The organism is Enterococcus sp. H57 (genome assembly GCF_003112495.1).
Taxonomy (GTDB): domain Bacteria; phylum Bacillota; class Bacilli; order Lactobacillales; family Enterococcaceae; genus Enterococcus_B; species Enterococcus_B faecium.
In genome coordinates this window covers 1-112,570 of the sequence record NZ_BEHC01000005.1, presented here as the reverse complement: position 1 = coordinate 112,570, position 112,570 = coordinate 1, and the positions used below count along the sequence as shown (strand labels likewise).

104 protein-coding genes, 1 pseudogene and 2 riboswitches are annotated in these 112,570 nt (G+C 38.1%); of the genes and pseudogenes, 81 read left to right on the top strand and 24 right to left on the bottom strand.

The features are described from left to right. Positions 1 to 289: 289 nt before the first annotated feature. The 4 genes from DIZ30_RS01655 to celB form a co-directional block, all read right to left on the bottom strand. Positions 290 to 889 (bottom strand): alpha/beta hydrolase, encoded by a 600-nt coding sequence (locus DIZ30_RS01655; protein WP_109023064.1) that lies wholly within the window; start codon positions 887 to 889, stop codon positions 290 to 292. Positions 890 to 941: 52 nt separating this feature from the next. Then, positions 942 to 1,916: a ring-cleaving dioxygenase gene (locus DIZ30_RS01650; RefSeq protein WP_109023063.1), complete on the bottom strand. Its 975-nt coding sequence runs from the start codon at positions 1,914 to 1,916 to the stop codon at positions 942 to 944. Positions 1,917 to 2,293: 377 nt separating this feature from the next. Beyond that, complete coding sequence (locus tag DIZ30_RS01640; RefSeq protein ID WP_002294363.1) at positions 2,294 to 3,013, bottom strand: GntR family transcriptional regulator; 720 nt, start codon at positions 3,011 to 3,013, stop codon at positions 2,294 to 2,296. A 126-nt stretch (positions 3,014 to 3,139) separates the two neighbouring features. After that, complete coding sequence (celB, locus tag DIZ30_RS01635) at positions 3,140 to 4,411, bottom strand: PTS cellobiose transporter subunit IIC (protein ID WP_002294365.1); 1,272 nt, start codon at positions 4,409 to 4,411, stop codon at positions 3,140 to 3,142. Positions 4,412 to 4,563: 152 nt separating this feature from the next. Between celB and DIZ30_RS01630 the strand changes: the two genes are divergently transcribed. The 4 genes from DIZ30_RS01630 to DIZ30_RS01615 all read left to right on the top strand — a co-directional run bounded on the left by DIZ30_RS01630 (position 4,564) and on the right by DIZ30_RS01615 (position 7,700). Next, positions 4,564 to 5,961, top strand: a complete 1,398-nt coding sequence (locus tag DIZ30_RS01630; protein WP_002323562.1) for a glycoside hydrolase family 1 protein — start codon at positions 4,564 to 4,566, stop codon at positions 5,959 to 5,961. Positions 5,962 to 6,041: 80 nt separating this feature from the next. Continuing rightward, a complete protein-coding gene (locus DIZ30_RS01625) occupies positions 6,042 to 6,482 on the top strand; it encodes a universal stress protein (protein WP_002289467.1) in 441 nt (146 codons plus the stop codon). Positions 6,483 to 6,629: 147 nt separating this feature from the next. Beyond that, on the top strand, positions 6,630 to 6,956 hold the full coding sequence (locus tag DIZ30_RS01620; RefSeq protein ID WP_002323561.1) for a PadR family transcriptional regulator: 327 nt from the start codon (positions 6,630 to 6,632) through the stop codon (positions 6,954 to 6,956). Next, positions 6,957 to 7,700, top strand: a complete 744-nt coding sequence (locus tag DIZ30_RS01615; RefSeq protein WP_109023062.1) for a permease prefix domain 1-containing protein — start codon at positions 6,957 to 6,959, stop codon at positions 7,698 to 7,700. 79 nt (positions 7,701 to 7,779) lie between these two features. Here the strand turns inward: DIZ30_RS01615 and DIZ30_RS01610 are convergent, their stop codons facing one another. Both DIZ30_RS01610 and DIZ30_RS01605 read right to left on the bottom strand, forming a co-directional pair. After that, a complete protein-coding gene (locus tag DIZ30_RS01610) occupies positions 7,780 to 8,235 on the bottom strand; it encodes a Spx/MgsR family RNA polymerase-binding regulatory protein (RefSeq protein WP_002289471.1) in 456 nt (151 codons plus the stop codon). 426 nt (positions 8,236 to 8,661) lie between these two features. Then, positions 8,662 to 8,937 (bottom strand): hypothetical protein, encoded by a 276-nt coding sequence (locus DIZ30_RS01605; RefSeq protein ID WP_002289474.1) that lies wholly within the window; start codon positions 8,935 to 8,937, stop codon positions 8,662 to 8,664. A gap of 293 nt (positions 8,938 to 9,230) precedes the next feature. Between DIZ30_RS01605 and thiD the strand changes: the two genes are divergently transcribed. Continuing rightward, the gene (gene thiD, locus DIZ30_RS01600) at positions 9,231 to 10,046 is read left to right on the top strand and encodes a bifunctional hydroxymethylpyrimidine kinase/phosphomethylpyrimidine kinase (RefSeq protein WP_002323558.1); all 816 of its coding nucleotides are present in this window, start codon (positions 9,231 to 9,233) and stop codon (positions 10,044 to 10,046) included. A 204-nt stretch (positions 10,047 to 10,250) separates the two neighbouring features. On the opposite strand, the gene cls is transcribed toward thiD, so the two are convergent. Next, entirely contained in the window at positions 10,251 to 11,702 is a 1,452-nt protein-coding gene (gene cls, locus DIZ30_RS01595; protein WP_002294371.1) for a cardiolipin synthase, read from the bottom strand. A 340-nt stretch (positions 11,703 to 12,042) separates the two neighbouring features. Between cls and DIZ30_RS01590 the strand changes: the two genes are divergently transcribed. Next, entirely contained in the window at positions 12,043 to 14,709 is a 2,667-nt protein-coding gene (locus DIZ30_RS01590) for a cation-translocating P-type ATPase (RefSeq protein WP_002294372.1), read from the top strand. Positions 14,710 to 15,072: 363 nt separating this feature from the next. Next, positions 15,073 to 15,825 carry a class I SAM-dependent methyltransferase gene (locus tag DIZ30_RS01585; protein WP_002289269.1) on the top strand — a complete coding sequence of 251 codons (753 nt, stop codon included), beginning with the start codon at positions 15,073 to 15,075 and terminating at the stop codon, positions 15,823 to 15,825. A 21-nt stretch (positions 15,826 to 15,846) separates the two neighbouring features. Here the strand turns inward: DIZ30_RS01585 and DIZ30_RS01580 are convergent, their stop codons facing one another. Continuing rightward, entirely contained in the window at positions 15,847 to 17,001 is a 1,155-nt protein-coding gene (locus DIZ30_RS01580) for a hydroxymethylglutaryl-CoA synthase (RefSeq protein ID WP_002289270.1), read from the bottom strand. 184 nt (positions 17,002 to 17,185) lie between these two features. Between DIZ30_RS01580 and DIZ30_RS01575 the strand changes: the two genes are divergently transcribed. Continuing rightward, a complete protein-coding gene (locus DIZ30_RS01575) occupies positions 17,186 to 19,627 on the top strand; it encodes a hydroxymethylglutaryl-CoA reductase, degradative (RefSeq protein WP_002323262.1) in 2,442 nt (813 codons plus the stop codon). Between the two features lie 329 nt (positions 19,628 to 19,956). On the opposite strand, the gene DIZ30_RS01570 is transcribed toward DIZ30_RS01575, so the two are convergent. The 3 genes from DIZ30_RS01570 to DIZ30_RS01560 form a co-directional block, all read right to left on the bottom strand. Beyond that, complete coding sequence (locus DIZ30_RS01570; RefSeq protein ID WP_002289272.1) at positions 19,957 to 20,661, bottom strand: hypothetical protein; 705 nt, start codon at positions 20,659 to 20,661, stop codon at positions 19,957 to 19,959. A gap of 186 nt (positions 20,662 to 20,847) precedes the next feature. Beyond that, complete coding sequence (locus tag DIZ30_RS01565) at positions 20,848 to 21,093, bottom strand: hypothetical protein (protein ID WP_002289275.1); 246 nt, start codon at positions 21,091 to 21,093, stop codon at positions 20,848 to 20,850. A 16-nt stretch (positions 21,094 to 21,109) separates the two neighbouring features. Further along, positions 21,110 to 21,961 (bottom strand): aldo/keto reductase, encoded by an 852-nt coding sequence (locus tag DIZ30_RS01560; protein ID WP_002319269.1) that lies wholly within the window; start codon positions 21,959 to 21,961, stop codon positions 21,110 to 21,112. A 165-nt stretch (positions 21,962 to 22,126) separates the two neighbouring features. Here DIZ30_RS01560 and DIZ30_RS01555 point away from each other — a divergent pair, with 165 nt between their 5' ends. Next, on the top strand, positions 22,127 to 23,131 hold the full coding sequence (locus tag DIZ30_RS01555) for a nucleoid-associated protein (protein WP_002294378.1): 1,005 nt from the start codon (positions 22,127 to 22,129) through the stop codon (positions 23,129 to 23,131). 294 nt (positions 23,132 to 23,425) lie between these two features. Here DIZ30_RS01555 and DIZ30_RS01550 read toward each other — a convergent pair whose 3' ends face one another. Next, entirely contained in the window at positions 23,426 to 23,782 is a 357-nt protein-coding gene (locus tag DIZ30_RS01550; RefSeq protein ID WP_002323408.1) for a YxeA family protein, read from the bottom strand. A gap of 368 nt (positions 23,783 to 24,150) precedes the next feature. On the opposite strand from DIZ30_RS01550, the gene tuf reads away from it, so the two are divergent. Beyond that, a complete protein-coding gene (gene tuf, locus DIZ30_RS01545) occupies positions 24,151 to 25,338 on the top strand; it encodes an elongation factor Tu (RefSeq protein ID WP_002289463.1) in 1,188 nt (395 codons plus the stop codon). Between the two features lie 187 nt (positions 25,339 to 25,525). Here the strand turns inward: tuf and mprF are convergent, their stop codons facing one another. Further along, on the bottom strand, positions 25,526 to 28,117 hold the full coding sequence (gene mprF, locus DIZ30_RS01540) for a bifunctional lysylphosphatidylglycerol flippase/synthetase MprF (RefSeq protein ID WP_109023061.1): 2,592 nt from the start codon (positions 28,115 to 28,117) through the stop codon (positions 25,526 to 25,528). Positions 28,118 to 28,142: 25 nt separating this feature from the next. Continuing rightward, positions 28,143 to 28,904 (bottom strand): alpha/beta fold hydrolase, encoded by a 762-nt coding sequence (locus DIZ30_RS01535; RefSeq protein ID WP_199914194.1) that lies wholly within the window; start codon positions 28,902 to 28,904, stop codon positions 28,143 to 28,145. Positions 28,905 to 29,070: 166 nt separating this feature from the next. On the opposite strand from DIZ30_RS01535, the gene DIZ30_RS01530 reads away from it, so the two are divergent. The 17 genes from DIZ30_RS01530 to DIZ30_RS01450 all read left to right on the top strand — a co-directional run bounded on the left by DIZ30_RS01530 (position 29,071) and on the right by DIZ30_RS01450 (position 48,979). Next, the gene (locus tag DIZ30_RS01530) at positions 29,071 to 29,703 is read left to right on the top strand and encodes a lysozyme family protein (RefSeq protein ID WP_002289460.1); all 633 of its coding nucleotides are present in this window, start codon (positions 29,071 to 29,073) and stop codon (positions 29,701 to 29,703) included. Between the two features lie 58 nt (positions 29,704 to 29,761). Then, positions 29,762 to 30,622, top strand: a complete 861-nt coding sequence (locus DIZ30_RS01525; RefSeq protein ID WP_002298152.1) for a DUF368 domain-containing protein — start codon at positions 29,762 to 29,764, stop codon at positions 30,620 to 30,622. Positions 30,623 to 30,806: 184 nt separating this feature from the next. Next, positions 30,807 to 33,122 carry a cation-translocating P-type ATPase gene (locus tag DIZ30_RS01520; protein ID WP_002303731.1) on the top strand — a complete coding sequence of 772 codons (2,316 nt, stop codon included), beginning with the start codon at positions 30,807 to 30,809 and terminating at the stop codon, positions 33,120 to 33,122. A 181-nt stretch (positions 33,123 to 33,303) separates the two neighbouring features. Beyond that, the gene (dnaG, locus tag DIZ30_RS01515; protein ID WP_109023060.1) at positions 33,304 to 35,145 is read left to right on the top strand and encodes a DNA primase; all 1,842 of its coding nucleotides are present in this window, start codon (positions 33,304 to 33,306) and stop codon (positions 35,143 to 35,145) included. 23 nt (positions 35,146 to 35,168) lie between these two features. Then, entirely contained in the window at positions 35,169 to 36,278 is a 1,110-nt protein-coding gene (gene rpoD, locus DIZ30_RS01510) for an RNA polymerase sigma factor RpoD (RefSeq protein WP_002289498.1), read from the top strand. A gap of 219 nt (positions 36,279 to 36,497) precedes the next feature. Beyond that, complete coding sequence (locus DIZ30_RS01505) at positions 36,498 to 38,618, top strand: cell division site-positioning protein MapZ family protein (protein WP_109023065.1); 2,121 nt, start codon at positions 36,498 to 36,500, stop codon at positions 38,616 to 38,618. Between the two features lie 195 nt (positions 38,619 to 38,813). Next, positions 38,814 to 39,677, top strand: a complete 864-nt coding sequence (locus DIZ30_RS01500; protein WP_002290060.1) for a virulence factor B family protein — start codon at positions 38,814 to 38,816, stop codon at positions 39,675 to 39,677. 104 nt (positions 39,678 to 39,781) lie between these two features. Next, complete coding sequence (locus DIZ30_RS01495; RefSeq protein WP_002294385.1) at positions 39,782 to 40,255, top strand: Fur family transcriptional regulator; 474 nt, start codon at positions 39,782 to 39,784, stop codon at positions 40,253 to 40,255. A gap of 95 nt (positions 40,256 to 40,350) precedes the next feature. Beyond that, on the top strand, positions 40,351 to 41,238 hold the full coding sequence (gene xerD / locus DIZ30_RS01490; protein WP_002294386.1) for a site-specific tyrosine recombinase XerD: 888 nt from the start codon (positions 40,351 to 40,353) through the stop codon (positions 41,236 to 41,238). A gap of 18 nt (positions 41,239 to 41,256) precedes the next feature. Continuing rightward, complete coding sequence (locus DIZ30_RS01485; protein ID WP_002298147.1) at positions 41,257 to 41,628, top strand: GNAT family N-acetyltransferase; 372 nt, start codon at positions 41,257 to 41,259, stop codon at positions 41,626 to 41,628. Beyond that, entirely contained in the window at positions 41,625 to 42,395 is a 771-nt protein-coding gene (locus tag DIZ30_RS01480; protein ID WP_002298145.1) for a segregation/condensation protein A, read from the top strand. Before DIZ30_RS01485 ends, DIZ30_RS01480 begins: the two co-directional genes overlap by 4 nt. Beyond that, positions 42,379 to 42,948, top strand: a complete 570-nt coding sequence (gene scpB / locus DIZ30_RS01475) for an SMC-Scp complex subunit ScpB (protein ID WP_002296975.1) — start codon at positions 42,379 to 42,381, stop codon at positions 42,946 to 42,948. The genes DIZ30_RS01480 and scpB overlap by 17 nt, the downstream gene beginning before the upstream one ends. Before the next feature lie 5 nt (positions 42,949 to 42,953). Continuing rightward, positions 42,954 to 43,670, top strand: a complete 717-nt coding sequence (locus tag DIZ30_RS01470) for a pseudouridine synthase (RefSeq protein ID WP_002294391.1) — start codon at positions 42,954 to 42,956, stop codon at positions 43,668 to 43,670. An 81-nt stretch (positions 43,671 to 43,751) separates the two neighbouring features. Then, positions 43,752 to 43,876, top strand: a riboswitch (FMN riboswitch). Between the two features lie 122 nt (positions 43,877 to 43,998). Continuing rightward, positions 43,999 to 44,610 (top strand): ECF transporter S component, encoded by a 612-nt coding sequence (locus DIZ30_RS01465; protein ID WP_002294393.1) that lies wholly within the window; start codon positions 43,999 to 44,001, stop codon positions 44,608 to 44,610. A 377-nt stretch (positions 44,611 to 44,987) separates the two neighbouring features. Then, positions 44,988 to 46,511 (top strand): YfcC family protein, encoded by a 1,524-nt coding sequence (locus tag DIZ30_RS01460; protein WP_002294398.1) that lies wholly within the window; start codon positions 44,988 to 44,990, stop codon positions 46,509 to 46,511. Positions 46,512 to 46,747: 236 nt separating this feature from the next. Then, positions 46,748 to 48,088, top strand: a complete 1,341-nt coding sequence (locus DIZ30_RS01455; protein WP_002294399.1) for a M20 family metallopeptidase — start codon at positions 46,748 to 46,750, stop codon at positions 48,086 to 48,088. A 153-nt stretch (positions 48,089 to 48,241) separates the two neighbouring features. Further along, on the top strand, positions 48,242 to 48,979 hold the full coding sequence (locus tag DIZ30_RS01450) for a thioesterase (protein ID WP_002294400.1): 738 nt from the start codon (positions 48,242 to 48,244) through the stop codon (positions 48,977 to 48,979). A 164-nt stretch (positions 48,980 to 49,143) separates the two neighbouring features. Here DIZ30_RS01450 and DIZ30_RS01445 read toward each other — a convergent pair whose 3' ends face one another. Next, positions 49,144 to 49,365 carry a ferredoxin gene (locus DIZ30_RS01445; protein ID WP_002294401.1) on the bottom strand — a complete coding sequence of 74 codons (222 nt, stop codon included), beginning with the start codon at positions 49,363 to 49,365 and terminating at the stop codon, positions 49,144 to 49,146. 30 nt (positions 49,366 to 49,395) lie between these two features. Between DIZ30_RS01445 and DIZ30_RS01440 the strand changes: the two genes are divergently transcribed. The 10 genes from DIZ30_RS01440 to DIZ30_RS01390 all read left to right on the top strand — a co-directional run bounded on the left by DIZ30_RS01440 (position 49,396) and on the right by DIZ30_RS01390 (position 59,747). Further along, positions 49,396 to 50,424: a helix-turn-helix domain-containing protein gene (locus DIZ30_RS01440; protein ID WP_109023059.1), complete on the top strand. Its 1,029-nt coding sequence runs from the start codon at positions 49,396 to 49,398 to the stop codon at positions 50,422 to 50,424. After that, positions 50,411 to 51,814 (top strand): ATP-dependent DNA helicase RecQ, encoded by a 1,404-nt coding sequence (locus tag DIZ30_RS01435; RefSeq protein ID WP_002323412.1) that lies wholly within the window; start codon positions 50,411 to 50,413, stop codon positions 51,812 to 51,814. Before DIZ30_RS01440 ends, DIZ30_RS01435 begins: the two co-directional genes overlap by 14 nt. 65 nt (positions 51,815 to 51,879) lie before the next feature. After that, positions 51,880 to 52,515 (top strand): SAG1386/EF1546 family surface-associated protein, encoded by a 636-nt coding sequence (locus DIZ30_RS01430; protein ID WP_002294404.1) that lies wholly within the window; start codon positions 51,880 to 51,882, stop codon positions 52,513 to 52,515. Between the two features lie 48 nt (positions 52,516 to 52,563). After that, positions 52,564 to 53,244, top strand: coding sequence for a (d)CMP kinase (gene cmk / locus DIZ30_RS01425; protein ID WP_002294405.1), 681 nt, complete (start codon positions 52,564 to 52,566; stop codon positions 53,242 to 53,244). Positions 53,245 to 53,378: 134 nt separating this feature from the next. Continuing rightward, positions 53,379 to 54,608, top strand: a complete 1,230-nt coding sequence (gene rpsA / locus DIZ30_RS01420) for a 30S ribosomal protein S1 (protein ID WP_002294406.1) — start codon at positions 53,379 to 53,381, stop codon at positions 54,606 to 54,608. 181 nt (positions 54,609 to 54,789) lie between these two features. Continuing rightward, a complete protein-coding gene (gene der, locus DIZ30_RS01415; RefSeq protein WP_002296982.1) occupies positions 54,790 to 56,100 on the top strand; it encodes a ribosome biogenesis GTPase Der in 1,311 nt (436 codons plus the stop codon). Positions 56,101 to 56,342: 242 nt separating this feature from the next. Continuing rightward, a complete protein-coding gene (locus tag DIZ30_RS01410) occupies positions 56,343 to 56,618 on the top strand; it encodes an HU family DNA-binding protein (RefSeq protein ID WP_002290178.1) in 276 nt (91 codons plus the stop codon). Between the two features lie 234 nt (positions 56,619 to 56,852). Further along, positions 56,853 to 57,899 carry a hypothetical protein gene (locus DIZ30_RS01400; RefSeq protein ID WP_002298135.1) on the top strand — a complete coding sequence of 349 codons (1,047 nt, stop codon included), beginning with the start codon at positions 56,853 to 56,855 and terminating at the stop codon, positions 57,897 to 57,899. Between the two features lies 1 nt (position 57,900). Then, positions 57,901 to 59,160, top strand: a complete 1,260-nt coding sequence (locus tag DIZ30_RS01395; protein WP_002298134.1) for a tetratricopeptide repeat protein — start codon at positions 57,901 to 57,903, stop codon at positions 59,158 to 59,160. A gap of 5 nt (positions 59,161 to 59,165) precedes the next feature. Further along, positions 59,166 to 59,747, top strand: coding sequence for a ReoY family proteolytic degradation factor (locus DIZ30_RS01390; protein ID WP_002289878.1), 582 nt, complete (start codon positions 59,166 to 59,168; stop codon positions 59,745 to 59,747). A gap of 81 nt (positions 59,748 to 59,828) precedes the next feature. Here DIZ30_RS01390 and DIZ30_RS01385 read toward each other — a convergent pair whose 3' ends face one another. Continuing rightward, positions 59,829 to 60,704 (bottom strand): YitT family protein, encoded by an 876-nt coding sequence (locus DIZ30_RS01385; RefSeq protein WP_002294412.1) that lies wholly within the window; start codon positions 60,702 to 60,704, stop codon positions 59,829 to 59,831. Between the two features lie 147 nt (positions 60,705 to 60,851). On the opposite strand from DIZ30_RS01385, the gene DIZ30_RS01380 reads away from it, so the two are divergent. The 8 genes from DIZ30_RS01380 (at position 60,852) to DIZ30_RS01345 (ending at position 69,392) form a co-directional block, all read left to right on the top strand. Continuing rightward, positions 60,852 to 61,184, top strand: coding sequence for a nucleotide pyrophosphohydrolase (locus DIZ30_RS01380; RefSeq protein WP_002290045.1), 333 nt, complete (start codon positions 60,852 to 60,854; stop codon positions 61,182 to 61,184). 111 nt (positions 61,185 to 61,295) lie between these two features. Continuing rightward, positions 61,296 to 62,504, top strand: coding sequence for a CCA tRNA nucleotidyltransferase (locus tag DIZ30_RS01375; RefSeq protein WP_002324657.1), 1,209 nt, complete (start codon positions 61,296 to 61,298; stop codon positions 62,502 to 62,504). A gap of 153 nt (positions 62,505 to 62,657) precedes the next feature. Further along, positions 62,658 to 63,113 carry a hypothetical protein gene (locus DIZ30_RS01370; RefSeq protein WP_002290187.1) on the top strand — a complete coding sequence of 152 codons (456 nt, stop codon included), beginning with the start codon at positions 62,658 to 62,660 and terminating at the stop codon, positions 63,111 to 63,113. Between the two features lie 361 nt (positions 63,114 to 63,474). Then, on the top strand, positions 63,475 to 63,750 hold the full coding sequence (locus tag DIZ30_RS01365) for a hypothetical protein (RefSeq protein ID WP_002290188.1): 276 nt from the start codon (positions 63,475 to 63,477) through the stop codon (positions 63,748 to 63,750). Positions 63,751 to 63,762: 12 nt separating this feature from the next. Beyond that, complete coding sequence (locus DIZ30_RS01360; RefSeq protein WP_002298130.1) at positions 63,763 to 65,835, top strand: sodium:proton antiporter; 2,073 nt, start codon at positions 63,763 to 63,765, stop codon at positions 65,833 to 65,835. 167 nt (positions 65,836 to 66,002) lie between these two features. Beyond that, positions 66,003 to 67,886: an ABC-F family ATP-binding cassette domain-containing protein gene (locus DIZ30_RS01355; RefSeq protein ID WP_033581979.1), complete on the top strand. Its 1,884-nt coding sequence runs from the start codon at positions 66,003 to 66,005 to the stop codon at positions 67,884 to 67,886. Positions 67,887 to 67,897: 11 nt separating this feature from the next. Further along, entirely contained in the window at positions 67,898 to 68,845 is a 948-nt protein-coding gene (locus DIZ30_RS01350) for a thymidylate synthase (RefSeq protein ID WP_002298126.1), read from the top strand. 19 nt (positions 68,846 to 68,864) lie between these two features. Beyond that, positions 68,865 to 69,392, top strand: coding sequence for a dihydrofolate reductase (locus DIZ30_RS01345; protein ID WP_002298124.1), 528 nt, complete (start codon positions 68,865 to 68,867; stop codon positions 69,390 to 69,392). 62 nt (positions 69,393 to 69,454) lie between these two features. On the opposite strand, the gene DIZ30_RS01340 is transcribed toward DIZ30_RS01345, so the two are convergent. Continuing rightward, positions 69,455 to 70,108 carry a hemolysin III family protein gene (locus tag DIZ30_RS01340; protein WP_002288393.1) on the bottom strand — a complete coding sequence of 218 codons (654 nt, stop codon included), beginning with the start codon at positions 70,106 to 70,108 and terminating at the stop codon, positions 69,455 to 69,457. A 131-nt stretch (positions 70,109 to 70,239) separates the two neighbouring features. On the opposite strand from DIZ30_RS01340, the gene DIZ30_RS01335 reads away from it, so the two are divergent. From DIZ30_RS01335 to lepB, 6 genes are all read left to right on the top strand, one after another. Further along, complete coding sequence (locus DIZ30_RS01335; protein ID WP_002298122.1) at positions 70,240 to 71,082, top strand: DegV family protein; 843 nt, start codon at positions 70,240 to 70,242, stop codon at positions 71,080 to 71,082. Positions 71,083 to 71,239: 157 nt separating this feature from the next. Further along, positions 71,240 to 72,136 carry an SGNH/GDSL hydrolase family protein gene (locus DIZ30_RS01330; protein ID WP_002288395.1) on the top strand — a complete coding sequence of 299 codons (897 nt, stop codon included), beginning with the start codon at positions 71,240 to 71,242 and terminating at the stop codon, positions 72,134 to 72,136. Positions 72,137 to 72,138: 2 nt separating this feature from the next. Beyond that, on the top strand, positions 72,139 to 72,852 hold the full coding sequence (locus DIZ30_RS01325) for a YpmS family protein (protein WP_002288396.1): 714 nt from the start codon (positions 72,139 to 72,141) through the stop codon (positions 72,850 to 72,852). Between the two features lie 19 nt (positions 72,853 to 72,871). Then, on the top strand, positions 72,872 to 73,390 hold the full coding sequence (gene msrA, locus DIZ30_RS01320) for a peptide-methionine (S)-S-oxide reductase MsrA (RefSeq protein WP_002288397.1): 519 nt from the start codon (positions 72,872 to 72,874) through the stop codon (positions 73,388 to 73,390). Next, positions 73,387 to 73,614 carry a YozE family protein gene (locus DIZ30_RS01315; protein WP_002288398.1) on the top strand — a complete coding sequence of 76 codons (228 nt, stop codon included), beginning with the start codon at positions 73,387 to 73,389 and terminating at the stop codon, positions 73,612 to 73,614. The genes msrA and DIZ30_RS01315 overlap by 4 nt, the downstream gene beginning before the upstream one ends. 151 nt (positions 73,615 to 73,765) lie before the next feature. Continuing rightward, the gene (gene lepB / locus DIZ30_RS01310; RefSeq protein WP_002294418.1) at positions 73,766 to 74,317 is read left to right on the top strand and encodes a signal peptidase I; all 552 of its coding nucleotides are present in this window, start codon (positions 73,766 to 73,768) and stop codon (positions 74,315 to 74,317) included. 82 nt (positions 74,318 to 74,399) lie between these two features. Here lepB and DIZ30_RS01305 read toward each other — a convergent pair whose 3' ends face one another. Both DIZ30_RS01305 and DIZ30_RS01300 read right to left on the bottom strand, forming a co-directional pair. Further along, positions 74,400 to 74,942 (bottom strand): folate family ECF transporter S component, encoded by a 543-nt coding sequence (locus DIZ30_RS01305; protein ID WP_002298120.1) that lies wholly within the window; start codon positions 74,940 to 74,942, stop codon positions 74,400 to 74,402. A gap of 236 nt (positions 74,943 to 75,178) precedes the next feature. Next, a complete protein-coding gene (locus DIZ30_RS01300) occupies positions 75,179 to 75,577 on the bottom strand; it encodes a VOC family protein (RefSeq protein ID WP_002298119.1) in 399 nt (132 codons plus the stop codon). 260 nt (positions 75,578 to 75,837) lie between these two features. Between DIZ30_RS01300 and ylqF the strand changes: the two genes are divergently transcribed. The 10 genes from ylqF to DIZ30_RS01250 all read left to right on the top strand — a co-directional run bounded on the left by ylqF (position 75,838) and on the right by DIZ30_RS01250 (position 86,784). Continuing rightward, positions 75,838 to 76,698, top strand: a complete 861-nt coding sequence (ylqF, locus tag DIZ30_RS01295) for a ribosome biogenesis GTPase YlqF (protein WP_002296988.1) — start codon at positions 75,838 to 75,840, stop codon at positions 76,696 to 76,698. Beyond that, a complete protein-coding gene (locus DIZ30_RS01290) occupies positions 76,691 to 77,458 on the top strand; it encodes a ribonuclease HII (RefSeq protein WP_002296990.1) in 768 nt (255 codons plus the stop codon). The genes ylqF and DIZ30_RS01290 overlap by 8 nt, the downstream gene beginning before the upstream one ends. A gap of 55 nt (positions 77,459 to 77,513) precedes the next feature. After that, complete coding sequence (gene dprA / locus DIZ30_RS01285; protein ID WP_002323421.1) at positions 77,514 to 78,371, top strand: DNA-processing protein DprA; 858 nt, start codon at positions 77,514 to 77,516, stop codon at positions 78,369 to 78,371. 121 nt (positions 78,372 to 78,492) lie between these two features. Beyond that, a complete protein-coding gene (topA, locus tag DIZ30_RS01280; protein WP_002298115.1) occupies positions 78,493 to 80,571 on the top strand; it encodes a type I DNA topoisomerase in 2,079 nt (692 codons plus the stop codon). Next, the gene (trmFO, locus tag DIZ30_RS01275) at positions 80,540 to 81,916 is read left to right on the top strand and encodes an FADH(2)-oxidizing methylenetetrahydrofolate--tRNA-(uracil(54)-C(5))-methyltransferase TrmFO (protein WP_045135963.1); all 1,377 of its coding nucleotides are present in this window, start codon (positions 80,540 to 80,542) and stop codon (positions 81,914 to 81,916) included. The genes topA and trmFO overlap by 32 nt, the downstream gene beginning before the upstream one ends. A gap of 197 nt (positions 81,917 to 82,113) precedes the next feature. Then, entirely contained in the window at positions 82,114 to 83,019 is a 906-nt protein-coding gene (xerC, locus tag DIZ30_RS01270; RefSeq protein ID WP_002288415.1) for a tyrosine recombinase XerC, read from the top strand. 36 nt (positions 83,020 to 83,055) lie between these two features. Continuing rightward, positions 83,056 to 83,604, top strand: coding sequence for an HslVU peptidase proteolytic subunit (gene hslV / locus DIZ30_RS01265; RefSeq protein ID WP_002288419.1), 549 nt, complete (start codon positions 83,056 to 83,058; stop codon positions 83,602 to 83,604). A 13-nt stretch (positions 83,605 to 83,617) separates the two neighbouring features. Further along, the gene (gene hslU / locus DIZ30_RS01260) at positions 83,618 to 85,018 is read left to right on the top strand and encodes an ATP-dependent protease ATPase subunit HslU (RefSeq protein ID WP_002298110.1); all 1,401 of its coding nucleotides are present in this window, start codon (positions 83,618 to 83,620) and stop codon (positions 85,016 to 85,018) included. Between the two features lie 17 nt (positions 85,019 to 85,035). Then, on the top strand, positions 85,036 to 85,827 hold the full coding sequence (gene codY / locus DIZ30_RS01255) for a GTP-sensing pleiotropic transcriptional regulator CodY (protein ID WP_109023058.1): 792 nt from the start codon (positions 85,036 to 85,038) through the stop codon (positions 85,825 to 85,827). Between the two features lie 81 nt (positions 85,828 to 85,908). After that, positions 85,909 to 86,784, top strand: a complete 876-nt coding sequence (locus DIZ30_RS01250) for an aldose 1-epimerase family protein (protein ID WP_002298108.1) — start codon at positions 85,909 to 85,911, stop codon at positions 86,782 to 86,784. A gap of 131 nt (positions 86,785 to 86,915) precedes the next feature. Here DIZ30_RS01250 and plsY read toward each other — a convergent pair whose 3' ends face one another. Next, positions 86,916 to 87,554 (bottom strand): glycerol-3-phosphate 1-O-acyltransferase PlsY, encoded by a 639-nt coding sequence (gene plsY, locus DIZ30_RS01245; RefSeq protein WP_002296995.1) that lies wholly within the window; start codon positions 87,552 to 87,554, stop codon positions 86,916 to 86,918. Positions 87,555 to 87,680: 126 nt separating this feature from the next. Here plsY and DIZ30_RS01240 point away from each other — a divergent pair, with 126 nt between their 5' ends. The 8 genes from DIZ30_RS01240 (at position 87,681) to DIZ30_RS01205 (ending at position 98,649) form a co-directional block, all read left to right on the top strand. Then, entirely contained in the window at positions 87,681 to 88,115 is a 435-nt protein-coding gene (locus DIZ30_RS01240; protein WP_002298106.1) for a CoA-binding protein, read from the top strand. Between the two features lie 165 nt (positions 88,116 to 88,280). Beyond that, on the top strand, positions 88,281 to 90,326 hold the full coding sequence (parE, locus tag DIZ30_RS01235) for a DNA topoisomerase IV subunit B (protein ID WP_002317668.1): 2,046 nt from the start codon (positions 88,281 to 88,283) through the stop codon (positions 90,324 to 90,326). Positions 90,327 to 90,337: 11 nt separating this feature from the next. Then, on the top strand, positions 90,338 to 92,788 hold the full coding sequence (parC, locus tag DIZ30_RS01230) for a DNA topoisomerase IV subunit A (RefSeq protein WP_002298103.1): 2,451 nt from the start codon (positions 90,338 to 90,340) through the stop codon (positions 92,786 to 92,788). Between the two features lie 276 nt (positions 92,789 to 93,064). Continuing rightward, on the top strand, positions 93,065 to 95,296 hold the full coding sequence (pflB, locus tag DIZ30_RS01225; protein ID WP_002289265.1) for a formate C-acetyltransferase: 2,232 nt from the start codon (positions 93,065 to 93,067) through the stop codon (positions 95,294 to 95,296). Between the two features lie 243 nt (positions 95,297 to 95,539). Then, a complete protein-coding gene (gene pflA / locus DIZ30_RS01220) occupies positions 95,540 to 96,301 on the top strand; it encodes a pyruvate formate-lyase-activating protein (protein ID WP_002298101.1) in 762 nt (253 codons plus the stop codon). A gap of 84 nt (positions 96,302 to 96,385) precedes the next feature. Beyond that, on the top strand, positions 96,386 to 97,312 hold the full coding sequence (locus tag DIZ30_RS01215; RefSeq protein WP_002289263.1) for a manganese-dependent inorganic pyrophosphatase: 927 nt from the start codon (positions 96,386 to 96,388) through the stop codon (positions 97,310 to 97,312). Between the two features lie 181 nt (positions 97,313 to 97,493). Further along, a complete protein-coding gene (locus tag DIZ30_RS01210) occupies positions 97,494 to 98,390 on the top strand; it encodes a DUF1803 domain-containing protein (protein WP_002298098.1) in 897 nt (298 codons plus the stop codon). A gap of 133 nt (positions 98,391 to 98,523) precedes the next feature. Then, positions 98,524 to 98,649, top strand: a complete 126-nt coding sequence (locus DIZ30_RS01205) for a GNAT family protein (RefSeq protein ID WP_002323505.1) — start codon at positions 98,524 to 98,526, stop codon at positions 98,647 to 98,649. A 133-nt stretch (positions 98,650 to 98,782) separates the two neighbouring features. On the opposite strand, the gene DIZ30_RS01200 is transcribed toward DIZ30_RS01205, so the two are convergent. Both DIZ30_RS01200 and DIZ30_RS01195 read right to left on the bottom strand, forming a co-directional pair. Further along, the gene (locus DIZ30_RS01200) at positions 98,783 to 99,415 is read right to left on the bottom strand and encodes a hypothetical protein (protein ID WP_002289266.1); all 633 of its coding nucleotides are present in this window, start codon (positions 99,413 to 99,415) and stop codon (positions 98,783 to 98,785) included. Between the two features lie 147 nt (positions 99,416 to 99,562). Beyond that, complete coding sequence (locus DIZ30_RS01195; RefSeq protein ID WP_002289260.1) at positions 99,563 to 100,105, bottom strand: DUF2179 domain-containing protein; 543 nt, start codon at positions 100,103 to 100,105, stop codon at positions 99,563 to 99,565. A 134-nt stretch (positions 100,106 to 100,239) separates the two neighbouring features. On the opposite strand from DIZ30_RS01195, the gene DIZ30_RS01190 reads away from it, so the two are divergent. From DIZ30_RS01190 to DIZ30_RS01175, 4 genes are all read left to right on the top strand, one after another. After that, entirely contained in the window at positions 100,240 to 100,629 is a 390-nt protein-coding gene (locus DIZ30_RS01190) for a hypothetical protein (protein WP_002297001.1), read from the top strand. Positions 100,630 to 100,632: 3 nt separating this feature from the next. Further along, positions 100,633 to 101,397 carry an alpha/beta fold hydrolase gene (locus DIZ30_RS01185; RefSeq protein ID WP_002298096.1) on the top strand — a complete coding sequence of 255 codons (765 nt, stop codon included), beginning with the start codon at positions 100,633 to 100,635 and terminating at the stop codon, positions 101,395 to 101,397. A gap of 128 nt (positions 101,398 to 101,525) precedes the next feature. After that, positions 101,526 to 102,473 carry a LacI family DNA-binding transcriptional regulator gene (locus DIZ30_RS01180; RefSeq protein WP_002289258.1) on the top strand — a complete coding sequence of 316 codons (948 nt, stop codon included), beginning with the start codon at positions 101,526 to 101,528 and terminating at the stop codon, positions 102,471 to 102,473. A 129-nt stretch (positions 102,474 to 102,602) separates the two neighbouring features. Further along, entirely contained in the window at positions 102,603 to 103,343 is a 741-nt protein-coding gene (locus DIZ30_RS01175) for a hypothetical protein (protein WP_002299391.1), read from the top strand. A 292-nt stretch (positions 103,344 to 103,635) separates the two neighbouring features. Here the strand turns inward: DIZ30_RS01175 and DIZ30_RS01170 are convergent, their stop codons facing one another. Next, positions 103,636 to 104,304 carry a YitT family protein gene (locus DIZ30_RS01170; RefSeq protein ID WP_002297002.1) on the bottom strand — a complete coding sequence of 223 codons (669 nt, stop codon included), beginning with the start codon at positions 104,302 to 104,304 and terminating at the stop codon, positions 103,636 to 103,638. A 133-nt stretch (positions 104,305 to 104,437) separates the two neighbouring features. Between DIZ30_RS01170 and DIZ30_RS01160 the strand changes: the two genes are divergently transcribed. From DIZ30_RS01160 to DIZ30_RS01120, 8 genes are all read left to right on the top strand, one after another. Beyond that, positions 104,438 to 104,725, top strand: coding sequence for a hypothetical protein (locus tag DIZ30_RS01160; RefSeq protein WP_002289767.1), 288 nt, complete (start codon positions 104,438 to 104,440; stop codon positions 104,723 to 104,725). A 414-nt stretch (positions 104,726 to 105,139) separates the two neighbouring features. Then, positions 105,140 to 106,678 carry an ABC transporter permease/substrate-binding protein gene (locus DIZ30_RS01150; RefSeq protein ID WP_002289765.1) on the top strand — a complete coding sequence of 513 codons (1,539 nt, stop codon included), beginning with the start codon at positions 105,140 to 105,142 and terminating at the stop codon, positions 106,676 to 106,678. Continuing rightward, positions 106,675 to 107,640, top strand: a complete 966-nt coding sequence (locus DIZ30_RS01145) for an ABC transporter ATP-binding protein (protein WP_002299396.1) — start codon at positions 106,675 to 106,677, stop codon at positions 107,638 to 107,640. Before DIZ30_RS01150 ends, DIZ30_RS01145 begins: the two co-directional genes overlap by 4 nt. After that, positions 107,627 to 108,949, top strand: a complete 1,323-nt coding sequence (locus DIZ30_RS01140) for an NAD(P)/FAD-dependent oxidoreductase (protein WP_109023057.1) — start codon at positions 107,627 to 107,629, stop codon at positions 108,947 to 108,949. The genes DIZ30_RS01145 and DIZ30_RS01140 overlap by 14 nt, the downstream gene beginning before the upstream one ends. A gap of 62 nt (positions 108,950 to 109,011) precedes the next feature. Beyond that, positions 109,012 to 109,116: riboswitch (TPP riboswitch) on the top strand. Between the two features lie 73 nt (positions 109,117 to 109,189). Beyond that, positions 109,190 to 109,933, top strand: coding sequence for an ABC transporter permease (locus tag DIZ30_RS01135; RefSeq protein ID WP_002297003.1), 744 nt, complete (start codon positions 109,190 to 109,192; stop codon positions 109,931 to 109,933). Positions 109,934 to 109,947: 14 nt separating this feature from the next. Beyond that, positions 109,948 to 110,940, top strand: a complete 993-nt coding sequence (locus DIZ30_RS01130) for an ABC transporter substrate-binding protein (RefSeq protein WP_109023056.1) — start codon at positions 109,948 to 109,950, stop codon at positions 110,938 to 110,940. An 11-nt stretch (positions 110,941 to 110,951) separates the two neighbouring features. Next, entirely contained in the window at positions 110,952 to 111,689 is a 738-nt protein-coding gene (locus tag DIZ30_RS01125) for an ABC transporter ATP-binding protein (RefSeq protein WP_002297010.1), read from the top strand. Beyond that, positions 111,679 to 112,401 carry a TatD family hydrolase gene (locus DIZ30_RS01120; RefSeq protein ID WP_002299401.1) on the top strand — a complete coding sequence of 241 codons (723 nt, stop codon included), beginning with the start codon at positions 111,679 to 111,681 and terminating at the stop codon, positions 112,399 to 112,401. Before DIZ30_RS01125 ends, DIZ30_RS01120 begins: the two co-directional genes overlap by 11 nt. 83 nt (positions 112,402 to 112,484) lie before the next feature. Here DIZ30_RS01120 and DIZ30_RS01115 read toward each other — a convergent pair. Continuing rightward, positions 112,485 to 112,570: pseudogene (locus DIZ30_RS01115) on the bottom strand (peptidase M23); the annotation flags it as partial.

The window sequence follows — 112,570 nt, the reverse complement described above, 5'->3', positions numbered from 1 at the left end:
ACAGGTAACCGATACATTAGTTTCAATGTTTACTGAGTAACTAATTATTTTGCAGGAGGACAATTTATTTACACAAAATTATTGACGCTCCCATCAAACCCTTTAACCTACAATTTAATTTATTGTTAAATATCTAATTTTGCTGAATCTATAATTGGTTCGACAAGATGTAAGTTCGAACTAGCAAAAAAGATAGATTGTTTGTTTAGACACATTAATAAAAAGCTAGTCATCGTAATAAGTAAGACTTGTTTACGATGACTAGCTTTTTATTTTAAAATTGAAGAAACTAATTCATCTTTGCGACCCAATCCCTCGCTTGCTCGATTTCGTCCATCGTCAACTGATGACCTGTTACAGTTAGCTGGATGGTCACATTTGCTTGGCGTGTTTCGAATTGATCGGCCAATTCTTTAAAGGAAGCAGGGGAAACGATTGGATCGTTATCACCATAAGAAAGCCAGACGGTTTTATCCTCTAATGTGGAATGGCTTTGATGAACACCTAGAGACATTGGATGGAAAAACAACCCTTTATTTAGCTCGGTCTCACGCTCCAATAATAGATGGGCAGCGATATTTGCGCCATTTGAATAGCCGACAAGCAGCCAATCACTTAACGGTATCTGTTCTGTTTCGCTGATTTCTTTGATTTTTTCATGGAGTTTATCTGTTTCTTTTTCCAAACTGTCCAGGTCGAATTGATTCAATCCATTACGCTTGAAAAAACGATTTATCCCATCTTCTTGGACCGTGCCACGAAAAGAAAGCAACGTACTGTTTGGTGCAAGAAAGTGAGCGATATCCAGTAAAGAATGTTCGTCTCCACCTGTGCCATGAAGTAAGATCAAATGTTTGCCACTTGTTCCTTTTTCAAAAATGTAGGTCATTTTGTTCCCTCTTTTCTGTTTCTATAGATGCAAATGAAGTAGCATGAAGAGATTATTCACGTTTTTTATTTGCATCACTTGTATCGAAAGGACGGACATAGGCTTCAATGGCTTCACGACGTTCTTCTAAGAATGGAGGAAGAGATAGTTTTTCTCCAGCGGATTCTGCTGGTTCATCTTCAAGGAATCCAGGACCATCAGTTGCTAATTCAAACAGTACGTGATGAGCGGCTAGGAAGTACTCAGATTGGAAATAGAAACGATCGACGAAACCAGAATTTGGCAATTCAATCTTATTGATTACTTGAATCCAGTATTCCAATGCTTCTTTGTCTGCTACACGCAATGCTAAGTGATGGATATTTCCAAATCCTTCGATTGCTTTTGGCAAGTCTGTCCGATGTTCAATAATGATGCTTGCACCATTTCCGCCTTCACCGATTTCAAATAAGTAGAAATCTCCTGAATGGTCTGTTTCTTTGAATCCTAAGATTTTTTCAAGAATCAAGCGGATATGCTCTAATTGACTGACACGGACAAAGACAGGTCCAAGTCCTGTGATCGCAAACTCTGTCGGTACATTGCTGTTTTTCCAAGGAATGCCAGCTGCTACACCTTGATTGTTTTCGTTAGAGATCAATTGATAATACTGATTATCGAAATCTTCAAATTCGATATATTTTTTGCCGAAACGTTCATTGATTGCTGAATGAGTAACGTCATATTTTTCAAAACGTTCCAACCAAAAGTCTAATGCTGCGTCACTTGGCACACGGAAAGAAGCACGAGAGATCGTATCTGTTCCTTTTTTTCCTTTTGGCTGATTTGGAAAATCAAAGAAAGTCATATCTGTTCCTGGCGCACCAGTATCGTCTGTAAAGTAAAGATGGTAAGTTTCGATGTCATCTTGGTTAACTGTTTTTTTGATTAAGCGCATTCCTAAAATATCTGTAAAAAAGCGGTAGATTGTTGTAGCGCTAGATGTCATTGCTGTGACGTGGTGAATTCCTCTGATTTGTGTATCCATGATAAATTTCCTCCTGTTAACTTACAAAAAGTAAGTAATTGATTTAGACATAGTATAGAGGGTGCATCTCTATTTTGCAATTAATTTGTCTTCTAAAGTATCAGGAAGGAATCAAGAATGGAAAAGAGGAGGGACGGATCAATAAAATAAAAAGACTTACGACTAGCTGTATCGATTTCAAAAAAACTAGCTTTAAAAAGCTAACTTTAGAATCATTACGGGTGGTCATAAGTCTTTTTATGCTGAGTTATTTTTTCATTTTTGAGCTAATGCTTAGGATAGGATAGAATGTTGATTTCACGATCTCTTCTTGTTACTTGAAACTGCTTACCACTGTCACGATCTCTTGGTAAACGGCTTTTTCACAACCTCTTTGGTTAAGTTGAACGCACATCCAGCACAGAATAGTTCCGAACATCAAATCGGTTTCGGCTGGAAGAATATTCAATCGGCTGTCCATCTTTGAGATAGACGACTTGCTGAACTTCCAGTACAGGATCGTTTTCTGCACAGTTCAAATATTGCTGATCATATTCATCACTTTTATCTGCAGAAATAGCACGATAAGCCCCTGCAAAATGGACATTCAATTCTTGATGAAGATGATCATAGATAGAGGCTAACAAATGTTCTTTTTTTAAACCCGGCACAAGATGGACTGGCATAAAGGTATGCTCTAAAACATATGGCTCGCCATCTAAGATCCTTAACCGGTGAATATTGTAGACAGGTTGCTCGGCATCGATCATCAATCGTTCTTGGATATATTGATTAGGGAATTCAACATCAAAATGAATGATTTGACTCTTCAAAGAACGATGTCTGCGTTTCATTTGGAGACTCAAACCTTCATACTCGTTAGCGGGCGATGTGTCTTTTTGCATAAATGGATGATTCAAGATTTTCGTTCCTGATCCTCGCTGCGAATAGACAAGTCCTTCCATTGCTAAGATATTGATGGCTTTTTTGATTGTCATCCGGCTCGCACCAAATTCTTTTACCAAGTCGACTTGATTAGGCAAAAAACTATCGGGAGGATACTCTTTTGAACGGATACGTTCTCTTAAAATATTTGCGATTTCTTCGTATTTTGGCACGTTATTCACCTCTTCTAGAGTATAACGAAAGATTATGCTTCCGACAACTCGAAGTAGCATCTGGAACATTGTTTATTCGAAAAAAGAGGTCATGACAAGTTTTTGTCACAACCCCTTAATGATCTATTAAGCAATATCTAAATCTGGTTGTTTATCTAGTACTTTCAGGAATGGGTACCAGATAAAGGCAACGATGACAAAGTCGATGACTTGCAGCATACCACCAAGCCATGAATTTGTTGCTAAGACACCGCTTGCAATGATTGGCACAGTCCATGGAACAGAGACGCCAGTTGGTGCAGGGACAAGTCCAGCAGCCATTACCAAATAATTGAACGTCGTTACGATTAGAGGTGCCACAACCCAAGGAATAAGGATTGTTGCATTCAATACGATCGGTAGACCGAAGATCGCTGGTTCATTTACATTGAAAATACCAGGTGCTAAAGCTAATCGTCCAACATCACGATACTGTTTCTTTTTAAGAACAAAGGCCATCAATAAAACGACAGCTAAAGTCATTCCAGAACCACCAATACCAACAGTGAAGGTTTCCATGAATGGTTTTGTGATGATGTGTGGTAATTCTTTTCCATGTTGATAAGCTTCTAAGTTATCAAGCATCAGTGTATTCCAAATCGGGTCCATTACAGAGTTGACGATGATTTGTCCGTGAAGTCCGAAGAACCATAAGAATTGGACAAAGAACAAAGCAATCAATGTTGCAGGTAAACTACTTCCCAAACCAGTTAATGGTTTTTGGATCACTTCATAAACGACGTCATGTAAGTTAGCATTGAAAATACCAGTCATCACAGCATTGATTACTAAGAAAATAGTTAGTGTCACTACAGCAGGGATCAAAGCGGCAAATGATTTTGTTACTGCAGGCGGAACTCCATCAGGCATTTTGATCTGCCAGCCGCGTTTCGTGATTCTGCAGTAGATTTCTCCAGCCAAGAAAGCAGCGATCATTCCAATGAACATTCCTTTTGCGCCAAGACGATCAAGTGAAAGCACACCAGTCACATCTTCACCGCCAGCGGTTTTCATTGCAAAAGGCGTAAGAATCAAGAAGCTGGCAAAAGACACGGCACCACCGAAAATACCTTCAACGTCATAAGATTTTGATAAATAATAGCCGATACCAAAAGTAACAAAAACCGACATGATGCTCATTGTTGCATTTTGCCCATTACCGAATAAGTTCGATAAAGTTCCCTTTGTTGCGTCACTGAAAAAAGGCAAGTTATTGATAACGACAACGATCGAACCGAACATCGTTAAAGGGAAGGAAAGCATGAAAGCATCCCGCAGCACTGTAAGGTAACGATTTTGCCCTAATAAATTAGCTAAGGGCATGATTTTCTCAGAAAGCTTGTCCATAAAACCGTTCATTTTTATTCACCTCAAATTTATTTGCAATCGATTACATACAAAGTATAACGCCAAAAATTTTAAATGTCTAGTCATTTTCATAAAAAGTATTGATTTATTTTTTAGGGTTCGTTATGATTACGGTATCAAGAAAAAAGAGAGGAAGTAAAAAAATGAAAACCTACACATTCCCAGAAAATTTTTGGTGGGGTTCTGCTGCTAGCGGACCGCAAACAGAAGGAAGAGTAAGTGATGATGGTAAAGGAGAAAATATTTGGGATCATTGGTATGAATTAGAGCCCGAAAAATTCTTCGATCAAGTAGGACCTGAAAAAACTTCGCAAGTTTACACAAAATACAAAGAAGATGTTCAGTTAATGAAAGAAACTGGCCATAACACATTTCGTACATCTATCCAATGGAGTCGTTTGATTCCAGAAGGGACAGGTGAAATCAATCAAAAAGCTGTTTCTTTTTATCGAGATTATTTTACTGAATTGCTGGATAATGGTATTGAACCTTTTGTGAACCTTTACCATTTCGATATGCCACTACCACTGCAAGAAAAAGGCGGGTGGTTATCAAGAGAAACGGTCGACGCTTATGTTTCTTATGCAGCAGCGTGCTTTGAACTGTTTGGAGATCTGGTCAAAAAATGGTTTACTCATAATGAACCAATCGTACCTGTAGAAGGAGGCTACTTGTATCAATTCCACTATCCAAATCATATCAATATGAAAGAAGCGGTCCAAGTAGGCTATCATGAGAATCTAGCAAGCGCAAAGGCAATCAAAGCCTACCATGAAGGCGGACATGATGGTGAGATCGGAATCATCTTGAATCTGACACCAAGCTATCCGAGAGATGAAACGAACCCAGAAGATGTAAAAGCGGCGAAGATCGCTGACGCATTCTTCAACCGATCATTCCTTGACCCTGCAGTGAAAGGAGAGTTTCCACAAGAGTTGATCGAAATTGTCAAAGAATTGGCTATAATGCCAGAGATCCATGAAGGAGACCTAGAACTCATCCGTGAAAACACGATTGACCTGCTAGGAATCAATTACTATCAGCCTCGTCGAATCAAAGCAAAAGAAACTCCAATCAATCACGAACATAGCCCCATGCCAGATGATTATTTTGATAATTACGACATGCCCAATAAAAAAATGAATCCATATCGTGGATGGGAAATTTACGAAAAAGGAATCTATGATATTTTAACGAATACAAGAGAAAACTATGGTAATATCAAATGCTATATTTCTGAAAATGGGATGGGGGTCGAAGGAGAAGAACGATTTGTTAACAGCGAAGGAACTATTGAAGATGATTACCGGATTGAGTTCGTTACGGATCATTTGAAATACGTCCATCAAGCAATCCAAGAAGGAACCAATTGTGTGGGTTACCACATGTGGACATGTATGGACAACTGGTCTTGGACAAATGCTTATAAGAATCGCTATGGCTTTATCGCTGTTGATTTGGCACAAGACGGTAAACGGACGATCAAAAAATCAGGTCGCTGGTTTAAAACGGTCTCTGAAAAAAACGGATTTGATGCCTGATATTTTTTGATAAAACGTTCACAAAATGTTTGTTCTAACACTGTAATCGTGCTACACTAACAGTGAAGGAGGCGTTTACAATGGTAGATACTTATCGTAATATTTTAGTAGCAATTGATGGTTCTGAAAAGGCAGAAAAAGCATTTCTTGAGGCAATCACGATTGCCAAACGAAATCAGGCAACGTTGCACATCCTGTATGTCAATGAAGTAACAGGAAATTACTTTGGTGATTTTGCATTTGTTACAACAAGCCTTCAGGAAGAATTGGATGAGGTTGCGGAAAACCAGATGAAAGAACATCGAAACTTGGCAATTGAAAAAGGCCTGACAGATATCGAGACATATGTTCTTTACGGTTATCCAAAGACACTGATTGCTAATTTCCATGAATCGAAAGAACCAATCGATCTGATTGTCATGGGGGCGACAGGTCTGAATGCGGTAGAACGTGCACTAGTAGGTTCCACTACTTCCTATGTAGTCAACCACGCATCATGTAACGTCATGGTTGTAAAATAAATAAATTAAGGAAACAGAAAGCAAAAAAGCATAACGCTTCTTTTGCTTTCTGTTCCTTTTATTTTTTTGTAAAAAATTACTTTACCTGATGAAGTAATCATGCTATTCTAATTACAACGACAGATGGAGTAATATGGAGGAAAGAAAATGATTTCAAGTGATGGAATACGCGGATACAATGATGCGATTATTTTATCGATCCTTAACAAAAACGATTCTTATGGATATGAAATTTCTAAAACGATTCGTGAGATGACAAATGATTCCTATGTGATCAAAGAGACAACACTTTACTCCGTTTTTGCCCGTTTAGAAAAGAATCAACTGATTGTTTCGTATCCTGGAGAAGTGACTCATGGAAAAAAGCGGACATATTATAAAATCACTGAAATAGGGCGTAATCTTTTAGAAGAAAAAAAGCAAGAGTGGCTGACGACGAAAGACGTAGTCGATCAATTTTTGGAGGGAAATTAAATGGATACAATCCGTAATTATTTAGACAGTCTTTTTATCGGAGTACCTCAAAGTACCGAGATAGATAAGCTGAAAACTGATTTGTTGGCAAATATGGAAGACCATTATCATGAATTGATGGGAGAAGGAAAAAATGAACAGGAGGCCATCGGTACAGTAATTTCGACATTTGGTTCAATCGATGAATTATTAGAAGAACTAGATGTCGAAAAAAAACATCAAGCTGACGAGACGGAAACAAACACAGCTTCTATTTATTTAAGCGAAGCAGAAAACTACTGGAAAGAATACAGAGCGGCAAGTCTCCAAGTGGCATCAGGTGTTCTATTCATTAGCTTATCTTTTGCAAGTTTTCTTTTCTTTTGTTCAGCAGGATATGTGTTCATGGGTATTTCTTGTCTGATTTTCGGTATAGCATTAGCTGTCGGTTTTTTTATTGCTTCTGGTATGAAAATCACACGTTTAAATCACTTTTTGCACCATCGGAAAATACCTGAAAAAGTATTAGCAGAAGCAAAAGAAAAAGAGTATCAGCGAAGTTTTGGCTTCTCACTGATTGCAGGAATTGGATTATGTATTTTTTCACTTTTCCCACTTTTGGCTTCTTTAATGTGGTATATGGATGGTAGTATCGGTGCCTCTATATTTTTTGTTACGGTAGGAACGGGAGTCTTCTTGATCATTTATGGCAGTCTGGTCCGTCATTCTTATCGTCAATTCACTCAAAGTGCTTATTACTGGTGAATGTATTCAGATTTGTAAAAATATTCTATTTATCCGGCGTAGAAAAAAAGACTGTGACACGCTTTTGTCACAGTCTTTTTTATATATAATAATTTAAAAATTCATCATCTAAATCCGTAGAATTTTCTAGATTGCTTACCCATGTAAAATCGTTATAGACAGATTTCAGTTGACTTCTGCGCCATTGTACAGGGATAAAAAGACGCATACTATCTTCATTGAATCCGACTAATAATTTCTTTCCGTCAGTAATGATGGGACGTTGTAACAAAGTAAAATGCGAGACGATCAGATCGACAAGCTCTGAGGTCGTACATTGGTCGATTTGATCTTTCAAATTTTTATAATCAATCGAGCGTTTAGCTAATAGATCGTCAAATCCGTTTTCTGTTAATGACAATAAATAAAATATCTCTTTCCTTGTTAAAGGCTGTTTAGGTGTGAAAATTCGTTCTCTGTAAGGCATTTGATGGTCTTTCAGCCAGTTTGCCATCAGATGGTAACTATGTGTGCGAGAAGAATAGATCGTAAGCATAAAAAAACTCCTTAAATAGTCCATTAATTTGTTAGATCTGTTGAGATAAATAATAGGTAAGGAGCTGTGCATAAGCATTGATCAAAACAACCCAAACATCATTAGAAATAACTTTCTAAAGTCTTAAACTTGCGACGAGAAACAACTAGACTAATAGAAAAAATTTCTTAGCCATTTGGCTTCCTGTTTGTTTTTTTGATTATGCTGCAGCTCCTCGGGAAAGGGTTCTAACAATTTGAAGAAGGTTGATGATTGATCTAGTTTAAATTGTGTGAAATTTGAAATCTGGTGTTTTTACTAGATGAATCACCTAACAACTATGATTATAACTTATAGAACTTCTGTTTTGTATTCGGTTTTGTTATAGTTGTTATAAAGTTTTATTTTATTACAGAACATTTTTAATTAATAAAGAACAGTTAGAAGTTAAAATTGCTGATTCACATAGAGTTTATGACTTCTTGGAAATTCTTTTTCAATCAGTTTTTTCATCTGTTTATGAAATTCTTTTTTTTCAGTAAACATAAAGGTTTGGGTATCGTAACCTTCTTCATGTAGGAAATAGATTATTCCTTTTTCTGTGTTTTGCGTATAAGCTTTTATACTCCTGTCTTTTTTGAAAGAACAGATCGTATAGCCATCTATTTGGTCTGGTAGTCGTTTGATTTTCTTCAAAATGACTTTTTTATCCTCAAGTTTCATTTTTTTCACCTGACTTTATTTTTTTCATATGGAAATCATAGCGCCTTTGGTTATATGAAAACAAGAAGGATACTGAAATATATATAAATCAAATAGTGGTTATTTATTATTAGAATAGCGAATACAAATAAACGACCACTATTTTCTGATTTATTGCAAATGTTTTTTCAAATAAATTTGATTACCAAGAAAAGGTAGTGGTATATTTACTGAGGGATACTTTGAAAAACATATGATAGAAACAGTAACAGCATTATGAAAAATCTTTTTATAAAAATGGAGGAATCGATTTGATGGAAGATCAGTATGTACAAGCAATGACGATCGCAGGATCAGATAGCGATGGAAGCGCAGGGATGCAAGCAGATATGCATACATTCTTTACAAGAAATGTTTACGGTGTTTCTGTCATGACCGCATGTGTTGCAGGTAATTCTTACGGAATCGGAGCAAGTGTGACATTGCCAACAGATTTTATCGACAAAGAATTTGAACTGATTGCGAAGGACTTTCAAATACGTGCAGCTAAAACAGGTATGCTAGCAGATTCAAAGTTGATTGAGACAGTTGTAAAAAATTACCAAAAATATGATTTTGGACCATTAGTCGTGGATCCCGTAATCGTAACGAAACATGGAAATCTTTTACTAGAAGAATCTGCTTTGCAAAGCTTGAAAGAAAAGCTTGTCCCTTTGGCCGAAGTACTGACACCTAATTTTTATGAAGCAGAAAAGCTGACTGGACGGACATTAGCAGCTGAAGAAGATTTTGTGCAAGCAGCAAAAGAACTGCAAGATATGGGTGCAAAAAACGTTATGATCAAAGGACATCATGCTAAAAATGCGCAGCAAGAAACAGTCAATGACTACGTATTGCTCGAATCAGGAAAATCATTTTGGTTAAATGCACCATTTTATCCTACCGACCGGATCAACGGAACTGGCGATTCGCTATCTGCATGTATTGCAGCTGAGTTAGCGAAAGGAAAAACAGTTGAACAAGCGATCCGATTGGCAAAAGACTATGTAAACCGTGCAATTCGTGAAGAAATAAATGTAGGGCACAAATATGGCCCCATCAATCATTGGGCAGCTGGTGAATTAGAGTAAAAGAAAGAGGTCGTGAGCCTGCCGTCCAGCTCCGAGTCACAAGGAACAAGTTCAAAAAACAGCTTCTCATGTTTGTTGAATATTGTGACTTGTGACCGAGGAGTTGGCAGGAGAACACCGTTTGTTCGGAAGAAGGGACTGTGACAAGATTTTTGTCACAGTCCCTTTAATCTTAGTATATTTTTCTCTACTTGAATAAAAAAATTATAGGATTGGAGAAAATAATCGAGAAATTTGTTGCTTGAATAATAGCCAGTTAGACATTTCCTTGACTGTTTCAGTTGTCATGGATGAACAATGTGTCTCATCTTCTTTGAACTGAGTAGCAAGTTCTTCTAAAAACTCAGGATCGTAAATGACAGCACTTGTTTCAAAATTCAATCGGTAGCTACGAATATCTTGATTTGCTGAACCTACCATGCAGATTTCATCATCCATTATCAATGTTTTTGCATGGAGGAAGCCGTTCTCATAGACAAGGATTTGTACATTTTCCTTGATCAGCTGCCGAGCATAATATTGTGTTGCTCGATAAATAAAAGGATGATCCGGTTTGTTGGGAATCATGATTTTCACATCTACACCAGAGGCAGTTGCGATTTTTAAAGCAGCAATGACACTTTCATCAGGAACAAGGTAAGGTGTCTGTATCCAAACACGTTTTTTAGCAGAAGTAATCAATTTGATAAATGAAAGCTTGATTTGTTCCCTTTCGTTATTCGGTCCGCTTGAAACAAGCTGGATGGATGTATCAGCAAGCTTAGATTCATCTCGATCTGCTTTTTTAAAGAAATAATTCAAATGATAGCCGACCTTTTTTTCTTCAGGTACCGAGACGTTCCAGTCTGTTAAGAAGCGAAGCTGGAGCAAAGAAGAAGCGGCACCGAAAATCCGTATATGCGTATCGCGCCAATAGCCGAATTTTTTTGTTGTATTTACATATTGATTGGCAATATTGAAACCACCGGTATAACTAATCTTTCCATCGATCACAACGATTTTTCGGTGATCATGGTAATTCAATCGGAAACGAAGTAATGCCTTTTGTGAGGTAACAAATGTATGGACATGTCCACCATTTTTGATTAGACGATTGAAATCTTTTGCTTTTGTGCCATGAGAGCCAAATGCATCATATAATATTCGAACTTCCACGCCTTCTGCGGCTTTTTCTTCTAAAACATGTAAGACTTGCTGGCCGATATTATCTGTCACAAATGCGTAATATTCGATATGGATCGAATGTTTGGCTTTTTTTAGATCTTGAAGCAGTGAATCCAATTTCTCTTGTCCGTCTGTGAGAAGAGTGACAGAATTCATTCTTGTCAGCGGCATACGATTTAATGAAGAGAAGAAGTCAACAAATTGCTGTTTGTCTTTATCGCCCATGTCAGGATCGTAATGTTCAATGGTATCTCCTCTAAAAGACTGAAAGTTTTCTAATTCTTTCAAGTCACTTTGTCGGAGATAGAATTTTTTCTTATCCGTTAATCCACGTCCGAAAAATAAATATAATACAAAGCCCACCCCAGGAAGGGCAAACAATACTAAGAGCCATGCCCAAATGGCTGCTACATCTCGGGGTTTGATCAAAATAGCCACCAAAGCAATAAGTGCATTTAATAGATAAAGGGCGGTTATAATACTAGATACCACAAAAATGTTCCTCCTTACATACAATAACATTAGTATAGCATGATAGAAGAAAGAAGCCTACCAAGGTGAATATACTTTTCACTCCTTTCATGAAAATGTAGGTAAATCGGGCTAAAGTAGTTGCTTTTTGTAGGTTAATAAGGTAGGATATTAGTACAGTTGAATATCTCCTTAGGGGAGTAACCGGCAACGTTTGTTGCGATAATATCAACAGTAAGTTAACCAAATGGTTTTCTGGTATTGTATGAAATGGTGAGACCTAAGACAAATGCGTATTTGTCTTAGGTCTCTTTTTTTTCAGACAGGACTAGGGCCAAGATCAAAAAATGGGGGATGAAATTTGGAAAACAAGGAACAAGCACAACAAGCGGTCTATAAAGAAACGATCGACTCGTTGATGCAGCAAACGCAGAGCTCAACCGATGGATTGAGCACCACGCAAGCGAAGGAAAAATTAGAAAGAGATGGTTTGAACCAGCTAAAAGAAAAGCCGAAGAAGCCAACTTGGAAATTGTTCTTAGAAACTTTCAAAGATGCAATGGTTATCGTATTGCTGATTGTCGCACTGATTCAGATGGTCATGGGTGACTACATCGAATTCTTAGTTATTTTTGCAGTATTGATGTTGAATTCTATAATCAGTGTTGTCCAAACAAAAAAAGCAGAAGGTTCTTTAGAAGCGTTGAAAAACCTTTCAGCGCCCGATGCTCGAGTGATTCGTGATGGTAAGGAAAAAACGATTCCGGCAAACGAACTTGTGGTAGGAGATATCGTGTTGTTAGACGCAGGCGATTATGTACCTGCTGATGGACGTTTACTAGATGCGGGATCATTAAAAGTAGATGAAGGTATGCTGACAGGAGAGTCGACTTCTGCAGAAAAAGAAGTAACGGATATCACAAGTACGGTACCAATCGGAGATCGTACAAATATGGTATTCAGTGGAACGATCGTAACTTACGGACGCGGTAAATTCTTAGTGACTTCAACTGGGAATAATACGGAGATCGGACAAGTTGCTGGCCTTTTGGAATCAACAACTGAGCAAGTCACTCCGTTACAACGAGGTCTGGATAAATTCAGTAAAAAACTAAGTCTGGCTATTTTGGCATTGTCTTTATTGATTTTAGGTATCCAACTGTTTCGTATTTATCTTGGAGAAGGTACAGGAGATATGACTGCAGATATCGTCAGCGCAGTGATGTTTGCCGTAGCCGTAGCCGTAGCTGCTATTCCAGAAGCATTACAGTCTATCGTAACAATCGTGTTATCTTTGGGAACGAATAAAATGGCGAAACGTCATGCCATTATTCGGAAGCTTCCAGCAGTTGAAACACTTGGTTCGACAAGTATCATCTGTACAGATAAGACTGGTACATTGACACAAAACAAAATGACAGTTGTTGACTACTTTTTAGGTAATGGCGATACTGGGGATTTCACAAATGACCCTTCAAAATGGACAGCTGACGAACGTCGCTTGATCGAAATCAGTGTTTTAGCGAATGATGCATCGATCAGTGAAGACGGTACTAAATTGGGCGACCCTACGGAAGTAGCGTTTATCGACTTTAGTGAAAAATTAAACCAGCCTTATCAGGAAATCCGAAACAACTACCCAAGACAAGCAGAACTTCCTTTCGATTCTGATCGAAAATTAATGTCTACTGGACACACAATTGATAACAAAAATTACTTGTTTGTCAAAGGCGGACCAGATATCGTCTTCCAACGCAGTAAAAAAGTATTGCTAAATGGTGAAGTCGTTCCGATGACGGATGAATTGATGAAAAAATTCCAAGAGCAAAATGAAGCTTTTTCAACACGCGCATTACGTGTACTAGCTTTTGCTTACCGTCCACTTGATAATTTTGATTTATCATTTGAAGATGAAGACGATTTGATCCTTGTTGGTTTGCTTGCTATGATCGATCCTCCACGTGCTGAAGTGACTCAGGCGGTAACAGAAGCAAGAAGTGCAGGAATCAAAACAATCATGATTACTGGTGACCACAAAACAACAGCTGTTGCTATCGCAAAACAAATCGGGATTTTTGAAGAAGGAAACCTGGCTTTGACCGGGACGGAACTAGATGAATTGACAGAAGATCAACTAAACGAAGTTTTAGAAAAAGTCACTGTTTATGCACGTGTTTCACCTGAGAATAAAATTCGTATCGTTCGTGCTTGGCAAAATAAAGGTCATATCTCAGCTATGACAGGTGATGGTGTAAATGACGCACCAGCATTGAAACAAGCAGACATCGGAATTGCTATGGGAACGGGTACAGATGTGGCAAAAGATGCAGCAGCGATGGTATTGACGGATGATAACTTTGCTTCTATTGTCAGCGCAGTAGAAGTAGGACGTAATGTGTTTGATAATATCAAGAAAGCTATTTCTTATCTATTTGCAGGAAATTTAGGTGCGATCATTGCGATCATCTTTGCCTTAGTTGCTGACTGGTCCAATCCATTTACAGCATTACAACTGTTGTTCATCAATTTAGTCAATGATTCACTGCCAGCAATTGCATTAGGTACAGAAAAAGCTGAACCTGCTACGATGAACCGCCCGCCAAGAGATCCAAATTCAGGAATCTTTACGGACAAAACATTGATTTCTGTAACGTATCGTGGTGTGCTGATTGGGATTGCTGTTATCTTTGCTCAATGGCTTGGCATGCAGCATTCACCTGAATTCGGTGTAGCCATGTCATTTTCAACATTGATTTGGTGTCGGACATTGCAAACATTCCCAGCACGTTCAAACACACAAACAGCTATCCAAGCAGGGTTCTTCTCTAACAGAAGTGTCTTACTAGCTGTAGTTGTATGTAGCGCGCTTTACTGCTTAACAATGATCCCAGGACTGAAAGAAGTCTTCTCTATCCCATCAGCATTTGGATTGACAGAAGTCTTTACATGTATGGGAATCGCACTTGTGACAATTGTTTTGATGGAAATCACTAAATTGATCATTGTACGAGTACAAGGAAATAAATAAAACGAATCAACGAGGTTGTGAGCCTGCCGTTTAATTCTGAGTCACAAGGTGCAATTTCAACAAACAGCTTCTCATGTTTGTTGAATATTGTGACTTGTGACCGAAGAGTTGGCAGGAGAACACCGTTTAAGGAAGAAGTTGTAAAATCAGCATTTTGAGCTAATACTGAGGGTCATCTGATTGGACACTGTTTATTCGGAAAGAGGGACTTTGACACGACTTTGGTCACAGTCCCTTTTTTTATTTATGATAGACGGAAAGCCAATCATTTTATTATTCATCAAAAGAGATAGAATAGATAAAAGAGGAGAATAATTTATTCCGAAAAGTGAAAACATATAACAAAAAATTAGAGGAAATCAAATGAATGAAAAAGAATGGGATGAATTTGCTGAAGAATATTATGAAATCCAGCAAGAATCGCAAGTAACTATTGCTGAAGATGTAAAAAATTATCTGAAAACGGAGAAAGTCCTGCCTGCTGAAACAGCAGCAGACGTTGCTGGAGGATCTGGCAGATTTCTTTCCTTAGCAAAAGAAATTAATCGCTATGATTTGATCGATTTTTCTTCAGGAATGCTAGAAAATGCAAAAAAAGAAGCAGAAAAAAATGAGTTGCCAAATGTTTCCTTTATCAAACAGTCGTTAGAAGAATTTATCCAATCAAATGAGACATATGAAATGGTTTTTACAGCAGCAAATCCAGCATTGGTACATCTTATTCAATTAGAAAAATTGATGAAAAAGTCAAGCAAATGGTGCGTGATAATCAGGGTAGTGGAATCAATCGATGATGTTTTTTATCCTATCGAAAAGCAACTAGGAATGATAGAAGAAGATCCTAATACATCGCCAGTTGTAATGGATCAATTTGAAACATACTTAATTGATGAAGGATTCAAAGTGAAGAAAAAAGATTTTACTTATTTTACACAGGAATCAATTACTGAAGAATTGATGAAGCTATACTATGACGCGTACGCAAAAGATCCTGTTGTGACCAGGTACATTCGCAAACTATTCAGTGAAAAACGAGAAATCCTTAGTACGACTAAGCTGACCTATAGACTGCTCCTTTGGTCCGCAGATAAAAAAAGAACCTTTCACGACTCGTGAAGGGTTCTTTTTATGATTTTATTATATTTTGTAGTAACGAATATCATTTTCGATCTTTGTAATCGAAAAAGGTACATCTGAAGTATATTCTGCACATTCTCCGTGTTCAGGAAGCGTCTCACTGAAAATCGTTTCATATTCGTCAACAGTGATCCGTGTTCGAGAATCTAGCATCTCTTGATGAGATTGTGCGAAGAGATATTCTTGATAGTTTTCTTCCAGATAACCTGTAAAAAATTCACTTACTGCACCAGAACCGTAGCTGAATAGACCGATGCGATCTCCTGGCTGTAGTGATTTCGAATTTTCCAGTAGAGAAGTTAGCCCCAGGTATAATGAACCAGTGTAAAGATTACCGATTCGTCGGCTGTAACGGATGCTTTCTTCATAGCGAGCCATAAGACGTTCCTGATTTTCTTCGTCTGTTTGGTCTAATACGCTTTGCAATGCCTTTTTTCCCATCTTAGTATACGGAATATGGAAAGCAATCGCCTGATAATCTTCGAGTCCTCGACCCGACAATTCTTTATGTCGATTCCAAACTTTTTGGAATGATTCGATATACGTAGAATTAGATAAAGGACCATCAACAACAGGAAATTCGCTATAATCTGGACGCCAGAAATCATAGATATCTTCTGTCAGAAATACGCTGTCGTCTTCAATCGATAAAATACGCGGGTTTTGAGTGATCATCATCGCAACAGCACCGACACCTTGCGTCACTTCACCACCGCTTGCCAAGCCGTAACGAGCAATATCACTTGCTATGACTAGTACTTTTCGTTCTGGATGATTTTTGACATATTCTTTCGCCATGTGCAAAGCTGCGGTGCCACCGTAGCAAGCCTCTTTTACTTCAAAAGAACGAGCAAAAGATTGGATTTTCAGTAAATGGTGGATAATTACCGCACTCGCTTTTGAATGATCAATCCCGGATTCTGTTCCGACGATGACCATGTCGATTAGCTCACGGTCTTTTTCTGTTACGATTTTGCTGGCAGCATTTGCTCCTAGTGTAATGATGTCTTCATTTGCACGATTGACTGCCATTTGGTCTTGACCAATCCCTATATGGTATTTTGCAGGATCATCCCCACGGCTTTCTGCCAACTCTGTCATATCTAAATATAAATTAGGAATAAAAAAGGAAAGACGATCAATCCCTATTTTCATTTCAACACCTCTTTACTTATGATAAAAAACTTACTTTACTAAGGTATCATAAAAAGATTAAAAGAAATATAAAAAAGAGAATATTTAAGGATTGTTAAAATTTAATCTTAGAAAAAAATAACTGGAACAAGAGCTATTTGTTTTTACAGCAAAGAATGGTATATTTTTGTAGGAGGTGGCTTACTTGAAAGAAGTCGTTATGATAGATGCTGCAAGAACGCCGATAGGAAAGTATCGCGGAAGTTTAAGTCCATTTACTGCAGTTGAATTAGGCACACTTGTGACTAAAGGATTATTAGATAAAACAAAACTGAAAAAAGATAAAATCGATCAAGTAATATTTGGAAATGTCCTGCAAGCTGGTAATGGTCAAAATGTTGCCAGACAGATTGCTTTGAACAGCGGTCTCCCTGTAGATGTCCCAGCAATGACGATCAATGAAGTTTGCGGATCTGGTATGAAAGCAGTGATCTTAGCACGCCAGCTGATCCAATTAGGTGAAGCAGAACTTGTGATAGCCGGCGGAACAGAGAGTATGTCTCAATCACCTATGCTGAAACAGTATCAGTCAGAAACAAATGAATATGGTGAACCAATTTCCAGTATGGTCAACGACGGATTGACTGACGCATTTTCAAATGCACATATGGGATTAACCGCAGAGAAGGTTGCAACACAATTTTCTGTGAGCAGAGAAGAGCAGGATCGCTATGCCTTGTCGTCCCAGTTGAAAGCAGCACATGCTGTCGAAGTCGGTGTATTTTCTGAGGAAATCATCCCAGTCAAGATTTCTGATGAAGACGTGTTATCTGAGGATGAAGCAGTTCGTGGAAATAGTACATTGGAAAAACTGGGCACGTTACGTACAGTATTCTCAGAAGAAGGAACTGTAACAGCAGGAAATGCTTCCCCGTTGAATGACGGTGCCTCTGTGGTGATCCTTGCATCCAAAGAATACGCAGAAAATAATAATCTGCCTTATTTAGCAACCATCAAAGAAGTAGCGGAGGTCGGTATTGACCCAAGTATCATGGGAATCGCTCCAATCAAAGCCATTCAAAAATTGACAGATAGATCAGGAATGAATTTATCAACAATCGATCTTTTTGAGATCAATGAAGCATTTGCAGCTTCTTCTATCGTAGTTAGCCAAGAACTGCAGTTAGATGAAGAAAAGGTCAATATATATGGAGGAGCAATCGCATTAGGCCATCCAATTGGTGCAAGCGGTGCACGTATCTTGACTACATTAGCTTACGGATTGCTTCGTGAACAGAAGAGATACGGTATTGCTTCATTATGTATTGGTGGAGGTTTAGGCTTGGCAGTCTTGTTAGAAGCGAATATGGAGCAAACACATAAGGATGTGCAAAAAAAAAAGTTTTATCAGCTTACGCCATCTGAACGGCGCAGTCAATTAATAGAAAAAAATGTATTGACACAAGAAACTGCGTTGATTTTTCAGGAACAAACACTTTCTGAAGAGCTCTCCGATCACATGATCGAAAACCAAGTGAGTGAAGTGGAAATCCCAATGGGCATCGCGCAGAATTTTCAAATCAATGGCAAGAAAAAATGGATTCCGATGGCAACAGAGGAACCATCTGTCATTGCAGCTGCAAGTAATGGTGCAAAAATCTGTGGAAATATCTGCGCAGAAACACCTCAGCGGCTGATGCGAGGGCAAATCGTTCTATCAGGAAAATCGGAGTATCAAGCAGTGATCAATGCAGTTAATCATCGAAAAGAAGAGCTGATTCTTTGTGCAAATGAAAGTTATCCTTCAATCGTGAAACGCGGGGGCGGTGTTCAAGATATCTCTACTCGGGAATTCATGGGGAGTTTCCATGCATACTTATCTATTGATTTTTTAGTGGATGTAAAAGATGCAATGGGCGCTAACATGATCAACTCGATTCTTGAGAGTGTGGCAAACAAGTTACGGGAGTGGTTCCCTGAAGAAGAGATTCTATTCAGTATTTTAAGTAATTTTGCTACAGAATCATTGGCTTCTGCCTGTTGTGAAATCCCATTCGAACGCTTGGGGAGAAACAAAGAAATCGGTGAACAAATTGCCAAAAAAATCCAACAGGCAGGGGAATATGCGAAGCTTGACCCTTACCGTGCAGCAACGCACAACAAAGGGATCATGAATGGTATAGAAGCTGTAGTGGCAGCTACAGGAAATGATACACGTGCGGTTAGCGCTTCGATCCACGCCTACGCGGCAAGAAATGGATTATACCAAGGATTAACAGACTGGCAGATCAAAGGGGATAAACTAGTTGGAAAACTAACGGTGCCTTTGGCTGTTGCCACAGTAGGCGGAGCTTCCAATATCCTGCCAAAAGCAAAAGCATCTTTAGCTATGTTAGATATTGATTCAGCCAAGGAACTAGCACAAGTAATTGCTGCAGTAGGGTTAGCTCAAAACCTGGCTGCTTTGCGTGCATTAGTTACAGAAGGAATCCAAAAAGGCCACATGGGACTTCAAGCTCGTTCATTAGCGATCTCAATTGGGGCTATTGGTGAGGAAATCGAGCAAGTTGCGAAAAAATTACGTGAAGCAGAAAAGATGAACCAGCAGACAGCTATACAAATATTGGAAAAAATCCGGGAAAAATAAAAAAGCAATATCTTTAGAAGAATAAAGCAAGATTTACAGTTATTTTATTTACTGCAGATCTTGCTTTTTTCTCTATCAGAAAATATGTTTATTATTAGAATTTTTTATAGTTAAGGTTAGGCATCTTAAGAAATCAGGCAACTCCAAGATATCTTCAGGTAGAAGAGAAGTCGCCTAACATTGTAGGATCATAGGTGATTTGTTGGACAGGTCAAGCTGATATTTGAGCCTGATGTTAGAAGGAATTTCTTTTTACTTGCTGTAGAAATTATTATATGACTAAAAAGGCTGGGATTTTAAATCCCAGCCTTTTATGACAAATAGAATTTTTATCGATCAGTAATCGCTGTCGCTGCAAATTGTTCGATCAAAGGAATCAAAGTCAATTTGACTTTGTATTTCCGTTCGAGTGCTTTTTCGATAACGAACTCATTTTCAGTAGTCATAGAAATAGTTGCTAATTTACGAGGTTCATCAGCATTTTTTTCATTAATAACTACTTCATGTTCATTTTGTTCTGTGTAAAATTTAGGATACTCAGCAACGGCTTTTGAAAAATCAGCAAAACTTAAAGCGGCATTCGTATCAGTTGAGCGTGTATTTTCAGTTGTGTCCGCTTTTGGTTTTTCCGTTTTTTCTTCTGGCACACTGACTGTTTCTTCTGTAACTGGTGTCGCAACAGCTTGCGCAGTTGGTTCATCGTTTTTCAATCGTTGATCATTCCAGTAAGACACGATTTCAATAAGAAGATTGTCACGGAATCGTTCGAAAATCCCGTTTTCTCCTGAACGAATTCTCTTTAATACAGTATTGAAGTTGTCATCGATTGGCACGTTGATCCGTGTATCTTCATTTGTTTTCCCAGCTAATCCGATCGTTAAGATTTGACGGTTTTTGGGATCAAGCATGACTTGTAACGGCAAACCATAACGTCGCAAGCTCTCTTCTTCTAGAGAACGGAATAATTGTCCTCTTACACCATCCAATGAAGGACGGAATTGATTTAATAATTTTTGTTTCTGTTTTTTCTTCATATGTTCTCTCCTTCGCTCATACCCTTTCGATTATAAGAAAAAAACAACCAAATGAAAAGGAGTAATGCAAAAAAACTTGCGTATACGCAAATTACAACAGAAAAATTTGCGTATTTTCCCGTTTTTTGAAAGAAAAATAAAAAATGGAACGGATTATGTATATATACATAATCCGTTCCATTCTTTCTATTTTTTCGGTATCAAGGCAAAAACAGGTAGTTCAGGTGAATAAATGACTTCATGTTCGTGCCAGGGTTTGACCATTAGCGAATGATCGAACCGTTTTTTCAGTTCTTCGATGATTTGATCATGTGTCCAGTTTCTTGCAGGAAAATGTTGGATTTTCTCTGCATCGATCAAAAAGACAAAATCGGAATGAAAAGTCTGGGTAACTTCTTCCGAGAGAGAATTCAAGCGTTCGATTGGATCCATAAAATCACCTTTCGACTTAAAATTGGGTAGTATCTGGGTCTTTTGCTTTGCCGACTACACCATCTAACTGATCGATTTGTTTCATTTCTTCTTCTGTTAATTCAAAATCAAATAATTCAGTATTTTCTTTGATTCTGCTTGGTGTCACTGACTTAGGAAGAGGAAGGAATTCGTGTTGCAGCGACCAACGCAAAGCAACTTGTGCAATCGTCTTGTCATGTGCTTCAGCGATTTGTTTCATTTCAGGCACATCGAAGATTTTACCAGTGCCTAATGGACTATATGCTTCGAGGATCATATCATGTTTTTTTGCATACTCAACTACAGTTGGCTGTAATTCGCCTGGTGCAAGGAAAACTTGATTGACCATCGGCATAATTTTTGCTGTTTTTGCTAGTGTATCTAGATGGTGGGGTAAGAAATTGCTCACACCGATTGCTTTTATTTTACCTGCTTCATACAGTTCTTCAAATGCTCGCCATGTATCTGCATTTGCTTGTTCCCAATTATCACGAAAAGCAACAGGGTTTGGCCAGTGGATCAAAAACAGATCTAAATAATCTGTTTGGAGCTTCTTCAATGATTCTTCAAAAGAAGACATCACAAGTTCATAGCTGTGGTTTGCATTCCATAATTTTGTTGTCAAGAATATCTCTTCTCTAGGAATTCCACTTTCCTTAATCGCTTGGCCGACACTTTCTTCATTCTTGTATCCTTGGGCAGTATCGATATGGCGATAACCTGCAGCCAGCGCTTCTTTAACAGAGGAAACAGCGACATCCCCATCAGGTGTTTGCCATGTGCCGAATCCTACTACCGGGATTTCGTAACCATTTGATAGACGATAAGTGCTTGTTAATGAATTCATACTTTCAGCTCCTTTTTTATTCGTTCAACTATAAGTGTAGCGCATTTTTCGAAAAAAAGAATCCATTTTGTTTCTACTCTTGAAATTTTTGTTTAAAAGAAAATGATTTTGATTCTGGTATTTTTGATTTTTTTTCCGTAAACTAAGACAGAAGGGAATGAGAAAATGGATATCTATTTAAAAAAAGCAATTCTGCATATTATTGACAGAGAAACTGGTTCTCCAGTCTTTTCACAAAAAGAGCTGGATCTGACAAAAGAATATATTCGTGATTTTCTTCAAAAGAAGATCCAAAAAATCTCTTCTGCTCAAACAAAAACTGGACAACTAGCAGAAGAAAGCATGATCGTTGAATCACTTAAAATCGCTCAAGAAAATTTTGTGGAAGCAAGTGAAGCAATCGTTCAGCGGTGGTTCGATATCTACCAAGAAAGTGAAGAAGCACCTAGTGCAGATGTATTTGTTGTTTTGTATGAATTAGATACAGTGATGTACTTATCTTTATTGAAAGTCAATTATCGTGAGGCTTACACTCACTTTGTTGAAGCAGACGAAGCAGGGATCGACAACCGCTTGATTTTGAATCGAGCAATTCTAGGGGCGAAAACACAAAAAGCAGATGAAGCATTCGCTGTGAATTTGACTGATTGGACCTACGAATTAATTGAAAAAAAATATGAGTTTTCTGGCAAAAAAGAGCTTTATTTTTCTGGAAGAGTGATCGAAAGTGTTCCTGCACCTTCTTTAGAAGAAAATGTAAAAGTGATCCAAAAAGTAGCCAAGCATCTTGGAAAAAAATTTGAGACAGAAGAATTTGATATCATGGCTGATTTGAAAGAAGCTGTCTATGATACGATAGAAGAAAAAGGTCGGTTGGATCATGAGATGATTGCGGAAAAAGTCTTCAAGGAAAACATCACGGCAAAAATGGCTTTTAAAGAAGAAGTACAAGAGCAAGGATTTGTCCCAGAAGCACCTCCTGTAAAAGAAGTACAAGAAATTTCTGAGAAAAAATTTGGAAAACAAAAATTCAAGCTATCAAACGGGATCGAACTGATCGTACCAGTAGATGTATATCGCAACCCAGATTTGATTGAATTTGTGAATAATCCGGATGGTACGATATCCGTGATGATCAAAAATGTGGATGAAGTATTGAATCGTTTATAAAAATGACTAGAACATTAGGTGTTCAAGTACCAGTGATCAGTTAAATGAATTGTGTCAAGAGAAGGATCGGAAAAGACGAATATAACAAAAAAAGAGCGTGAGACAAAAGTAAAGAACACTTTTGTCTCACGCTCTAAACACGTATAAATGGCGGAAGCAGAAGCAACTCCTTCGGAAATAAGCTGAAATTCACAAAAATTTGAAAAGCAATTTTCGTGAATTTCTTCTTATTTCTTGGAGTTAAACGCTTCTGTCCCAGCCTCTTTTTATCTAATAAAATTTTAAGACCATTTACTAATTATCGATTTTTTCTGCCGCATTTTTAGGCACTTCAGAAGCCTTTATTTCTTCCCAGCTTAATACACCTTTACGAGGATTGACTTTGAGTTTAAGATACGCATTCATCTTTAATGGATGTTCTCTTTCTTCGCGAAGCGTCACCTGTTTTTTTTCACCATCTTTATTATAAGCCGCTTGCTTGTAGGTATAAGTCGTGAATTTCTCTCCGCTATCTGCTTGGGTAGCTGACATTTCGCCATTCGTCGTGATTTTTGTATAATAAGCTTCGCCGCCGTAAAAATAATGATAAGCTGCAAAACTTCCGCCGAGAAATATGCCTAAAACGACAAGTACGCCAATTAATTTTTTCATGTACTTCACCTCTTTCCTTATTATTAACGAAATAGAAGATTTCGTCTATTGAAAGTTGTTGGCAACAGCTGAATTTTAAACTTTTCCTCATTTTGTTCTTATTGCTTCAAAAGAAAGTTAAGGACTATCTTGAAGTTTTTCTCAAAAAACACATTTTTTTTATTTATAAAAGGTACTTTTTTCGCGTATAAGACAAGCGAGTGCTCTTAGTTGACTTTGACCAATATTGACGTATAATAAGCTTAGTTCGAATCTTACAAAAAGTAAGTCGGACGTATTCTTTTTGATTTAGTCAAAAAAAGACTATAATAAAAAGGTGAGAGCTGAAATTTTTCAGTGATCTATATTATTTAGGAGGTTTGTAAATTATGGCAAAAGAACATTATGACAGAAGTAAACCACACGTTAACATTGGTACGATTGGACACGTTGACCATGGGAAAACTACTTTAACTGCTGCGATCACTACAGTATTAGGCAAAAAAGGCCTAGCAAATCCTCAAGACTATGCTAGTATTGATGCAGCTCCAGAAGAACGTGAACGTGGGATTACGATCAATACCGCACACGTAGAATATGAAACAGAAAAACGCCACTACGCGCATATTGATGCACCAGGACACGCGGACTATGTGAAAAACATGATTACAGGGGCAGCACAAATGGATGGTGCAATCTTAGTTGTTTCTGCAACTGACGGTCCGATGCCTCAAACACGTGAACACATTTTATTGTCACGCCAAGTTGGTGTAAAATACCTGATTGTTTTCTTGAACAAAGTTGATTTAGTCGATGATGAAGAATTGATCGATTTGGTAGAAATGGAAGTTCGCGAGTTATTGAGCGAATATGGTTTCCCAGGCGATGACACTCCTGTGATCAAAGGTTCCGCATTAAAAGCATTGCAAGGCGATCCAGATGCTGAAGCTGCTATTATGGAATTGATGGATACAGTAGATGAATATATCCCAACACCAGAACGTGATACAGATAAACCATTACTATTGCCAGTGGAAGACGTCTTCTCAATTACAGGTCGAGGAACTGTTGCCTCAGGTCGTATTGATCGTGGTGCTGTTCGTGTCGGTGATGAGGTAGAGATCGTAGGGATCAAACCTGAAACACAAAAAGCAGTTGTAACAGGTGTAGAAATGTTCCGTAAAACGTTAGATTACGGGGAAGCTGGGGATAACGTAGGCGTGTTGTTACGGGGGATCCAACGTGACGATATCGAACGTGGACAAGTACTTGCTAAACCAGGTTCCATTACTCCACATACAAAATTCAAAGCAGAAGTGTACGTGTTGACAAAAGAAGAAGGTGGACGTCATACTCCATTCTTCAACAACTATCGTCCACAGTTCTACTTCCGCACAACTGATGTTACAGGAACAATCACATTGCCAGAAGATACAGAAATGGTCATGCCTGGTGACAACGTGACGATTGATGTTGACTTGATCCATCCAATCGCTGTTGAAAACGGAACGACATTCTCAATTCGTGAAGGCGGACGGACAGTAGGTTCAGGTATCGTTACAGAGATCGAAGCATAAGAAACGCGACTCGAATATTTTGGTAATGAAAAATGTTTAAAATAAAAGAGCGGTCCAAACAGGATTTCTGTTTGGACCGCTCTTTGTTCTTCAATTGTATAAGAAGAGATTGTAGAAGCATGAACTTTCGTTTTACTTCAGTCTCTTTTATTCATCATGAGAGTGTTCATCTATCGGTATGCAGTTTTTAATACTTTCTTCGTATCCATTTTTTCAAACCACTTATTCTACCTTGTGTCTGCTCAACTGGCGCATTATCAATAATCAGCAAAGCAATCATAACATATGCAATCCAACTATCTCTAGAATATAGAGTATAACGTGAGACCCAGTTTGTAGCGTACTTGCTTTTATATTCTCTTAATCCATGGAAAGAATAAAAATGAGAACCAAACTCGTAAACCAAGTATGCAATCCTTTCCTGTAAAAAACTCTTTCTGGAAGTTCCGACATTTGAAAGAGGGGCCATCCCTAAATTGAACCATTGGATATGTTCTTCTTTCATATAGGCAAACAAATGCAAGAACAAGAAATCCATACTGCCAGAAGGTGCTTTTTTAGGATCATATCGCATCAGATCAATCGTTCCTACTTTATTGTTCGTGTAAGTAGGCATGATCGTTGCAAAAGCGACAATTTCTTCTTGGGTATTTTTGACAACTGCAATAGGCGCTCTTTGTAGATAATCTTCAGAGAAAAAGCCTAAAGAAAACCCTTTTTCCTTTCGTGAACCCAACCAATTATCAGAGATATTTTTGAAAGTACTCATTTGCTCAGTAGAAAATGGTGGTTGTAAGACATCAAATGTAAATCCTTCTCGTTCGATCCGATTCAAGACAGCACGAGTGCCCTTCATTTTTTTCCCTGAAGTTGTAAAACTATTCAGGTCTACATAAGCTTCTTCCCCCATCTTAATGAAATCGTAGCCGAATTCATGCAAAATCATAACAATCTCTTCGCTTGTTTCGTAGAAAACTGGTAAATAGCATAGTCGATCTGTTTCTTCGATAAAAGCTTCGATTGCTTCTGGAAAATCTTCTTTCTTACCAGAAGGATCACCCATTACAATACATTTATTATTGAAGCAAGCGAATTGGAGAAGAACAGTTGGTTCACCGTCTTTTTCATAGGCAAACATCCGCTTATCTTTTAAGAAGATCAATTGACTATCGGAGTTTCCTCCATAAGTTGTAAGGATCTTCAGGGCCTTTTCTTCATTAAAGGCTTCGCCAATCTGTTTCTTTTCTCCTTGAAGGAAATGAACAAATAGAACGATCATGAAACTAACAGCGATGATGGCCAACAATCCCGAAAACCAAATCTTTTCAGAAGGAAATAAGAAAAAGGAAATAAAATGGTGACGCCGATGAGGGAAATCCGGCAGATTGTATACCCCAATAACGATGTAAAGCAAGGACAGTGCACCAATAATGATTCCATCGATCGTACGCCACTCCCATGAATAGATCAATTGTTCCCGAAATAATTCGTTTTTAGAAGCAAGAATGATCAGAAGCAGAATAGACAAGAAAACCACCGGTGTGAAACTAAAATCACTTAATAAAACATAAAGTAAAGCTAGAACAATCAAGAAGATTGTAGGCAAATATGCTCGTTTCACACGTGCTGCGATCCCTCTGCCCATAATGATTAAAAGAAATCCCAATAGTATACTAGGAAATTGGATAATAAAATGAAATTTCAATGGGTTCAAACTATGAAGCCAGCGAAACTCTGTAAAAGCTTGCGGGATAGTGGCAGAAAGTACTAGCATGATTCCAGAAAAGTATAATAAGACAACCACGATTTTATGCGCAATTTCTGTTGCTAATTGTTTAGGGATACCAGAATAACGCTGATCAAAAGTGGAACCGATATTTTTGAAGAAAAAGACGATTCCAATCAAAAACGGAATGATGTAGTAGAACAGGCGATAGAGCAAGATCCACACAACGACTATTTCTCTTGGCACACCAATAGCGGACAACCCGATAATCATCATTACATCGAAACTCCCAATTTCTCCTGGAATCATAGACACGATTCCTATCACTGAAGCAGCAATGAATAACGGAATTGTTTGCCACAGATCAATCCGGATTTCCATTAAATAACCAACAGAAAGGAAACTAAACAGGACACCGGTCCATTCCAACAATGAAACTAGCAATAGCTGTCCTTGAGTTTTAAGTGAGGTACCACCAAGGAATCCTTTCTTTTTGAAAGTAGTAAATAAAAAGACGATAGGAAAATATAGACCGCCGCCGATCAACCATATCCAATATTGCTTCAAAAAAGGAGCAACTGGCGTGAAGACTACAAGTAAAAAAGAAAGCAGACTGTAAATAGAAAGTCCAGCCATCAAAAACAAGAAAACTTTCGATAATGCTTGGATCACGTTTCTGCTCTCTTTCTTTTGTCCATATAGTTCAGAGCGAAGCCCCACACTAACAAACCCGCCGAAACCGGCAATATTGTTGATTGTATTGATCAGCCAGCTTGTCTCAAACAAGTAACGAGGATTCTGCTTTTGTTCAAGCATCCGATTCAAAATAATATCATAACCAATCATAGGTAACACAGAGACAAGACCAATCAACAGCATAAGTCCGCTTTTCCATACAGGTATAGTGGCAAACGTTTCTCCTAATTGCTGGATAGATAGAGTTTTACCGATGGACATCAATTCACCGACAATAATGACAATGACAGAAATCAAAAAGATTGTTTTGAACAGTCCTAGGTGGTTTTTCAGCCATTGTATGGTATTTTTTAACAAATAAATCACCTTCTATTCCTAATAGTTATGTTTCAGAAAGAAATTGAAGAACTTCTCGATTGAAGCGTTCAGGATCTTTTCTAGCTAATTCATGTCCTTGTTCTTTCACAAGCACAAAGGAAGCTTTTGGTATAGTTTTAGCTATATACAAAGAATGTTTTAGCTTGATTACATCTTTTTTTCCCACGATGATCAAAGTGGGGGAGTTGATTTTTTTTAAATCATTTTCTGTAAGCCCGATGTCATGCAGCAAAAGTTTGATAACTAAAAGATTTTTGCGAAGACTTGGGCGAAATAAAGAGAGTAACCATACCCATGCATAATGAATATTACTGATGACTCTGGCAGAAAAACGAACGCCTTTAACAAGCGTGTTTCCAGAATTTAAAATCAATCGATGAACTTTTTTAGGGAAGCTGCTGGCAAATACCAGTGCTAGATTTGCTCCATCACTAAATCCAAGAAAATCTGCCTGATCCATTTTTTCCAGCAACATGATCGTATTCAGATCCTCGGCCATTAACTGAAAATTCAACATAGATGCTTCGTTTGTCGAACGACCATGTCCTCGGCTATCTACTAGATACACGGTATAGTAGCGTTCGAGTACAGGGACCTGTTCTGAAAAAAAGCGGCCGCTGCCGTCATTGCCATGCAGTAAAAAGAGAGGGAAGCCTTGACCGCTCTTTTCATAGTAAATTTCGCTCCCATCTGGCATTTTTGCATATTTCTTTTCTTTTTTCACATAATCACCTACTGTGTAAAGTATAACGATTATATCAATCATTGGGCAATTGTTTTTACTGAAAAACAACGATCATTTTCGTAAGATGACAAAAAATACAGGAAAATTCATTTTTTCTTAAGGCGTACACAGAAATCAAGGAAGAAATAGCCAAGAAGATAAAGAAATAGTAAGATAAAAAAAGATGTCAAAATAACTAGGTGATGAAATGAAGCGAAAACGATTATCTATTATCCGTATTCTTTTTTACATGATCATTCTGACGGTTATTGGTGCGGTGTTGTTTTTAGGAGGAAGAACTTATCGTTCGGTAAAACGAGTGGAAAGCTATCAAATAGAAATAACAACAGCTGCAAAAAATTATCATATGGAAAACTACGAGAATTTGATCAAGGCGATAATATTGACCGAATCAAAAGGAAAAGGGACAGATCTCATGCAGAGCTCGGAAAGTCTGCATGGAGAAGCTGAGATCATTGATAATCCAGCTGACAGTATTGATCAAGGTGTCAAATATTTGGCGGAAATGATAGTAGAAGCAAAGAAACAAGGATGCGATTTATGGACAGCTGTCCAAGCATATAATTTTGGGAAAGATTATATTGCCTATGTAAAAAATCATGGCGGAGAAAACACAGTAGAATTAGCAGAAGCGTATTCTAAAGATGTGCTGAGCCCACTTTTAGGAAATGAGGAAGGGAAACAATACCGATATTGGCGGATCCAGTCCTTGCTTTACAATGGCGGCTATCTCTATCATAATGGAGGTAACATGTTTTATCCTGATATTGTCAAAATGAATGAAAAAATAATAGAGACCTATGAAAAAGTCTTTAAGTAAAATAGCAGGAAATGTTCAATCATGAATAAAATTAAATGAAAGAAGGAGTGCGCAAATAGTGGAAAAAAGGCAAAAAATGGAAAATCAAAAAGTGGGGTACACAACCAAAGACTGGATGTTACGGTTTGTGAAGGGAATGTTTATCGGTTCAGGATTTATCTTGCCAGGAGTCAGCGGTGGTGCATTAGCAGCTGTCTTTGGCATGTATGAGCGGCTGATTTCTTTTTTAGCCCACCTTACAAAAAATTTCAAAGAAAATGTTTTGTTTTTTCTGCCTGTTGGTCTAGGCGGAGTGACAGGCATCTTTCTACTTTCTTTTTTAGTCAGTTTTTTATTAGGTGCGTATGAAACAACGATATTATGGTTTTTTGTCGGATGTATCGCTGGAACTGTTCCTGCGTTATGGAAAGAAGCAGGGAAAAAAGGAAGAGATACTTCTGATGTGATCATCATGGTTGTTACTTTTGTTCTGGCTTATTTGTTTTTATTATACGGCGCTCAATTATTTGACGGGCAAGTCGATCAGAATTTTGGAACATGGCTGATTGCCGGCGGATTGATTGGTTTGGGTATGATCGTCCCAGGATTGAGCCCTTCTAATTTTTTGGTGTATATGGGATTGTATAAAGCGATGGCTGACGGATTTAAAGAAGTACGACTTGAAGTGATTGTGCCGATCGGAATTGGTGGGATTCTTTGTGTTCTTGGATTGTCAAAAATCATGGATTACATTTTCTCAAAGGCATATAGCAAGCTATTCCATTTCATTTTAGGTGTAGTTTTTGCTTCAACGATTATGATCATTCCTACCGATTACGCGGGATTGGGAGTTGCTGGGGTACTAGCTTGTCCTGTTCTTTTTATAGCCGGTACAGCACTAGGTTGGTGGATGAGCCGTTTGGAGGAACAATATAAGTAAAGATAGATTGATAATAAAAACAGCACACGGGTGATTCAAACAAAAAGGTTGGCATCTTTTTTGTAAAATCATTCGTGTGTTTTTCTATAAATTTTATAAAAACAAGTTGTTTTTAATCTTGGAACACGCTAGACTTAAACACGTGATTATTTTTGAAAGTTGGCGGAAAATGGAGAAAAAGAAAATGAATGGACTTACACAGCAAGAGGTAGTTCAGAAAATGGCTTCTGGCCAGCAAAATGACTACCAGGAAGATGCATCAAAAAGTACAAAACAAATATTCAGCGATAATATATTGACGTTATTCAATTTTCTGAACTTTGGTATTGGGATTTGTCTGTTATTTGTAGGTGCGTATTCCAACATGGCGTATTTAGCAATTATTGTCGTCAATATCGTTATTGGAATTTATCAAGAAATACATGCAAGAAATCTTGTACGGAAATTATCGATTGTTTCCCAATCAGAAGTACTAGTGATCCGGGACGGTAAAGAACAATCGATTTCTACTAAAGAGCTGGTATTAGGAGATTTGGTAAAAATTGGAGCAGGAGAACAGATACCAGCCGATTTACAGGTTATATCTGGACGGGCAGAAGCAAATGAAGCTCTTCTGACAGGCGAATCTGATTTGATTGTCAAAGAAACTGGAGCTGAATTGCTTTCTGGAAGCTTTTTGACAAGCGGTTCTGTCATGGCTGAAGTTATCCGAGTAGGTGCAGATAATTATGCTGTCCGCTTGACTAGCGAGGCAAAGACTCACAAAGCTATTCGTTCTGAACTTGTAGATTCGATTCGCAAAGTATCCAAATTCACTAGTTTCGTGATTATTCCTTTGGGGATCATACTATTTTTGGAAGCACTGTTCATCCGCGATGCTTCTATCAAAATTTCTGTTATTGCATCTGCAGCAGCTTTGTTAGGCATGCTTCCAAAGGGTTTGGTATTGCTAATAAGTATTGCATTAACGACAGGGGTAACCAAACTGGCAAAAAAACGAATCCTTGTTCAAGACATGTATTCAATTGAAACGCTGGCCCATGTCGATACATTATGCTTGGATAAAACAGGGACCATTACTGAAGGAAAAATGAGTATCCAGCGGGTAGAAGCACTACATCCGCTGTACGAGAAAGCCATCCCAGAAATTATGGGGACGTATCTGGCAGAAAGCAGTGATAACAACATCACTATGCGGGCTATGAGAGATTATTTTGAGCTTTCTAATCGGTATGATGTGACAAACAAAGTCGCATTTTCTTCTGATCGCAAATGGGGCGCGATGGAATTTCCAGAACTGGGAGTCGTGTACGTAGGAGCGCCTGAACGTTTGGTGGAAGAAGATCGGCTTCCGGACAGTCTAAAAACAGCCCAAGCGAATGGCTATCGCGTACTTATGTTAGGGATCGCTCCAAATCAGCAATTGAACGAAGAAAAACCAGCATTTGTTGAGCCGGTTGCTCTGTTTGAAATCGATGATCCAATCCGAAAAAACGCTCAAGAAACACTAGCTTATCTTCATGAGGAAGGTGTGGATCTGAAAGTGATTTCTGGAGACAATCCTTTTACTGTCTCCAATATCGCTAGACGTGCAGGATTACCGAATTATGATGCGTATGTCGATCTTTCTCAAATTACTGAAGAAATGGAAGTGCGAGAAGCTGCTCATCGCTATACGGTTTTTGGACGAGTGAGTCCTCAGCAAAAGAAATTGCTGGTAAATGAATTGAAAGAAAGCGGCAGAACGGTTGCAATGACAGGCGACGGTGTGAATGATGTTTTGGCGTTAAGAGAAGCAGATTGTAGCATTGCTATGGCAGAAGGTGATGGAGCAACACGTCAGATTGCGAATCTGGTATTGTTGGACTCTGATTTTACTACATTGCCAGAAGTCCTGTTTGAAGGACGCCGAGTGGTCAACAATGTGACGAAAGTCTCAGGCATCTTTTTTATCAAAACGATTTATTCATTTATTTTATCGATTATATGTGCCGTTACAGCAATTGGATTTCCGTTTATCCCTATCCAAATCACGCTGATTGATTTAGCGATTGAAGGGTATCCTTCCTTCTTTTTATCTTTTGAACAAGATAAAAGAAAAATCACTTACCGTTATTTGCCTACAGCACTTATTAATGCTTTACCAAATGCCTTGCTTGTAGTAGTGAATATCATTGCGGTGTATCTACTTGGAAAAACATTCGCATGGGGAAATGCTGAAACTACTACTTTGATGTATTACTTGCTGATTGGGATCAGTTGCATGGCAGTTGTAAAAGCTTGTTATCCCTTCAACCCATTGCGCATCTTCCTAGCAGTAACGACGATCGTAGGGATATATGTAGCTGCAATGCTGTTCCATGGAATTTTGGAAGTAAACTTAGGGTTGGGAGAGAGCGTAGGATACTTCTTTGTATTCATGCTCGTAAATATTGTTCTTCGAGTTTTGTACTGGAAGGCTGATATTCAAAATCAGTTACTGAAAAGAGTAGCAAATTGATGCTTAATGAGATAGAAATGTGTTATACTTGAAAAAGCAATGAAATATGATACAATCAAACATGTATAATTGTGTCCTTTAAAATCGCACTGATTTCAGTTAGTGCGATTTTTTACCGGTTATTCTCCTGAAATATCTTCTGTTAAACCCAAAAGATATCAATAGAGCAGGGGGTGAAAAAATGGCTCAACGGATTCCTCAAGAGGTTATCGAAACAGTACGCAGTCAAACGAATATCGTTGAGGTGATTGGACAATATGTCCAGTTGAAAAAGTCTGGTAAAAATTACTTGGGGCTGTGTCCTTTTCATGAAGAACGTACACCGTCTTTTTCTGTTGCAGAAGACAAGCAGATTTTTCATTGCTTTGGTTGTGGTAAGGGCGGAAACGTGTTTACTTTTCTTCAAGAACTAGAAGGTCTAAGTTTTCCAGAAGCAGTGGTAAAAGTGGCAGACTTCGAACAGATACCGTTAGAAGATCAATGGCGTCAGCGTACTATAGCTGTCCAAAATCCTGAATCTGCTACGGGGAAACTGATTGCTGCTCATGAAAAAGCAGCGGAAATCTATCATCACATGCTATTGCATACAAAAGCTGGACAGCCAGCTTTAGAATATTTGCAAAGTCGTGGGTTGTCTTTAGAATTAATTGAAGAATTCAACATAGGTTTTGCACCTAATGAGCGTTCTTTTCTTCAGCAAGTATTCAAGAATGAATCAATTTCAAATGAATTGTTAGAACGCTCTGGATTGTTTGTCACGCATGATGATGGCCGTATGTCTGATCGTTTTTATCAAAGAGTGATGTTTCCACTTCGTAATTCTCAAGGCCAGACGATCGGTTTTTCAGGACGCTGGCTTGCACCTGAAAAAGGGCAGGAAAAAGATCAGCCCAAATACTTGAATAGTCCAGAAACAGAACTGTTCAATAAAAGACAAGTTTTATTTAATCTTGATAAAGCAAGAAGCGATATCCGGAAAAACGGAGAAATTTTGTTGTTCGAAGGGTTTATGGATGTGATTGCTGCATGGCAGGCTGGTATCAAAACTGGATTAGCTTCTATGGGGACAAGTCTAACAGCTCAACAGATCCAACAAATGGAAAAGCTGACGAAAGAATTGGTCTTTTGCTATGACGGAGACAACGCAGGTTTTGAAGCAACCAATCGAGGCATTGAATTGCTTCGGCAAAACAGTCGCTTAGCACTTTCTGTCGTAGTCGTTCCAGAAAAGCTTGATCCTGATGAATATCTCCGTAAGTATGGAGAAGCATCTTTCCAAGAATTAGTGGCTCATGGGCGCGAAACAGTCTTTACTTTTAAATCACGTTATTTAAAACAAGGGAAAAATTTAGATAATGAAAAAGACAAGATCGAATACCTCGAAGAATTACTAGTTGAACTTAGTCGAGTTGTTTCACCAATCGAACAAGATATGTATCTATCTCAACTGTCAACAGAGTTTCAGATCGGCAGAGAGACGATACAAAAACAACTGCGCGATCTTCGAAGGACAAATCAGCAAAATCGTCAAGAACCTCAGAAAAGTCAACACACTCAGGTTACGAGACAAGAAACTGCACGAAAAAAGAGACCATTGACGCAAGTAGAAAAGGCAGAGCAGATTCTATTATATCGTGCATTTAAAGAAGTTTCTGTCCGTAATATTTTAAAAGAACGAGAATTTCAGTTTATTCATGATGCATATGCAGAAGTTTATTTTTTATTCGATGCATATGTCTCACAACATTATGAATTCAACCTTGCAGAGTTTTTAGACTTTTTGCAAGATGAAAATTTAAGGCGGTTGGTGGTGGAAATCGAATATTTACCGGTGGCAGAAGAAAGTTCGCCACGAGAAATCCAAGACTTGCTAGATGTGATCAGCAAATCTGGCTTAGCTGATGAAATAACATTAAAAAAACAAATGCAGCAAGAAGCCAGACGAACTGGAAACAAACAGCTTGAGCTTGAATTGACGATTGAAATCATCAATTTAACGAAACAGTTAAAACAAGCCAAATAGCTACTCAAGGGGGGCCTTCTTTTATGGCAAATGGAACAGATAAAAAAACGTATGAAGCAGCAGTAGCAGCTTTCATCAAAGAAAACAAACCCAAACGACAAGTTGTATATGATGATTTATCCAATCAGCTTGCTACACCATTCACTTTGAATGCAGATGAAATGGACAAATTGATCCAAAAGATTGAAGACGCAGGTATCAGTGTGGTGGATGAAAATGGTGATCCATCAATTCACAGCTTGAAGAGTGCTGAGAAAAAAGCTGAACAAGCAAAAACAGAAGATCTATCTGCGCCAACCGGTGTAAAAATCAATGACCCGGTTCGTATGTATCTGAAAGAAATTGGCCGTGTCTCCCTTTTAACTGCGGAAGAAGAAGTAGCGTTAGCATTGAAAATCGAAGAAGGCGACCAAGAAGCGAAACAGCGTCTGGCAGAAGCAAACCTTCGTTTAGTAGTAAGTATCGCTAAACGTTATGTAGGACGAGGCATGCAGTTCCTTGACTTGATCCAAGAAGGAAACATGGGACTGATGAAGGCAGTTGAAAAATTTGACTACCGCAAAGGATTTAAGTTTTCAACCTATGCTACATGGTGGATTCGTCAAGCCATCACTCGAGCAATCGCTGACCAAGCACGTACGATCCGTATTCCAGTTCATATGGTTGAAACAATTAATAAATTGATACGTATCCAACGTCAATTGCTGCAAGACCTTGGAAGAGAACCTACGCCAGAAGAAATCGGTGCGGAAATGGATCTTCCAACAGAAAAAGTCCGAGAAATCTTGAAAATCGCGCAAGAACCTGTTTCACTTGAAACGCCAATCGGTGAAGAAGATGACTCTCACTTAGGTGATTTCATAGAAGACCAGGAAGCAACAAGTCCAGCAGAACACGCAGCTTATGAGTTACTAAAAGAACAATTGGAAGATGTACTAGATACATTGACTGACCGGGAGGAAAATGTCCTTCGCTTACGTTTTGGTTTAGATGATGGCCGGACGAGAACATTGGAAGAAGTAGGGAAAGTATTTGGTGTTACTCGGGAACGTATTCGTCAGATCGAGGCTAAAGCATTAAGAAAATTGCGCCATCCTTCTCGTTCAAAACAATTAAAAGATTTCTTAGAATAAGCATGAACTATTGACCAGAAGAGAAATCAGTAAAACTGTTTGGTTTATTTTAAAAGAAAAAAAGCTTGAGACTACGCAGTCTCAAGCTTTTTTTTCTATAGGAAGGAAATTCATTCATTATTTTTAAGTAAATCCTAAAAATAAGCTATTGGCGTGACGTATAGAATATGATAGATTAAATGGTAGCGTAAACCTAGTAAAGGAGCCGATCGCTAAGTGATGAAAAAATGTCCAAATTGCGGATCGAAAAAAATGGAGCAGAATACTATCTGTCCAGACTGCGGTCATCAAATAACTGCAGAAGATCAGCAAATAAAAGAATCAATTGAAGAAACAAATACAGATGCAGCTATGCAGGATAAATCAACTGAAGATGCAGTCTTTCCTGATACAGAATTAAACGATCCAATCGAATGGTCGGAATTGAAAGATTTACCTCTAGAATCTGTAATGGAATTATTCGAAAAAGCAGAACCAGAAGACGAAGAACCACCTGCTCACGATCAAGTAACTAATATAGAGAAAAATGAACAGAAGAAAGCAACTGTTCATGAGACTTCGGAAGAATCAGGAAAGAATCAAGAAGAAACGCTTGAATCAAAACAAAAAAGAAGAGTAGCTGAACTGAAAGAAATCGTCGATAATGAGGAAGAAAATTCGATACTATCCGCTTATATCAAAGCACATCGTGAAGATACAAAAGAAGAGCACGCGAAAGAGCTGCTCAAAATGATCAGTGAAAAAATTGCACAGGAAAACAAAGTAGAGCCAGAACATGAAGCTGAAAAAGACACTGAAAAAGACATTAGTGGAGTAAACGCTGCAGGTAAAGAATCATTAAAAACGAATGATCTAAAAACGAATGATCTAAAAACGGATATCCCGGAAAAAACTGAAACATTGTCTGAAAAACAATCAGAAGACGAGAAATCGAATGGGTTGCCGGAAGCAGATAAAAAAGAAATGCTCGAAAAAGCAGACAAGAAGGCAACAGAGTCGGATGGAATAAATAATGAAGCCGATGCTGAAACTCAATCTGCAAGTGAAGATAGCACTGCTCTTGAAGCTAAAATAGAAAAAGAAGAGAACCAGCCTGAGCTGATTGAAGCAGAAACAGAACCAATAACAATCGTGCCAAATACTGAAAAAACGCCTCAAGAATTAAACCCAGAAAAAAAAGATTTAGATAAGACACAAAAGAAAAAATCAAAAAAAGTGCCGTATCTCGCTTTAGCAGCAGTTCTTCTACTAGGTGGGGGAGGCTGGGCTTATTATGACCATCATCAAAAAGTAGAAGCCGAAGTAGCAGCAGAAGCAAAAAGACAGCAACAAATGGAAGAACTTCATGAGAAACTTGCTGCCTTTTATACAGATGATCACCATCAATTTATTCGTGCAGATATGATTCATCAAGATTTATCAAAACTAAAAAATGATTTATCCAGTCTTAAGAATGAAAAAGGATATTCAGAGTTAGAAACAACTTACCAAGATATCCAATCTAAGATCCGAGATATCCAAAAAGTGAATGAGTGGTTCATAGCACCTGCCATCGTCGATGATCATCTAGCAGATGACATCAAGTTGAAAGCAGATAAAGAGATCCAAGCAATCGAAACGGATAACACAGATTTTGGAAAATTGATTCAACAAGCACAAACAGAAGCTAAAAATCAATATGCTGAATTGCAAACAGCTAAAGAAAAAACAGCTATAGTCTTTAAAGACGGAAAAGTAGTGGATTCAGCAACACGCGACCAATACAAGACGGCAAAAGAAGCAGTAGAAAAAGTGAAAAATACAGATCTATCTGCTCAGTTGAATGAACAATTGCAACAAGTAGATAAGATGCTCACTGATAAAGAGAAAAAAGAAGAAGAGGAAAAGAAAAAAGCAGAAGAAGCGAAAAAAGCAGCTGAAGAACAAGCAAAACAAGCCGCTCAAGCAGCAGCTGCAGCTCAAGCCGCTCAACAAGCTGCGGTCGCACAAGCAGCACAGCAAGAAGCGGCATCCTCGACCCCTTCCTCTTCAAACTCAGCGAATCAGCCAATCAAATCTGCCAGAGCAAGTGATATTGCCGATGCATCTAATCCAGCATGGACGTGGGCACCAGGTGTCCAAAGCAAAGTGATTGCTACATGTATCCAACGTGGATATATCGTTGAAGGAGGATACAGATTAGAAAAAGCCAGAATCGAAAATGGGGAAGGCTATTACAATCTATATGCCACTTCAACAAAATCTGCATTGATGAAAGGCATTGGAGAAAGTGCTTTGCCATTTTACATCGTAACCATCAACTGTAAAACTGGATGGTTCGGAGGAAATGGGAGCAATTAATTTTAGGCAAATGAAAGAGGCTGTGAGCCTGCCGTTTAACACCGTTTATTCGAAAAAGGGGAGTATGACACAACTGTTGTCATACTCCTTTTTTCACCTTTCCAAACCAAGGCTCAGCTATTCAAGTAGATAACATTATGTTATGATAGCAAAGAAATGTATTAAGAAAACCTTTCACTATAGAGGGAGAAAAAAATGAACGATTTATTAGCAACTATATTTACAGGTATTATTATTGATGAAAATGAAAAAAACTACTTTGTCCAAAAAAACGGACAAACCTTTGGCTTAAGCAAATCAGAAGGTGAACACAAAATCGGTGAAGCAGTGGAAGGATTCGGCTACCAAAATCAAAAACATGAAAATCGGATCACTACACAAATTCCTAAAAGCCGTATCGGTCATTACGCTTTTGGAATCGTTACTGCTACACGAAAAGATTTAGGTGCGTTTGTCGATATCGGTCTTCCAGATAAAGACTTTGTCGTATCTCTTGATGAATTGCCGACAATGACAGAGCTATGGCCTAAAAAAGGGGATCGCTTGATGATTTCCCTTAGAGTTGATGCAAAAGACCGTATTTGGGGCAGTTTAGCAGATGAAAAAATATTCAAATCTTTAAGCAAATATGGAACAGAAGAAATGAAAAACAAAGATGTGATAGGAACAGCATACCGCTTGAAATTAACAGGTACGTACGTTTTAACGGAAGATTTCTATCTTGGGTTTATCCATCCTTCTGAACGATATAATGAACCTCGTCTAGGCGAGCAAATAAAAGGTCGAGTGATTGGTGTCCGACCAGACGGTGTACTGAATCTTTCATTGAAGCCAAGAGCATATGAAGCTATATCAGATGATGCACAAATGATTTTAACCATTTTAGAACGTTCTGCAGATCAGCAAATCAACTTTACAGATAAATCGGATCCAGAAGAAATCATGAAAGCTTTTGGTATCAGCAAAGGAGCATTTAAGCGCGCATTAGGTAATCTTTTGAAACAAGGATTGATTACACAAGAAAACGGTGTGACAAAACTAGTCAAAAAATCTAATTGAGAATCCCTTGCATGTTTTTCTTAACTAGCTTATAATAATTTTAATTAACATAGTGTTATATCTTTTTTTATTTGTAATTATTATAAATTGTTGGGGTTGAGTAAATGGTCATGAATGCTATTTCGGCGATGAAAAAAACAAAACAGCAGCTACATGAAGCGGGGTTTAAGCTGACACCGCAAAGAGAAGCTACTCTGCTTGTGCTTTTGGAAAATGAGAAAGAGCATTTATCTGCAGAAGAAATCTTCTTTTTAGTGAAAAAAAAGAGTCCGGAAATTGGACTTGCTACTGTTTATCGAACCCTTGAAATCTTGACAGAATTGAAAATTGTCGATAAAGTAAGTTTTAATGATGGATTAGCCCGTTATGATTTGAGAAAAGAAGGCGCCAAACATTTCCATCATCATTTACTATGCTTGAACTGCGGCACGATCGAGGAAGTAGAAGAGGATCTTTTACTTGAAGTGGAGCAAGTAGTAGAAGAACGTTATCATTTTTTAGTAAAAGATCATCGGCTAACGTTCCATGGAATCTGTCAGGAATGCTATGAAAAAGAAAAAAGAAACCAGTCCGTCTGAGTGTCTAGACGGCTTTTTCTTTGCTCAGATTATGGAAAAAGACTATCAGAATGAAGCGGTATCTGATATGATAGAGAGGCATGAGGGGGATTATTATGAAAGAGCAAATCAACGATTATCTCCACTACTTGAATATTGAACGGGGATTGTCCGCCAATACACGACAAAGCTATGAACGTGATTTGGAACAGTACTTGCATTTTCTACAGGAGCAGAAAATTGCTTCATGGCAGGATGTCGATCGCTTTTTAGTCATCCGTTTTCTGGAGAAGTTGCATGAAGAAAAAAAAGCGACAGCAACTGTTACTCGGATGATCTCAAGTCTCAGAAGATTCCATCAGTTTTTACGGCAAGAGCGTATCACTGATCATGATCCGATGCAACATATCGATACGCCGAAGAAAGCACAGAAATTACCAAGTACATTGACTCTGACAGAAGTAGAAAAGCTGATTGAAGCACCTGATACGACAAAAACGTTAGGGATAAGAGATCGTGCAATCTTGGAAGTCATGTATGCTACAGGGATGCGCGTCAGTGAATTGATTGGATTGAAATTGGGAGATCTTCATCTTTCTCTTGGACTGGTACAGACAGTTGGAAAAGGAGATAAAGAGCGGATCATTCCTTTAGGTGATTATGCGATCCAATGGCTGGAACGCTACTTAGACGAAGCACGTCCATTACTTGTAAAGGACGCATCTGAAATGCATGTATTTGTCAATAATCATGGGAAAGGTCTTTCTCGGCAAGGAATCTGGAAAAATCTGAAGCAGCTAGTACGAGAGGCTGGGATTTACAAAGAAGTAACACCACATACGCTGCGGCATAGCTTTGCCACACATCTGCTAGAAAATGGAGCTGATTTGCGGACAGTACAGGAATTGTTAGGTCACGCGGATATCTCTACGACTCAGATTTATACACATATCACGAAGAAAAGAATGACGGATGTTTATAAGCAGCATTTTCCAAGGGCTTAGTCATAGGAAGGTGAGAAGATGTTAACACATTACCGGAAAGAAAACCGTAAAATTGCTATGGGACTATTGAGTTTCCATAAGAAACTGACAGGTAAAACTTCTTTGTTGAAGGAGATTGATACGTACGAATCTGAAGACGATTATGAACTTTTTTTCTTTACGCCAGAAGGTTCAACCAACATTCAAGGGATTATTGGTGTTTACTGGGCAACGAACGATCAGCTGATCATCCATGACATTTCTTTGAATCCGTCTTATCGCGGTGAGAATATGGGCTTTCAAATGTTAGATGAATTACAGGAAAAGTACCCGGATGTCTCCATCCGTGCAACTGAAATCACAGAGCCTTACATTGGAAAATGGCTAGCAAAGAAAAAGAAGAAAGAGTGAATGAGTTGACGGAGATCAATATTAAATTAGATGTATTCGAAGGTCCTCTCGATCTGCTGCTTCATCTGATTCAGCAAATGGAAATCGATATATATGATATACCGATCGCTACGATCACGGAGCAATATATGAATTATATCCATACAATGAAAACACTAGAGCTAGCTGTTGCAGGAGAATACTTAGTGATGGCTGCTACATTGATGGCAATCAAAAGCAAGACATTGCTTCCTGTCCAAGAATTCGTCACAGATGATGAAGAATTATGGGAAGAAGATCCTCGAGAAGAATTGGTCACTCAGCTTTTAGAATACCGTAAATATAAATATGCAGCTGAAAGACTGACAGAAAAAGCAGAGGAACGAAGTCTTTATTACACAAAAGAACCTATGAACATCGATGGGTTAGCGGATGCTGAAAAGCCGTTGAAGCGAGGACAAGTCAAAAAAATCGATTTGATCCGTGCCATGCAGAAAATCTTAGAACGTAAGAAATTTTCTCAAAAAGTGGAAAAAACGATCACGCCCGATGACACAACGATCGAAGAACGAATGGTATTTATCGAAGAGCGTATAAAAAGAAATGCGCATGGCTGTACTTTCGATTCTTTTTTTGAGTCACCTTCTAAAAGTGAAGTTGTCACTACTTTTATGGCTTTGCTAGAATTGATGAAAAAAGGGCAGATCATTGCGCAACAAAAAGAAAACTATGAATCAATTATGCTTTATCCAGCAGTAGGAGATACCGAACATGACGAAATTAAGTGAACTTGAAGCCCTTCTTTTTATTGTTGGCGAGGAAGGGATCAGTAATGAAGAATTAAGCGGACTGTTAAATCTCAGCGAAGCAGAAGTCACAAGTTTAGTGAAAGAATTAAAAGAATCTTACACTCAAAACTCGCACTCAGCTTTGCATATTTTTGAAACGGAAAGCCATTATGTATTAACGACTAAAAAAGAGCTGGCTCCCTTACTTAAGCGATATGCGCAAGGGACATCAAACACATTATCTCAAGCCGCTGTCGAAACCTTAGCAATCATCGCTTATAAACAGCCAATCACAAGAGCTGAAATCGAGCAGATTCGAGGAGTTCAGGTTTCAGGAGCGGTACAGCGTCTAGCTGCCCATAAACTGATTGAAGAAAAAGGTAGAGTAGAAGGGCCAGGTCGGCCGATATTATATGGAACAACTGGCTACTTCTTAGATTATTTTGGTTTGAAATCATTAGAAGAACTGCCTGATACACAAGAAATGGAAATTTCACTTGAAGAAGACGTGTCACCAGATCTATTCTTTGATGGAATGAATAAAGGAGAATAATTGTAATGGAAAGATTGCAGAAAGTAATTGCCCACGCTGGCATCACTTCTCGTCGAAAAGCAGAAGAATTCATCCTTGCAGGACGTGTAAAAGTAAACGGACAAGTTGTAAGGGAATTAGGGATAAAAGTTGGGAAACATGACACTGTGGAAGTGGATGAAGTCCCAATTTATCAAGAAGAATACGGTTATTATTTATTGTACAAACCTAAAGGAGTTATTTCTGCTGTTGCAGATGACAAAGGAAGAAAAGTTGTTACGGATCTTTTGCCGATGGTAAAAGAACGTATCTATCCTGTAGGTCGACTGGATTACGATACTTCGGGGATCTTGCTACTGACAAATGATGGAGATTTTGCTCAGCGCCTGACACATCCAAAACATGAAGTGGATAAAGTTTACGTTGCAAAGGTAAAAGGGATCGCTACAAAATCGATGCTTGCACCTTTGACAAAAGGAATAAAGATCGAAGGACGAAAAACATCTCCAGCTAAATTCCAAATTTTATCAGTGGATCCTAAGACAAACCACAGTATCGTGGAATTGACGATCCACGAAGGACGTAATCATCAAGTGAAAAATATGCTTCAAGCAGTTGGTCTTCCTGTGCAAAAACTAAAACGTGAAAAATACGGAGATCTGACTTTACAAGGCCTACGTCCTGGGGATTACCGTGAACTGAACAAAAAAGAAGTCAGCAGTTTGCTGAACCACTCAAAATGAGCACTTACTTTTTATAAGTGTTAGATGTTGCGTTTTTTGAATAGATATGTATAATGAATATGTAAACAAAAATTATATAAGGTTCGTCTTCAGGGGCAGGGTGAAATTCCCGACCGGTGGTTATAGTCCACGACCTATTTTGCAAAAAATAGCTGAATCGGTGAAATTCCGATACCGACAGTATAGTCTGGATAAAGAAGATAGAGCTTATTTGACGACGCTTGATCAAATAACTCTAACTCTATTTTCCCTGGAAAATAGAGTTTTTTCATTTGGAGAGAAACGTCAAAAAGTTCGCTGAAGAGGAGTCCTAACAGGAGGATTTCAAATGAAGAACACCCGTGTACAGAAAATGGTTGCAGTAGCGATGTTTGCTGCGATCGCGTTAGTTTTACAGTATTTTGCTTTTCCGATCATGCCGGCTTTTAGTTTTTTGAAGATCGATTTTAGTGATATCCCGGTATTGATCAGCATGTTCTTATTCGGTCCAGCGGCCGGAGTTGCAACAGCGTTCTTGCGTTCAGTATTACATCTGCTGACTACAGGTTTTTCTCCGGATAATTTGGTAGGAGACACTGCTAGTTTCTTATCAACAACGATCTTTACATTCCCGATTTATTATTTCTTTAGTGTAAAGAAACAGCATAAAGGAAGAAACAAATTTTTAGGTGTCATTACAGGAACCATCGCTCTAACTATTTTTATGAGTATCGCAAATTATTTCGTTATTACGCCTCTTTACTTAATGTTTTTAGGACTGAACGCAACACAGATGCTAGGCATGTCTTTAGCAAACTATGTACTGATTGGGATCGTTCCTTTCAACTTGATCAAAGGATTCATCGTGAGCGCTGTCTTTTTAGTGCTGCATGCGCAACTTCTTCCATGGTTAAGTCGAAAACAACATCAGTTCGAACAACGTCATACAGCAGTCAAATAAATATCAAAAAGATCAAGAAATTTCTTGGTCTTTTTTTTTGGAAAAAAATACAAGACATGCAATAATGTAAACGTTTTATTTGTTTGTTTTGAGTATTTTTTTGATTTATGCATAAAAATCAATCAATTCTTTGCAAATGTGAAATTCTTCTCCTTTTAAAAGACGAAAATGTTTGTTTATAAAAAAAAGGAAACGCTACAATGAAAAAGAAGAAAGCTTTAAAAACCTGAAAAAAGAGGAGGGAATAGGGAAAAACGAACTTTTTGAACAAAAGTTTTACAAAATGCGTGTTATTATTTTTGTTCTGATACTCTTTTTGATAAAATAACATTAGAGCCAAAATTGTTGTCTCTAACGGAAAAGAAAGGAAGAAGAAGATGGAACAAACAAAAAAGAAAAAATTTCAAATGCCTTCAGCGTATACGGTCTTATTTATTATTATTGCAGTAATCGCTGTACTTACTTGGTTTATACCAGCTGGGCACTATAGTGTAGACGATGCAGGCAACATCGTCGCTGGATCATATGAACGAGTACAACAAAATCCTCAAGGGCTGTGGGATATTTTCATGGCGCCAATCAATGGGATGTTAGGTGTACCAGCGGGGGAGCTAACTAAAGAAACACCTGCTGCAATCCCAATCTCTTTCTTCATTTTGGTTGTTGGTGGATTTTTAGGTATTATCAACAAAACAGGGGCACTAGATGCCGGGATTGCTTCAGTTGTGAAGAAATTCAAAGGAAAAGAAAAAATGCTTATTCCAGTATTGATGCTGTTATTTGCATTAGGCGGCTCTACTTACGGAATGGCAGAAGAAACGATTCCATTCTATGCTTTACTGATCCCAGTTATGATGGCTGTAGGCTTTGATACAGTAGTAGCAGTAGCAATCGTATTAGTAGGGTCTCAAGTAGGCTGTCTAGCTTCAACGGTAAATCCTTTTGCAACAGGCGTAGCTTCACAAGCTGTTGGGATTTCGATGGGTGAAGGTATTGGTCTTCGATTCTTGATGTTCGTTATTTTGTTAGCTATTTCTATTGTATATGTGTATCGTTATGCATCAAAGATCGAAAAAGATCCAACAAAATCATTAGTATACAACCAACGTAAAGAAGATATGAAGCATTTCGATATTGAAGCAATCGGTCGTCAAGAAGTAATCACGAAAAAACAAAAACATGTTAATGTATTGTTCTTTATTACTTTTGGTATCATGATCATCAGTTTGATTCCTTGGACAACCTTGAATGCGAATTTCACGATTTTTGAATCATTGACAAACTGGTTAACAAACCTTCCGGTACTAGGTACTGTTCTAGGTAAAAACATGCTTCCATTAGGTGACTGGTACTTCCCAGAAATTACTATGTTATTCTTAGTAATGTCCATCGTAGTAGCAATCACTTATGGCATGAAAGAGTCTGAATTTGTCTCTGAATTTTTAGCTGGTGCTTCTGATTTGATCGGTGTAGCAATCGTAGTAGCTGTTGCTCGTGGTATCCAAGTGGTTATGAACAATGGATTAATCACAGACACCATCTTACATTGGGGCGAACAAGGATTAAGTTCATTATCTTCAAGTGTATTCATCATTATTACATTTATTTTCTATATCCCTATGTCATTCTTGATTCCTTCAACTTCCGGCTTAGCTGCTGCAACAATGGGAATCATGGGACCTATGGGTGAATTTGCCGGCGTCGGTAAGGATTTAGTAATCACTGCTTATCAATCTGCATCTGGTTTAGTAAACTTAATTACACCAACATCTGCTATCGTAATGGGTGCTGTAGCAATTGCTCGTTTCGATGTTTCAGTGTGGTGGAAATTTACCGGTAAATTAATTGCGATATTATTTGTAGCCATCTGTGTGATCCTAGGTGTAGCAGCAATGTTCTAAACCTAGACAAATACAGGTACAAGGTCTATCATAAGAATGAAGAAACCGATAAACGGCTATCGATAAGCACGTGGACAAGTCAATAGCTCCATTCAGTGAGTGTTTTTTCTTTCATCATTTGTTAAGAACATTCTCCTTGCTGATGGAGCAGGCTTAAAACGTCATTATTTGAGAAGAAGAGGTTGTGTCGGAGGAATTTGACATGACCCTTTTTAACATATTAGGAGGATAATATCATGAAAAAATTTGTGACAGAACAACATCATGAACAAGCATTAGAATCATTGAGCGAATTGATCCGAATTCCTTCCGTACTAGATGAAGCAGATTCAGGACAAGGACATCCCTTCGGTAAAAAAGTGATTGAAGCTTTGGATAAAGTATTGGAAATCAGTGAAAAGCTAGGATTTAGAACATTTAAAGATCCAGAAGGCTATTACGGTTATTCAGAGATTGGCTCTGGAGATGAATTATTCGGTATCTTGTGCCATATGGACGTTGTTCCAGCAGGGGACGAAAATAATTGGGAAACAAAACCATTCGATCCAACTATAAAAGACGGCTGGTTAGTTGGTCGCGGATCCCAAGATGACAAAGGTCCTTCTATTGCGGCAATGTATGCCGTCAAAGCTTTGATTGATGCTGGCGTGGAATTCAAGACACGTATTCGTTTTATCTTTGGTACAGATGAAGAAAATTTATGGCGTTGTTTAGAAAAATATAACGAAAAAGAAGAAGGAATTACGCAAGGATTTGCGCCAGATGCTGAATTTCCTTTAATTTATGCAGAAAAAGGCTTATTGCAAGCTTACTTGACAGGACCAGGAACGAACGAGTTTTCTGTAAAAGCTGGAGGAGCGTTGAATGTTGTTCCTGATGCAGCTCCTTACTCTGGAGAAAAGCTTTCTGAAGTAAAAGAAGCATTGAAAAAACACGAATTCGATTTCGAAGAACAAGGTGAAGGCATCGTCGTTCTTGGTAAAAGTATCCACGCGAAAGATGCAGCACAAGGAGTGAATGCTATTTCTCGTCTGGCAATTGCTCTTTCAGAAGTATTCGATTTTGGCCCAATCAATTTCTTAGGAAAATTAGTTCAAGAAAATGCAACTGGTGAAGCTGTCGTGGGCAAAACAGAAGATGAACAATCCGGCGAGCTAACGATGAACTTTGCAAGTTTGGAAATCACACCAGAACAAACAAAAATCGGTGTAGATATGAGAATCCCTGTTACATTCAAGAAAGATGATTTAGTAGCTAAATTAACTAAAACAGCAGAAAAATATGGGTTGACTTATGAAGAATTTGACTTCCTTGATTCATTATACGTGCCACTAGACAGTGAGTTAGTGAAAAATCTATTGGGGACATATCGCGATATTACTGGAGACATGACTGAACCGTTTGTATCAGGCGGCGCTACTTTTGCTCGTACGATGAACCAGTGTGTGGCATTCGGTGCGATGTTCCCTGATACTCCTGACTTTATGCACCAGGCGAATGAACGATGGGAATTAAGTAGTATGTATAAAGCAATGGAAATTTATGCAGAAGCTGTGTATCGTTTATGTGCTAAATAAAAATAAACATACAAAAAGGGCGGATATTCAAATGGATATTCCGTCTTTTTTTATTTGATGCTGGAAAGTTTGCATTTCTCTCTTATTTTTTTTAAGGTATAATCATACTTGATTAAGAAAAAGGGGTCACTCAGATAGAAAAGGTGGGAGAAAGTGAAAATATTTAGACGAATACTAATTGGCTTAGTCATCATTTTAGGATTACTCGGTGGAGCCGGTTATTACTATATACAGCAAAATACGTACGAACCATCGTCAGAAGCGCAAGTGTTGGTAAAAGAAGGAAAAAACAAAGAAGATTACTTATTTTTTGAAGGAGAGAAAAAGAATCATGGAAAGTCTCCATTACTTATTTTTTATCCTGGTGCTCTCGTAGAGCCAGAAAGTTATAGTATTTGGGCGCAAGATTTAGCAAAAAACGGCTTTTCAGTCGCTATTGTCAAAATGCCACTTGATCTAGCAGTGATGGGCGGAAACAAAGCGGATAAGGTCAAAGAAGATTTTCCAAATTCCGATTATGTGATCGGTGGCCATTCATTAGGTGGCGTAATGGCAAGTCGTTATGTCAATAAGAATCATTCAGACAAACATTTAAAAGGGGTATTCTTCATGGCAAGTTATCCCGACAAAAAAGGAACATTGACAGAATCAGCTGTTCCTGTTTTATCGATCACGGCGACAAAAGATAAAGTATTGAATCAGGAAGCTTATCAAGAAGCTAAGCAGTATTTACCGGAAAGAACAGAGTATGTATCAATCAATGGCGGAAATCATGGAGGTTTTGGCAGCTATGGTGAGCAAAAAGGAGATGGAGAGGCAGAAATTTCTAACGCAGACCAGCAAACTGTGATCGTCAATACATTGGAAAACTGGCTGAAAAAGTTGAAATAATATAAATGGGTCCTATAGGGTCCGTGAAAAAACTAGTCAATTAACTATAGATAGCAAATGAATCTTTCAAAATAAGTCGGGATTTCACGGAACAAGAGAAACAGATCCCGGCTTATTTTCAAGTTTAGAGAACTTAGTGTACGTTTTTAAAGTTTCGTTTATATTTATATTTTATTTTCTAATAAAATCGCTCGAACTGGACATTTTTGATACGCTTTTTTTACATATGTTTCTTCTTCCGGCATCACGAACTGTTGATGAGCCTCTGGTTCTTGGGCAAATAAAACGATTCCTTCTTCATCATAATCGAAAATATCTGGCGCTTCGATTTGACAAAGACCGCATGCAATACAGCGTTCAGGTACAAGTTTACATAGTAGTGACATTTCTAACCATCCTAACTTAAGGAGAATAATATGATTGTTTTTATTTTATCGCTATTTTCATCAGGACACAAGCTGCGGATTAGTTCTCTTTACCAACTCCTTGTGGGAAAACGAACGACTTCAGTACTTATTTATGGATTTACCCACGAACTTTTGTTTATCCATAACAGTTTTCCAGAATTGAAGCAGGATAAGTTTTATCAAATTTTGCAAAAAATTGCGCAGCAAGGTTGGATCGAAATAAATGAAAATGAAGCAAAGCTAACGCCTGCAGGGGCTGATATGTTGTCCGAACATCAAATAGAACATACTGGTTTGCGTTTTGACCGCTATGGCAGAACAGGGGAAACTAGTTGGCGGCTCATTAAATTTGCTGTTCAAGTAATTTCTAATCTGGCAACGGGTATTCAAGACTATCTTCCAGCAGAGACAAGTCCTTTTTATACTTTCCAACTAAAAAAATGGCTTAGTGAAAGCCAATTGCCACGTGAAATTTTGATTGATACTGCGTATGAGAGTTTGGTGCAGCTGTTTTCGGAGATACCAGAAGAAGCAGATTTTTTAGCTAACCAATTATCTGGAAATGAGCGAACAGGGCTGCTTCCTTATCAGCTGGCAAAAAACAATGATGAGTCAGCGGTTTATCTGCAACAAAGCAGATGTATCCACCTTTTGTTAGCACAAATCGAAAAACGGCCAGATTCGCTTTGGCACGCTTTGATCGATTCATTATTACAGCAAAATTTCAATCAAAGCATGATGATCACCAAGCAGATGTTTATGAATGGTCAGACAATTGACCAGATTATGGCAATCCGTCATTTAAAAAGAGGAACAGTAACAGATCATCTTATTGAGTGGGCCTTGTTTTTTGATGATTTTCCATACGAGCGGATTCTCTCTGCAGAAACAATCGAACGTTTGGAACCAAATAAGGATTCCGTGCGAGAGTGGCGCTTTAGCGAATGGAATGTAGATGGACAATTAGATTATGGAGAATTTCGTTTGTATCAAATCTATCTATTGAGAAAGGAAGCGATACAGAATGTTAATAAATGAATTAAAAAAATATTTTGGATTTGATTCATTTCGTCCCGGCCAAGAAGAAATCATTCAGGCGTTGCTTGATGGAGAAGATACTCTCGCTATTTTGCCTACAGGAACGGGAAAAAGCCTTTGCTATCAATTGACGGGGTATTTAATGGAAGGTCTGGTCATCATCGTGTCACCGCTGCTTTCTCTAATGGAAGATCAAGTGACGCAATTACAAAAACGAGGGGAGAAACGAGTAGCTGCTTTCAATAGTTTACTTTCGCAATCTGAAAGAAGATACGTCCTCCGTCATCTATCGCAATATAAATTTTTGTTTTTGAGTCCCGAAATGTTGACTAATCCTTCTCTTTTAGAGCATCTGAAAAAACAAAATATTGCGTTATATGTAGTAGATGAGGCTCATTGCGTGTCTCAATGGGGAGTTGATTTCCGTCCAGAATATCAACAGTTAGGAAAAATCCGAAAGCTTTTAGGAAACCCGGTCACACTGGCACTAACGGCGACAGCAACAGATTTAGTAGCAAGAGATATACGTCATGTACTATTTGATCGACCACCAAAAGAGATCAGACAATCAGTCAATCGGCAAAATATCTCGCTTTTTGTTCGGAAAACGCAGCAAAAAGAACAAGAACTTGAACACTTCATGGAAAGAGCACAAGGAGCGGCAATCATTTATTGTGCAACAAAAAAAGAAGTCGAACGATTGTATCATTTATTCAGGGAACGTTTTACAGTTGGATACTATCACGGTGGTCTTGATGCAGCTCAAAGAAGACAACTTCAACAGCAGTTTGTAAAAAATCAGCTGCAGTTTCTCATTGCTACGAATGCATTTGGTATGGGGATCGATAAATCTGATATCCGTTATGTGATCCATTATGATTTGCCAGACAGTCTAGAAAACTATGTACAAGAAATCGGTCGAGCAGGCAGAGATCAGGAAGAAAGTGCAGCAATTCTTTTTTATCAAAGTGGGGATGAACGTATCCATTATTTCTTTAATCAACTTTCTAGAGAACAGCGACAAAGTTTTGAGCTTTATTTGGAATATGCCACAGAGCAAGCTCCCTTTGATGAGCTGCAAAAAAAATGGATGGAGCTGATCCAGCAGTCTGAAAAACCAGAAAATTGGGTGGAACGGCTCAAACATCAGGAAAAAGAAAAAGAATTCCGCCTGCAGCAGATGCTTCGCTATATTAATGAAGAAAACTGCCGCAGAAAATTCATCTTAGCTTATTTTGGCGAAAAACTCTCCGAAAAGCCGCAGAATTGTTGTGATATTGATGGAGCAAAAGCAGAACTTCTGCCAAAGAGGAAGCTTTTTTCTAAGACTGAACAACTTCATTGGGAAACGATTTTACTAAATTTATTTAAAAAAAACATGGAACATTGATTTTTTAGGACAAGACACTTTTTCCTATGGTATAATACACACGATAGAGTTTAGGAGGTAAAACAGTGAGCAGAAAAGATAGACATCAATCTACAGAAAATAACGAAACACAAGAACCATGGGAACAACCAATCTACGATACAGATGATGAAGTTTCATCAAGAAGTTCTCAGAGACAACAAAAGAAAGGAAATACATTATTTCTTTCGCTATTTTTGATTTTACTGGTCTTATGTATCGCTATTCCAGCAGGTGCTTATTTCTGGATCAGAAATGGATCAAGCAACAATGCAACAGCAGCAACTTCTTCTGAAACTTCGACATCAGTAGTAGAAAGTTCTACAAGTACAACAAAAGAGGAGTCAACTGAGACTTCAACAGTAGAATCTAGTACAATCGCGGAAGAATCTACTGTGTCTCAAGATACAGGTGTAACGTCAGAAAGCAGTATTGCAGCAGAGACAACACCGACTTCCTCAAGTGAGGCAACTTATCAAGCAGGGGATTCAAGCAGCAATGCAGCAGAAACAACACCTTCTTCATCAGCTGCAGCCGGTTCAACAACGACTGTTCAAGCAGGCGAAGGTCCAAAACAAGTGGCTGAGCGTGCAGGGATCACCACTGATCAATTGTTTGAATTGAATGGCTTAGATCCAAACAACTTTATGCTTTACCCTGGTCAAGAATTAAGAATTAAATAATAATAGCCGCGCTTTGCGGCTTTTTTTTTGAGAAAAAGGAGTTATATCATGACACAAATCAGTATTGCAATCGACGGGCCTGCTTCATCTGGGAAAAGTACCGTTGCCAAGATATTAGCAAAAGAATTGAATTATATTTATACAGATACCGGTGCCATGTATCGCGCAGTAACTTATTTAGCTATTACGAACAATGTATCTTTTTCAGATGAAGAAGGGCTAGTTTCGCTGATCAAAAAGTATCCTATCTCTTTTTCGCAACAAGAAGATGGACAGCATGTATTCATAGCATCAAAAGATGTGACTTTAGAAATCCGTCAACCAGATGTCACAAAAGCTGTTTCTGAAGTCTCTGCACATGGAAAAGTCAGAGAAGAATTAGTTGCTATCCAACGAAAAATAGGGGAACGCGGTGGCGTTGTCATGGACGGAAGAGACATCGGGACAGCTGTATTACCGAATGCAGAAGTGAAAATCTTTTTAGTAGCAAGCGTAAGTGAGCGTGCAGAAAGACGTTTCAAAGAGAACCAAGAAAAAGGAATTCCGACTGATCTTGAAACACTGACGAAAGAGATACAGGAAAGAGACCATTATGATTCAACAAGGGACGTCTCTCCGCTGAAGCAAGCAGAGGATGCTGTTCGTATCGATACGACTGGCAAATCGATTCCAGAAGTCGTTGCAGCAATAAAAGCTGTTGTTTTGAAAAAAGGTTATCTTCTTTTTTAAATTAAGAAAAAAAATGAAAAACAATTGTTTTTTCAAGGAAAACGAACGAAATCGCTTTATTTTTTTTGAATAATCAATTAAACTAAAAACAGTACCGTACTTACGGCAGAATGTTGGTTAGGAGGACAAGTGTTATGACAGAATTTGATCAAAATCAAGAGAACAACCAGTCAATGGAAGACGCAATGAAAAGCGTACAAGAAGTAAAAGTTGGCGATGTTGTTAAGGGCGAAGTTTTAGTCATTGAAGACAAACAAGTGATTGTCGGAATCGAAGGGGCTGGAGTTGAAGGAGTCGTTCCGGCAAAAGAATTATCAACTTTGCCGGTAGAAGATATCAGCGAAGTAGTAAAAGTCGGTGATGTATTAGACTTAGTCGTTATCAGTACGATCGGCAAAGATAAAGAAAACGGCAGCTACCTACTTTCAAAACGCCGTTTAGATGCTAAAAAAGTTTGGGAAGATATCGAAAGAGATTTCCAAGAGGGCAAGGTGATCGAAGCACCTGTTACAAATGTTGTCAAAGGCGGTTTAGTCGTTGACGTCGGTGTACGTGGTTTTGTCCCTGCATCAATGGTGGAAGATCATTTTGTTGCAGACTTTTCAGACTATAAAGGCAAAACATTGAGCTTTAAAATCATCGAAATCGAACCATCAGAAAATCGTTTGATCTTATCGCATAAAGCGGTAGTGGAAAACGAAAGAGAAGAAAAGAAAAAAGAAATTCTTTCAACTATCCATGAGGGAGATGTTCTCAGTGGACGTGTTGCACGTCTTACTGATTTTGGCGCATTTGTCGACCTAGGCGGAATTGACGGTCTAGTCCATGTCTCAGAGATTTCACATAGTCATGTAGCAAAACCAAGTGATGTATTGGCTGTCAATGATGATGTAAATGTCAAAGTGTTGTCTATCAATCCTGAACAAGAACGTGTTTCCTTGTCCATCAAAGACACACAGCCTGGACCTTGGTCAGAAATCGATACAAAAGCTCCAGTTGGCACAGTATTAGACGGAACAGTTAAACGTTTGACAAGCTTCGGTGCCTTTGTTGAAGTGTTCCCTGGAGTAGAAGGGCTAGTCCATATCTCTCAAATTTCACATAAACATATTGCGACACCACATGAAGTGCTTCATGAAGGTGACGAAGTGAAAGTGAAAGTATTAGAGATCCATCCAGAAGAACATCGTATTGCATTGAGTATCAAAGCTTTAGAAGAAAAACCAGCTTCAGAAGAAGAACCAAAAAATGTTGAGTCTTATGAATTACCAGAAGAAAATACTGGATTTACTATGGGAGACATTTTAGGTGATGCGTTGAAAGAAGAAGTAGAAGAAAAAGCAACCGATGATTCTGAAAAATAATTGATTTTGTATCTGTGACTGAGATGAAAGCAGCTGCTTTTGTCTCAGTTTTTCTTTTGAAAAGCGATTAGTATTTCAATAAGGAATAAAAATACTTCGTTTAATTGACAATCTATGCTTGAAAGTTGGCAATGCATTCGTTAAACTAAGTGAGATTGGAAACTTGTGAGGAGGAAATAATATGGCAAATCCAACAATTGCAATCGTTGGCCGCCCGAACGTCGGTAAGTCTACGATTTTTAACCGCATCGCTGGTGAGCGTATCTCGATTGTCGAAGATACTCCTGGAGTAACTCGTGATCGTATTTATGCAAAAGGTGAATGGTTAGGTCGAGAATTCAGCGTGATCGACACAGGCGGAATTGATCTTGGCGATGAACCCTTTATGGATCAGATCAAGCATCAAGCAGAAATCGCGATTGAAGAAGCGGATGTAATCATTTGTGTAGTCAGCGGACGCGAAGGCGTGACAGACGCAGATGAGATGGTTGCGAAAATTTTATACAGAAGTAATAAACCAGTGATTTTAGCAGTCAATAAAGTAGATAATCCAGAAATGAGAAACGATATCTATGAATTTTATTCCTTAGGGCTAGGCGATCCTTATCCTGTTTCAGGAAGCCATGGACTAGGGATTGGTGATATTTTAGATGAAGCAGTGAAGTATTTCTCTGAAGAGACTGAAGAAGAGGACGACGACACGATTAAGTTTAGTTTGATTGGTCGCCCAAATGTTGGTAAATCCTCTTTGATCAATGCGATTTTAGGAGAAGAACGTGTAATTGTTTCGGATATTGAAGGAACGACCCGAGACGCAATCGACACCCACTTCGTTTCTGAAAGTGGTCAGAAATTCTTAATGATCGATACAGCTGGTATGCGTAAACGCGGAAAAGTATACGAAAATACTGAAAAATACAGCGTGATGCGTGCAATGCGTGCCATTGACCGTTCTGATATCGTTTTGATGGTACTGAATGCTGAAGAAGGGATTCGGGAACAAGACAAGCGAGTAGCGGGTTACGCCCATGAAGCTGGTCGTGGAATTATTATCGTCGTGAATAAATGGGATCTTGTAAAGAAAGAAACCAATACAATGCGTGATTTCGAACAAGAGATTCGTGATGAATTCCGGTATCTTGATTACGCTCCAATCGTTTTTGTTTCTGCAGTGACTAAACAACGGTTGGAACGTCTGCCTGAAATGATCGAACAAGTAAGTATGAACCAGAATCTTCGTATCTCTTCGGCTGTGTTGAATGATATCATTATGGATGCTGTAGCAATCAATCCAACACCAACAGATAAAGGAAAACGCCTGAAGATTTTTTATGCTACACAAGTCGCTGTCAAACCACCTACATTTGTCGTTTTTGTCAATGAAGAGGAATTGATGCATTTTTCTTATGAACGTTTCTTAGAAAATCAAATCAGAAAAGCATTTACTTTTGAAGGGACGTCCATCCGAATTATCCCTCGTAGGAGAAAATAGGCATTTTACCATATCGACGTTTTTTTTTCAAAAGAAAAAGACAGTTTCGTTTGTTACGTTTCTATGACTAAAAAAAGCATGTGAAAATTGGTAAAAACCTTGCTATTAAGCGGTTCATATGATATCGTGATAACAGAATATTGAAGTTAATCAATATTTCTTTTTAAACTTCTGGACCACTCAGAAAGTTTTAACTAAATGATATTTCTATCATATCTCTTGTGGAGGAGGTGAATCTATCCATGGCAAACAAAGCAGAATTAATCGAAAAAGTTGCTTCAGCTACTGATTTAACTAAAAAAGATGCAACTGCAGCAGTAGATGCTGTATTTTCAACTATTCAAGATGCTTTAGCTAACGGCGAAAAAGTTCAATTAATCGGTTTTGGTAACTTTGAAGTTCGCGAACGCGCAGCTCGCAAAGGTCGCAACCCACAAACTGGTGAAGAAATCGAAATTCCAGCTAGCAAAGTACCTGCATTCAAACCAGGTAAAGCATTAAAAGACGCTGTTAAATAAGACAGTTGAAAAAGCGCTTGTGGCTCTAGGGCTACAAGTGCTTTTCTTTTTATTTCCTAGCAGAAAAGGAATAAATAAGAGACAGAGATTCCGAATCCGTATGTCATACATAGAAAACACATGTATTTTATTTAATTTTTATTTATTTCCAAGTTATGAGGTGAGCTTTGCTCTTATCTTTTCTAGAATTTGCTTACTAATGGTAAAATAAAAATAAGAAGAGGAGGGATGCGTATGGAACTTGATTATCAAGTAGAAGATGCGTTGACGAAAGTGTTTTACGGAGAAACGCTAGTCAGCCAGCTAAGAGAACTTTCCATTGATCAGCCAATCTTATTTTTAACGAATCAGCGCTATTATGATTTGTTTGCAGATAAGATCAACCCGTTATTTGCAAATCAAGCAAACAATGACTGGTATATTTGTGCCAACACTCAATGCAATCATTTAACAGAATTAAAGAACCTGCTTGATTTCGTCAAACGCTATCCCGAAAATCAATCCATGTTTATCATCGGATTTGGAAATGAAGGGATCATGGATCTGGCAGGTTTTTTTCAAAAACATACAACCCTTGATTCATCACTATGGATGATCCCTGTATCGATCCGTTCTCTAAGCCGAGCATTAACACCGCAGCGGACGATTTTGCAGCTACCAAATCGTGTAGTACTGCAAACCATCAATCTGCCAGAACGCATCGTTTATGATCAAACAATCAGCGAGCGGCAAGTGGACGGAAAGCAGATTGACTTTTTGACTTTTATCTGTTGCGGAATGATTTGTGATCATCGTTTTTTGCAAAATCTGTATAAAAACTATCCAAATAAAAAGCAATTAACGACTCGGCCGTTTGCCGGGATGATCGAAGAAATGATCTATTTTTATCAATTAGAGGCAGAAAACCTGTCAAATTATGGTAAACTGTTTGAACAAGCTTTTTATCTGACCGAAAATGGCCATCTACTTTCTGCTAGTATGAAAAAATTTTTAGGAATGATGTTTCATTTCGTGTGGAATCTCCAAGCATATCCTTTTGATTTCCAACTAAAAAACTTTTTTGTGTGGCTGGACTTGCTTGGCTATCCAATCCACTGGCTGGAACAGATTTCAAAGATGGAGTATTTGGAAAAAGTTCTTTTTTTGGCAGAAAAAAGCAAAAAAATACTTGTTTTAGAAAAAATAGGTATAATAGACGGATACCAACGTCCAAACGAAAAAGAATTATTGAGAACAATGACGGTATTTCAACAAATCGTCAGTGAGATAAGAGGGAATTGAAATGAATACAAATAGCGAAAAAATGTTGCAAGCTTTATCAGATGAAGACTTGTCACAAGCACAAATCTTTTTAGAAAAAGCATTAAAAGAAGACCCAGCAGATATATTAGCTGAACTAGGCGAAGAATTGCTGGCTATTGGCTTTTTGATCGAAGCAAAACAGATTTTTGAACAACTGATCAACCAATACCCAGAAAATGACGGACTGAACATCCCGTTAGCAGAAATTGCAATCGAAGATAATGAGATCGACTTAGCTTTTGAATACCTGGAAAAAGTGGATAAGCAAAGTGATTACTATCCGCAAAGCTTATTGGCGATAGCTGATTTGTACCAAGTTATCGGAATCCCTGAAGTGAGTGAAGCAAAATTGAAAGAAGCAGCTGGGTTGCTTCCTGATGAACCATTGATCCAGTTTGCGCTAGCTGAATTGTATTTTTCAGTTGATCGTTTCAAAGAGGCAGCAGTGGTTTATGAAACATTGTTGGCAAGCGGGATAAATGAAATTTCAGGAATCTCGATGCAGGAACGTTTAGGACAATCCTTAAGTATGCAAGGAGAATTCGAAGCAGCTATCGCACCTTTAGAAGAAGCACTGAAAGAAGAAAGGACAGATGATCGACTGTTCCAGCTAGCTTTTACGAATCTTCAATTGAAAGAAAATCAGCAGGCAATCAACTATCTGGAAGAACTTCGAGAAGTTAATCCGCATTATCAATCGTTATATCTATATCTAGGACAAGCTCTTCAAGAAGAAGAAATGATTGAAGAAGCACAAACAGTGTTAGAAGAAGGAATCAAAGAAAATCCTTACCAAGTCGAACTTTATCACCTGGCCTCGGAAAATGCTTTCCGTCTGCATGATAGACAGCGAGCAGAAGAACTTTTACTGAAAGCTTTAGAAGTAGGAGACAAACAAGATGAAACATTACTTACTTTAAGCAATCTTTACTTGGATGATGAAAGATATGAAGATGTGATACAAGTGATCAATCAGATGGAAGAAACTGCTAATCCTTATGCAGAATGGAACCTAGCCCATGCTTATAATGAATTAGAAGACTTTACCGTTGCAGCTGTACACTATGAACAGGCTTATCATGAACTATCACATGAACCAGATTTCTTGAAAGAGTATGCCTTTTTCTTAAGAGAAGAAGGGCAGCTGAAAAGAGCGCAAGAATTATTGACTTATTATTTAACACTTGAACCAGGAGATATGGAGGCACTGTCATTATTAGATGACCTAACAGAGAGGTGAGAAAAATGCTAATTGATGTACGGGAAAAGAAGAATTTTTTAACGTGGATGGTCAATCATGTATCTTTTAGCCGAAGAGAAGTTTTTTGGATCTTGAATTATCTTGCCAATCATGAAGCGATTTTAAGCAATGTCCACTTTGTTGAAGGGGCGAATTTTGCGGATCGAGGACTGCAGATCAGTGATCTATCTGTTGAAGGGGAACCCATGAAATTGTTTTTGCAGGGAAAAGAATTTACGGACACAGACCAGATTTTTCATGAAATCCGTTTGAATTGGAAAAAGCCTTTATATGTGGAATGTATATTCGAAAATGCTTGGCAGACAAGAGAATATCTATCTATCTTAGAAGACAATCCATTTTCTTCTTGGGATTCTTCAGTCAGTGAAGAAGATACTGAATTAATTGAACGATATTTTCAAGAAAAAGAAGAAGAGGCAAAACTAAAAATGCTTTATGCTCAAATCGATCAAGCACTAGAAGATGGAGATAGGGATGCTTTTTTGAAATTATCTGATGAAGTTAACCGAAAGATCCTTTTGCAGACACAAAAGAAAAGTAACCGGGTAAGTGAACATAACAATTAGTTAAAAATAGTATAGTACTAAAAAAGACAAAGATCAGCTGGATGTGGAATCTTTCCTCATAGCCTATCTTTGTCTTTTTTCTTATAGTTTTTTCAGTAATCTTGTCTGTGGCTTCAAATAAGTAAAGCCTTGCCCTTCCACTTCATGCACATTGATGATTGAAAGGAAAGCTTTTTCGTCAATCTCGTGGACGATCCTCTTAGCTTCAGTTAATTCACTAGAGCTAACGACCATATAGATGATTTTTTTTGAATTACCAGAGAATGCGCCTTCTCCAGAAAGAAAAGTCACACCTCTTTGCAGACCGGTCATCAGTAGTGGTGCAATCTCTTCGCTTTTGTTGGAGACGACAAGTAGACCTTTTGCAGAATATCCGCCATCTAAGATCGAATCAATCACACGACTGAAAACATACGAAACAATCAACGTATACATCATACGTTTCAAGTCGATATAGGTTAATGAAGCAAGTAAGACGATGATATCAAATGCCAATAGGGAACGCCCCATAGTGATGCCGTAATTTTGTTCTAAAATCCGAGCAATAATATCGCTGCCACCTGTTGTTCCACCCATGCGGTAGACGATCCCGCTTCCTACACCTGCAACTAAACCCGCAAGTAGAGAAACGATCAGTAGATCATGCTGTAAATTGATTTCTAGTGGAACCCTTTGCCAGATCCATAAAAAGAATGACAAAGAAAGTGTACCTAGAACTGTATAGGCCAAGGAACGTTTACCGAGGATCTTTCCTCCTAGTAAAATCAATGGGATGTTGATTAATAAAGTCGTATAAGCTGGATCAATTCCGAATAAAGCTCTTAAGATCAAGGTGATCCCTGAGACGCCCCCTTCTGCTAAATGATTAGCGATGTTCAAGTAAACAAGACCAAATGCATAAATACTTGTTCCTATAATGATAAAAAGAACTTCTTTTACTGTTTTTCGTTTGACCATATGAATTCCAGCTTTCAATTATGTATTTTCACAGAATTTCCATTTAGAAATTCCTTTCTAAATGTAGCATGGAAATTCGATTTTCTCAATTGCTCTTATCTAGGATTTGCGTTAAAGTTTTGGTAAGATAGTTTTGGAGGGAAAAAGATGGATAAAAAGCGTTCTTTATACAGTATGCAGCAGGAAGTGGATGAATATATCCAGCAATTCAAGGTGGGGTATTTCTCTCCATTAGCTCAGATGGCTCGATTAACTGAAGAAGTAGGTGAATTGGCAAGAGAAGTCAACCACACTTATGGAGAAAAAAGCAAAAAGGCTTCTGAACCAGTTAACTCGGTAGCAGAAGAACTTGGTGATGTTTTATTCGTTACGATGATCATGGCTAATTCATTGAATATCGACTTAACTGAAGTTTTTGAAAAAAACATGGAAAAATTCAATCAAAGAGACCATAATCGCTTTGAGCGTAAGGACGAGTAAACAAGATGAAGTGGTCCTGGCCTTGAAGACTCTGAAACGGACTTGTCAAACAGTCACCATGCAACTGAGTCTTTATCTCAGTACAAGAAACACGCAGGAAAGGTTGGAAAAATGAAATTAAAACAATTACCTCTGGAATACCAAAAGGCAATTCCAGTTCTGAAAAAATTAGAGAATGCAGGATATGAAGCTTATTTTGTAGGTGGAAGTGTACGTGATATCTTGCTGAACCAGCCAATCCATGATGTGGATATCGCAACAAGCGCATTTCCAGAAGAAATCAAACAGCTTTTTCCAAAAACGATAGATATTGGGATCGAACATGGAACTGTGTTGGTATTAGAAAATGATGAACAATATGAGATCACCACATTTCGGACGGAATCAACTTATCAGGACTACCGCAGACCAGATCATGTCGAATTCGTTCGTTCGTTGGCAGAAGATTTGAAAAGAAGAGATTTTACGATCAATGCGTTTGCTTTGAAAGAAGATGGAGAAATCATCGATTTGTTCGATGGTCTGCAAGATTTAGAAGAACAGATCTTGCGAGCTGTAGGCAATCCTCATGAGCGGTTCCATGAAGATGCCTTACGAATGATGCGCGGGTTGCGTTTTGTCAGTCAACTAGGGTTCAAATTAGAGGAAGAAACCTTCTACGCCATCAAAGAAAACCACGAGCTATTAGGTAAAATATCTGTAGAACGTATAAATGTGGAATTCATCAAGATGCTCTTGGGAAATGAACGGGCCGCGGGAATCCATGCATTTATTGAAACAGAGTGCTACATTTGCTGTCCCGGTTTGAAAGAAGAAGGCGAAGCACTTTTACGTTTTGCTGAATTACCATCCGTCCCATTGAAAGAAGAGAGCCAAGTATGGACATTATTGATCAGCCAACTGGGTCTAAAAGAAAATGAGATTCGTTCCTTTTTGAAATCGTGGAAGTGTTCTAACCAAATGATTAAAGACGTTCAAGCACTTGTCCAAGGACTACGACAACGAGAAACTGGAGCTTTGGAACCATTCGAATTGTACTTCTTAGGCAAAAAACATGCACTGCAAGTAGAAGAATTGATGATCTATTTTGACGAAACACCTCAGATGGATGCCGTAGGAGAATCCTATGATCGTTTACCTATCAAGTCATTAAGCGAATTAGCAGTAGATGGTAAAATCTTGCTAGAAGAAACTGGAAAAAAACCTGGTAAGTGGGTTAGTGAAGCTTTGCAATTAGCTGAAAAAGCCGTCGTAGAACAAAGAATAAAAAATGATAAAAAACAGGTTTTGGATTTTTTATCGAAAGAAAAATTGATTTAAAAAACACTAGACTGTATCTGCTCAGCTTTGTTGGCTACTTAAAGTGGGCAGATACGTCATTAGAAGAAAAAACATAAGATGTGACCACTTACATAAATTTGTGCTAAACTGAGGTAGTACAAGAATAAATTACATCATAAAGGAGTCTTTTTAATGAGTAAAGAAATGACAGCGCTAAAATTTTATTTTAGAAATGGAGAAACCTGGACGATCAACCGCCGTCATATCGGCGATCTTTGGATCAAACAAATCACAACAAGTTTTGGACGAATCAATGGCAGTGAATTTGTTGAAATCCATCCGTGTGCTGGATTTAAAATCGAAATCTTCCATGAAGGGGACGCAGTTGCGACACATGATATCAACCTAGGCGGACTGGAAATGGGCATGTTTAATCGCGCATTGAAATACGAAGATATCGAGCGAATGGAAATCCTTTACCGAAATGGCACACCTGATCTTGTGTACTTCCCATATCTAGATAAAGGAACAGAAGGATTAGACAATCAATATCAATCAACAAAAATCAGCGAAAAAACAGGTAACTTGTATATCGTGATCAATCCAGATCAACGTGTAGAAGATGTATACGGGGAATTTTTCGAATAAATCGATTTTTACGCAAAAATGAGGCTGTGAAAGAGATGTGTCTTATTACTACTGATAGGCTGTCTCTTCCACACCGTTTATTCAGAATAAGGGACTGTGACAAGATTTTTGTCGCAGCCCCATTTTTTTGTTGTGATAAAAGAACAAGAAAGGCAGGAATGGAAAAGTAAACATCCTTTTGTCAGAAACTTTTATCTTTCTTAAGTTTTACTTGATATCTGATACTATTTGGAATAGAATGAGGCGTTGAAAAATTTATGGAAATTTCTAACTAGCAATAAACGATGAAACAATGAAATATTTTTCATCCAAAAAGAACTTTGCTATAATGATGGAAGTTTGTGTATAGGAGATCTGGAAAATGAGAGAGAGTTTTGAACAACAAAAAAAACTGTTGCATGATCGCTATGGCGCCCTTTCGATGGATGACCGCCGTCAAATACTTTGTAAGTTGCGTAAAAGAAATATATTGATGTATCGTCAGTTGGAACGTCTGAAACATGATCTGCTTCGTTTGGAGTCAAAACGTGTACAGTGTGAATTAGAGGGTAACCAAACACAGGTTGAAGTAGTCGAAACCAAAATTTTAAAGAAAAAAGAACAATTTTTAAAAATGCTTACACAAAATAAAAAATAAAGGGGATGGACGATGGAATTTGCTGAGTTAGTTATTGTATTTGCAGTAACGATCACCTTATCGAACATAGCTAGCCGCATTTTGCCAATGATTCCAGCTCCACTGATCCAAATTTTCCTTGGAGTGGTATTAGGTCTGACAGAGTGGGGACAATCAATCGATTTTGAACCTGAATTGTTCTTAGTTATGATTATTGCACCATTGTTATTTAGAGAAGGAGAAAAAGCAGATATTTCTTCGATTCTCAAAAATTTCGGGACAATTTTGTTCTTGGCATTTGGAGGAGTCATTTTGACCCTTGTCGGGGTAGGTGCGACGTTATCATTCCTGTTGCCAAGTGTCCCACTTGCTGCCTGCTTTGCTTTTGGAGCAGCGTTAGGTCCGACAGATGCGGTAGCAGTCAGTTCTCTTTCTGGACGAGTGAATATCCCTAAAAAGGCGATGCATATTTTGGAAGGAGAAGGTCTTTTGAATGATGCATCTGGTGTTACTGCCTTCCAGTTTGCTCTTGGTGCGCTGATCACCGGATCTTTTTCAGCAGTAAACGCGGGGATGAGTCTAGTAGTTTCTAGTATTGGGGGAGCTTTGATCGGCTTTTTGCTTGTCTGGTTCAAACAAAAAATAATTCATTTGATCGAAAAAGCATCAGCACAAGATGTCACAGGGTATCTGCTGATCGAACTTTTGCTTCCTTTTCTAGCCTATGTATTGGCAGAGGCATTTGATGTATCTGGAATCATTGCTGCAGTGGCAGCAGGTATTCTCCAAGCTTCTGGTTTTAGGAAAATCTCTGTGTTTGATGCAGAATTGTCGAGCTTGTCCCACAGTACATGGACAACTATTGCTTTTACACTGAATGCATTAGTATTTATATTTTTAGGAATCGAATTGACGCAAGTGTTCTCGCCAGTATGGGGAGACGGTTTATATCCAAACGGTCTTTTATTAGCGATTATCGTATTAATCTCTGTCATGCTTTTTGTGATCAGATTCATTTCTATCAGTCTTTTTTATGTATTCAAAGATGGCAGTAAAAAGTTCAAAAAACAGTTGAACGAGATCTTGATCTTAACATTTGGCGGTGTAAAGGGAACAGTCAGTTTGGCTACGATTTTTATTTTGCCATTTTCAATCAATAATATGATGTTTTACCAGCGGTCTTTGCTTTTGTTTCTGACGGCGGGTGTCATCTTAGTGACTTTGGTCATAGGGATCATTGTCTTGCCTATGCTGACGGAAACAGAGGAAGCGAAAAGCACGGATTTGAATGCTTTGATGATTTTAGAAGAGGTCGTTGAAGTTTTGCGAAAAGAAATAAAGGAAATTGATCGTAATACAAAAGAATTTTTAGCCACTGAAGCAGTGATAGAAAATTATCAAGAACGGATACGTGATCTGTACTTGGAAGATTTAACCGATGATGAAAAGCAAGAAGTACAAGAAATACAAGCACTGATTTTGTCGATCGAACGGGATGGATTGGATGAAAGTTATCGTTCGGGCAAGCTTTCTTCTAATGGTTATCGTTTTTACTCCCGTTTTCTTTCTCGATTCGAACATTCTATCACAAGCCAGATTTTGTCTTTTATCGGCTTTTGGTTCATTGTTGTCCGTAGGTTAATGCGAATCGTTCTCCATCCGAAAATGTTTTGGCAAAGAAGACATGCTGATCGTCAGACATTTATTAGTGATGAAGATATCCAAGAAATCAGAGAGACATATCAAAAAAATACTCAGTTGATTATTGAAAGTTTAGATAACTTGACTGATATTTATGATGAAACGATGGTTCAATTTTTTATCCAGCAACGCAAACTTGAAGGAATAAAAATGAACTCGGGGAATTTGATTTCTTCGTGGATGATCCAGCAAGATAGTCTGTTTACAAAAAAAATGCTAAGAGGTTATTATCTTGAAAGAAAAATCATTGATGAATACGAAGTTGCTGAGAAAATCACGACGTTTTCTGCGAACAGCTATCGCAGGAATATCAATTTGTTAGAATCTTATACGATGAACAAACCATCTGATAACTTTTCTTTCCGATTTGCGTTTCGAGCAAAGTCAAAAAAACGAGTCCAATAAAATAAAAAGGTAAAAATTTTCAAGTTTTATAAAAAACAAAACATATCAGAACAGGATCGAATCGGTCCTGTTCTTTTTTTGAGAACACAAAAAGAACAAATACCAAAAAAATTTTCCTGAAGTTCACTATTTTTATGATACAATATCCAAGATAAGGAGGGAACATGTTGAAAGAATTAAAAGTAACTGACCTCAAAAAAACTTATGGTGAAAAAGATTTGTTTGACCAGATTTCTTTTTTGGTCCACGAAAAAGACCGTATCGGGTTGATTGGGACGAACGGGACGGGTAAAACAAGTCTCTTAAATATTATTGCCGGTATCGATAGCGGCGACGGTGATCGGCAAACAGTGTTTTATCCAACTGATTACCGTATTGGTTATCTTTCTCAAGCAGCTGAATTTTCCGATGAATTAACTGTTCTCCAAGCAGTCTTTCAAGGAAACAGCCCCTTGATCCAAACTGTTCGAGCATATGAGGAAGCATTGATCGAACTAGGGGAAAACGGAGAAGACCCTGATGTGCAAAAACGTTATGCTAAAGCAGAAGAACAAATGAATAAAGAAGATGCTTGGACTACAGATACCAACGCAAAGATTATTTTGCAAAAATTAGGAATCAGTGAATTAGATAAAAAAATCAGTACTTTATCAGGTGGTCAGAAAAAACGAGTTAGTCTGGCGCAAGTGTTGATTGATGAACCCGATTTACTATTACTAGACGAACCAACAAACCATTTAGATTATGAAGCGATCGAGTGGTTGGAAAACTATTTGAAACAATACCGTGGCGCACTATTGATGGTTACCCACGATCGTTATTTTCTAGATAGAGTAGCAAACCGAATCTTCGAACTTTCATTTGGAAAATTATACGAGTATAAAGGAAATTATGAAGCTTACGTCTTAGAAAAAGCAGAACGTGATCGTGTAGAAGTAGAACAAGAAGAAAAGCGCAAGCGGCTTTATAAACAGGAATTAGCTTGGATGAGGGCTGGCGTACAGGCACGTGGCACCAAGCAGCAAGCACGGATCAACCGTTTCGAAGATCTAAAGGAGAACTTGTACCAAGTAAACCAAGAAGATGATTTAGAGCTGAACCTAGCGACACAACGTTTAGGGAAAAAAGTACTGGAAATCAAAGATGGCAGTTACCGTATAAATGACCAAACACTGCTAGAACATTTAGATTTACTGATTCAATCTCGGGAAAGACTAGGTATTACTGGTAAAAATGGTGCGGGAAAATCGACATTGCTTAATATTCTAGCTGGCAGAATTCCCCTGGATAGCGGTACAATGTCTATCGGTGAAACGGTTCATCTTGCGTATTATACACAAGAAAATGAAGAAATGGCACCAGATAAACGGATGATTGCTTACTTACAAGAAGCTGCTGAAGAAGCAAAAACAGCAGATGGCAGTCAAATCGGAGTAGCAGAATTACTTGAACGATTTTTATTTCCAAGATTTATGCATGGGACACTGATAGGCAAACTTTCAGGCGGAGAAAAACGCCGGTTATTTTTGTTGAAACTGCTGATCCAGCAACCTAATGTTTTATTATTGGATGAACCGACCAATGATTTGGACATAGCAACATTGACGATTTTGGAAGATTATTTTAGAAGTTTTCCAGGTGCTGTGATCACTGTTTCCCATGACCGTTATTTCTTGGACAAGGTAGCAGATAAGTTATTAGTATTCCAAGGAAACGGAAAACAAGAACTTTATTACGGAAACATGTCCAGTTATTTACTGAAGCAAAAAGAGACCCAGCAGCCTGCTGAAAAAGCGAAACCAAAAATACAGAGCAAGGAACCTGCTGAAAAGAAGAAATTATCTTACATGGAACAAAAAGAATGGGAAACGATTGAAGATGAGATTGCAGAACTTGAAGAAAAAATCTCATTGCTCCAAGAAGAGATGAATCATCAAGGAGATAATTTCACTCGATTACAAGAATTGCAAAACGACGTATCTGAAACAGAAGCACAACTTGAAGAAAAAATGGCACGGTGGGAATACTTGAGTGAATGGGTAGAAGATTAGGAGGAAAAAGGATGGAACAAGCGTATCTTGACTTAGGAAGAAAATTGTTGGAAGAAGGGCATCGTAAAGAAGACAGAACAGGCACAGGCACATTAAGCTTATTCGGATACCAAATGCGGTTTGATCTGCAAAAAGGGTTTCCTTTGTTAACAACGAAACGAGTACCTTTTGGATTGATCAAAAGCGAATTGCTTTGGTTTTTAAAAGGAGATACGAATATCCGCTATCTATTACAAAATAAAAACCATATTTGGGATGAATGGGCATTTGAACGCTACATCAAAAGTCCAGACTATAATGGACCAGATATGACTGATTTTGGCCATAGATGTTTGACAGATCCTGAATTCAATGAAGAATATAAAAAGCAGAGCAAGCTTTTTTGCGAGAAGATCCTAACCGATGATTCCTTTGCTGAAACATACGGCGATCTTGGACACATCTACGGCTATCAATGGCGTCACTGGGAAACAAAAGACGGTGGCTTTATCGATCAAATCAAAGAAGTGATCGAAGCAATCAAAAAGACTCCTGATTCTAGAAGATTGATCGTTTCTGCATGGAATCCGGAAGATGTTCCTAGCATGGCTTTGCCTCCTTGTCATACGATGTTTCAATTTTATGTTCAAGAGGGACGGCTAAGCTGCCAATTGTATCAACGCAGTGGGGATGTGTTTCTAGGCGTTCCGTTCAACATTGCAAGTTATGCGTTGCTGACTCACCTAATTGCACATGAAACAGGTTTAGCGGTTGGCGAATTTGTTCACACATTAGGAGACGCTCATCTTTATATCAATCATATCGAACAAATGAAAGAACAATTGAGCCGAGAAATACGCGCATTTCCGACTTTAGTTTTGAATCAGGAAAAGCAGTCAGTATTTGATTTTGAGATGGAAGATATCCAATTAGAAGGATATGACCCACATCCGGCGATCAAAGCTCCTATCGCTGTTTAGAATCAGAAAGGATGAGAAAATGTTAGCTGCAATTTGGGCACAGGATGAAAACGGATTGATTGGAAAAGAAGACCGTCTTCCTTGGCGTTTGCCAAATGATCTGAAATTCTTCAAACAAATGACAGAAGCAAATACACTAGTGATGGGACGAAAAACTTTCGAAGGGATGGGTAGCCGTCCGTTGCCGAATCGTCAGACGATTGTTTTGACGAGAGATTCTTCCTATAAAGCAGAAGGCGTGCATGTCATGCATAGTGTGGAAGACGTGCTTGCTCTGGAAAAAGAAACAGACGGTATCTTTTTCATCGCTGGAGGGTCAGCTGTTTATCAAGAATTTCTGCCATTTTGTACGATATTATACCGTACAGTCATCCATCATGTATTCGATGGAGATGCTTATTTTCCACCTGTTGACTGGTCTGATTGGTCACTGATCAATACTAGTCAAGGAGAAATAGATGAAAAAAATCGTTATCCGCATCAATTTGAAACGTATCAGCGTAATGAGAATCCTGTAAAAAGCGGGACAGGCGAATTGACGATATAAAAAAGCTATGGATAGACTAGCTGTTATTTAGAGCTGTCCCATCCATAGCTTTATTTTTTTTATTAAGTAAAGAATAAAACAGAGAAGTACATAAAACCTGCACCTAACATAACAAACAAATGCCAAACAACATGCATATAGCGGATAGAATTCAAGCTATAAAAGAATGCGCCTATCGTGTAAGAAAGCCCGCCTGCTACCATCAAAATAACACCAGTCATTCCAAGAGAGTGATAAAGAGGAACAGCAGCCACGACACAGAGCCACCCCATAAAAATATAGATGATCGTAGATACTTTTGATACTCTCTCCCGTTTATGCAACGTCAACGCTTTATATATAATGCCAAGAATCGCAAACAACCAGATTAATACAAATAAAGTCCAACCTAGCCATCCTCGGATACTCAGCAAACAAAAAGGAGTATAACTTCCTGCAATCAAAAGAAAAATCGAACTATGATCGAATACTTGGAACACCTTTTTTGCTTTTGTAAAAATCAATGAATGAAACAAAGTAGACGTTAAAAATAAAAGAATCATCATCGATCCATAGATAGCATAAGAGACAATATGGAGGGAGGAATGCAAGTGGGCACCTTTTACTAAAAGAACCACTAGTCCCGCGATACTCAATCCAGTCCCAATTCCATGGGTGACTGCATTAAACACTTCATTTAATATTTCATACGTTCGATTAAATTTCGTTTTTTCCATGAAAACGGCTCCTTTACTAGGTGTAATTAATGAAAAATCATTATTTGTCTGTTATACTAAAAATAGAAATTGTCTTACATGTAGTTTAACATGAATAAGGCATCTTGTTAAAGAAAGAGAGAGAGAAAATAATGACAAATGTAAAAATCGTAACAGATTCTTCATGTACGATGGAAAAAAATGTACGCGATGCTTTAGGCATTCGTGTCATGCCGCTATCCATCATGATCGACGGAACAGTATATCCCGATGATGACCAACTAGACGGCGAAAGATTTATGGAAATGATGGCAAAAGCAAAAAATCTGCCCAAAACAAGCCAACCACCGATTGGAGAATTTATCTCGATGTATGATGAGCTAGGAGAAGACGGCAGTGAAGTGATTTCGATCCATATGACAAAAGGCTTGAGTGGAACAGTAGAAGCAGCAAGACAAGCCAGTAATCTAACAAAAACGAAAGTAACGGTTATCGACAGTGATACCACTGACCAAGGATTATCTTTTCAGGTAATTCGAGCAGCTGAATTAGCAAAAGAAGGTAAAACAGTAGAGGAAATCCTTGAAGAAGTCAAAAAAGTACAAGACAATACAAAATTATACATCGGAATATCCACACTAGATAACTTGGTAAAAGGTGGAAGAATCAGTCGAACAACTGGTTTGCTGTCTAGTGTTTTGAACATACGCGTGGTGATGAATTTCGCCCATTCTGAATTAATCCCTGTAACTAAGGGGCGAGGAAAGAAAACGTTCGATAAATGGTTTAATAATTTGAAAAATGAACTGAAAGAATTGCCAAATGTGCGACAAATCGGTATTTCACATGCGGATGCAAAAGAATTGGCGCAAGAATTCAAAGAGGGTTTGCAAGAATTATTCCCGGACATGCATATCCCTGTACTGCATACGAATCCGGTTATCGCTACGCATACTGGTAAAGACGCGTTTGCAATCATGTATTATGTAGATTAGTCGAAAAGAGGATAAGCCCTCAGCCTGAAAGGCTTGCAGCTTATTCTCTTTTTCTTTATAAAATTAGGAAAATAATTGTTTTCTTTTTTCATAAAGACTACCTTTTTGATAAAATTTTTGATAACATTAGAACCAATCGAATACAAGAGGTGAAAAAATGAAATTAACGAAACGACATCTGATCCTCGTTTTGTTCCCATTATTAATTGCGATCATCATCTATGCAGGTTTAGCTGCTTCTATACCGAAAGCTGGCCCACTAATGAAACCAGTAACTACTGTGAGAGAAGATCCAAATAAAAAAGAAAAACTTCACTACATAGCTATCGGAGATTCGCTGACTGAAGGAGTAGGAGATCAAACCAAGCAAGGAGGATTCGTTCCCCTTGTCGCAAATGATCTAAAAGACCGTTATAATTTGACCGCGGTTGAAACAGAAAACTATGGTGTAAATGGTGAACGAAGTGACCAGATCTTAAAGCGAGTAAAAACAAAAGAAGAAATTCGAAACAATATCAAAACAGCTGATTTTATCACACTGACTGTTGGCGGTAATGATTTGATGAAAGTTATCCAAAATAATTTATTCGGGTTAACGGTCAATTCCTTTAAAAAGCCACTGAAAAACTATCAGGAAAATGTCACAGAACTATTGGAAGAATTTCGATCCCTCAATAAAACCGCACCTATTTACATTTTAGGCATCTACAATCCATTTTATTTGAACTTTCCTGAGATCACTGACATGCAGACAATTGTTAACAATTGGAACAAAGGAACAGAAACGGTGACAAAAAAAATGCCGAACTGCTACTTTATCCCAATCAATGATTTGCTTTATCAAGGATTGAATCAGGAAGTAGGTGTCACAGAAGAAGGAACAGATCAAACAACTAGCACGACAGAAAATCTAAATGGCATCAAAAATAATGTGCTCTATGAAGAAGATCATTTCCATCCAAATAATTTAGGTTATCAATTGATGGCAAATGCAGTGAGAGATCAGCTGATCGAGACACAAAACCAATGGCTAGAGAAGGAGGATGATCAATAAACATGAAAACAAGATCTGACGTATCTTCAAACAAAACAAAGAAAACAAATTACTGGAAATTCGCCTTCCTTATCCTTCTTGGGGTAGTACTTGGTTCGACCGTATTTTTAGGCAGCCGTATTTTTGCTAATCGGGAACCAGAACTCCCAGAAATACCAGCTCTTACGGAAAGACAAGGAGATCCTGTCTTAACGATCAATTCAAATAAAGAAAAAGTCAATCAAATCATCAGCTTTTTCCTTAGTGAGTATCAAAAAGATAGTGATATTGAATATAAATTTTATTTGGAAAATGAAGCACTACTCAATGGTACTTTCGAAGTACTAGGTTTTCCTATCGATTTCTATTTATATTTTGATCCGTATGTGATGGAAAACGGAAATGTCCAACTAAAAGCTAGAAGTCTTTCTATCGGAACATTGAGTTTGCCAATCAAAGATGTGATGAATATGATCAAGAGAAACTATAAATTACCAGATTGGATCGAAGTCAATACAGATGATCTGACTATCATGCTTAGGTTGGATCAATTCCGAATGCAAAACGGGATGTATATTAAAGCAGATAAAATCGACTTAGTAAATGATGACATTCGGTTTAGTCTATATTTGCCAAAAGATACCTCTGATGCTTCAAACAACTCAAATACCAACAAAACTAGCACCAGCAGTACTGAAAGCAAGACAAAAGAAAATAAAAAATCATCGGATGAGTAGTATTAGAGGGGGAATCATAATGGAACGAGCAATATTTGCAGGAGGCTGTTTCTGGTGTATGATCCAGCCTTTCGACACGCTTCCTGGTATCCATACAGTGATGTCAGGATATACTGGAGGGCATGTACCAGATCCGACTTATGAACAAGTAAAAAGCCAAACGACTGGACATACAGAAGCAGTGGAGATTATCTATGATCCAACATTGATTTCATATGAACAATTAGTAGAACTTTACTGGCAGCAAACTGATCCAACTGACGCTTTCGGACAATTCGAGGATCGCGGTGACAATTATCGCCCGGTGATCTTTTATTTGACAGAAGAACAGCGGATCATTGCTGAAAAAAGTAAGAAACAGTTAGCTGAAAGTGGACGTTTCGAACAGCCAATCGTTACAAAAATCGAACCAGCCCAACCATTTTATCTAGCAGAAGAAGACCATCAAGAGTATTATAAAAAGCATCCTGAAAATTTTAAAAGAAACCATGCACGCCGGGCTGCCTTTATCGAAGAAAATTGGAGGAACGAAGGGTGAATCGAAGCTTTTTTCATTATTTAATGACACTGCGAGGCGGTGGCACACATGATGCTTTATCTGTTTTCGCTACAGAAGCCGGTAAAGACATCCAATTTCCTAAGCACAGCTCTAGCTACGAAGAAATTTCTAATTATCTGGAACTGAATGTCGACTATTTGCCGTCCATGGATATCTTTGACGAAGCATGGGAAAAATATTTAGAAAATAATCATGACATATAAGAGATAGTTTTGTACTTTATGATCAAAAAAGTTTTTTGTCCAATAGCCTAATTGAAAGAATTATTTTTATTTCAGCTATCTAGTCGCATTTTTTTGATATTTTTCTTATAATAAAGAAAGAATGAAAAAACGAGGGATGGATTGATAGAGATTGACAAAAAAACAACGCTATATTAATCGCTTCTGGCTTGTATTCAAATACTTACTTGTTTCTGTATTCCTTGCGTTCATGTTGCGGGGATTTTTATTCATCCCGGTACCAGTGGAAGGCAATTCAATGGAAAACGTGTTGAAGCAAGGTGATATGGTTGTGATGGAAAAATTTTCGGAGATCAGACGATTTGATATTGTTGTTTTTCAATTAGCAGATGGCACGATTTATATCAAACGAGTAATCGGTCTTCCAGGAGAAAATGTCAGCTACCAAAATGATCAATTGAAGATCAATGGGAAAGTAGTTAAGGAACCTTATCTAACTAAAAACCTGAAATCAGATCATGCAAATGCATCCTATACGACGGACTTTACACTACAAGAGCTAACGGGACAATCCAAGCTTCCGGAAGATAATTATTTTGTACTTGGAGATAATCGAAGAGTTTCAAAAGATAGTCGTTCGTTTGGCACGATCAATAAAACTGATATTCTAGGTAAAGCAAGATTTGTCTATTATCCACTTGATGAAATAAAATGGATCCAGTGAGAAACAATAAAGCGTGCAATCTGTTGAGACTGCACGCTTTATTGTTTAATCCAAAATCAGTTTACTACCTTAGTACGTAAAATCAAACAGCTCGTTTAAACACTTTTCTAGCCTCTAAAGTTTTGATAAATGAATAAACAACCATTATTTGAATAGGGATTTGGATCATATTCCTGATGACTCTACCTAGAAAAATCACTTTGAAATCTGCACCAAACAAAACAGACATCAGCCAAGAATTGATAAAAAGGCTGACTGGGATCATAATCAATAATTGGGCAGCGATGACGGAAGGCAGGTTTATCTTTTTATGATATAAAAATAAGCCATTAATAAATCCACCAAGGAAAGCCGTGATAAGAAAAGCAGCTTGAAACGTTCCTGAACCAAATATCGTGAAATTTAAAGTGTTCGACAACATTTCAAGCAAACCAGCCCAGATCGGTCCATATAGATAACCCATAAGCGCCATACTTAAAAATCCGAATGTGATTTGAAAATAAGCAGGACCAATCGCTATCTTGTATAAGATGACATCAAGGGCTAATAAAAGAGCAGAGGTCGACAACAATCTTGCATTCATTTCGGGCAATCTAAAAACGTCTTTTGCAATCAAAGTGTTCAAAATATTCTCTCCTTTGTCAGTTAATAATAAAAGGATACCATAAAATCACCAATGTGTCATGACACATTGGTGATTTATATACACTGGCATCTAACAATTAAAAAAAGGGTGAGAAGACTGCTTTTATAAACTGTAAAAAAGAGATTGTACGAATGAAAAAAATAGAGGCGGAGAATACTTATCGTATCATCCGCCTTTGTTTTTTTGTTATAAAAAACGTCAGATTAGTTATCTGCTTACATCTTCATCCATACGGGTTCTAATGTATTTCCGTCTAGATCTTGGACTTCTAATGAAAACATTTCTTCTTCAGGCATTCCCATATCTACTTCGTGGAAAGTACCACCATTTTCTTTTGCAATTTGAGCAAATTTTTTTACTTCATCCGCGTTTTCAACACTAAACGAAATCAAAGCACCACTTGTTTTTTTATTATCAGCTATTTCTTTATCTTTTATAAATTTTTTATAAAAATCATGAGAGAGAAGCATTACCCAAAAAGTGTCATCCCATACCATTGAACCAGCTTCTTCAGTAGAAAATTCTTCATTTTTTTTAAAACCCAGCTTTTCATAAAAAGCAACGGAACGATTGACATCAGCAACAGGAAAATTAACAAAAACCATACTATTCATTTGTTTCGTCTCCTTTCTGTTTTGTTCGTCTATCATCTCTTATTTAGGAAACGTTGTCAAAAATTTAGATTCATATATAGAAACCAAAATAAAAATTTACATCATCAAAAAAGTGAAGATGTGATAGAATGAGGACTGGTTCACTTTCACTTAACTAATAGATGGAATTTCTTTATAATAAAAAAGTGAATTTATATTGAAAAAGAAAAAAAACAAGTAAAGCCGGGGAATATTCCGGTATGAAAGGAATGGAGAGAACAATGACCATCCAATGGTTTCCGGGACATATGGCAAAAGCCCGACGAGAAGTTTCTGAAAAAATGAAATATGTGGACATCGTATTTGAATTGGTAGACGCACGATTACCTTTATCTTCTCGTAATCCAATGCTAGATCAGATCATTCAGCAAAAACCTCGCCTTGTTTTATTGAATAAAGCGGATCTGGCAGATCCACAACAGACAAAGCTGTGGCAAGAATATTTTCGTAAACAAGGCCATCTTGCATTAGCTATCACGGCACAAGAAAGTAAAGGAATTAAAGGTCTAGTACCTGCGGCTAAAGAAGCATTGAAAGAAAAACGGGCAAGAGATGCTGCTCGGGGGATCAAGCCTCGCGCTATTCGGGCAATGGTCTTAGGTATTCCAAATGTTGGGAAATCTACGTTGATGAATCGACTAGTAGGCAAGAAAATTGCACAGACAGGAAATAAGCCTGGCGTAACAAAAGGTCAGCAGTGGCTTCGTTTAGGTAATGAGTTGGAATTGTTAGACACACCAGGGATTTTATGGCCCAAATTTGAAGATGAAGAAATCGGCAAAAAACTAGCGCTGACAGGCGCGATCAAAGATCAGCTTGTCCATTTAGATGATTTAGCGATTTACGGATTAGACTTTTTTGCCCGATATTATTCAGGAAGAATCAGCGATCGTTATGGTTTATCAATCGAGCAAGAAGAAAAATTGGCACCGGAATTACTGATGGATATTACAGCAAAACGTGGGTATAAAGAAGACTATGATCGCGGCAGCGAATTAGTCGTGCATGATATTCGCCAAGGAAAACTTGGACGATACACACTGGATCGTTGCGAAGAAATGGAGCAAAAAAGTGATGACTGAATCCATCCAAAGTATCAAAGAACGATTGAAAAGCATACAGAGAATAGATGATCCTACACTAGAATCATTAAGAAATGATCCACGCAAAGGCGTGCAGCAAGCACTGGCTTCTTTTGAACGACGATTGAAAAAGGAAGCATTAATTAAGGAAAAATATGAAGAAATGTTTTGCTTTGAAAAGCAAGGGTACGCACAAGGTCACCAATGGATTGCCGGCATTGATGAAGTAGGAAGAGGACCATTAGCTGGACCTGTCGTGGCAGCTGCAGTTATCTTGCCGAAAAATGAGATCATATTAGGGCTGAATGACTCCAAACAATTATCAGAGAAAAAGCGAGAACTTCTTTATCAACAAGTTCAAGAAAAAGCCCTGGCAATCGGGATCGGGATCGTTGATCAGCAGACAATCGATGATGTGAATATTTATGAAGCAAGTAAATTAGCGATGATCCAAGCAGTAGAAAAATTGTCCATTGTACCAAGCTATTTGTTGATCGATGCGATGACCTTGGATTTGCCTATCCAGCAGGAAAAAATAATCAAAGGGGATGCACGATCTGTGTCGATTGCTGCTGCAAGTATCATTGCTAAAGTATATCGAGACCAATTGATGAAAGAATATGACGTGCTTTATCCTGGATATGGTTTCTCGCATAATGCAGGTTATGGAACAAAGGAACACTTAGAAGGACTTGAACGACAAGGAATTACGCCAATCCATCGTAAAAGTTTTGCACCTGTAAAAAAATATTTACAATAAAAAACAGCCGCTTTTACGTATCTTATTAGAAAGAGAGACGAAAGGCGGTTTTATGATGTATCAAATAGAAGAGAATTTATTGAAACTTGCTTATGCAAAAGGAATCAGTAGTCAAGGAAAATGGGCACTTGCTAACTGGATGATGCAGTATCCTTATAAAGAAATCGGATTTGAAGACATCATTAAGATAGGTAAAATAACCACACATCGGGAGCTGTTTCGCAAAAGTTGGCAGGAAATTCACGCTAACTGGGGCAAAATCCAATCGAAACAGTCGTTTATCACTTGCTTTGATCCCAAATATCCCCCTCAGCTACTTCACTTGACCTATCCGCCAATTGTACTGTTTTATAATGGTGATCTATCTTTACTTTCTTGTAACATGTTAAGCGTTGTTGGTGGAAGACACACTTCTGCTTTAGCCAAAAAAACAGTTTATTATTTACTAAAACCAGTGGTAGAAGCTGGATATGTGATCGTCAGTGGCTGCGCGAAAGGGATAGATACATACGGTCAACAAGCAGCAATCTCTCATGGTGGACGGACAATCGCAGTCATTGGAACAGGGATAGAGCAAGTCTATCCTGCTGAAAATCGTGACTTGCAAGAGGTGATTGCAAATGATCATCTTCTTTTGAGTGAATATCCTCCTCAATCCGGCCCGAAAAAGCATCGTTTTCCAATGAGAAATCGGATTATCGCAGCTTTGTCTAAAGGAACATGTGTCTTTGAAGCCAAGAAAAAAAGCGGCTCTCTGATAACAGCACAGCAAGCATTGGATCTTGGAAGAACAGTTTTTTCTGTTCCAGGAAATATTTTAACAGAACATTCTACCGGATGTCATCATTTGATCCAAGACGGTGCAGTTTGCACGGTTTCGGGTGAAGATATCTTGGCAGAATTTAAAGAATAACACCATACTTTTCATTTGCTTTTCTTGACAAACGTTTTCTGAATGGATATGATTAGCTACGATTTGTATGAATCCTCTTTTAATAGTAGGAACACGACAATGGAAAGGAGTCCATTCAGTAATGGCGTATAAATATTTAGTGATTGTAGAATCACCTGCAAAAGCCAAGACAATTGAGAAATATCTTGGACGAAACTATAAAGTAATGGCCAGTGTTGGCCATATAAGAGATTTACCGAAAAGTAAAATGGGTATCGATTTTGAAAACAATTATGAACCCCATTATATTTCTATACGCGGAAAAGGCGATGTCATCAAAAGCCTTAAAGCCGCAGCAAAAAAAGCTCAAAAAGTTTACTTGGCAAGTGACCCGGATAGAGAAGGAGAAGCGATTGCTTGGCATTTAGCGTACCTACTTGGGTTGGATCTGAAAGAAAAAAATCGGGTGGTCTTCAATGAAATCACAAAAGACGCAGTCAAAGCAGCTTTTAAGGAACCAAGAACGATCGATGTAGATTTAGTAGATGCACAGCAAGCTCGTCGTACCTTAGACAGAATCGTTGGTTATTCGATCAGTCCTATTCTCTGGCGTAAGGTCAAGAAAGGGTTAAGTGCAGGACGTGTCCAATCTGTCGCTTTAAAAATTATTATTGACCGTGAAAAAGAGATCCGAGAATTTGTTCCAGAAGAATATTGGAGCATCGACGGTAATTTTAAAAAAGCTCGCAAGAAATTCAAAGCAAATTTCTGGGGAATCGACGGTAAGAAAAAGAAATTACCAGATGCACAAAGTGTAAAAGAAGTCACTGCTAGAATTGATGGAACAGACTTCGAAGTTAAAAAAGTAGAAAAGAAAGAGCGCAAAAGAAACCCTGCGAATCCTTTCACTACAAGTAGCCTGCAACAAGAAGCTGCCCGTAAGTTAAACTTTCGAACAAGAAAAACCATGATGGTAGCACAGCAATTATATGAAGGAATCACTTTGGGTAAACAAGGAACAGTCGGCTTGATTACATACATGCGTACTGATTCTACCCGGATTGCCGATACAGCAAAAGCAGAGGCCGCAGCATTTATTGAAGATACGTATGGAAAAGAATTTTCTAGACATGATCACCGAAAGATCAAAAATGCTCAAGGCGCACAAGATGCCCATGAAGCTGTGCGTCCAACGAGTGTGCTTCGTACACCAGATGAACTCAAACAATATTTAGATAAAGATCAATTGAAACTTTATACATTGATCTGGTCACGTTTTGTGGCTAGTCAGATGACACCAGCTATTTTAGATACAATGAAAGTGACATTAGAACAAAATGGTGTCATCTTCATTGCGAACGGTTCAAAAATCAAATTCAAAGGATTCATGCAAGTGTATGTGGAAGGTAGAGATGACGGCAAAGAAGAGAAAGAAAATATTCTTCCAGAACTTGAAGAAGGCGATATAGTCCAATCTGTTGATATTGAACCAAAACAACATTTTACTCAACCACCAGCACGTTTTAGTGAGGCTACGTTGATTCGTGCACTAGAAGAAAACGGGGTAGGGCGACCTTCCACTTATGCACCAACACTTGATACGATCCAAAGACGCTACTATGTAAAATTGACACAAAAAAGATTTGAGCCGACTGAACTAGGAGAAATTGTCAATTCACTGATCTGTGAATTCTTCCCTCAAATCGTCGATATCCATTTCACAGCAGAAATGGAAGGAGATTTGGATAAAATTGAAGAAGGCACGGAAGCGTGGGTCAAAGTGGTTGATCGTTTCTATAAACCGTTTGAAAAAGAACTGACGAATGCGGAAGAAAAAATCGAAAAAATTCAAATCAAAGATGAACCAGCAGGATTCGATTGTGATGTCTGTGGACATCCGATGGTAATAAAATTAGGGAAATATGGGAAGTTTTATGCTTGCAGTAATTTTCCTGATTGTCGGAATACGAAACCAATCGTAAAAGAAATCGGTGTGACTTGCCCAGTATGTCATGAAGGACAAGTCATTGAACGAAAATCTAAGAAAAACAGACTATTCTATGGTTGTTCCCGTTTCCCAGAATGTGAATTCACTTCTTGGGATAAACCAGTGGGCAGAAATTGTCCAAAATGTGACGGATATCTGGTCGAGAAGAAAGTCAAAGGCGGTAAACAAGTAGTCTGTGTAAATGGAGATTACGAAGAAGACATCCAAAAATAATAGAAAAGAGGTTCTTTCATTGAAAATGGTAAATGTTGTTGGAGCAGGGCTTGCCGGAAGTGAAGCTGCTTGGCAAATCGCACAAGCAGGAGTCCCTGTCCGTTTATATGAAATGCGTCCAGTCAAATCGACTGAGGCGCATCACACAAGTAATTTTGCTGAACTAGTATGTTCCAATTCATTAAGAGGAAACAGTTTGGCTAATGCAGTAGGGTTATTGAAAGAAGAAATGCGCCGATTGGATTCGGTAGTAATCACTTCGGCAGATGAAACAGCAGTGCCAGCTGGTGGTGCCTTAGCTGTTGACCGCGATTCTTTTTCTGAAACAATTACCCGAAAAGTCAAAGAGCATCCATTAGTAACAGTGATAAACGAAGAAATTACTGAAATACCGGAAGGAATCACCGTAGTAGCAACAGGACCTTTGACTTCTCATCCATTAGCAGAAAGCATCAAAGCATTCAATGGTTCAGATGGTTTTTATTTCTATGATGCAGCTGCACCAATCGTAGACAAAGCTACGATCGATATGGATAAAGTATATTTGAAGTCCCGCTATGACAAAGGAGAAGCAGCTTACTTGAACTGTCCGATGACAGAAGAGGAATTCAAAGCTTTCCATGAGGCACTAATCAATGCCGAAGTGGCAGAACTTAAATCTTTTGAGAAAGAAAAATATTTTGAAGGATGTATGCCAATTGAAGTAATGGCACAGCGAGGATTCAAAACGATGCTTTTCGGACCTATGAAACCAGTTGGATTGGAAGATCCTAAAACTGGCAAACGTCCTTATGCTGTTATCCAGCTGCGTCAAGACAATGCTGCAGCTTCTTTATACAACATCGTGGGCTTTCAGACTCACTTGAAATGGGGCGAGCAAAAACGTGTTTTCCGGATGATTCCTGGGTTAGAAAATGCTGAATTCGTTCGCTATGGTGTGATGCACCGAAACAGCTTTATGAATTCGCCAGAATTGCTGAAACCGACTTACCAATCAACGAAACGCGAAGATCTGTTCTTTGCAGGTCAGATGACTGGTGTAGAAGGCTATGTTGAAAGTGCAGCGAGCGGACTACTTGCTGGAATCAACGCCGCACGCTTAGCAAAAGAAATGGAACCAGTCGAGTTTCCACAAGAAACAGCTATTGGAAGTATGGCATACTACATTACTCATGCGGAAGGAAAACATTTCCAACCGATGAATGCCAACTATGGTCTGTTTCCTGAACTGCCAGAGCGCATTCGAGACAAAAAAGCAAGATATGAAGCAATTGCACAACGAGCTTTAAAAGCTAATGAGGCAATAAAAACAGAATTAGAAAAAACTGCAATCCCAAATGAGTAAGGAAACTCCATGAAGAGGGTGAGACGGATAGTCTCGCTCTTTTTCTTGCGTTTTTCTTAAGAATTTCTCAAACAAAATGTGAGGAATTGCGCCAATTGTGAACAAACTTAGAAATATTGGTTAAATTCTGACAATTTATTTGTCTTTTTATAAACGCTGTGCTAAATTATTCTCTGGGACAAAAGGAAGGTGAGAAAATGACAGAAGCCACGTGGGAACAAAAATTTTTGCGTTATTTGATTGTCGAAAGAGGATATTCAGAAAAAACGAAAGAAGCATATGAAGAAGACATTCTCCATTTCAAACATTTTTTGGAGGAATCTGGAGACGCTGATCTGCTGAAGGCGGAATATTTTACGGTTCGTGTCTATTTGAGTGCATTAGCTGATCATCGTCCTAGCTATAGCAGAAATTCTATCAGTCGCAAGATAGCCAGCCTACGTTCGTTTTATCAGTATCTTCTCAAAGAAGAAGTGATAAAAGAAAATCCATTTTCTTACGTTCATCTCAAAAAGAAAAATTTGAGACTGCCACGTTTTTTTTATGAAAATGAAATGCAAGCACTTTTTGACAGCGTAGCAGGAGATAGTCCTTTGGATTTGAGGAACCGCGCTTTACTGGAAGTCCTTTACGGGTCAGGCATCCGTTTAAGTGAGTGTAGCAGTTTGTCGGTATCAGACATTGATTTTGATTCAGAGGTCATGTTGATCCATGGTAAAGGGAACAAAGAGAGATATGCTCCTCTAGGTTCTTTTGCTCAAGATGCTCTGCAAGAATATTTCAGGGAAGGCCGCCAGGTATTGATGACAAAATATCACGAAGAGCATGATATCGTTTTTGTGAATCATCATGGAAAACCAATCACGCCTACTGGAATTGAATATGTCTTGAATCAAATGATCAAAAAAAGCAGTTTGGATAGTGATATCCATCCTCACATGCTGCGCCATACATTTGCTACTCATTTATTAAATAATGGGGCAGATTTGCGGACAGTCCAAGAATTGCTAGGACATGCCAATTTATCGACTACCCAGATCTATGCCCATGTAACAAAAGAAAGTTTACAAAAAAACTATCGTTCTTTCCATCCAAGAGCGTAAAAATAAGGAAAAGAACAAATTTAGGAGGAAACAAACATGGTCGAATCACCATTTCATTCAACCACTATCTGTGCCGTCGAAAAAGACGGGAAATTTGCTATGGCTGGAGATGGCCAAGTAACAATGGGTGAATCTGTTGTCATGAAAGGCACTGCAAAGAAAGTACGACGTATCTACAATGGAGAAGTTGTTGTAGGTTTCGCCGGAAGTGTTGCAGATGCGTTTACTTTAGAAGAAAAATTTGAAGGCAAACTAAACGAATATAACGGGAATCTACAACGCGCAGCTGTCGAATTAGCTCAAGAATGGCGGACACAGCAATCTATGCAAAAACTTGAAGCGATGCTGATCGTAATGAATGATAAAGAAATGCTTCTTGTTTCAGGTACAGGAGAAGTTATCACACCAGATGATGGTATCTTAGCTATCGGATCAGGAGGGAATTTTGCGTTGGCTGCAGCCCGAGCAATGAAAAACTATGCTCAAAACGACATGAGTGCGAAAGAAATTGCAGAAAATGCGTTAAATATTGCCGCAGATATCTGTATCTTTACTAATCATAATATTATCGTAGAAGAACTGTAAGAGGTGAGTAGATATGTATGAATTAAAACAAACACCAAGACAAATCGTAAGTGAATTAGATGAATATATCGTAGGACAGCACGCAGCAAAAAAATCTGTTGCCGTTGCTTTGCGTAACCGCTATCGCCGTTTGCAGTTAGATGAAAAAATGCAACAAGATATTACACCAAAAAATATGCTGATGATCGGACCTACAGGGGTCGGTAAAACAGAAATCGCACGACGTTTGGCAAAAATCGTCAATGCACCATTTGTCAAAGTCGAAGCAACAAAATTTACTGAAGTCGGTTATGTCGGAAGAGATGTAGAATCAATGGTTCGGGATTTAGTAGAAAATGCGATCCAAATCGTAGAAAAAGAGCAGTACAGCCGTGTATACACAAGTGCTAAAAAAAATGCAGAAAAACGTTTGGTAAAAATCTTGGTACCTGGTATCAAAAAAGAACAGAAACAATCCACTAATCAATTTGAACAAATGATGAATCTTTTTAATGCTAGTCAGCAAAATACCGCTGAACCGCAAGAAGAAGTGACAGAAGATATTCGAATCAATCGCCGTACAGTCTTGGAACAACTACAAAAGGGTTTACTGGATAGTCGTGAAGTAACCATTGAAGTTGAAGACCAAAAGAAACCTGCACCAATGATGAACAATGGATTGGAGCAAATGGGGATCGACCTAAATGAAACTCTAGGTGCTTTGACACCGAAGAAAAAAGTGGAACGGACGGTAACAGTCAAAGAAGCTTTAGAGTTATTGATCAAGGAAGAATCAGCAAAATTAGTCAAGGATGCTGATATCCATAGTGAGGCAATCAAATTAGCGGAAGAAAGTGGAATTATTTTTATCGATGAAATCGATAAGATCACTTCTAAATCACAGCAATCTGGAGAAGTATCCAGAGAAGGCGTCCAAAGAGACATATTGCCAATCGTCGAAGGTTCACAAGTAAATACAAAATACGGGATCATCCAAACAGATCATGTCTTATTCATTGCTTCAGGAGCGTTCCATTTATCTAAACCGAGTGATTTGATTCCAGAACTCCAAGGGCGTTTCCCAATACGGGTAGAATTAGATGATTTGACAGCTGAAGATTTTGTGAAAATTCTGACTGAACCGAATAATGCTTTAATAAAACAATATGTAGCATTGATTGGTACAGAAAATGTGTCAGTTACGTTTACAAAAGAAGCAATTGAACGGATCGCTCAAATCGCTTTCGATGTCAACCGTGACACAGATAATATCGGCGCACGCAGACTGCATACCATTTTGGAAAAACTACTAGAAGATCTATTATTTGAAGCACCAGATATGCAAATGGGAGAAATAACGATCACAGAAGCATATGTGGATGACAAACTTGGCTCAATTGCGGCAAATGAAGATTTAAGTCGCTATATTTTATAAAAAATCGGAGGACGACAATGACAGACTTGCTAACGAAAACCCGCAAGATAAACACACTTTTGCAGCAAAAGAATACTTTTGACGTGCAAGCAGATTTGCCTTACGATAAAATGGCTGTCACACTAGGTGGTATTCTTGACAGCAACACCTATATCATAGGAAGTGACGGAGTATTACTAGGTTATAATGAACGTCACGATGTGAACAATGAACGAATCAAAACAATGTTTGTTGAGAAACAATTTCCTGAATCTTATACTGATACAGTGGCACAGTTGATGAAAACTGAAGCTAATATCCCAATTACTAGTGATATTACTGCATTTCCGGTAGAGTCAAGAGAGAAATATCCATTTGGTCTGACGACTGTCGTTCCGATCTTTGGAGCTGGCGAACGTTTGGGTACGATTATCTTATCTCGTATGGAACAATCGTTTGCAGATGACGATCTAGTCTTAGCAGAATATGGAGCTACGGTTGTCGGTATGCAGATCCTTTATCAGAAGTCTCGAAGCATCGAAGCAGATGTACGGAGTGCAACGGCTGTCCAAATGGCAATCAACACATTATCTTATAGCGAATTGAAGGCTGTACAAGCTATCTTTGAAGCATTGGATGGAGATGAAGGTCGTCTGACTGCTTCTAATATTGCCGATAGTATCGGCATCACTCGTTCTGTGATCGTCAATGCTTTACGAAAATTGGAATCAGCTGGAATCATTGAATCTCGTTCGTTAGGCATGAAGGGAACTTATTTAAAAGTATTGAATTCCCGTTTTAAAGACGAGTTAGCAAAACACAGTTATTAGAAGTAAGGGGACTGGGGCAGATAGAAATGTTTGTTCCAGCCTTCCCATTTTAAAAAGTAAGTCGAAGTTGGAGGAATGGCAATGACTGTTATTATTCAAAATGACCAGCTGATCGCCGAAATCGCTGAACACGGTGCGGAATTGATCAGTCTGAAATCAAAAGAACATGGTTTAGAGTATATCTGGCAAGGTGATCCAGCGTATTGGGGCAGACATGCACCGGTTTTATTCCCTTTTGTTGGACGTTTAAAAGATGATCAGTATGTTTATCAAGGGAAAACATATCAAATGGGGCAACACGGATTTGCTCGGGATATGGATTTTGAAGTCATTGAACATGGACAAGAAATGGCTAGTTTCATCTTAAGGAGTACGCCGGAGACATTAGAAAAGTATCCATTTGATTTTGAATTAGTGATCAGCTATGAATTAGGAGGAGACGGCATCACGGTTCATTATCAAGTGGCAAATACCGGTGAAAAAGAAATGTTCTTTTCTATCGGTGGGCATCCTGCTTTCAATGTACCTCTTGAAGAAGGATTGTCATTTGAAGATTTCTATCTGGCATTTTCTCCATTGAAATCAAGATTACGCCTACCATTGAAAGGCCCATTCATCGATATGGATCAAAAGACGTTAGGTCAGACAAATACGAATCTGGCTTTGAATCGTGAACTTTTTGAGCAAGATGCCTTGGTTTTTGAAACAAGGGGTCTAAATGCGTATGCCATTCGAAGTGAAAAATCTTCCCATAGCGTAACTTTAAGCTATAAAGATATGCCTTATGTAGGGATCTGGTCTCCTTATCCAAAAGAAGCGCCTTTCGTTTGTATCGAACCGTGGTGCGGAATCGCTGACGCGGTGAACAGTAGTGGAAACTTGATGGAAAAAGTAGGGATCAATCAACTAGGTGCCCATGAAATCTTCAAGACAAAATATTCCATCACAGTGAAGTAAGAGGTTGTGACCGAGAAGTTAGCAGGGAACACCGTTTACCAAGGTGTGTAAAAAAGCTATCCTGTAAGTAATAAGGGAGTGTGACATCGATTTGTCACACTCCCGTTTTATCTCTTTGGAATGAAAAAGTATCAGGATTTTTTCTTGCTGCTATTCAAACCAAACGGGATTCGACTTTCAGTATGGTTTCTGATACGCTTGATATTGTCTTTATGCCGATAAAAGATAAAGGAAGAAACTAAAAAGGCAATGATCGTCAGTAACCAATTGGGCTTAGCCAAAATCACAGGAGCTACATAAGGAAGGACGATCGTAGATAAAGTGATCAATACTGCACTGATCATACTGCTCAAACTCACCATACTTGTACAAAATAAACTAACGATAAAGATGATACAAGAATAAACAAAAAATACAGGATTAAATCCTAAAAGCATTCCTGCACTTGTCGCAACAGCTTTTCCTCCTTTGAACCCAGCAAAAATCGGAAATGTATGGCCAAGAATGGCGCATACTCCAAACCAAAGAGGGTTAATCCCAGAAAGGTGGAAGATCATCGGCAAACAAGTAGCCAATGTACCTTTTAAAATATCCATAAGCAGGACAACAATCCCGGCTGTTTTGCCTAATACACGAAATGTATTGGTCGTTCCAGTATTACCGCTCCCGTGTTGTCGGATATCTTTTTTGAAAAACAATTTGCCAATCCAGACACCGGAAGGAATAGAACCTAAAAGATATGCTAAAATAAGTAATAAGATCAATTTCATTTTTTACCCTCTTTCAAGTTGAAAACTATCCTTTATTTTAGCATGAATAGGTAACAGGAACAATTGAAAAAATGAAAGATACAAGTATAATAGATGGAATAAAAAGAAAAGCAAGGGGTGGCAGAAATGTCTGTAAAAAATCCAACACAAGAAACGATTTTCAACTATTTGGAAGAAGCAAAAAATATTGCCGTCGTAGGCTTGAGCAATAAACCAGAACGAACAAGTTACATGGTTGCACAGGTATTGCAAGACAATGGATATAAAATCATACCAGTAAATCCATTATTGGCTGGTGAAGAAATTCTAGGCGAGAAAGTCTATGCGAATTTGACAGAAATCGATGATCCAATCGATATCGTAGATGTATTTAGACGGAGTGAATTTTTACCTGAAGTAGCAGATGATTTTTTGAAAACTGATGCTAAAGTGTTCTGGGCACAATTAGGGATTGAAAACAAAGAAGCAGCTGAGATGCTAAGAAAAGCAGGACGTACAGATATCGTGATGGATCGTTGTATTAAGATTGAACTTGGTAAGTTGAAAGAAAACCAAAAATAAAAATGACCACAAAGAAGAGATGATCGATAGAGGGGAATGTCGAAAAAGCGGTTAGGAGATAATTAAAATTGATTTCTCGTCTACCCTCTTTTTTTTCACGACCTTTTCTAGTATGATAATCGTGGTGCGGTTTTGCCGCAAAGTATTATTGAAGGAGCGTTTGCCTTGGCAAAAAAAGTAAACAACGAATACAATGACTCGTCCATCCAAGTATTGGAAGGATTAGAGGCAGTTAGAAAAAGACCAGGGATGTACATTGGATCCACTGACAGCCGAGGCTTGCATCATTTAGTCTATGAAATCGTCGATAATGCAGTTGACGAAGCATTATCAGGTTATGGCAGTGAGATTGATGTGACCATCCATGAAGACAATAGTATAACTGTTGCAGATAGCGGACGTGGGATGCCTGTAGGAATGCATGCTTCCGGAATACCAACAGTTGAAGTGATTTTTACTGTGCTGCATGCTGGCGGAAAGTTTGGTCAAGGAGGGTACAAAACTTCTGGTGGACTGCACGGTGTAGGAGCCAGTGTGGTAAATGCCTTATCGAAATGGCTAACTGTAACGATCGTTAGAGATGGCGTAGAGTATCAGCAGAAATTTAAAAACGGCGGTAAACCTGACGGTACGTTGAAAAAGATAGGAAAAACAAAAAAAGCAAACGGGACGACTGTCCATTTTTTACCAGACGATACAATATTCAGTACAACGAAATTTTCATATGAAATTTTAGCCGAACGGTTAAGAGAATCTGCCTTTCTTCTAAAAGGCGTTAAAATCTCTCTTTCTGATCTTCGTGGAGAAGTACCAGTCAAGGAAATTTTTCATTACGAAGAAGGAATCAAAGAATTTGTTGATTATCTGAATGAAGAAAAAGATACATTGACACCAGTTGTTTATTTTTCAGGAGAAAAAGAAGGTATCGAAGTAGAGGTCGCTTATCAATACAATGACGGGTATTCAGAAAATGTCTTATCTTTTGTCAATAACGTTCGGACAAAAGATGGGGGAACCCATGAAGCTGGAATGAAAGCGGCAATGACGAAATCTTATAATGAATATGCGAGAAAAGTTGGTTTGCTGAAAGAACGGGACAAGAATCTGGAAGGTAGTGATTTCAGAGAAGGGTTAGCTGCTGTACTTTCTATCCGTGTACCTGAAAATCTTCTGCAATTTGAAGGGCAAACAAAAGAAAAACTTGGTACGCCAGTTGCTCGTACCGTAGTAGATAACGTCATCAGTGAACAAATGGGCTTTTATTTGCAGGAAAATAGCGAAATGAGCCAGATGTTGGTCCGTAAAGCAATCAAAGCCAGAGAAGCGAGAGAAGCAGCACGTAAAGCCAGAGAAGAAAGCCGAAATGGGAAGAAGCGTAAAAAAGGCGAATCTCTTCTTTCAGGAAAATTGACACCCGCACAATCCCGAAACCCTAAGAAAAATGAATTGTATTTAGTCGAAGGGGATTCTGCTGGCGGATCTGCTAAACAAGGAAGAGACAGAAAGTTCCAAGCAATTCTACCTTTACGAGGAAAAGTCATCAATACCGAAAAAGCTAAAATGCAAGATATCTTGAAAAATGAAGAAATCAATACGATGATCTATACGATTGGTGCAGGAGTCGGTCCTGAGTTTTCTATCGAAGACTGTAATTACGACAAAGTAATCATCATGACCGATGCGGATACAGACGGCGCCCATATTCAAGTATTACTGCTTACTTTCTTTTATCGTTATATGAAACCGCTGATTGAAGCTGGGAAAGTATATATCGCGTTACCGCCTTTATATAAAGTATCCAAAGGACAAGGAAAGAAGCAAGTCATTGAATATGCGTGGACAGATGACGAATTGGCAGCAATGATTAAAAAAGTCGGCAAAGGATATATGCTGCAGCGATATAAAGGACTTGGAGAGATGAATGCGGAACAATTGTGGGAAACAACGATGGATCCGACTTCCCGTACGTTGATCCGCGTCCGTATCGATGATGCTGCGCAAGCTGAACGTCGAGTAACCACACTGATGGGTGACAAAGTAGAACCTCGAAGAAAATGGATCGAAAATCACGTGCAATTTACGCTCGAAGAAGATGGCAGTATCTTAGATAAAAAAGAGGATACTGAAATCTCTCCTTCAGTTTCTAATGATTTATTAGATGAAGAACGAGCAGATAAAAATGAAAACAATCAGTTATTTGAAGTAGAATAGGAGGTCACCTGATGGAAAATCGACAAGAAGTACAAGAATTAACTTTAGAAGAAGTGATGGGTGACCGCTTCGGACGTTATTCCAAATATATTATCCAAGAACGTGCACTGCCTGATATCCGTGATGGATTGAAGCCAGTGCAACGCCGGATATTATTTGCCATGAACAAAGATGGCAATACGTATGACAAAGGATTCCGTAAATCAGCAAAATCTGTCGGAAATATCATGGGGAATTATCATCCTCATGGTGACAGCAGTATTTATGAAGCGATGGTCCGCATGAGCCAAGACTGGAAGTTGCGGGAAGTACTGATCGAAATGCACGGGAATAACGGGAGTATGGACGGTGATCCACCTGCTGCGATGCGTTATACTGAAGCCAGATTATCCAAGTTAAGTGGAGAGATGCTAGCAGATATCGAAAAAGAAACAGTCGATCTCGTGTGGAATTTTGATGATACAGAAAAAGAACCAACAGTCCTTCCAGCTCGATACCCAAACCTTCTCGTCAATGGATCGACAGGTATATCTGCTGGATATGCAACAGAAATCCCGACTCATAACTTAGCTGAAGTGATTGATGGCACAATCTATATGATCGATCATCCACAAGCGAGCCTTGAAAAATTGATGGAATATATTCCTGGACCTGACTTTCCAACAGGAGGGATCTTGCAAGGAAAAGATGAAATCAAAAAAGCTTATGAAACAGGGCGAGGAAAAGTTATTCTTCGTTCGAAAACAAAGATAGAGGCAATGAAGGGTAATAAACAGCAAATCGTGATCACAGAAATCCCATATGAAGTAAATAAAGCGACCTTGGTGAAAAAAATGGATGAGATCCGTTTGAATAAGAAAATCGATGGAATAGCTGAAGTACGAGATGAAAGTGATAGAACAGGTCTGCAAATTGTCGTCGAATTGAAAAAAGACGCCAATGCTCAAGGAATTTTGAATTATTTGTTCAAAAACACTGAGCTACAGATCAATTACAATTTCAATATGGTCGCTATCGACCATATGACTCCGCATCAAGTTGGACTGAAAGACATTTTAAGAAGTTATATCGAGCATCGAAAGCAAGTCATAACAAAACGTAGTCAATTCGATTTAGCCAAAGCTCAAAAAAGACAGCATATCGTAGAAGGATTGATGAAAGCTTTATCGATTCTGGATGAAGTAATCGTAACGATTCGTGAAAGTAAAGACAAAAAAGACGCCAAAAAGAATTTAGTCGACGTCTTTCAATTTACAGAAGAACAAGCAGAAGCAATTGTCACATTGCAATTATACCGTTTGACGAACACGGATATCACAGAGCTTCAAAAGGAATCCGAAAGCTTGATTGCGCAAATCACAGAGTTGAATAAAATCCTTTCAAATGACAAAGAGCTTTTCTCTGTTATGAAAAAAGAATTGCGAGAAGTGAAAAAAAATTATTCTTCCGCTCGTCTAACGACAATCGAAGACGAAATCGAAGAAATCAAAATTGATACGCAAGTCTTAGTGGCACAAGAAGACGTAATTGTCAGTGTGACGCGAGAAGGCTATGTGAAGCGAACAAGCCTTCGTTCTTATAGTGCTTCCAAACCAGAAGAAATCGGGATGCGAGAAGGCGACTACTTGCTATACTCAGGTGAATTGAGTACATTGGACCATGTTCTTCTGATCACAAATAAAGCAAATGTGATCTACCGCCCTGTCCATGAACTACCCGATTTGAAATGGAAAGATGCTGGTGAGCACATTTCTCAAACAATCTCCAATCTGTCTGTAGACGAATCGATTTTAGCTGTTTTCCCATATCAAAAAATTCAAGCAGAGAAAACATTTGTATTCATCAGCAAGAATGGATTGATCAAGCAAACACGAATGACAGAGTTCGAACCATGGCGCACCTATAAGAGCCGTCCGCTCAGCTGTATGAAGCTAAAGGCGGAAGAAGATGAACTGATTGCTGTGTATCTGAAAGAAGATCAGCCAGGCTTAGATGTTTTCTTAGTAACGCATCAAGGAATGGGTTTGCGCTATCCTTTAACAGATGTTCCCGTTGTTGGAGCAAAGGCAGCTGGAGTGAAGTCTATGAATTTGAAAGATGGAGATAGGATTATCAACGGGCTGCTTGTGTTAGCAGAAGGTGATACGCCGATCGTAATCGTTACTCAGCGAGGAGCTGTTAAACGCATGCTTGCTCAAGAAATCAGCCAAACTTCACGTGCGAAGCGGGGAGTGACGGTCATGCGTGAGCTGAAAAAAAATCCGCACCGTATTATCTATATGTCGGAAGGAAGATCAAAAGAAATAACCTTGATGAATCAAAAAGGGCAGCAGTTAACGATTGACCCAACTGATTTCCCTATAGGTGATCGAACATCGAATGGATCATTTGCGATGGATGAGAAAAAAGGTGGAGAAGTCATCGAAGTTATCGATGCTCCTGAGATTTTCATCGAGTCGTAACTGTTGTAGTATTTTAATGAAGAGACGCCATCTGTATTAATACAGGTGGCGTCTCTTTTTCATTCATTTTTAATAAATCCTTATACGTTTGCAAAAAAAGATGAAAGTGTTCACAATGCTTAAATGTTGGTATGTCAACGTTGATTTAAATATATGTAAATAAAACATAAAAATTGTTAAATAAAAAACAAGAAAACCCTTGCAAAGATAGGGTGCTGTGTTATACTAATCACGTAAAAACTGTTACATAAAACAGAAATTTAGGAGGTCCATACAATGGAGCAATGGAATGGATTTAAAGGTACCAAATGGAAAGAAGGCGTAGACACTAGAGACTTTATTCAAAATAACTACACTGAATATCGCGGTGATGACAGCTTTTTGGAAGGCCCAACAGAAGCAACAGAAAAATTATGGGATGAATTGCAAAAGTTAAATGATATCCAATTCGAGCGTAACGGTGTCTATGATATGGACACAGAAATCGTATCAACTATTACTTCACACGATGCAGGCTATTTGGATAAAGATTTGGAAAAAATCGTCGGTCTACAGACAGACAAACCTTTGAAACAAGCATTCATGCCGTTCGGCGGAATCAATATGGCTAACAATGCGCTAAAAAGTAATGGCTATACACCAAACGATGAATTGACACATATTTTCACTGACTGGCGCAAAACACATAATCAAGGTGTATTTGACGCTTATACTGCTGAAATGCGTGCTGCTCGTAAAAACAAAATCATTACAGGGCTTCCAGACGCTTACGGTCGCGGACGTATCATCGGTGACTATCGTCGTGTGGCATTGTATGGAATCGACTATTTGATGGAACAAAAGAAAAAAGATCATGATATGACTGGTTATCATACAATGAGTGAAGAAGTGATTCGTTTACGTGAAGAAATCACTGAACAATATCGTGCATTAGCGCAAATGAAAGAAATGGCTGCGAAATATGGCTATGATATTTCTAAACCAGCTGCAAATGCAAAAGAAGCTGTCCAATGGCTATACTTCGGATATTTAGCAGCAATCAAATCACAAAATGGTGCTGCGATGTCAATCGGACGTATCTCAGCATTCCTTGATATCTATATCCAACGTGATTTGGATAATGGAGTAATCACAGAAAAAGAAGCACAAGAATTGATCGACCACTTAGTAATGAAATTACGTATGGTCAAATTCGCGCGTACACCTGAATATAACCAATTATTCTCAGGATTCCCTATCTGGGCTACTTTATCCATTGCAGGTATGGGATTAGATGGTCGTTCATTAGTTACAAAGAATGATTTCCGTCTGCTTCATACATTAACAAATATGGGACCTTCACCAGAACCAAACTTGACTGTTTTGTATTCTGAACACCTTCCAGAAGGATTCAGAACATATGCTAGCAGAATCGCTATCGAAAGTTCTTCGATTCAATTCGAAAATGATAATCAGCTTCGTGAACAATGGGGTTCTGATGATTGTGCGATTGCTTGCTGTGTATCAGGAACAGTTGTCGGAAAAGACATGCAATTCTTTGGTGCTCGTGCTAACTTGGCTAAAACACTATTATATGCCATCAATGGCGGAGTCGATGAAGTGACTGGCGCCCAAGTTGGACCAGAATATCGTCCAATCACATCAGAAATACTAGACTTTGAAGAAGTGAAACATAACTTCATGAATATGATGGATTGGTTAGCAGAACTATATGTCAATACGTTGAACATCATTCATTATATGCATGATAAATATTCTTATGAAGCAGCTCAGCTGGCTTTGATGGATTCTGACTTGCAACGCACATTTGCTACAGGTATTGCTGGGATTTCTCATGCGGCAGACAGCTTGTCAGCGATCAAATATGCAAAAGTAAAAGCAATCCGTAATGAAAAAGGAATAGCAGTTGATTTTGAAGTGGATGGCGACTTCCCTAAATACGGAAATGATGATGACCGTGCAGATGAATTAGTTTCATGGATCTTGGAATACTTCATGGGACAAATCAAACGTCATAAAACTTACCGCAACTCAAAACCAACAACTTCATTATTGACGATTACTTCAAATGTTGTTTACGGTAAAAATACAGGAAATACTCCTGATGGCCGTGAAGCTGGAAAACCACTTGCGCCAGGAGCAAATCCAAGTTACAATGCGGAACAAAGTGGGTTATTAGCTAGCCTGAACTCAACAGCTAAAATGAATTACGGCTGTGCATTGGATGGAATTTCAAATACCCAAACAATCAATCCTTCAGGTCTTGGAAAAGAACAAGATACAAGAATCGAAAACTTGCGTAATGTCTTAGATGGATACTTCTCAAAAGGAGCTTATCATTTGAATGTCAATGTATTCAGTAATGATTTATTGCGTGATGCAATGGAAAATCCAATGAAATATCCGAACTTGACGATCCGGGTATCTGGTTATGCAGTTAAATTCCGTGACTTGACAAGAGAACAACAATTAGATGTCTTGATGAGAACTTCACACGACAGAATGTAAAAAGTTCGTGAAAAAAGTTTTTCGACTTAGCGTCGAAAGGACGTTGAATAGCCATCGCATCAAAATCGAATAATCAGTATGCTTATTTGAAAGAAACGATTTACAGGGGCAGGACTTGTATGTTCCGTCCCTGTAAATTTTACACATAACGAAGCGGCAATTGCGAAAAATTTTGTTCAGAAAGCTTCGCTTCGACAGCTAACTTGTACTTAAAATGAAATCAAAGAAAAGATGTGAACTTAAATGGAAGAAAAAACAATCGGCTATGTTCATTCTATCGAAACTTTCGGTTCAGTAGACGGACCTGGACTGCGCTTTGTCGTGTTTATGCAAGGATGCCGCATGCGTTGCCAATTTTGTCACAATCCAGATACTTGGAATATTGGCGGAGGGAAAGAATACACAGCAGATGAACTTTTAGATAAAGCAGAACGCTTCAGACCTTACTGGGGAAATAAAGGTGGTATTACTGTTAGTGGTGGAGAACCTCTATTGCAGATCGATTTTTTGATCGAACTATTTAAAAAAGCAAAAGAGCGGAAGATGCATACTACATTGGATACATGCGGAAAACCTTTTACGTATGAAGAACCTTTCTTTTCACGTTTTCAAGAATTGATGAAGTATACAGATTTACTGTTATTTGACATCAAACACATCGATAATGAAGAGCATAAAAAACTAACGCATTGGGACAATGAAAATATTTTAGAAATGGCTCAATATTTGTCAAAAATCAACAAACCGGTTTGGATTCGCCATGTACTAGTTCCTGAGCGAAGTGATTATGATGAATATTTGATCCGACTAGACAACTTTATTCAAACCTTGTCAAATGTAGACAGAGTAGAGATTCTTCCTTATCATACGATGGGAAAATACAAGTGGGAAACACTTGGTTTGAAATATCCATTAGAAGGGATCGAACCACCTACAAAAGAACGTGTCGAAAATGCTAAACGATTGCTTCATACAGAAGAGTATACAAAATATTTAACGCGATAGGTCGCATCGGAAAGAAGATAAGTATTGCTTCTTTCCGTTTTTTTGCTATTATTAAATAGGAGAAATCACAAAGGAGCGAATGACATGTCAAAAATTTTAGTTTTTGGTCACCAAAATCCAGATACAGATGCAATCGGGGCAGCCATTGCGTTTTCACACTTGCAAAATGAATTAGGTAAAGAAACAGAAGCAGTTGCTCTAGGTACACCTAATGAAGAAACACAATACGCATTAGACCACTTTCAGCTATCTGCACCACGAGTAGTAGAGTCAGCTAAAGCAGAAAATGCAGATGTCATGCTTGTGGATCATAATGAATTCCAACAAAGTATTTCAGATATCAGCGAAGTAAATATTTTAGCTGTAGTAGACCACCATCGTATTGCAAACTTTGAAACAGCTAATCCATTGTACTATCGTGCAGAACCAGTTGGATGTACAAGTACGATTATTTTAAAACTATATAAAGAAAACCAAGTAACAATTCCTAAAGAAATCGCAGGAATCATGCTCTCAGCTATCATTTCAGATACATTGTTGTTCAAATCACCAACATGTACGCCTGAAGATGAAGCAGCTGCAAAAGAACTTGCAGCAATCGCTGAAGTCGATCTAAACACTTATGGACTTGAAATGTTGAAAGCAGGAACAAATCTAAGTGATAAATCAGCTGCGGTTCTTCTTGATTTGGATGCAAAAAGTTTCCCAATGGGCAGTTCCAACGTTCGTATCGCTCAAGTCAATACAGTGGACCTTAATGAAGTGATGGATCGACAAGCAGAGCTAGAAGCAGCAATGGAAGATGAAATGAAAGCAAATGGCTACGATCTGTTCGTATTAGTTGTCACAAACATCTTAGACAGTGATTCAGAATTACTTGTTGCTGGTAAAGGAAAAGAAAAAGTAGAAGAAGCTTTCCAAACAACTTTGACCAACAACCGTGCTTTGCTTAAAGGTGTCGTTTCACGTAAAAAACAAGTCGTACCTCAATTGACGGCTGTATTTAGCTAATCAAAGGGTAGTATGAAGCATTCAAAATGAATGGATAAGCGATTGATATAAAAAGAAACATAGAACATACTAAAGGCCGAAGAAATGGAGGAGAATAACAGTCAATTATGACTCTTGTTCTTCCTCCTTTTTACGTAAAAGCCTTTTAAGTAAAATAAAACGGATAGAAAAGAGAACATATATGAACTATTATTATTCAAAAAATAAGGAAAACTTTTATCAAAAACTGACCGATGATCCGCTTTTTTCTTCATTGACCGATTATCTATATGAACATCGAGAACAAGAAACGATTCTAAGAGAATTGAAAAAAGAATTTTCGCAAAATAAATTTTCCCATTTTCTTGATCTATTGATCGATGCAGGATTAATCAAGAGGGAAGAACGAAGATATCATTTGAACTTTCCAATATTTGATCCTAAAGATTACTTGCAACAAGCCACTTCGGCTGCTGAAACCATAGCTGAACAATTGAAGAGACTCTCTGTTGATGAACAAAAATTAGCGATGGGAGAAGTTATTTGGGCGTATTGTTTCGAAGATGAACGGAAAGAAGCGTATTTTTATGGAGTAAGAAACAGCCGAGAGACAGAATTGCTGAGGGCAACTGCAGGAAATGAGAAGTACCGTTTTATCACACTTTCCTCTATAGAACACTTCCCGCTTACTTTGGCTAATTACTTTTTTGTACAGAAGAATCAGCTTCCTGTAACGAAGGCATTCAAAGAATTAGCCGAACTTATTGGAGACGTAAATGAAGCGTACTTTTTTGATCAAATAGAAGTTATCGTTGACAGGATACGTAAGAATAAATATAAAAATCGCCGGCCTAGTATTTTCCATCAGTCTCTACTTGTGACGAATACTATAAAGGAAGAAGAATCATTCACATTAGAATTACCTATTGTCGAAAAAAACAATTTTGAGATTGAATTACCAACATTGGATCCTTCATTGACAATGGAGGAAACGGCCTTTCTTAAACGACAAATCTTTTCTGAGCTGAGCAAGAAATTTATACCGCATGCATTTTCTTATATCAAAGAATATAGAACAGTTTTAGTGAGTAAAACCTAAGAGAGCAGTAAGCAAAAATTATACTGACTCTTGCAGGAGGAGCCTTTCTCTTCCTTTATGGTTAAAAGAATTATTTGAGTATTTTGCCTATCTACCACCTATTGGATTCACTACATGGTCTGGAAACAAAGGAATGCAAAAAAATGGTGAGAAATGTGGAATGACAAAGGAAGTAGTGATAAGAAAAGTTAGATTTTTAAATAATCAATATTATGATTCAGTCAAGTATGGCATTTTATGGGAAGAACTAGCTGCTTAGATTAGGAAGTCCATTTGATGATCCAGAATCACTAAGAAACGAATGGCGAGTCATTAATAATTTATCCAATCTTGGGTTATTCTTTTAGATTGAAGTGTTTAAAACTAAAAAAGCATTTATGAAGTCGTAATAGTCAGGCTTCAAAATGCTTTTTATTTTGTTTGTTTTTTCTTTGCCACATAAATACACCTAGACTGACGATGAAGAGCATATCCAACAGATTTCCTGCGACTTGGATCGTCGAAGGGTTGGTCAGTGGCATTAAAGCAAGGACAAAAAAGGAAAACAAGCTGTAAATAAAACAGGTGACAGGAACTAATCGAAAGAAGAGTGGACATTTCAATTGGCTAAAAATGAGTGAAAAAATAAAATAAGTAAAAATGGATAAAATCACGACTAAACCATTCATGATAAAGAAGAAAAGCGTATTGTGATTAAACGAATAAAAAAGAATTGCTAAAAAAGAAAACGTTTTAAATGCAATCAATACACTTGAAGCTTCGTTTAACGTACCAGGATGTCGATGAAAAAAATAGGCACCGAAATAAACAGAAAACAGTAAGCCGCAAAGAGAAGACAAAATCAAAAAAAACGGATTTTCTTCGGCTTCTGTGATATCAGAATGATCCAAAAGCAACCAGCCTAATGCACTAGAAGGCGCATGTGAGGTCTTAAGGTATGAATAACATAGAAAAAATAAGATCGTCAAAGTTGCAAAAAAAGAGCCTAAATGTAAAAAATTAGTGGTTCTACGTTGAATTTCCATAATATCTCCAAATTAAATTGATAAGTATATAAAGTATAATAACAAATTGATGAGTATATGTCGATGTTTTTTAATCAAAATAATAAATAAAAACTGTCTAACATTTAAAATTTAATTTAGATATTAGACAGTTTTTAAGTTTGTGAGTTATTTTCCTTGTCGTTTTCTCACTTTTTTAGTCCAGAAACCACCTGAAATATATTTTGGCTCATAAGAAATGATAAAAGCACGCTCTTCGATTTCTTTGATCAGGCGATACAGTTCACGTTCGCTTTTTCTAGGAGAAAGTATTTCGAGAACTAGCCGCTCACCTTCCAGCCCCATTGCAGAAGTCTGTGTCACACCATAACCGTGTTCTCTCAGTATACCCGGCAAACTTTTATCTTCTGCGCTATTTGCTGGCAAAATCGTTGTGACCATGATGTATCCTAATGCCAATTTGTCTTCAATCAAAATTCCGACACTGATACCTACTGCGTAACCTAACGCATAGACAAATAAATTCAGTGGATTATCTAAACGATCTAAAACAAGGGATAAGCCGACGATATAAATCGTGATCTCGACCATACTGACAAGTGGAGCAATCAGTCGATAGCCTTTCATTGTCAACATGAAACGTAACGTGTTCAGAGTGATATAAGCAAAATTAATGAGGAAGATCATCCCCAACATTTTTGGATCAATCATTTGTAAAACTCCTTTCATTTATATAACAACAATATCAAAAAAAATCGTAAGTGAAGAAAAATTGAAACTTTATACATACAAAAAAATGATAAAATGATTATAATAGAATTATAAAGATAGGTTAGGTGATTAAAATGAAAACGGTCAATCGTGTGTTTTGTGCCAGCCACGTGCTAAGTCTCCTTCTCAGTATATACTTAGGTGTCTATTCGATTCAACAGCCAATTGAGGTAGAGAACATTGTTTTTCAGATGTCGCTGACAGATGGTTTAATTTTAAGCGTTTTTTTCTTTTTGATACTGTTTATTGGTAATATTTTCGGTAGCGTTGCCAGTTTTTTGAATTTTTCTATTTATCCACTCCTTTCGCTAGCATTAGGAGTGGTGGGACTTTGTTCTCTGTGCTTATTTCCCGAGCCATTCAGTCCTGCATTTATATTATTTGGTACACTGAACCTGTTCCAGACAACTGTTGGAGCATGGTTGCTATGGCGATCAGGAAATTTAATGAAAATAGGTGAGTAACAATTGAATCCAATTATATTGAAACGTTCTGTCCATCATATTCCAGTGTTAGAAGTTGTTCTGAAAGAATTAAGAGAGGAACGTATTCCCGTTGTCATCTATTATCACGGATGGCAGACAAGTAAGGAGTTAGTTTTGACGCAAGGAAGAAAAATTGCGCAGCAGGGCATTCGTGTGATCCTGCCAGATGCGATGAATCATGGGGAGCGCAAACAGCCGGTTTCTTCTATTCCATCCTATACATTTTGGGATAGTATCTACGGAAATCTGTTTGAATTTGACACACTTATCAAGCATTTAGAAAAAAGAGGTCTTCTACATGATCAGCTTGCAGTTGGCGGGGTTTCGATGGGGGGAATGACAACATGCGCCTTGTTGGCTAAACATCCTCATATAGTAGCGGGCGTGTGTTTGATGGGTTCCCCTGCACCTTTGGAATATGGAAAAGAAATCGTAAGGCGCGGATCGGAATATAATTATGTCGTACCAAAAGACTATTTTGATTTGATTTCATGGGTTAAGAGCTATGATTTGTCATTGCAGCCGGAAAAGTTAGCTGGACGTCCTCTGTTCTTTTGGCATGGACAAGCTGACGAAAAAATCCCTTATATACAAACGGAACGATTTGTAGAAAAAAATCGGCATAAGTCTTACGGAAAAGAAATTGTTTTTCGTTCCTCAAAAACACAGCGACATATGGTACAAATACCACTAATGGAAGAAGCTTCCACTTTTTTAGCAAAAAATTTGATAAAAAAGTATAAATAATTGAAACGGAAAATCACTCATGACGATAGAGGATTTTCCGTTTTTTATTTTGGGCTATAATAAACTCTGTTAGGAAAATTTGGTATAATTGATAGTAAGAATGACAACATGTTAGAAAGGAAGAGAGCATGCCCACTTTAGCAGATGTTGCAAAACGTGCCAATGTTTCAAAAATGACGGTCTCTCGAGTCATCAATCATCCGGAACAGGTGACTGACGAATTGAAAGAGTTAGTTTTCTCAGCAATGGCTGAACTGGATTACCGTCCAAATATTGCTGCAAAAGCACTTGTCACGAATCGGTCGCAGATCATCAAATTATTTATACTGGAAGAAATCGACACAACTGAGCCCTATTACATGAATTTGCTGATGGGAATCGCTAAACGGATCGGTAAAGCGCATTATTCTCTCCAATTAGTTACAAATGATGCCTTCGACGTCGGTTCTTGTGATGGATACATCATCACAGGTGTCAGAAAAAAAGACTTCGATTGGATCGATCGTTTGGAAAAACCAGTTGTCTTGTTTGGGGAAAATTCTGAAGGATATGATTATGTAGACAGCGATAATGAATATGGTACAGCAAAAGCAACGCAATATGCCTTAGAAAGAGATTATCAAACGATTATTTATATCGGTATCGAAGTGGACGAGCCTTTTGAAATTTCAAGGGAAACTGGTTATTTATCTGTGATGAAGGAAGTTGATCTTCCTAGTAAAATCTTGCGGTTTCCAAATCATTCGACAGAAGTAGAAAGATATATGACAGAAAACTGGGCAGATTTTACAGATAAAACTTGTTTTGTATGTAGTTCAGATCGGCTAGCACTAGGAGCAGTAAGAGGGATTATAAATGCTGGAGGACACTTGCCCGAAGAATTTGGTGTGATTGGATTTGATGGGGTATTTTTAGACCAAATCAGTTCACCTAAATTGACAACGATCAAGCAAGATATTATACGTATGGGTGAAGTATGTGGAGAAATGTTGTTAAAAAAAATAGAAGAAAAAGGGGCGAGTCAAGGTTATCGTCGTTTTTTTCCTGAACTAGTTATCAGAGAGACAACGAATTAAGTCTTATTACTATATATATATTTATGAAATTCATCGCTATTTTCTTAAAATAATCAGCGCATTGCTACTGAAAACAATGAATCTGTGCTATTATTGAGAAAAGTTCCATTTTTGAGAAGGATGGTTTGAATGAAAGAAATCAGACGAAAACATTTCCGTTTTCCTGCGTACGATGATGAGTTAGGCGTAAAATTAACCAACGACAAGAAGCGAGTATTATTTGACGGACAAGAAGATCTTTTGACTGAACAGAATCAGTCCCCGTTTGAGCAGATGAAAGAATTTCATTTCACGAACACGAACACCGAGAAAATCCGTCGCAAGCGTCGTGCAACAAATGGATTGAAGTCAGCTCCGCGTAAGGGAAATTTGGAAAAGCATAAAGGAAAATTACCGGATTATACCGGCCATTACCAATCAGAAATCACATCGACAGGACGAAAAAAACTTTTTGGTGATTCCTCTCGTTCTGTCAGACAAAGTGAAACAAGGACAGAGTCCAAGCATACTACACGAAACGCATCTGTTGACACGAAGGTGCGGGAGCGTTCTTATTTTGTTCCTAAATATGTACCCGCATCGATTATCCCAGACCCTAGAGAAAGCAAAATTTCTGAGGATCATTTAATCGAATCGATGAAAAAAACGGATGACTCTTATCTGTTGTTCGATACTGAACCGACGCCGTATCAAGAAAAAAGAAATGGTGAGCCGTCTGTACGAACATTCAATCGAACAAAAATGTTAGAGGAAACAAAGCAGTCAGAAGAAAAAAAATCGAAAAAAAGCCATGGTATTTTAGAACGCTCATTACAAGGATTGATCGATGATCAAGGAAACTCTTTGGGAGAAAATAGCTATTTTAAATAAGTGATATACAAATTTATATTCGGCTACAGTTGGAAAGGAAACGCTGCGGCGTTTCCTTATTTTATACTCTATCCGAAAGTTTATATCGTATCCTCAGATTTTTTTGAGCTTAAGCGAATTTTTTCTCCCAATAAGTAAGAAAATAATGGCAAAATAAAAAAACAAACTATTTTCGCAGATCGTTTGCAAAAATAGTTTATTTTTTATTTTTTTATAAAGAAGATTTTACTGAATAATATCATTTTAGTTTACATAATGATATTTCTGTAAATAAAGTAGTGAAAAATAAGAATCAGTGCTCTAACTGTTCAAGAGGGTCAAGTGGTTCAAATGTTTCTGTAGTCTGTTTTGCTTCCAATTGGGGCAAAACAGATCCAATTTCCAGATATTTCACTTTATTCAATGTATAAGATAGAATAGAACAGCTAAGTAATGTATACAGAAAATGTGTGAGATCCAAATAAAGCAAGGAGACAACTAAAATACCAAAAGTAATCAAGAAAAGACTTTTGCCAATCTTAATATGAAAATATTTTTCAATGGCTTGATAAATGATATCTGTTCCGCCTGTGCTTCCGCCGAATCGAAAGACGAGACCGCAACCAATGCCAGAAAGAATACCTGTCATCAAACTATTGATCAGTAGACTATCTACAGCAAAATGTATATGAAGGCTCTCCCATAAATGTAAAAAGAAAACTAGCGCAAATGTTCCGACGATCGTCCGGAGAAAAGCGTGTTTTCCAAAAAGAAACAATGAGATAAGCAATAAAGGTAAATTAAAAAGCAGTGAAGTGACAGAAGGAGCGAATCCAAAAAGATTATGCAAGAGCAAAGCAATACCAGTAACCCCACCATCTGCCAGCTTAGATGGAATATTGATTCCTGTCACAGCTAATCCGTAGATTCCTGCGCCTAAAATGATTCCGCACAATTCTGTAAATAAATTTAATTTTTTCATTTCTAGCCTCTTTTCTTTTGAAAATTTTCAGCAACTTCTTTATTATACTGACTTATACTCTTACTTCAAGAGGAAAATGAAAAAAAATTATTTTTGGCTGTTTCTTTTTATTTATCAAATAAGGAGTGGAAAAATGCGAGCAGCAGACTTATTGACAATTCTTACAAAATCACCCAAAAAAACAGAGTATCAAGGAGTTTTTTTGGCTCAAGAACAAAAACTGGTGCCTGTGACAATGGTCCAGATAAATAAAGCAAATCAATTTATCTTTTTATTTGAACACGGCAAAGCACCACTTGCTATGAAAGACATCTTTCTTTTTTTGATGAAGAACCGTGAGAAAGCTGTTTATTATCAGTCAAAAGAAGAACTCATTCCGCTTTATGGAGTGAAAGAGATAGAAAATAAAGTGGTGATATAAGTAAAAATAAGAAAACAAGACGTTTGTGATGTCAAAACAACCGTTTTTTACATTTTTGGCAAAAAAGTGTCATGATACAGTATAATATTCGTTGAACAGGCCAATAAAGGTGTTCTCCCCCACGAGATTTCTACTTTATTGGCTGTTTCTTTTTATTAAAATAAAAGTTGTGTGTGTAAAAAAGATATAGCTGATTCCAAGTGACAATTTCGTATAGATTTTTATGGTATTCGTAGTGAAAAAACGAGAACCAAAAAGTTGATCCGACTTTGTTGCTTGGATTCTTTTTTGTCAGCATATTTAGAGGTATTTTTTTCTTTTTTTTGTTCGTGCTGTAAGGTTAAGGCAAGACAAGTTAGTTGGGAAAAAGGAAAGAAATGTTTATACTTAAAGAATAACAGAAAGGAAGGTCGCATGAATAATTTTATACAAACATTAAGTGAAAGAAAAGGCGAGTTGCTGGAAGCTGCATTTCAACATCTGTCCATTTCTCTCATTTCTTTGCTGATTGCAGCACTGATTGCTATTCCTTTAGCGATTTGGGCAGCCAATCATAAAAAAATGGCAGAAGTCTTATTGCAGATCACGGGTGTGCTCCAAACGATTCCTTCACTTGCCTTATTAGGTTTACTTATCCCATTTGTAGGGATCGGAACTGTTCCAGCATTGATTGCACTTGTTATTTACGCTTTGCTTCCGATTTTCCAAAACACGTATATTGGTCTAGCTGAAATTGACCCGTCTATTGAAGAAGCAGCGGTAGCATTTGGTATGTCCAGAATGAGACGCTTGCTGAAAGTAGAGCTTCCCATCGCATTACCTGTCATTATCTCAGGTATCCGAACTGCCTTAGTTTTAATCATCGGTACGGCTACTTTGGCAGCATTGATCGGAGCAGGTGGATTAGGGACATTTATTTTGTTAGGTATTGACCGAAATACACCTGTTTTGACATTGATTGGTGCGATCAGTTCTGCCTTGCTTGCAATTATATTCAGCGGACTGATTCGCTGGTTGCAGCATAAGAAACCTCGATATTCCATCATTACTTTAGCAGCAGTGGTGTGTTTATTTGGCGGCGTTTCTTTATATCAGTCTGCCTTGTTTAAAAATGAAACCATCACGATTGCTGGAAAATTAGGAGCGGAACCTGAAATCCTGATCCAAATGTATAAAGAATTGATTGAAGACAACACAAAAACAGAAGTTGAATTAAAACCGAATTTTGGCAAGACGAGTTTTTTGTTCAATGCACTGGATCAAGGTCAAATCGATATCTATCCTGAGTTCACAGGTACTGTCCTAGAAAGCTTGGTGAAGGTACCTGAAGCAATGAAAAGTGCTGATTTGACAAAAGAAAAAACATATGACGAAGCAGAAGAATTATTGAATAAGCAATTCGATATGACATTATTAAAACCAATGGCTTACCAAAATACGTATGCCTTGGCAGTCAAGAGATCTTTTGCGAACGAACATCAACTTAAAAAGATTTCCGATTTGGCAGCTATCTCTGATCAGATCAAAGCGGGATTCACACTGGAATTTATTGATCGTTCAGATGGATATAAAGGAATCCAAGAAGCATATGGCTTGAATTTTTCAAGTGTACAAAGCATGGAGCCAAGTTTGCGTTACCAAGCAATCAATAATGGAGATGTCAATATTGTGGATGCCTATTCCACAGATAGCCAGCTCAAGGAGTACGATCTAGTGACTCTAGAAGATGATCGAGGGTTATTCCCAGCTTATCAAGGCGCACCGCTGATGAAAAAAGATTTTGCTAAAGAACATCCTGAAATCGTTAAAGCACTGAATAAATTAAGCGGAAAAATAACAGAGGATCAAATGATTGATATGAATTACCAAGTCAATGTCGAAAAGAAAAAGCCGACAGAAGTAGCACGAATCTTCCTGAAAAATGAAGGATTAGTAAAGGAGGAAGATCAGTGACTAAATTAATCGAGTTCAAACATGTGCAAAAAAAGTATGATAGAAAGTATGTCATCGATGACCTAAATCTGGCAATCAAAAAAGGAGAAATCTTTGTTTTGGTTGGTCCTTCCGGTAGTGGAAAAACAACTACTTTGAAAATGATCAATGGATTATCTAAACCATCAGCAGGAGACATCTACTTCAAAGGAAAATCGTTAAATGAATATAATCTGCAGAAAATGCGGTGGAATATGGGATATGTGCTGCAGCAAATCGCTTTGTTCCCGACCATGACAGTCAAGCAAAATATTGAAGTCATCCCTGAAATGTTAGGTTGGGAAAAGCAGAAAAGAGCAGACCGTGTAGATGAACTTCTTCAAAAAGTTGGCTTATCTCCTGATATTTATCGAGATCGTATGCCTAGAGAGTTGTCTGGAGGAGAACAGCAACGGATCGGGATCATCCGAGCTATTGCTGCAAGCCCAGATGTGATTTTGATGGACGAGCCATTTAGCGCATTAGATCCGATTTCAAGAAACTCATTACAAGAATTGGTTTTGTCCTTACACGAAGAATTGGGCACGACCATCGTTTTCGTTACGCACAATATGGAAGAAGCAATCAAGCTAGGTGATCGTATTGCATTTATGAAGGATGGAGAAATTATCCAATGTGACACACCAGAGCAGTTATTGATGAATCCTAAAAACGACTACGTTCGGCATTTCTTTAATGAACCGAAACAGACGAAAGAGTGGCGAGTAGAAGATTTAGTCGTCAATGGATATTTCTTAAATGAAATACCAGAAAATGCTCGTCAACAAGTTTGCTTTGATACGCCTATGAAAGAAGTATATTCGCTTCTTTCGGTGTATCCAAGCATTGTGATAGTAGAAAAGCAAAGAAGTATTGGGTCGCTGACAAGTAAAGAAATCTTTGCTTTTTTAAGTCGAGAGGAGGAAGGAAATGAAAACATATGATGCAATCGTCATCGGTTCAGGTGTGAGCGGCTTAAGTGCTGCTTATGGATTGAAAGAAGCAGGTAAAACAGTACTAGTGGTCGAAGAAGATCTATGGGGCGGGACTTGTCCTAACCGTGGATGTGATCCTAAAAAAGTCTTGTTAAGTGCAGTAGAGGCACGTAATCGGGTAAAACAATTGAGTGGAAAAGGTTTTAACGAGATCCCAACTGCCAACTGGGAAGAACTTCAAAAATTCAAACGAACATTTACGGATCCAGTCCCAGAAAGCCGAAAAAAACAATTAGCAGAAGCTGAAATCGATCATCTTTCAGGAACCGCTCGTTTTTTGGATGATTCATCTATTGAAGTCAACGAAGAAGTCTTCCATGCGGATTACTTTGTTTTGGCAACCGGGCAAAGACCTACGATCTTACCAGTGGAGGGAAAGGAATACTTGAAAACTAGTGCAGACTTTTTATCATTGCCTGTACTGCCTAAAGAAATCATTTTTATCGGTGGTGGTTATATTGCTTTTGAGCTAGCTACGATTGCCAATGCTGCAGGGAGCAAAGTAACCATTGTCCATCATAATCAACGGCCATTAAAAGAATTTGAGGCGTCTTTGGTAGAGGAAGCCGTCCATCAAATGGAAGCATCTGGCATTCAGTTTGCTTTTGGTGTTGAAACCCAAAAGATCATTTCAGAAGGTACTCGCTATCGTTTAGTCGGAAAAGAGACGGAATTAGTAGCAGATATGATTTTTTGTGCGACTGGGAGACAGCCGAATACAGAATCTTTAGCACTTGAGCAAGCGAATGTCGTCTTTGATAAACACGGAATTGCAGTCAATGATTATCTGCAAACGAGCAATCCAAAAATTTTTGCGTGTGGAGATATTGTTTCAAGGAAACCCCCCAAATTGACACCAGTCGCCACTTTTGAAGGAAATTATGTAGCTAAGCGGATAACGGATGCAACAAGCGAACCTATCAAATATCCGATTATACCTACGATCGTCTACGCCAGTCCTAAACTTGCTGAAGTAGGTGTTACAAAAAGTCACGCTTCTTCGTCAGATCAAGTGGTAGAGATGGATCTTACCAGTTGGTTCACCTATCATCGTGTCAATGAACCAGTTGCTAAGGCTGAATTGACCTTTGACCAGCAAAATTATTTGATTGGTGCTGCAGTGATTAGCGAGCAAGCAGACGAATTGATCGATGATTTGACACTAGTCATCAATCAAAAATTGACTAAAAAAGAGTTGGATAGCTATATCATGGGGTATCCGACATTGGCAAGTGATCTCTCCTATTTATTGAAATAATCAGCATGATAACTAAAGCGCTTGTTGCTTTTTCCTTCTTGTGCTACACTTTAAAAAATGAATACCTGTTTCTGGGGATGTCGTAGACGACATGAGAGTAAGTTGTGAACTTAGACCCATTGAACCTGTCAGTTAATACTGGTGAAGGGAGAAACATAGCAGACGCTTGAAGCGGGTTACTATGTCGTGCCCATTTCAAGCGTTTTTTGTTATTCATATTAGAAGAAAGGAGGTATCAAAATGAAGAAAAATCTTTATCCAGCAGTCAGTATGGCATTCATTTTAATTATTTGGCAGATTGTTGTCATAGTTTGGAAAATACCTGCCTTTATTTTACCCGGACCTGCTGCTGTATTTTCTGCATTAGCGGCAGATGCACAAGTATTACTTTCCCATTCTGTCACGACATTAAATGAAGCAGTGCTTGGTTTGGTAATAGCTAGCGTTCTTTCTTTTATTACTGCCTTGGCAATGGATTATTGGAAGTTTTTAGAAATGTCTTTTTATCCGTTACTAGTGATTTCACAAATGTTGCCAATCATGGTGTTAGGGCCATTACTTACCCTATGGTTTGGTTTCGGTATGCTTCCAAAAGTGATCCTTGTTGTCTTGATAAGCTATTTTCCGATCGTAGTTTCTTTTTCGGATACATTGAGGAAAGTATCAAAAGAGCAAATCATCTTTTTGAAAACGATGGGGGCAGATACAGGGAAGATTTATCGAATATATAAAATACCAGCGGGTTTATCCGGCTTCTTTTCCGGTTTAAAAGTGGCTGCTACTTATTGTGTCAGCGGAGCAGTCGTTGGAGAATGGCTAAGTGCTCAAGCAGGCTTAGGGTATTACATGATACGCGTAAAAAACAGCTACCAGATCGATAAAGTTTTTGCTGCGATCATTTGTGTCATTCTATTGAGTTTATTGCTGAATGGCGCTTGTTCATTATTGAAAAAAGGGTATTATCGTATGCTTTATATTTTTTAAGAGAAGGGGATCAAATGAAAAAATTATGGCTTTTATTACCGCTACTGTTGCTTTTATCCGCTTGTGGCACTGCAAAAGAAACAAGTAGCAAACAAGAAACAAAGGATTTGAAAAAAGTGACACTTGTTTTGGATTATGTACCGAATACTAATCATACTGGCATCTACCTAGCAAAAGAAAAAGGCTATTATAAAGAGGCTGGTTTAAATGTCCAAATCATCGAACCAGGAGATAATTCGACAAGTATTGGTCTAGTAGGTGCGGACAAAGCACAATTTGGTGTAAGTTATCAAGAAGATATCACTTATGCTCACGCAGATGGACAGAATATACCAGTCAAAGCAATTGCTACAGTGATCAAACATAATACTTCTGGATTCGCCACCCTATCAGACAGTAACATCCATTCACCAAAAGATTTTGAAGGAAAAACATATGCAGGTTGGCAAAGTCCAAGTGAAGAAGCTGTCTTAAAAGCTGTGATGGAAAAAGACGGCGGGGACTTTTCAAAACTGACAATGGTAGGAAGCAATGGAGAAGGGCCAGAAAGCTTAGGAAAATCCTCAGATATCCAATGGTACTTTGAAGGTTGGGATATGATCAAAGCAAAAGAAGCGGGTATTGAACTAAACTATATCCCATTGAAAGAATTAGATGAACGGTTAGATTACTATACTCCGGTAATTATTACGAATGATCAACTGATCAAAAGTGATCCAGAATTGGTACAGTCTTTTATGGATGCCACGAAAAAAGGCTATCAGGAAGCTATTAAGGATCCAAATGACAGTGCTAAACTGTTGCAAAAATATGCAAAAGAAAATGATCGGACGTTTTTAGAAGAATCACAAGCATTCTTGTCAAAAAATTATACGGATAATCCTGAGAATTGGGGATTGATGGAAGAAAAAGTTTGGCGCAATTATACAGCTTTTATGCAGGAAAACGGATTGATCAAGCAAGATGTACCTTCGCAAGAACTATTCACTAATCAGTTTATAAAATAGGAGTGATAGATATGTCAATCCAAATCAGCCACTTGAATGTAGTCATTGAAAACCTGAAAATATTAGAAGACATCCATTTCACTATCCCTAAAGATACCTTTACATCGATTGTCGCGCCAAGCGGAGCCGGTAAGTCAACATTGCTGAAAACTTTAACAGGAGTCCAGCCTATGACTTCTGGAACGATCAAAGTAGACGATCAAAAAGTAACTGGTCTCCATACAGCATTTAGTTATATGCCGCAAGAAGATATGTTACTTCCTTGGCTGAGCGTCTATCAAAACGTTACGTTATATCAAAAAATCAATCATCTAACAATCAATGAAGAACAAGTAAGGGATTATCTGGATATCTTTGGGTTAAACGGATATGAACATTTTTTGCCGGAACAATTATCTGGCGGGATGAAGCAGCGAACGGCCTTGTTACGAACAATCATGAATCCTTCTTCTTACTTGCTTCTTGATGAACCATTTGGAGCGTTAGATGCTATGACCAGAGGGCAGATGCAAGACTGGATGTTGAAGCTGCCTAAAAAAGCAAAGCGGACTACTTTACTTGTGACGCATGATATCGAAGAAGCAATTTATTTATCAGACAGGATTCTTGTGCTTTCCGCCCGTCCGGCACATGTGATTGCTGAGATTCAAGTGCCTGAAAAACGACGGTCACGTGAATGGCTACTGCAGCAATCAGAGTTGAAGCAAACGATTTATCAGTTATTGGCAGGTGAATTAGATGTTAAGTGATGCTCATTGTCATTTAGATGGGAGTCAGAGTTTAGCACTCCTTCAGCAGGAACACACGATTTTGACGATCATCAATTGTGATTCGCCAGAAGAATGGAAGGAAAACAGACAGCTTGCAGCAAGTAAGACTCAAGCCTTAAGTTACGGTATCCATCCTTGGAAAGCAGATAGCTATACGTTTGAACAAGTTGAGCCTTTTTTGAAAAAAGCAAGGATCATCGGTGAAATAGGGTTAGATAATATTTGGACGAATGTACCGATGACTACACAAAAAAAAGTATTTGAGCGACAGCTTGCTTTTGCAGCCATAAATGAGAAACCTGTTGTACTGCATACAAAAGGATGCGAAAAAGAGATCTTAAATTATATCCAATCTTACCCTAATCACTATTTGATTCATTGGTATTCTTCTTTGGACTATCAACAAGACTATATTGATTTAGGCTGTTATTTCAGCATTGGTCTTGATTTGAAAAAGAACCCAGCAGTCTGGCAACTAGCTAAAACAGTCCCAATCGACCACTTACTTATTGAAACGGATGGACTACATGCAGCAGAGTGGGCTTTAGGGGGGATTTTTTCAGAAAAATATTATGTCTCACTGCTTGAAGAACAGTTAAAGACAATCGCTGAGATCAAAGAGCTATCAGTTGAAGAAGTTAAGAAAAATACTTATCAAAACTTGGAACGTTTCATTAGATTAGGTAAATAAAAAGGAGGTGTGACACTAGTTGTGTCACACCTCTTTTTGGCTTTCTTTGTATAAAAGTAAACCGTTCGATTAATAAATGAATCTTAGTACCAACCGTTTGCTTCCCAGAATGCTTTCGCCGCTTCCCAAGAACCATAACGTGAAGTAACATATTGTTCTGCTACTCTTT

Excerpts from the sequence above, each read along its gene's own strand:
- DIZ30_RS01605 (WP_002289474.1), bottom strand. The coding sequence starts at position 8,937 with ATGAAACTTGAGGATAAAAAAGTCATTTTGAAGAAAATCAAACGACTA.
- DIZ30_RS01250 (WP_002298108.1), top strand. The coding sequence starts at position 85,909 with ATGACTGTTATTATTCAAAATGACCAGCTGATCGCCGAAATCGCTGAA.
- DIZ30_RS01330 (WP_002288395.1), top strand. The coding sequence starts at position 71,240 with ATGAAATTAACGAAACGACATCTGATCCTCGTTTTGTTCCCATTATTA.
- DIZ30_RS01470 (WP_002294391.1), top strand. The coding sequence starts at position 42,954 with ATGGAAAGATTGCAGAAAGTAATTGCCCACGCTGGCATCACTTCTCGT.
- trmFO (WP_045135963.1), top strand. The coding sequence starts at position 80,540 with ATGGAGATTACGAAGAAGACATCCAAAAATAATAGAAAAGAGGTTCTT.
- DIZ30_RS01400 (WP_002298135.1), top strand. The coding sequence starts at position 56,853 with ATGGAACTTGATTATCAAGTAGAAGATGCGTTGACGAAAGTGTTTTAC.
- pflA (WP_002298101.1), top strand. The coding sequence starts at position 95,540 with ATGGAAGAAAAAACAATCGGCTATGTTCATTCTATCGAAACTTTCGGT.
- scpB (WP_002296975.1), top strand. The coding sequence starts at position 42,379 with ATGACGAAATTAAGTGAACTTGAAGCCCTTCTTTTTATTGTTGGCGAG.
- DIZ30_RS01465 (WP_002294393.1), top strand. The coding sequence starts at position 43,999 with ATGAAGAACACCCGTGTACAGAAAATGGTTGCAGTAGCGATGTTTGCT.
- DIZ30_RS01375 (WP_002324657.1), top strand. The coding sequence starts at position 61,296 with ATGAAATTAAAACAATTACCTCTGGAATACCAAAAGGCAATTCCAGTT.
- DIZ30_RS01620 (WP_002323561.1), top strand. The coding sequence starts at position 6,630 with ATGATTTCAAGTGATGGAATACGCGGATACAATGATGCGATTATTTTA.
- DIZ30_RS01125 (WP_002297010.1), top strand. The coding sequence starts at position 110,952 with ATGTCAATCCAAATCAGCCACTTGAATGTAGTCATTGAAAACCTGAAA.
- DIZ30_RS01500 (WP_002290060.1), top strand. The coding sequence starts at position 38,814 with ATGAACGATTTATTAGCAACTATATTTACAGGTATTATTATTGATGAA.
- DIZ30_RS01210 (WP_002298098.1), top strand. The coding sequence starts at position 97,494 with ATGAACTATTATTATTCAAAAAATAAGGAAAACTTTTATCAAAAACTG.
- DIZ30_RS01200 (WP_002289266.1), bottom strand. The coding sequence starts at position 99,415 with ATGGAAATTCAACGTAGAACCACTAATTTTTTACATTTAGGCTCTTTT.
- der (WP_002296982.1), top strand. The coding sequence starts at position 54,790 with ATGGCAAATCCAACAATTGCAATCGTTGGCCGCCCGAACGTCGGTAAG.
- DIZ30_RS01195 (WP_002289260.1), bottom strand. The coding sequence starts at position 100,105 with ATGATTGATCCAAAAATGTTGGGGATGATCTTCCTCATTAATTTTGCT.
- DIZ30_RS01535 (WP_199914194.1), bottom strand. The coding sequence starts at position 28,904 with ATGATTGATATAATCGTTATACTTTACACAGTAGGTGATTATGTGAAA.
- DIZ30_RS01140 (WP_109023057.1), top strand. The coding sequence starts at position 107,627 with ATGAAAACATATGATGCAATCGTCATCGGTTCAGGTGTGAGCGGCTTA.
- DIZ30_RS01190 (WP_002297001.1), top strand. The coding sequence starts at position 100,240 with ATGAAAACGGTCAATCGTGTGTTTTGTGCCAGCCACGTGCTAAGTCTC.
- DIZ30_RS01550 (WP_002323408.1), bottom strand. The coding sequence starts at position 23,782 with ATGAAAAAATTAATTGGCGTACTTGTCGTTTTAGGCATATTTCTCGGC.
- DIZ30_RS01325 (WP_002288396.1), top strand. The coding sequence starts at position 72,139 with ATGAAAACAAGATCTGACGTATCTTCAAACAAAACAAAGAAAACAAAT.
- DIZ30_RS01120 (WP_002299401.1), top strand. The coding sequence starts at position 111,679 with ATGTTAAGTGATGCTCATTGTCATTTAGATGGGAGTCAGAGTTTAGCA.
- DIZ30_RS01560 (WP_002319269.1), bottom strand. The coding sequence starts at position 21,961 with ATGAATTCATTAACAAGCACTTATCGTCTATCAAATGGTTACGAAATC.
- DIZ30_RS01460 (WP_002294398.1), top strand. The coding sequence starts at position 44,988 with ATGGAACAAACAAAAAAGAAAAAATTTCAAATGCCTTCAGCGTATACG.
- dnaG (WP_109023060.1), top strand. The coding sequence starts at position 33,304 with ATGGCTCAACGGATTCCTCAAGAGGTTATCGAAACAGTACGCAGTCAA.
- DIZ30_RS01495 (WP_002294385.1), top strand. The coding sequence starts at position 39,782 with ATGGTCATGAATGCTATTTCGGCGATGAAAAAAACAAAACAGCAGCTA.
- DIZ30_RS01440 (WP_109023059.1), top strand. The coding sequence starts at position 49,396 with ATGATTGTTTTTATTTTATCGCTATTTTCATCAGGACACAAGCTGCGG.
- xerC (WP_002288415.1), top strand. The coding sequence starts at position 82,114 with ATGACAGAAGCCACGTGGGAACAAAAATTTTTGCGTTATTTGATTGTC.
- DIZ30_RS01350 (WP_002298126.1), top strand. The coding sequence starts at position 67,898 with ATGGAACAAGCGTATCTTGACTTAGGAAGAAAATTGTTGGAAGAAGGG.
- DIZ30_RS01335 (WP_002298122.1), top strand. The coding sequence starts at position 70,240 with ATGACAAATGTAAAAATCGTAACAGATTCTTCATGTACGATGGAAAAA.
- parC (WP_002298103.1), top strand. The coding sequence starts at position 90,338 with ATGGAAAATCGACAAGAAGTACAAGAATTAACTTTAGAAGAAGTGATG.
- hslU (WP_002298110.1), top strand. The coding sequence starts at position 83,618 with ATGTATGAATTAAAACAAACACCAAGACAAATCGTAAGTGAATTAGAT.
- DIZ30_RS01300 (WP_002298119.1), bottom strand. The coding sequence starts at position 75,577 with ATGAATAGTATGGTTTTTGTTAATTTTCCTGTTGCTGATGTCAATCGT.
- tuf (WP_002289463.1), top strand. The coding sequence starts at position 24,151 with ATGGCAAAAGAACATTATGACAGAAGTAAACCACACGTTAACATTGGT.
- DIZ30_RS01580 (WP_002289270.1), bottom strand. The coding sequence starts at position 17,001 with ATGAAAATAGGGATTGATCGTCTTTCCTTTTTTATTCCTAATTTATAT.
- DIZ30_RS01625 (WP_002289467.1), top strand. The coding sequence starts at position 6,042 with ATGGTAGATACTTATCGTAATATTTTAGTAGCAATTGATGGTTCTGAA.
- DIZ30_RS01130 (WP_109023056.1), top strand. The coding sequence starts at position 109,948 with ATGAAAAAATTATGGCTTTTATTACCGCTACTGTTGCTTTTATCCGCT.
- DIZ30_RS01215 (WP_002289263.1), top strand. The coding sequence starts at position 96,386 with ATGTCAAAAATTTTAGTTTTTGGTCACCAAAATCCAGATACAGATGCA.
- DIZ30_RS01585 (WP_002289269.1), top strand. The coding sequence starts at position 15,073 with ATGAATGAAAAAGAATGGGATGAATTTGCTGAAGAATATTATGAAATC.
- DIZ30_RS01205 (WP_002323505.1), top strand. The coding sequence starts at position 98,524 with ATGCAAAAAAATGGTGAGAAATGTGGAATGACAAAGGAAGTAGTGATA.
- DIZ30_RS01520 (WP_002303731.1), top strand. The coding sequence starts at position 30,807 with ATGAATGGACTTACACAGCAAGAGGTAGTTCAGAAAATGGCTTCTGGC.
- DIZ30_RS01395 (WP_002298134.1), top strand. The coding sequence starts at position 57,901 with ATGAATACAAATAGCGAAAAAATGTTGCAAGCTTTATCAGATGAAGAC.
- DIZ30_RS01570 (WP_002289272.1), bottom strand. The coding sequence starts at position 20,661 with ATGAAGAAAAAACAGAAACAAAAATTATTAAATCAATTCCGTCCTTCA.
- DIZ30_RS01385 (WP_002294412.1), bottom strand. The coding sequence starts at position 60,704 with ATGGTCAAACGAAAAACAGTAAAAGAAGTTCTTTTTATCATTATAGGA.
- DIZ30_RS01180 (WP_002289258.1), top strand. The coding sequence starts at position 101,526 with ATGCCCACTTTAGCAGATGTTGCAAAACGTGCCAATGTTTCAAAAATG.
- plsY (WP_002296995.1), bottom strand. The coding sequence starts at position 87,554 with ATGAAATTGATCTTATTACTTATTTTAGCATATCTTTTAGGTTCTATT.
- DIZ30_RS01655 (WP_109023064.1), bottom strand. The coding sequence starts at position 889 with ATGACCTACATTTTTGAAAAAGGAACAAGTGGCAAACATTTGATCTTA.
- ylqF (WP_002296988.1), top strand. The coding sequence starts at position 75,838 with ATGACCATCCAATGGTTTCCGGGACATATGGCAAAAGCCCGACGAGAA.
- DIZ30_RS01610 (WP_002289471.1), bottom strand. The coding sequence starts at position 8,235 with ATGCTTACGATCTATTCTTCTCGCACACATAGTTACCATCTGATGGCA.
- DIZ30_RS01555 (WP_002294378.1), top strand. The coding sequence starts at position 22,127 with ATGGATATCTATTTAAAAAAAGCAATTCTGCATATTATTGACAGAGAA.
- DIZ30_RS01505 (WP_109023065.1), top strand. The coding sequence starts at position 36,498 with ATGAAAAAATGTCCAAATTGCGGATCGAAAAAAATGGAGCAGAATACT.
- DIZ30_RS01160 (WP_002289767.1), top strand. The coding sequence starts at position 104,438 with ATGCGAGCAGCAGACTTATTGACAATTCTTACAAAATCACCCAAAAAA.
- DIZ30_RS01365 (WP_002290188.1), top strand. The coding sequence starts at position 63,475 with ATGAGAGAGAGTTTTGAACAACAAAAAAAACTGTTGCATGATCGCTAT.
- DIZ30_RS01650 (WP_109023063.1), bottom strand. The coding sequence starts at position 1,916 with ATGGATACACAAATCAGAGGAATTCACCACGTCACAGCAATGACATCT.
- pflB (WP_002289265.1), top strand. The coding sequence starts at position 93,065 with ATGGAGCAATGGAATGGATTTAAAGGTACCAAATGGAAAGAAGGCGTA.
- thiD (WP_002323558.1), top strand. The coding sequence starts at position 9,231 with ATGGAAGATCAGTATGTACAAGCAATGACGATCGCAGGATCAGATAGC.
- cmk (WP_002294405.1), top strand. The coding sequence starts at position 52,564 with ATGACACAAATCAGTATTGCAATCGACGGGCCTGCTTCATCTGGGAAA.
- DIZ30_RS01135 (WP_002297003.1), top strand. The coding sequence starts at position 109,190 with ATGAAGAAAAATCTTTATCCAGCAGTCAGTATGGCATTCATTTTAATT.
- DIZ30_RS01150 (WP_002289765.1), top strand. The coding sequence starts at position 105,140 with ATGAATAATTTTATACAAACATTAAGTGAAAGAAAAGGCGAGTTGCTG.
- dprA (WP_002323421.1), top strand. The coding sequence starts at position 77,514 with ATGTATCAAATAGAAGAGAATTTATTGAAACTTGCTTATGCAAAAGGA.
- DIZ30_RS01530 (WP_002289460.1), top strand. The coding sequence starts at position 29,071 with ATGAAGCGAAAACGATTATCTATTATCCGTATTCTTTTTTACATGATC.
- DIZ30_RS01240 (WP_002298106.1), top strand. The coding sequence starts at position 87,681 with ATGTCTGTAAAAAATCCAACACAAGAAACGATTTTCAACTATTTGGAA.
- hslV (WP_002288419.1), top strand. The coding sequence starts at position 83,056 with ATGGTCGAATCACCATTTCATTCAACCACTATCTGTGCCGTCGAAAAA.
- DIZ30_RS01410 (WP_002290178.1), top strand. The coding sequence starts at position 56,343 with ATGGCAAACAAAGCAGAATTAATCGAAAAAGTTGCTTCAGCTACTGAT.
- rpsA (WP_002294406.1), top strand. The coding sequence starts at position 53,379 with ATGACAGAATTTGATCAAAATCAAGAGAACAACCAGTCAATGGAAGAC.
- codY (WP_109023058.1), top strand. The coding sequence starts at position 85,036 with ATGACAGACTTGCTAACGAAAACCCGCAAGATAAACACACTTTTGCAG.
- DIZ30_RS01565 (WP_002289275.1), bottom strand. The coding sequence starts at position 21,093 with ATGGATCCAATCGAACGCTTGAATTCTCTCTCGGAAGAAGTTACCCAG.
- DIZ30_RS01455 (WP_002294399.1), top strand. The coding sequence starts at position 46,748 with ATGAAAAAATTTGTGACAGAACAACATCATGAACAAGCATTAGAATCA.
- DIZ30_RS01445 (WP_002294401.1), bottom strand. The coding sequence starts at position 49,365 with ATGTCACTACTATGTAAACTTGTACCTGAACGCTGTATTGCATGCGGT.
- DIZ30_RS01370 (WP_002290187.1), top strand. The coding sequence starts at position 62,658 with ATGAGTAAAGAAATGACAGCGCTAAAATTTTATTTTAGAAATGGAGAA.
- rpoD (WP_002289498.1), top strand. The coding sequence starts at position 35,169 with ATGGCAAATGGAACAGATAAAAAAACGTATGAAGCAGCAGTAGCAGCT.
- celB (WP_002294365.1), bottom strand. The coding sequence starts at position 4,411 with ATGAACGGTTTTATGGACAAGCTTTCTGAGAAAATCATGCCCTTAGCT.
- topA (WP_002298115.1), top strand. The coding sequence starts at position 78,493 with ATGGCGTATAAATATTTAGTGATTGTAGAATCACCTGCAAAAGCCAAG.
- DIZ30_RS01615 (WP_109023062.1), top strand. The coding sequence starts at position 6,957 with ATGGATACAATCCGTAATTATTTAGACAGTCTTTTTATCGGAGTACCT.
- DIZ30_RS01360 (WP_002298130.1), top strand. The coding sequence starts at position 63,763 with ATGGAATTTGCTGAGTTAGTTATTGTATTTGCAGTAACGATCACCTTA.
- DIZ30_RS01380 (WP_002290045.1), top strand. The coding sequence starts at position 60,852 with ATGGATAAAAAGCGTTCTTTATACAGTATGCAGCAGGAAGTGGATGAA.
- DIZ30_RS01345 (WP_002298124.1), top strand. The coding sequence starts at position 68,865 with ATGTTAGCTGCAATTTGGGCACAGGATGAAAACGGATTGATTGGAAAA.
- DIZ30_RS01290 (WP_002296990.1), top strand. The coding sequence starts at position 76,691 with ATGACTGAATCCATCCAAAGTATCAAAGAACGATTGAAAAGCATACAG.
- DIZ30_RS01630 (WP_002323562.1), top strand. The coding sequence starts at position 4,564 with ATGAAAACCTACACATTCCCAGAAAATTTTTGGTGGGGTTCTGCTGCT.
- DIZ30_RS01340 (WP_002288393.1), bottom strand. The coding sequence starts at position 70,108 with ATGGAAAAAACGAAATTTAATCGAACGTATGAAATATTAAATGAAGTG.
- xerD (WP_002294386.1), top strand. The coding sequence starts at position 40,351 with ATGAAAGAGCAAATCAACGATTATCTCCACTACTTGAATATTGAACGG.
- DIZ30_RS01170 (WP_002297002.1), bottom strand. The coding sequence starts at position 104,304 with ATGAAAAAATTAAATTTATTTACAGAATTGTGCGGAATCATTTTAGGC.
- DIZ30_RS01175 (WP_002299391.1), top strand. The coding sequence starts at position 102,603 with ATGAAAGAAATCAGACGAAAACATTTCCGTTTTCCTGCGTACGATGAT.
- DIZ30_RS01435 (WP_002323412.1), top strand. The coding sequence starts at position 50,411 with ATGTTAATAAATGAATTAAAAAAATATTTTGGATTTGATTCATTTCGT.
- msrA (WP_002288397.1), top strand. The coding sequence starts at position 72,872 with ATGGAACGAGCAATATTTGCAGGAGGCTGTTTCTGGTGTATGATCCAG.
- DIZ30_RS01390 (WP_002289878.1), top strand. The coding sequence starts at position 59,166 with ATGCTAATTGATGTACGGGAAAAGAAGAATTTTTTAACGTGGATGGTC.
- DIZ30_RS01485 (WP_002298147.1), top strand. The coding sequence starts at position 41,257 with ATGTTAACACATTACCGGAAAGAAAACCGTAAAATTGCTATGGGACTA.